Annotated in this window: 89 protein-coding genes and 2 pseudogenes (1 of these 91 cut by a window edge); 50 read left to right on the top strand and 41 right to left on the bottom strand. The window is 50.8% G+C overall.

Translation table 11 applies throughout. From position 1 onward, the window contains the following. Positions 1-30: 30 nt before the first annotated feature. From OGX94_RS22495 to rluE, 9 genes are all read right to left on the bottom strand, one after another. Positions 31-1,623: an IS66-like element ISKox1 family transposase gene (locus tag OGX94_RS22495; RefSeq protein ID WP_004902302.1), complete on the bottom strand. Its 1,593-nt coding sequence runs from the start codon at positions 1,621-1,623 to the stop codon at positions 31-33. A gap of 30 nt (positions 1,624-1,653) precedes the next feature. Next, positions 1,654-2,004 carry an IS66 family insertion sequence element accessory protein TnpB gene (gene tnpB, locus OGX94_RS22490; RefSeq protein ID WP_004189161.1) on the bottom strand — a complete coding sequence of 117 codons (351 nt, stop codon included), beginning with the start codon at positions 2,002-2,004 and terminating at the stop codon, positions 1,654-1,656. Then, the gene (locus OGX94_RS22485) at positions 2,001-2,441 is read right to left on the bottom strand and encodes a transposase (RefSeq protein ID WP_004189163.1); all 441 of its coding nucleotides are present in this window, start codon (positions 2,439-2,441) and stop codon (positions 2,001-2,003) included. The genes tnpB and OGX94_RS22485 overlap by 4 nt, the downstream gene beginning before the upstream one ends. Before the next feature lie 499 nt (positions 2,442-2,940). Continuing rightward, the gene (gene purB, locus OGX94_RS22480) at positions 2,941-4,311 is read right to left on the bottom strand and encodes an adenylosuccinate lyase (protein ID WP_003832400.1); all 1,371 of its coding nucleotides are present in this window, start codon (positions 4,309-4,311) and stop codon (positions 2,941-2,943) included. A gap of 3 nt (positions 4,312-4,314) precedes the next feature. Further along, a complete protein-coding gene (gene hflD / locus OGX94_RS22475; RefSeq protein WP_003832401.1) occupies positions 4,315-4,956 on the bottom strand; it encodes a high frequency lysogenization protein HflD in 642 nt (213 codons plus the stop codon). Between the two features lie 34 nt (positions 4,957-4,990). Beyond that, a complete protein-coding gene (gene mnmA, locus OGX94_RS22470; RefSeq protein WP_003832402.1) occupies positions 4,991-6,097 on the bottom strand; it encodes a tRNA 2-thiouridine(34) synthase MnmA in 1,107 nt (368 codons plus the stop codon). Positions 6,098-6,150: 53 nt separating this feature from the next. Beyond that, positions 6,151-6,612, bottom strand: coding sequence for an NUDIX hydrolase (locus OGX94_RS22465; RefSeq protein ID WP_063941458.1), 462 nt, complete (start codon positions 6,610-6,612; stop codon positions 6,151-6,153). Positions 6,613-6,621: 9 nt separating this feature from the next. Next, on the bottom strand, positions 6,622-7,560 hold the full coding sequence (locus OGX94_RS22460) for a hypothetical protein (protein ID WP_286569977.1): 939 nt from the start codon (positions 7,558-7,560) through the stop codon (positions 6,622-6,624). Positions 7,561-7,594: 34 nt separating this feature from the next. Beyond that, positions 7,595-8,218: a 23S rRNA pseudouridine(2457) synthase RluE gene (rluE, locus tag OGX94_RS22455; protein WP_286569975.1), complete on the bottom strand. Its 624-nt coding sequence runs from the start codon at positions 8,216-8,218 to the stop codon at positions 7,595-7,597. 202 nt (positions 8,219-8,420) lie between these two features. Between rluE and icd the strand changes: the two genes are divergently transcribed. Then, positions 8,421-9,671, top strand: a complete 1,251-nt coding sequence (icd, locus tag OGX94_RS22450; protein WP_003030769.1) for an NADP-dependent isocitrate dehydrogenase — start codon at positions 8,421-8,423, stop codon at positions 9,669-9,671. A gap of 193 nt (positions 9,672-9,864) precedes the next feature. Continuing rightward, positions 9,865-10,230 (top strand): annotated as a pseudogene (tnpA, locus tag OGX94_RS22445) (IS200/IS605 family transposase); the annotation flags it as partial. Between the two features lie 248 nt (positions 10,231-10,478). On the opposite strand, the gene OGX94_RS22440 reads toward tnpA, so the two are convergent. Both OGX94_RS22440 and OGX94_RS22435 read right to left on the bottom strand, forming a co-directional pair. Then, a complete protein-coding gene (locus OGX94_RS22440; protein WP_063941460.1) occupies positions 10,479-10,883 on the bottom strand; it encodes a DUF1398 family protein in 405 nt (134 codons plus the stop codon). 151 nt (positions 10,884-11,034) lie between these two features. Beyond that, positions 11,035-11,307 (bottom strand): hypothetical protein, encoded by a 273-nt coding sequence (locus tag OGX94_RS22435; protein WP_008784497.1) that lies wholly within the window; start codon positions 11,305-11,307, stop codon positions 11,035-11,037. Positions 11,308-11,546: 239 nt separating this feature from the next. On the opposite strand from OGX94_RS22435, the gene pdeG reads away from it, so the two are divergent. Both pdeG and OGX94_RS22425 read left to right on the top strand, forming a co-directional pair. Continuing rightward, positions 11,547-13,070 carry a cyclic di-3',5'-guanosine monophosphate phosphodiesterase PdeG gene (pdeG, locus tag OGX94_RS22430; protein WP_286569973.1) on the top strand — a complete coding sequence of 508 codons (1,524 nt, stop codon included), beginning with the start codon at positions 11,547-11,549 and terminating at the stop codon, positions 13,068-13,070. A 169-nt stretch (positions 13,071-13,239) separates the two neighbouring features. After that, entirely contained in the window at positions 13,240-13,437 is a 198-nt protein-coding gene (locus OGX94_RS22425; RefSeq protein ID WP_003832412.1) for a hypothetical protein, read from the top strand. 116 nt (positions 13,438-13,553) lie between these two features. Here OGX94_RS22425 and OGX94_RS22420 read toward each other — a convergent pair whose 3' ends face one another. Beyond that, positions 13,554-15,641 carry a TonB-dependent receptor gene (locus OGX94_RS22420; RefSeq protein ID WP_003832414.1) on the bottom strand — a complete coding sequence of 696 codons (2,088 nt, stop codon included), beginning with the start codon at positions 15,639-15,641 and terminating at the stop codon, positions 13,554-13,556. A 396-nt stretch (positions 15,642-16,037) separates the two neighbouring features. Between OGX94_RS22420 and OGX94_RS22415 the strand changes: the two genes are divergently transcribed. The 11 genes from OGX94_RS22415 to OGX94_RS22365 all read left to right on the top strand — a co-directional run bounded on the left by OGX94_RS22415 (position 16,038) and on the right by OGX94_RS22365 (position 24,433). Beyond that, a complete protein-coding gene (locus OGX94_RS22415) occupies positions 16,038-17,660 on the top strand; it encodes an ABC transporter substrate-binding protein (protein WP_257661653.1) in 1,623 nt (540 codons plus the stop codon). After that, positions 17,660-18,634 carry an ABC transporter permease gene (locus OGX94_RS22410; protein ID WP_003832417.1) on the top strand — a complete coding sequence of 325 codons (975 nt, stop codon included), beginning with the start codon at positions 17,660-17,662 and terminating at the stop codon, positions 18,632-18,634. Before OGX94_RS22415 ends, OGX94_RS22410 begins: the two co-directional genes overlap by 1 nt. Beyond that, positions 18,624-19,436 (top strand): ABC transporter permease, encoded by an 813-nt coding sequence (locus OGX94_RS22405; protein WP_063941466.1) that lies wholly within the window; start codon positions 18,624-18,626, stop codon positions 19,434-19,436. The genes OGX94_RS22410 and OGX94_RS22405 overlap by 11 nt, the downstream gene beginning before the upstream one ends. Then, complete coding sequence (locus OGX94_RS22400; RefSeq protein ID WP_003832421.1) at positions 19,430-20,224, top strand: ATP-binding cassette domain-containing protein; 795 nt, start codon at positions 19,430-19,432, stop codon at positions 20,222-20,224. The genes OGX94_RS22405 and OGX94_RS22400 overlap by 7 nt, the downstream gene beginning before the upstream one ends. After that, positions 20,208-20,795 carry an ATP-binding cassette domain-containing protein gene (locus OGX94_RS22395; RefSeq protein WP_003832423.1) on the top strand — a complete coding sequence of 196 codons (588 nt, stop codon included), beginning with the start codon at positions 20,208-20,210 and terminating at the stop codon, positions 20,793-20,795. Before OGX94_RS22400 ends, OGX94_RS22395 begins: the two co-directional genes overlap by 17 nt. Positions 20,796-20,826: 31 nt before the next feature. Then, entirely contained in the window at positions 20,827-21,342 is a 516-nt protein-coding gene (locus tag OGX94_RS22390) for a phospholipase D family nuclease (RefSeq protein ID WP_003832425.1), read from the top strand. Positions 21,343-21,419: 77 nt separating this feature from the next. Next, positions 21,420-22,070 carry a metal-binding protein ZinT gene (gene zinT / locus OGX94_RS22385; RefSeq protein WP_003832427.1) on the top strand — a complete coding sequence of 217 codons (651 nt, stop codon included), beginning with the start codon at positions 21,420-21,422 and terminating at the stop codon, positions 22,068-22,070. A 139-nt stretch (positions 22,071-22,209) separates the two neighbouring features. Then, complete coding sequence (gene leuE, locus OGX94_RS22380) at positions 22,210-22,848, top strand: leucine efflux protein LeuE (RefSeq protein ID WP_003832429.1); 639 nt, start codon at positions 22,210-22,212, stop codon at positions 22,846-22,848. A gap of 173 nt (positions 22,849-23,021) precedes the next feature. After that, entirely contained in the window at positions 23,022-23,384 is a 363-nt protein-coding gene (yeaR, locus tag OGX94_RS22375; RefSeq protein ID WP_126956332.1) for a DUF1971 domain-containing protein YeaR, read from the top strand. 3 nt (positions 23,385-23,387) lie between these two features. After that, entirely contained in the window at positions 23,388-23,570 is a 183-nt protein-coding gene (locus OGX94_RS22370) for a DUF1869 domain-containing protein (protein ID WP_003832433.1), read from the top strand. A gap of 218 nt (positions 23,571-23,788) precedes the next feature. Continuing rightward, positions 23,789-24,433: a hypothetical protein gene (locus OGX94_RS22365; protein ID WP_063941469.1), complete on the top strand. Its 645-nt coding sequence runs from the start codon at positions 23,789-23,791 to the stop codon at positions 24,431-24,433. Positions 24,434-24,485: 52 nt separating this feature from the next. Here OGX94_RS22365 and fdhF read toward each other — a convergent pair whose 3' ends face one another. Next, positions 24,486-26,633 (bottom strand): formate dehydrogenase subunit alpha, encoded by a 2,148-nt coding sequence (fdhF, locus tag OGX94_RS22360; protein WP_257661655.1) that lies wholly within the window; start codon positions 26,631-26,633, stop codon positions 24,486-24,488. 361 nt (positions 26,634-26,994) lie between these two features. Between fdhF and OGX94_RS22355 the strand changes: the two genes are divergently transcribed. Beyond that, complete coding sequence (locus OGX94_RS22355; protein ID WP_003832440.1) at positions 26,995-27,243, top strand: GlsB/YeaQ/YmgE family stress response membrane protein; 249 nt, start codon at positions 26,995-26,997, stop codon at positions 27,241-27,243. Positions 27,244-27,291: 48 nt separating this feature from the next. Here the strand turns inward: OGX94_RS22355 and yoaJ are convergent, their stop codons facing one another. From yoaJ to OGX94_RS22340, 3 genes are read right to left on the bottom strand one after another with little or no spacing between them, the layout of a single operon-like run. Then, positions 27,292-27,366: a protein YoaJ gene (gene yoaJ / locus OGX94_RS22350; RefSeq protein ID WP_095533175.1), complete on the bottom strand. Its 75-nt coding sequence runs from the start codon at positions 27,364-27,366 to the stop codon at positions 27,292-27,294. Between the two features lie 2 nt (positions 27,367-27,368). Continuing rightward, on the bottom strand, positions 27,369-27,467 hold the full coding sequence (locus OGX94_RS22345; RefSeq protein WP_032941789.1) for a YoaK family small membrane protein: 99 nt from the start codon (positions 27,465-27,467) through the stop codon (positions 27,369-27,371). 47 nt (positions 27,468-27,514) lie between these two features. Next, on the bottom strand, positions 27,515-28,540 hold the full coding sequence (locus tag OGX94_RS22340; protein ID WP_003832442.1) for a sensor domain-containing diguanylate cyclase: 1,026 nt from the start codon (positions 28,538-28,540) through the stop codon (positions 27,515-27,517). A gap of 185 nt (positions 28,541-28,725) precedes the next feature. Between OGX94_RS22340 and OGX94_RS22335 the strand changes: the two genes are divergently transcribed. Further along, complete coding sequence (locus OGX94_RS22335; protein ID WP_003832443.1) at positions 28,726-28,974, top strand: putative hemolysin; 249 nt, start codon at positions 28,726-28,728, stop codon at positions 28,972-28,974. Positions 28,975-28,981: 7 nt separating this feature from the next. Here the strand turns inward: OGX94_RS22335 and OGX94_RS22330 are convergent, their stop codons facing one another. Further along, positions 28,982-29,329: a DUF488 domain-containing protein gene (locus OGX94_RS22330; protein WP_003832445.1), complete on the bottom strand. Its 348-nt coding sequence runs from the start codon at positions 29,327-29,329 to the stop codon at positions 28,982-28,984. A 198-nt stretch (positions 29,330-29,527) separates the two neighbouring features. Here OGX94_RS22330 and OGX94_RS22325 point away from each other — a divergent pair, with 198 nt between their 5' ends. Beyond that, positions 29,528-30,235 carry a CTP synthase C-terminal region-related (seleno)protein gene (locus tag OGX94_RS22325; protein WP_149335795.1) on the top strand — a complete coding sequence of 236 codons (708 nt, stop codon included), beginning with the start codon at positions 29,528-29,530 and terminating at the stop codon, positions 30,233-30,235. Between the two features lie 37 nt (positions 30,236-30,272). Here the strand turns inward: OGX94_RS22325 and OGX94_RS22320 are convergent, their stop codons facing one another. Continuing rightward, complete coding sequence (locus OGX94_RS22320; protein ID WP_193133928.1) at positions 30,273-31,460, bottom strand: CynX/NimT family MFS transporter; 1,188 nt, start codon at positions 31,458-31,460, stop codon at positions 30,273-30,275. 99 nt (positions 31,461-31,559) lie between these two features. On the opposite strand from OGX94_RS22320, the pseudogene OGX94_RS22315 reads away from it, so the two are divergent. Further along, positions 31,560-32,358 (top strand): annotated as a pseudogene (locus OGX94_RS22315) (AraC family transcriptional regulator). Here OGX94_RS22315 and OGX94_RS22310 read toward each other — a convergent pair. The 3 genes from OGX94_RS22310 to dgcJ form a co-directional block, all read right to left on the bottom strand. After that, positions 32,335-32,781, bottom strand: coding sequence for a DUF441 domain-containing protein (locus tag OGX94_RS22310; RefSeq protein WP_003832453.1), 447 nt, complete (start codon positions 32,779-32,781; stop codon positions 32,335-32,337). The pseudogene OGX94_RS22315 and the gene OGX94_RS22310 sit on opposite strands and share 24 nt — an antisense overlap. 138 nt (positions 32,782-32,919) lie before the next feature. Next, positions 32,920-33,423 carry a YbaK/prolyl-tRNA synthetase associated domain-containing protein gene (locus OGX94_RS22305; RefSeq protein ID WP_126318388.1) on the bottom strand — a complete coding sequence of 168 codons (504 nt, stop codon included), beginning with the start codon at positions 33,421-33,423 and terminating at the stop codon, positions 32,920-32,922. Positions 33,424-33,467: 44 nt separating this feature from the next. Further along, the gene (gene dgcJ / locus OGX94_RS22300) at positions 33,468-34,958 is read right to left on the bottom strand and encodes a diguanylate cyclase DgcJ (RefSeq protein WP_257661656.1); all 1,491 of its coding nucleotides are present in this window, start codon (positions 34,956-34,958) and stop codon (positions 33,468-33,470) included. Between the two features lie 164 nt (positions 34,959-35,122). Here dgcJ and OGX94_RS22295 point away from each other — a divergent pair, with 164 nt between their 5' ends. Then, positions 35,123-35,893 carry a class I SAM-dependent methyltransferase gene (locus OGX94_RS22295; RefSeq protein ID WP_257661657.1) on the top strand — a complete coding sequence of 257 codons (771 nt, stop codon included), beginning with the start codon at positions 35,123-35,125 and terminating at the stop codon, positions 35,891-35,893. A gap of 94 nt (positions 35,894-35,987) precedes the next feature. Here OGX94_RS22295 and OGX94_RS22290 read toward each other — a convergent pair whose 3' ends face one another. Together OGX94_RS22290 and yeaG are read right to left on the bottom strand one after the other, a co-directional pair. Next, positions 35,988-37,271 carry a YeaH/YhbH family protein gene (locus OGX94_RS22290; RefSeq protein ID WP_003832459.1) on the bottom strand — a complete coding sequence of 428 codons (1,284 nt, stop codon included), beginning with the start codon at positions 37,269-37,271 and terminating at the stop codon, positions 35,988-35,990. A 120-nt stretch (positions 37,272-37,391) separates the two neighbouring features. Next, complete coding sequence (gene yeaG, locus OGX94_RS22285) at positions 37,392-39,326, bottom strand: protein kinase YeaG (RefSeq protein ID WP_003030707.1); 1,935 nt, start codon at positions 39,324-39,326, stop codon at positions 37,392-37,394. Between the two features lie 433 nt (positions 39,327-39,759). Between yeaG and OGX94_RS22280 the strand changes: the two genes are divergently transcribed. From OGX94_RS22280 to OGX94_RS22265, 4 genes are all read left to right on the top strand, one after another. Beyond that, complete coding sequence (locus OGX94_RS22280) at positions 39,760-40,506, top strand: MipA/OmpV family protein (protein ID WP_063941476.1); 747 nt, start codon at positions 39,760-39,762, stop codon at positions 40,504-40,506. 581 nt (positions 40,507-41,087) lie between these two features. Then, positions 41,088-41,330 (top strand): hypothetical protein, encoded by a 243-nt coding sequence (locus OGX94_RS22275; protein WP_032934433.1) that lies wholly within the window; start codon positions 41,088-41,090, stop codon positions 41,328-41,330. Between the two features lie 10 nt (positions 41,331-41,340). Next, complete coding sequence (locus tag OGX94_RS22270; RefSeq protein WP_003832469.1) at positions 41,341-41,691, top strand: hypothetical protein; 351 nt, start codon at positions 41,341-41,343, stop codon at positions 41,689-41,691. Positions 41,692-41,870: 179 nt separating this feature from the next. Then, positions 41,871-42,725 carry an aldo/keto reductase gene (locus tag OGX94_RS22265; protein ID WP_257661658.1) on the top strand — a complete coding sequence of 285 codons (855 nt, stop codon included), beginning with the start codon at positions 41,871-41,873 and terminating at the stop codon, positions 42,723-42,725. Between the two features lie 378 nt (positions 42,726-43,103). On the opposite strand, the gene OGX94_RS22260 is transcribed toward OGX94_RS22265, so the two are convergent. Beyond that, positions 43,104-43,988: a D-hexose-6-phosphate mutarotase gene (locus tag OGX94_RS22260; RefSeq protein ID WP_003832473.1), complete on the bottom strand. Its 885-nt coding sequence runs from the start codon at positions 43,986-43,988 to the stop codon at positions 43,104-43,106. A gap of 72 nt (positions 43,989-44,060) precedes the next feature. Further along, entirely contained in the window at positions 44,061-45,056 is a 996-nt protein-coding gene (gene gapA / locus OGX94_RS22255; protein WP_003030697.1) for a glyceraldehyde-3-phosphate dehydrogenase, read from the bottom strand. Between the two features lie 341 nt (positions 45,057-45,397). Here gapA and msrB point away from each other — a divergent pair, with 341 nt between their 5' ends. Continuing rightward, entirely contained in the window at positions 45,398-45,811 is a 414-nt protein-coding gene (gene msrB / locus OGX94_RS22250; protein ID WP_003832475.1) for a peptide-methionine (R)-S-oxide reductase MsrB, read from the top strand. A 42-nt stretch (positions 45,812-45,853) separates the two neighbouring features. Then, positions 45,854-46,129 carry a YeaC family protein gene (locus OGX94_RS22245; protein ID WP_003030693.1) on the top strand — a complete coding sequence of 92 codons (276 nt, stop codon included), beginning with the start codon at positions 45,854-45,856 and terminating at the stop codon, positions 46,127-46,129. A 44-nt stretch (positions 46,130-46,173) separates the two neighbouring features. Here the strand turns inward: OGX94_RS22245 and yajD are convergent, their stop codons facing one another. Continuing rightward, positions 46,174-46,518: an HNH nuclease YajD gene (yajD, locus tag OGX94_RS22240; protein ID WP_003832478.1), complete on the bottom strand. Its 345-nt coding sequence runs from the start codon at positions 46,516-46,518 to the stop codon at positions 46,174-46,176. Between the two features lie 92 nt (positions 46,519-46,610). Continuing rightward, the gene (gene chiD / locus OGX94_RS22235) at positions 46,611-47,864 is read right to left on the bottom strand and encodes a chitinase ChiD (RefSeq protein ID WP_126318376.1); all 1,254 of its coding nucleotides are present in this window, start codon (positions 47,862-47,864) and stop codon (positions 46,611-46,613) included. A gap of 296 nt (positions 47,865-48,160) precedes the next feature. Here chiD and OGX94_RS22230 point away from each other — a divergent pair, with 296 nt between their 5' ends. From OGX94_RS22230 to OGX94_RS22195, 8 genes are all read left to right on the top strand, one after another. Then, positions 48,161-49,237 carry a zinc-binding dehydrogenase gene (locus OGX94_RS22230; RefSeq protein WP_003832481.1) on the top strand — a complete coding sequence of 359 codons (1,077 nt, stop codon included), beginning with the start codon at positions 48,161-48,163 and terminating at the stop codon, positions 49,235-49,237. A 26-nt stretch (positions 49,238-49,263) separates the two neighbouring features. Continuing rightward, the gene (locus OGX94_RS22225; RefSeq protein WP_126956083.1) at positions 49,264-50,643 is read left to right on the top strand and encodes an MFS transporter; all 1,380 of its coding nucleotides are present in this window, start codon (positions 49,264-49,266) and stop codon (positions 50,641-50,643) included. A 17-nt stretch (positions 50,644-50,660) separates the two neighbouring features. Then, entirely contained in the window at positions 50,661-51,704 is a 1,044-nt protein-coding gene (locus tag OGX94_RS22220; RefSeq protein WP_003832485.1) for an NAD(P)-dependent alcohol dehydrogenase, read from the top strand. Between the two features lie 24 nt (positions 51,705-51,728). Continuing rightward, entirely contained in the window at positions 51,729-52,565 is an 837-nt protein-coding gene (locus OGX94_RS22215) for a ketose-bisphosphate aldolase (RefSeq protein ID WP_003832486.1), read from the top strand. Between the two features lie 4 nt (positions 52,566-52,569). Then, entirely contained in the window at positions 52,570-53,517 is a 948-nt protein-coding gene (locus tag OGX94_RS22210; protein WP_126318370.1) for a carbohydrate kinase family protein, read from the top strand. A 9-nt stretch (positions 53,518-53,526) separates the two neighbouring features. Next, positions 53,527-54,510, top strand: coding sequence for an NADH-dependent methylglyoxal reductase (gene ydjG, locus OGX94_RS22205; protein WP_003832488.1), 984 nt, complete (start codon positions 53,527-53,529; stop codon positions 54,508-54,510). 136 nt (positions 54,511-54,646) lie between these two features. Continuing rightward, a complete protein-coding gene (locus tag OGX94_RS22200) occupies positions 54,647-55,405 on the top strand; it encodes a DeoR/GlpR family DNA-binding transcription regulator (RefSeq protein WP_043016634.1) in 759 nt (252 codons plus the stop codon). A gap of 140 nt (positions 55,406-55,545) precedes the next feature. Continuing rightward, positions 55,546-56,904 carry an MFS transporter gene (locus tag OGX94_RS22195; protein WP_257661659.1) on the top strand — a complete coding sequence of 453 codons (1,359 nt, stop codon included), beginning with the start codon at positions 55,546-55,548 and terminating at the stop codon, positions 56,902-56,904. Between the two features lie 37 nt (positions 56,905-56,941). Here OGX94_RS22195 and pncA read toward each other — a convergent pair whose 3' ends face one another. Genes pncA through sppA form a run of 3 tightly spaced genes read right to left on the bottom strand, consistent with a single transcriptional unit; the run spans position 56,942 to position 60,523 of the window. Beyond that, on the bottom strand, positions 56,942-57,580 hold the full coding sequence (gene pncA, locus OGX94_RS22190) for a bifunctional nicotinamidase/pyrazinamidase (protein ID WP_434800958.1): 639 nt from the start codon (positions 57,578-57,580) through the stop codon (positions 56,942-56,944). 14 nt (positions 57,581-57,594) lie between these two features. Next, positions 57,595-58,611, bottom strand: coding sequence for an asparaginase (gene ansA / locus OGX94_RS22185; RefSeq protein ID WP_003832492.1), 1,017 nt, complete (start codon positions 58,609-58,611; stop codon positions 57,595-57,597). 55 nt (positions 58,612-58,666) lie between these two features. Then, positions 58,667-60,523 (bottom strand): signal peptide peptidase SppA, encoded by a 1,857-nt coding sequence (sppA, locus tag OGX94_RS22180; protein ID WP_286569963.1) that lies wholly within the window; start codon positions 60,521-60,523, stop codon positions 58,667-58,669. A 175-nt stretch (positions 60,524-60,698) separates the two neighbouring features. Between sppA and OGX94_RS22175 the strand changes: the two genes are divergently transcribed. The 3 genes from OGX94_RS22175 to OGX94_RS22165 all read left to right on the top strand — a co-directional run bounded on the left by OGX94_RS22175 (position 60,699) and on the right by OGX94_RS22165 (position 64,361). Further along, complete coding sequence (locus OGX94_RS22175) at positions 60,699-61,250, top strand: NAD(P)H nitroreductase (RefSeq protein ID WP_003832496.1); 552 nt, start codon at positions 60,699-60,701, stop codon at positions 61,248-61,250. 116 nt (positions 61,251-61,366) lie between these two features. Then, complete coding sequence (gene selD / locus OGX94_RS22170; protein WP_003832497.1) at positions 61,367-62,410, top strand: selenide, water dikinase SelD; 1,044 nt, start codon at positions 61,367-61,369, stop codon at positions 62,408-62,410. A 4-nt stretch (positions 62,411-62,414) separates the two neighbouring features. Next, positions 62,415-64,361, top strand: coding sequence for a DNA topoisomerase III (locus OGX94_RS22165; protein WP_286569983.1), 1,947 nt, complete (start codon positions 62,415-62,417; stop codon positions 64,359-64,361). Positions 64,362-64,449: 88 nt separating this feature from the next. Here the strand turns inward: OGX94_RS22165 and gdhA are convergent, their stop codons facing one another. Then, on the bottom strand, positions 64,450-65,793 hold the full coding sequence (gene gdhA, locus OGX94_RS22160; RefSeq protein WP_148362077.1) for an NADP-specific glutamate dehydrogenase: 1,344 nt from the start codon (positions 65,791-65,793) through the stop codon (positions 64,450-64,452). A gap of 252 nt (positions 65,794-66,045) precedes the next feature. Here gdhA and OGX94_RS22155 point away from each other — a divergent pair, with 252 nt between their 5' ends. Continuing rightward, a complete protein-coding gene (locus OGX94_RS22155; RefSeq protein ID WP_170974251.1) occupies positions 66,046-66,306 on the top strand; it encodes a YnjH family protein in 261 nt (86 codons plus the stop codon). On the opposite strand, the gene OGX94_RS22150 is transcribed toward OGX94_RS22155, so the two are convergent. Next, entirely contained in the window at positions 66,266-66,679 is a 414-nt protein-coding gene (locus tag OGX94_RS22150; RefSeq protein ID WP_126956334.1) for a pyrimidine (deoxy)nucleoside triphosphate diphosphatase, read from the bottom strand. The two genes, OGX94_RS22155 and OGX94_RS22150, sit on opposite strands and share 41 nt — an antisense overlap. Positions 66,680-66,758: 79 nt before the next feature. Here OGX94_RS22150 and OGX94_RS22145 point away from each other — a divergent pair, with 79 nt between their 5' ends. Further along, positions 66,759-67,328 (top strand): carboxymuconolactone decarboxylase family protein, encoded by a 570-nt coding sequence (locus OGX94_RS22145; protein ID WP_164562903.1) that lies wholly within the window; start codon positions 66,759-66,761, stop codon positions 67,326-67,328. After that, positions 67,321-67,944, top strand: a complete 624-nt coding sequence (locus tag OGX94_RS22140; protein ID WP_257661662.1) for a CDP-alcohol phosphatidyltransferase family protein — start codon at positions 67,321-67,323, stop codon at positions 67,942-67,944. The genes OGX94_RS22145 and OGX94_RS22140 overlap by 8 nt, the downstream gene beginning before the upstream one ends. Positions 67,945-68,044: 100 nt before the next feature. On the opposite strand, the gene OGX94_RS22135 is transcribed toward OGX94_RS22140, so the two are convergent. The 7 genes from OGX94_RS22135 to xthA form a co-directional block, all read right to left on the bottom strand. Continuing rightward, positions 68,045-69,352: a sulfurtransferase gene (locus OGX94_RS22135; RefSeq protein WP_257661663.1), complete on the bottom strand. Its 1,308-nt coding sequence runs from the start codon at positions 69,350-69,352 to the stop codon at positions 68,045-68,047. 88 nt (positions 69,353-69,440) lie between these two features. After that, complete coding sequence (locus OGX94_RS22130; RefSeq protein WP_149335788.1) at positions 69,441-70,073, bottom strand: ATP-binding cassette domain-containing protein; 633 nt, start codon at positions 70,071-70,073, stop codon at positions 69,441-69,443. Further along, entirely contained in the window at positions 70,073-71,608 is a 1,536-nt protein-coding gene (locus OGX94_RS22125; protein ID WP_286569957.1) for an ABC transporter permease family protein, read from the bottom strand. Before OGX94_RS22125 ends, OGX94_RS22130 begins: the two co-directional genes overlap by 1 nt. Beyond that, positions 71,581-72,750, bottom strand: a complete 1,170-nt coding sequence (locus OGX94_RS22120) for an ABC transporter substrate-binding protein (protein WP_003832516.1) — start codon at positions 72,748-72,750, stop codon at positions 71,581-71,583. Before OGX94_RS22120 ends, OGX94_RS22125 begins: the two co-directional genes overlap by 28 nt. Before the next feature lie 32 nt (positions 72,751-72,782). Then, positions 72,783-73,493, bottom strand: coding sequence for a TVP38/TMEM64 family protein (locus OGX94_RS22115; RefSeq protein ID WP_126956095.1), 711 nt, complete (start codon positions 73,491-73,493; stop codon positions 72,783-72,785). Next, positions 73,490-74,146 (bottom strand): TVP38/TMEM64 family protein, encoded by a 657-nt coding sequence (locus OGX94_RS22110; protein WP_170974252.1) that lies wholly within the window; start codon positions 74,144-74,146, stop codon positions 73,490-73,492. Before OGX94_RS22110 ends, OGX94_RS22115 begins: the two co-directional genes overlap by 4 nt. Before the next feature lie 223 nt (positions 74,147-74,369). Further along, positions 74,370-75,176, bottom strand: a complete 807-nt coding sequence (gene xthA, locus OGX94_RS22105; RefSeq protein ID WP_003030642.1) for an exodeoxyribonuclease III — start codon at positions 75,174-75,176, stop codon at positions 74,370-74,372. Positions 75,177-75,620: 444 nt separating this feature from the next. Here xthA and astC point away from each other — a divergent pair, with 444 nt between their 5' ends. From astC to ves, 7 genes are all read left to right on the top strand, one after another. After that, positions 75,621-76,841, top strand: coding sequence for a succinylornithine/acetylornithine transaminase (gene astC, locus OGX94_RS22100; protein WP_149280856.1), 1,221 nt, complete (start codon positions 75,621-75,623; stop codon positions 76,839-76,841). Continuing rightward, positions 76,838-77,872, top strand: coding sequence for an arginine N-succinyltransferase (gene astA, locus OGX94_RS22095; protein WP_003832529.1), 1,035 nt, complete (start codon positions 76,838-76,840; stop codon positions 77,870-77,872). The genes astC and astA overlap by 4 nt, the downstream gene beginning before the upstream one ends. Next, the gene (gene astD / locus OGX94_RS22090) at positions 77,869-79,347 is read left to right on the top strand and encodes a succinylglutamate-semialdehyde dehydrogenase (RefSeq protein WP_126318345.1); all 1,479 of its coding nucleotides are present in this window, start codon (positions 77,869-77,871) and stop codon (positions 79,345-79,347) included. Before astA ends, astD begins: the two co-directional genes overlap by 4 nt. Beyond that, complete coding sequence (gene astB / locus OGX94_RS22085) at positions 79,344-80,687, top strand: N-succinylarginine dihydrolase (RefSeq protein WP_286569955.1); 1,344 nt, start codon at positions 79,344-79,346, stop codon at positions 80,685-80,687. Before astD ends, astB begins: the two co-directional genes overlap by 4 nt. Then, the gene (gene astE / locus OGX94_RS22080; protein WP_063941489.1) at positions 80,680-81,645 is read left to right on the top strand and encodes a succinylglutamate desuccinylase; all 966 of its coding nucleotides are present in this window, start codon (positions 80,680-80,682) and stop codon (positions 81,643-81,645) included. The genes astB and astE overlap by 8 nt, the downstream gene beginning before the upstream one ends. A gap of 349 nt (positions 81,646-81,994) precedes the next feature. Continuing rightward, positions 81,995-82,480, top strand: coding sequence for an ATP-independent periplasmic protein-refolding chaperone Spy (spy, locus tag OGX94_RS22075; RefSeq protein ID WP_126318339.1), 486 nt, complete (start codon positions 81,995-81,997; stop codon positions 82,478-82,480). A gap of 353 nt (positions 82,481-82,833) precedes the next feature. Beyond that, complete coding sequence (gene ves, locus OGX94_RS22070; RefSeq protein WP_003832539.1) at positions 82,834-83,409, top strand: environmental stress-induced protein Ves; 576 nt, start codon at positions 82,834-82,836, stop codon at positions 83,407-83,409. On the opposite strand, the gene cho is transcribed toward ves, so the two are convergent. Continuing rightward, positions 83,369-84,256, bottom strand: a complete 888-nt coding sequence (gene cho, locus OGX94_RS22065) for an excinuclease Cho (RefSeq protein ID WP_257661665.1) — start codon at positions 84,254-84,256, stop codon at positions 83,369-83,371. The genes ves and cho overlap by 41 nt on opposite strands. A 131-nt stretch (positions 84,257-84,387) precedes the next feature. Then, a complete protein-coding gene (gene nadE, locus OGX94_RS22060; protein ID WP_149335784.1) occupies positions 84,388-85,218 on the bottom strand; it encodes an NAD(+) synthase in 831 nt (276 codons plus the stop codon). A 210-nt stretch (positions 85,219-85,428) separates the two neighbouring features. On the opposite strand from nadE, the gene osmE reads away from it, so the two are divergent. From osmE to chbC, 3 genes are all read left to right on the top strand, one after another. Next, positions 85,429-85,770, top strand: a complete 342-nt coding sequence (gene osmE, locus OGX94_RS22055) for an osmotically-inducible lipoprotein OsmE (RefSeq protein WP_003030621.1) — start codon at positions 85,429-85,431, stop codon at positions 85,768-85,770. 298 nt (positions 85,771-86,068) lie between these two features. Continuing rightward, entirely contained in the window at positions 86,069-86,389 is a 321-nt protein-coding gene (chbB, locus tag OGX94_RS22050) for a PTS N,N'-diacetylchitobiose transporter subunit IIB (protein ID WP_003832547.1), read from the top strand. An 87-nt stretch (positions 86,390-86,476) separates the two neighbouring features. Beyond that, positions 86,477-87,400: the 5' portion of a PTS N,N'-diacetylchitobiose transporter subunit IIC gene (chbC, locus tag OGX94_RS22045; RefSeq protein WP_257661666.1), read on the top strand. The gene runs 435 nt beyond the window's last position; the window shows 924 of its 1,359 coding nt (coding positions 1-924); it begins with the start codon at positions 86,477-86,479; the stop codon falls past the right edge of the window.

Genomic DNA, 87,400 nt, shown 5'->3' with positions numbered 1-87,400 from the left:
GTAAGCGTTAAGTGAGCGCCGTATTGACGGTTATTTATCGGTAAGAACCACGTTCCATGGCAGCAGTTCGGCCACTTTGTTGCTGGGCCACTCCGGCAGTACGCTCAGGATATGGCGAAGGTAGGCTTCCGGATCGATACCATTCAGCCTGCACGTCCCGATCAGTCCGTACAGCAGGGCTCCGCGCTCACCACCGTGGTCGCTGCCGAAGAAGATAAAATTCTTTTTCCCAAGACAGACGGCACGAAGGGCTCGTTCGGCAGCGTTGTTATCAGGCTCTGCCAGGCCATCTTCACAGTAGTAGCACAGCGCATCCCACTGGTTCAGGACATAAGCGAACGCTTCGCCCAGACGGGACTTTTTCGACAGCGTCTCATTTTTTTCTACCAGCCATTCATGCAGCGATGCCAGCAGTGGTTTGCTTTGCGATTGTCTGGCTGCCAGACGCTCTTCTGTCGTGAGGCCGCGTATTTCTTCTTCTATCGCGTACAGCTCACCGATACGTTTCAGGGCTTCTTCCGCTGTCGCTGTGTGAGTGCTTATATAGACATCATGGATTTTTCGGCGGGCATGGGCCCAACATGCGGCTTCTGTCAGCGGCCCTCCTTCACGTTCCGGACTGAACAACCGATCGTAGCCTGCGAAGGCATCCGCCTGCAGCACACCATGATAGTGGCGAAGGTGTTGCTGAGGATGTTTTCCCTGCCGGTCTGGCGAGAAGGCGAACCATGCCGCTGGCGGATCTGATGAACCTGCGCTTCTGTCGTCACGTACATACGTCCAGATACGCCCGGTTTTCGTCTTCTTTCTGCCCGGTGCAAGCACCGGAACCGGAGTGTCATCCGTATGCAGTTTGTGGCAGTCCATCACGTAGTGGTAAAGGGCCTCATCCAGCGGGGCCATTAACCGGCAACATGCATCCACCCAGTTGGAGAGCAGAGCCCGGCTCAGATCCACGCCCTGACGGGCAAAGATTTCGCACTGGCGATACAGCGGCAGGTGTTCGCAGTATTTGGCCGTTAACACGCGGGCCAGCAGACCCGGCCCGGCGATACCCCGATCGATGGGACGTGATGGCGCAGGTGCTTCAACGATACAGTCACATCGGGTGCAGGCCTTTTTCACCCTGACCGTGCGGATCACTTTCAGGGCGCTGGAGACCAGTTCCAGCTGCTCCACGCTGACTTCGCTGAGGTACGCCATACCGCTGCCGCATTCCGGACAGCTGGTTTCCGCAGGATCCAGCCGATGTATCTCGCGGGGAAGGTGTGCCGGTAACGGGCGACGATGGCGGGACTGACGTAACTGGCGAGGTACCTGCGGATCGTCTTCCCGTCCGTTGTAGCGATCGCTTTGCTGCTCCTGCTGTTTCAGCAGGGCTTCGGCTTCTTCAACCTGTCGGCGAAGTTTTTCGGAGCGGGTACCGAACAACATTCGACGCAGTTTTTCTATCTGTGCCCGCAGATGCTCTATCTCGCGCTCTTCGTTCTCTATTTTCTCTTCTGCGCGGGCCAGTGCAGAACGCAGGAACGACTCAGTCTCTGCAACGAGACTGAGCTGACTGTCTTTCTGGCGAAGCGCGTCTTCCAGCGCAGCGATACGGGCGAGATAGTCGTGATTCATAACCGCTTTTATAATGCGGTTATGATTTTTTTACAACATTGTCAGTGAGTTAAGGCGGGATATTTTTGGCTGGCGCCAGTCCAGCTTATCAAGGAGCATGGCAAGTTGTGAGCGGGTGATCGCGATTTTGCCGTCGCGTACAGCAGGCCAGACGAACTGTCCCTCTTCCAGGCGTTTGATAAACAGGCACAGACCATCAGCATCAGCCCAAAGTATTTTCACGGTATCGCCACGGCGTCCCCGGAAGATAAACAGATGGCCGGAGAAGGGATCCTCATCCAGAACGTGGTGTATCTGTTCGCCCAGCCCGTTGAAGGATTTACGCATATCCGTGGCCCCGGCGACCAGCCAGATGCGGGTGCCTGACGGGAGGGATATCATTGTGTCCTCCCGGTCAGTTCGCGGATCAGCACAGTCAGCAACTCTGACGACGGGTTCTCCAGCGTCATTTTGCCGTGGCGGAACTCAACATGACAGGAAGTGGCGCTGGCGTGAGCGGAGGAGAACGTACACAGAGTGTCATTCTCTGCGGCGGGCAACGGGTCGTTGATAACGTCGACGGACAACAGAGTCGGAGAAGCCGGAAGAGATTGAGGTACCACCGGCCCCACGATAGTTGCAGGCATTCGACGAGAGATTCGCCCCTCTCTCTGCCAGAGGCGTAGCCACTTAAAAATGAGATTATTATCAACGCCATGTTCCCGCGCCAGTTGTGCGACGTTGGCATCTGGTCGTGAAGCCAGTTCGACCATCCGAAGTTTGAAGTCACTGGAATAGACGGTACGCGATTCAGTTCGCCAGTTGGCAGCATTTTCCATAAACAGAGCTCCTTCTAAATTAGACGGAGCTCTAAGCTAGCGATCCCGGGACTGGAATCACAGGCGGCAGTGACTTGACGCTTACGGATTTGAAGCTCCACACCACCAATATTCCATTATGGCTTTTAGCTTCTCGAGGTTGCTACATGGCCGATAGACCACTACCCATTTTTACTTTTTTTGGGGGCAAATTTGGGGGCAAAAATTAGTTTGGGGCATGATTTGGGGCGATGAAATGACTCATATTGCCCGCAATTGTCCAAGACGGTTTTTTATTAACTGATTGATTTTATGATAATTAACTGTATTTTCTGAATTTACAAAATCAATTTTATAGTCTAACGCTGATTATGTGGCTGTGGGGATAAACATTTAATAAACCGGGGGAAGGGATAATCTCGCGGACAATAAAAAAGCCGGAAGCGCTGATGCTTTCCGGCTTACTATGATATGAACGGAAGACCGGAACAGGCTCAAGCACGCTCCGGCATCAAACAGATTACTTCAGTTCATCAACCATGGTGATGGCGCGACCAATATAATTGGCAGGCGTCATTGCTTTCAGGCGAGTTTTCTCTTCTTCCGGCAGCGCCAGACCGTCGATAAACTGCTTCATACCTTCGGCGTCAACGCGCTTACCGCGGGTCAGCTCTTTCAGTTTCTCGTACGGCTTCTCAATACCGTAGCGACGCATCACGGTCTGAATCGGCTCTGCCAGAACTTCCCAGTTATGATCCAGTTCATCCAGCAGATGATCGCGGTTCACTTCCAGTTTGCTCACGCCTTTCAGCGTGGACTGATACGCGATCAGCGCATAGCCAATACCTACGCCCAGGTTACGCAGAACGGTAGAGTCAGTCAGGTCACGCTGCCAGCGGGAGACCGGCAGTTTGCTCGCCAGGTGCTGCAGAACCGCGTTAGACAGACCCAGGTTACCCTCGGAGTTTTCGAAATCGATGGGGTTAACTTTGTGCGGCATGGTGGAAGAGCCGATTTCACCCGCGATGGTTTTCTGTTTGAAATGGTTCAGCGCCACGTAACCCCAGACATCGCGGTCAAAGTCGATCAGGATGGTGTTGAAACGGGCGATGCAGTCAAACAGCTCGGCAATGTAGTCGTGCGGCTCAATCTGCGTGGTGTACGGGTTCCACTGGATGCCCAGCGAGGTGACAAACTCTTCGCTGAACTGATGCCAGTCAACTTCCGGGTAAGCGGCGATGTGGGCGTTATAGTTACCGACTGCACCATTGATCTTACCAAGAATTTCAACCTGGTTGAGCTGACGATACTGACGCTCCATACGGTAAGCCACGTTAGCCATTTCTTTGCCTAGCGTAGAAGGGGTGGCTGGCTGACCGTGGGTACGGGAGAGCAGAGGAATATCGCGATACTGTACAGACAGATCTTTCACCGCGTCGATAAGCTTACGCCAGTACGGCAGAACCACTTCGTCGCGTGCGGTTTTCAACATCAGCGCGTGAGACAGGTTGTTGATGTCTTCTGAAGTACACGCAAAGTGGATAAATTCGGAAACAGCGTGCAGTTCCGGGATATCCGCCACTTTCTCTTTCAGGAAATACTCAACTGCCTTCACATCATGGTTGGTCGTACGCTCAATGGTTTTGATGCGCGCAGCATCTTCTTCATTGAAGTTAGCGACGATCGCATCAAGGAAACCGATTGCGTCGGCAGCAAAAGCAGGAACTTCCTTGATCGCTGCGTGCGCGGCCAGTTTTTGCAGCCAGCGTACTTCAACCTGTACGCGGAATTTCAGCAAACCGTATTCGCTGAAAATCCCGCGCAGCGCGCTGACTTTATCGCCGTAGCGTCCATCGACAGGGGAAACGGCGGTCAGTGAGGATAATTCCATAGATCACAACTCCGGGGTTAAATGAGCAAGAATTTGTTTTGCCTGAGTCGTCAGGCGATTACGAGAAAACATGAGTTGCAGACGGCCTCCACCAACCTGATGCCAGAGCACGGCAGCACGGATGCCAGCCAGCAGCGAAGCGCGTACTTTAGCCTGTACCTGTGGGCTCTGAAGGATGGCCGGGGAACCCGTGACCTGAATACGCGGGCCGAGTGGGCTGATGACGTCAACATAAATACCAGCCATCGCACTCATCAACGTTTCTGACTGCAAATCAAAATGGTCTAGTTGGCGCTGCAAGCCGCTAATACGGTCTCCCAGCGTGTCCATAGCGCCCTTGGCCGCTGACAGCTTACGCTCCAGCACCATCAGGCTTAGCGTATAGCGGGTGAGTTCCGCGTTCAGTCCCTGACGACTGCTGGCGTTCAGTACGCCAAGCAGCGTTTCAAGGCCAAGACGCAGATTGGCTTCGCTGCCGCCAAACACGCCCAGCGTAGAGCTGGGATTCATGTCGATGACACTGTTCAGTGAAACGTGTAATGCATCGGCATCACAATGCCCCTGGTGCGCCAGTTCCTGCACCAGGCGTGCCGACTGACAAATGCCTGCCAGGGCGAGGGTGATGTCATAATAATTCTTTGCCACGTTCACTGCTTCCTTGTATCAAATGTGTAAGTAATTATACCGGCAGAGGCAATCGTTGTTCGATAATGCCGCCGCCGAGGCACACTTCGCCATTGTAAAAGACAGCCGACTGACCCGGCGTGACCGCCGCGACTGGCTCGTCGAAAATGACTTCAATACGCTCAGCATCCAGTGCCTTAACGGTGCACGGAATGTCGGTCTGACGATAGCGGGTTTTCACCGTGCAGCGCATGGTGCCGGTGAACGGTTCGCGATCGACCCAATGCAGCTGTTGCGCCACCAGCCCAACGGACATCAGACGTGGATGTTCATGACCCTGAGCGACAACCAGAATGTTGTTCTCAACGTCTTTATCCACCACATACCATGGATCTTCTGTCCCTTCTTTCGTTCCGCCAATACCCAGACCTTTACGCTGACCCAGAGTGTGGTACATCAGCCCCTGATGCTGGCCAATCTCTTCGCCGTCAACGGTGATGATTTTGCCTGGCTGAGCCGGCAGGTAACGACCAAGAAACTCGCGGAACTTACGTTCGCCAATGAAGCAGATGCCGGTGGAGTCTTTTTTCTTGGCCGTAATCAGACCAAGATCTTCGGCAATTTTACGCACCTGCGGTTTTTCCAGTTCACCGACCGGGAACAGGCTTTGCGCGATTTGCTCATGGCCGAGCGTATAGAGGAAATAACTCTGGTCTTTATTGCCATCGAGCCCACGCAGCAGGCGGCTTTTGCCGTCGACATCCGCGCGACGCACGTAGTGACCGGTGGCGATGTAATCGGCACCTAAATCTTCTGCGGCAAACTCAAGGAAGGCTTTAAACTTAATTTCTTTATTGCACAGAATATCCGGGTTCGGCGTACGGCCCGCTTTGTACTCTTCAAGGAACAGTTCAAAGACGTTGTCCCAGTATTCTGCGGCAAAGTTGACGGTATGCAGTTCAATGCCGAGTTTGTCACAGACAGCCTGCGCATCCGCAAGGTCGGCGGCCGCTGTGCAGTATTCCTCGCCATCGTCCTCTTCCCAGTTCTTCATGAACAGGCCTTCTACCTGATAGCCCTGTTGTTGTAACAGCCAGGCAGAAACGGAGGAATCGACACCGCCGGACATGCCGACGATCACTTTTTTTGGGCTTTCAGACATAGGAATACTCACGACATTGAACTTCAAGGCGGCATATTCTAGCACGCAGCCCTTTACTTGACACCCTCTGTAAACGGCCAGTTAAATTCGCCGATCATGGCCAGTGGGTAGCGCTGTCCGCTCTGATAACAGCGAATACTCTCTGCAACCAACGGCGAACGCAGGTTTGGCGCAGAGAAAATGTCTTCTGCACTGACCCAACGACAGCAATCTATATCGCTGTCATGGGGTTCTGTAGCGCACATATTGGCAAGCTCGATAGAGAAAAGAAAACGCAAAAAGGGCGTTCTGTCCGGCGCAATCCATTGATGCATACGAATGAAATGCTGCGGCTGCGCTTTTATGCCCGTTTCTTCCCACAGTTCGCGTGCTGCGGCTTGCACCAGCGTTTCATCGGCTTCCAGGTGTCCTGCAGGCTGATTCCACAAGGCTTTGCCATTGATCGTTTCTTCAACGACTAAGAATTTATCTTCTGCATGCACAATGCAGGCGACCGTGACGTGCGGTTTGAACATGTTTTCCCCTTATTCCTCAGCAAATCCTTCGGTAACATCAGGCCAGCTAATTTCACCGCTGGCCTTGTCGATACTGATATAAGCCACGGGAGGTGACGTTTGTGGGTCGGCCCCTCCACGGCACGATGCGGTTTGATGATCCTCGCGCACGATAATCTCAATGGCCTTTTTAGCATTCCAGCTTTCATAAAAGATACATTGGTGGTCGTGACGTAGCCCAAGGGTGGCGACTCTTGTTGCTTTGTCTGTCGACTGCGGGTTGATGTCGCCGCGATAGTGGTCACCGATGTTTATAGCCTGTAACTGCGACTTTTTTAACCAGCCGCGTATGATTTGGCGATCGGTGGTGTAATAGACCGCTTCCATAAAATCATCGTTGGATTGTTCTTGTACAGAGACGAGGTCGCCGGGCACTAAAAATACGGACGGGCTGCGACACTGTTCGGTTGGCATCGCATAGAACCATGCGCGGGTGTCTCCTGTTACCTGATAGTGGTTTGCGGAGGAGGAGGGTAAGAACCCGCGCTGCGACATCGCTTTATTTGCCCATGTCTGGCAAGACGCGCTTACTGCAAGCGGACTGGATAACGGCGTTAACCCAACTACCGAGACCCAGCCGGTGGCGAAGGTTCCTTTAGCGTCCCGATAACGTACGTAACGATAAGGTTCATCTTTGGAAAGCATGCCCGTGCTTTTGTAGCGCGGTGAACTCCTGAGCACCTCGACGGTGTCGCCATTGACCATGAACGCGGGGAGTTGACACTCTGTTGCTGGTGCAGAATAGAAATGCAGGCGTGAGTCGGTTTTTACTTTGGCAGACTCATAAAGATAGTTTGCCTCTCCGGCTGCTGTTCCGGCAATCGTCTCACAGTCCAGTTTTGCTGAACAAAACGGTGACGTGCCGAGCAGGATGAATGCTGCAAAAAGCTGCTTATCCATTTTTTTCATTCTTCCCTGTTAACACTCACGTTAAACCGTACGGTTACGATTTCAGTTCCCGCCACTCGCCGTTAGCAAGATTTTCCAGCGTGTAATCCCCCATGGCATAGCGGATGAGGCGCAGCGTAGGAAATCCAACATGCGCTGTCATACGACGTACCTGACGGTTGCGACCTTCATATAAGGTAACTTTCAACCAGCTGGTGGGAATGTTTTTCCGTTCCCGAATCGGCGGATTTCTCGGCCACAGCCATACGGGTTCCTCTACTACTTCAATGCCTGCGGGTAGCGTGGGGCCATCATTGAGCGTTACTCCGTTACGCAGGGCGTCCAGCGCTTCTGCTGTCGGCTCGCCTTCAACCTGGACGTAATAAATTTTCCCGGTACGCTTACCGGGTTGCGTTAACCGCGCCTGCAGCGCGCCGTCATTGGTTAGCACCAAAAGCCCTTCGCTGTCCCGGTCGAGTCGGCCCGCCGCATAAATTCCCGGCACGGGAATAAAATCTTTTAACGTGCTTCTGCCAGCCTCGTCAGTAAATTGTGGCAAAACATCGTAGGGTTTATTGAACAAAACCACGCGTTTTGGCTGGTTTTCTTTACGCTGCTTAGTGACTTGTCGTGAGCTGAATCGCTCAACCTGGTGATTTCTAAAAGAAGTTTTTTGCATGGTATTTTCAGATTATATCAATTGCCGCATTATAGCCTAAGAACGAGTGTCTTTCATGGCGGCGAACAATAGGGTAGTATTGACACGCTCATTACAAATCATTAACAAAAAGTTGCTCTAACGCATCCGTGTAGCAGGACGCAAACGCACATGCAGCGTGATGACAGACGAGCAGAACCAGAAGCGCTCGAAGGAGAGGTGAATGGAAAGCAAAGTAGTTGTTCCGGCGGAAGGTAAGAAGATCACCCTGCAAAACGGCAAACTCAACGTTCCTGAAAATCCGATTATCCCGTTCATTGAAGGCGACGGTATCGGCGTTGATGTAACCCCACCGATGATCAAAGTTGTCGATGCTGCTGTCGAGAAAGCCTATAAAGGCGAGCGTAAAATCTCCTGGATGGAAATCTACACCGGCGAGAAATCCACTCAGGTTTATGGCCAGGACGTCTGGCTGCCTGCTGAAACCTTAGATCTGATTCGTGAATATCGTGTTGCCATTAAAGGCCCTCTGACCACCCCTGTTGGCGGCGGTATTCGCTCTCTGAACGTAGCTCTGCGTCAGGAACTTGACCTGTATGTCTGCCTGCGTCCGGTGCGTTATTATCAGGGCACACCAAGCCCGGTTAAACACCCTGAACTGACCGACATGGTCATCTTCCGCGAAAACTCCGAAGATATCTACGCGGGTATCGAGTGGAAAGCTGACTCTGCCGATGCTGAGAAAGTGATTAAATTCCTGCGCGAAGAGATGGGCGTGAAGAAAATCCGCTTCCCGGAACATTGCGGCATTGGTATCAAACCGTGTTCTGAAGAAGGGACTAAACGTCTGGTGCGTGCAGCGATTGAATACGCCATCGCCAACGATCGTGATTCAGTTACCCTGGTACACAAAGGCAACATCATGAAGTTCACCGAAGGCGCGTTCAAAGACTGGGGTTACCAGTTAGCGCGTGAAGAATTCGGTGGTGAACTGATCGACGGCGGTCCATGGGTGAAAATCAAGAACCCGAAAACCGGTAAAGAGATCGTGGTTAAGGACGTTATCGCCGATGCGTTCCTGCAACAGATCCTGCTGCGTCCGGCTGAGTATGACGTGATTGCCTGTATGAACCTGAACGGTGACTACATCTCCGATGCGCTGGCCGCACAGGTTGGTGGTATTGGTATCGCGCCGGGTGCAAACATCGGTGACGAATGCGCTCTGTTCGAAGCAACCCACGGTACTGCACCGAAGTATGCAGGTCAGGATAAAGTGAACCCAGGTTCCATCATTCTGTCTGCTGAAATGATGCTGCGCCACATGGGTTGGGTTGAAGCGGCTGACCTGATTGTTAAAGGTATGGAAGGCGCAATCAACGCCAAGACCGTAACCTATGATTTCGAACGTCTGATGGATGGCGCTAAGCTGCTGAAATGTAGTGAGTTTGGTGACGCGATCATCGAAAACATGTAATCCAGATACTGGGTTGTATGAGAACGGGAGCCGAGAGGTTCCCGTTTTTTTGTGCACAGAAAATCCCAGTTAGGCTGGGGATTCCGGAAAGCTTTCAGCTTTGGGCCAGTTATTAATATCCCTTTTGATTTGTTAAAACACCTTGCGGTCTGGCAACTGCAAGGGTTAAACAAGAAATCAAAAGGGGTTCCCAATGGGGGGCGAAAAGAGCTTAGCGAACACCCGATGGAACTGTAAATATCATATAGTTTTTGCGCCCAAATACCGAAGACAAACATTCTACGGATAGAAACGTAGGGCGATAGGCAGCATCTTAAGAAAGCTGTGTGAACGGAAAAGCGTGCGGATCCTGGAAGCTGAATGCTGTGCAGATCATATCCATATGCTTGTGGAAATCCAGCCCAAAATGAGCGTATCCGGCTTTATGGGGTATCTGAAAGGTAAAAGCAGTCTGATATTGTATGAGCAGTTTAGTGATATGAAGTTTAAATACAGGAACAGGAAGTTCTGGTGCAGAGGTTACTACGTCGACATGGTAGGTAAGAACACGGCGAAGATAACTGTCTGCAGGAGTACATCAGGACGCAATGCCTGAATTAACTTAGCCAGCTTAATTGCGGATTTCTTTTACCTGGGTGTCCAATCAATTAAGCACAGTACAGTGACATTATCATGCGTCATGTCGCCGCAGTGTTCCGTATTAACTATGACTGTAGCCCGATGTGGTGATCTTTCATGCGGGTTTGTCCCTTATGCCTGCTTCTACGGTGCTGAGTGGAAGAAACCGGGCTACTAGTTCAACTATCATTATATTAATGGATTATTGTTCTCAACATCTTCCATGTATAAAAGCGTATCGTCAACAGAGTAGTAATGCCGTTTGTTATCATTGACATCCGTAACCCATCGGAAAACGCCAGCATTGATAAGTGTTGCAGTATATTCGCGAAATGTGGATTTCCCGGAATAATGAATCTGGGCTGCTTTTTTTACTTGTTCCGGGTTCTTGTTTGTGCTGACTTTCAATAAGTCTCTTTTCCCTCTTATTAATATTACTTCATCATTTTCTGTAACAACTCTAATGTTATCAGTAGCCAGGTAGTAAATATAATAAGCAATATTCTGGCGTTTCAGTTCAGAGTAAAACCACGGAAAGTTATGTTCCTTTCTCACTTGCTCAAACATCTTTTCAAGAACGTCAACCTGATCCATCAGGATTATAACCTATTGTTAGTCATGAGAGCGTGTAGTGTGCACGATCGGTTTTATCACTTCAATCTGGTCTGACCTTTTGGTACGGACAGCGGAGCCATGAGAGTAATTGCGCGCAGCCCATATACGCGTGCGCACTTGGTGCATGCAATTATTTTTTTGCTGAAAGTTTGTACGGAAATACATGCAGAGCGTTTGCTGCTATGGGATAAACGCCCAGGCCTTCTGTTCTGGCTTTGATTTCCTCGAAAGAGAGTGAAGGGGAGGGTTCTCGTCCGCCCCACAGATTAATGCCTTCAGGAACATCGTCCCGGCTGTACTCCTCGGCGATCTCGATGGTTCCGCCACTATTCAATTCGATCACGACGCTTTTCCCGTCAACAGGAATGAGGTTACCGTCATTGTCTGTGATAAAGATTTTCATTTTCTTACCTCTTATTAGTACATGTATATGATAACAAAATTGGAAAGAGGGATGTCACTATTGTCTTGATCTCTTCAAGGATAATTTTATTTAAAAATTAATTTGTTATGTTTTGGTTTTGGAAATGTGATTCGACGCATGGCGACTTTTGTTTCTGTCTACCATGCTCTGTAGAGATAAATTAGAACATGTCAATGCTCATCGCAACGACTGATCAGTTTTCGCTACAGGACATGAGAATGCGCAAAGCACTTTTACCGGTAACCGCTGCGGTGTGTCTTTTTTTGATCGGTGTTTTTATTCTTAATATGCAGCTTTGGTATTCATCTTCGACAGAAACCCTTGGAGGAGCCCGATATGCTGTTAAAAATATGGATAACATACTTGATGAAGCTTTCCAGGCAACCCGTACCGCAAGGCATATTGCTGAAAAAAAATGTGATCTGGAGGGACAATACCAACTTGGAACCGAAGCTGCACTTCGCCCTCATTTACGAACGCTGATCATTATCCGGCAGGGGAAGGTTTGGTGTACGTCATTGCCGGGGAATAGGATTTTACTTAAGCAAATCCCCGTAATTGCTGATACAAATCTGTTGCTGACTCCCGCAAGAAATACGGAAAACGAGATACCTGTTCTGCTGTATCAAACTCGTTTTCAAACCAGTCGTATTATTGTCACTATTAGTGGGGTGCATATTCGAGGGGCTCTGAAAGTTCCGTTAAAGGGAGTAGCATACTCATTGCTGGTGGGTGACAACGTACTTGGTTTATTGGGCGATGTGAAAACCGTTACAACAAGCGCACGTGCGTCTGGTCAACTTAATTCCGCAAAGTATCCGTTCAGTATTATTTATAATAAACCGCCACTGTTTAGTGCAAAAAAGCTGGTTACACAGGGTTCAGGGATTCTGGTTTTTATCCTGTTAATGTCTTTTGCAGCCGCTTATGCCATTGATAAGTATCTGAACAAGAACGATACCCCTGAAGAAACGTTGCGCAGGGCGATAGTAAAAGGAGAGATCGTGCCTTTTTATCAACCTATCGTAAATGGTCGCGAGGGGACGTTACGCGGTGTTGAAGTGCTGGCCCGATGGAAACATCCAAAAGCCGGATATATCTCTCCAGCTTCCTTCATTCCCGTCGCTGAAAAATCAGGCCTGATAGTGCCACTAACTCAAAGCCTGATGAGGCAGGTCGCGGAAAACATGAACGCCATTGCCAGCAAACTGCCATCCGGCTTCCATGTCGGCATTAACTTCAGCGCATCCCATCTCACATCCCCTACATTCGTGCAGGAGTGCCTGCATTACAGGGATAGCTTTAACCGCGATGACCTCAATCTGGTAATCGAAGTTACTGAGCGCGAGCCGTTAGATGTGGATGAAGATCTTGTGCAGAGGCTCAATATCCTGCATGAGAATGGCTTTGTGATTGCGCTGGATGATTTTGGTACGGGCTATTCTGGGCTTTCTTATTTGCATGACATGCACATTGATTACATTAAAATCGATCAGAGCTTTGTGGGAAGGGTAAATGAGCTTCCCGATTCAACCCGAATTTTGGATTGTGTTCTCGATTTGGCGCGCAAGCTGTCTTTAAGCATCGTTGCTGAAGGGGTTGAAACGAAGGCTCAGCTTGATTATCTCAACAAAAACAACATTGTTTTCCTGCAAGGGTACTATTTCTATAAACCAGTAACCTTCACTGAGTTCGTCATGATTCTGCTGTCAAAGCCTAAAGTGAAGGTTTTTGTCGAATAAATACAAGATAACCTAATTGATGAAAAGTGAGCATGAAATCTGCTTCGGTAGCAAAAATCCGACGATTATCTTTATCGTGAGGCAAATCTCGGATTCTGTTATTTAAAATCTATACCCTTATCGATGTGGTGGTTATTTGTGTTTTCATATACAGCAACTGGATAATGGTATGGCAGATATAACATTCGCGATGGAGCGTGATTCAAGTCACAAAGCGGCGAAAAATAAGTTGGATGTGCGAAGCAAAGCGAAGAACACAAATCGCAATCAGCTTGCGATTGCCGCAGTCCTGTTTTTAGGCGGTATCGTCGGGATTATTGTTTTGGCATTATATCTAATGGTGCAGGAAGGGGTATTTCTGTATTAATTGTTTAAATATTCTTATATGTTAAAATAAGATGATGATTATATCTTGTGTCTTCTCTCAATAATATTCTGCTGGTCGGGGTATTAGTGTGCCCCGACCAGCAGGATCTTATAAAATTAGAACTGATAATTTAAAGATACCCAGTAGTTACGACCAGGGTTTACGTATCCGGTAGTGGATTGTGCAGTCTGATAATAATCACCTGCGTAGGTGCTATTGCGGCCCACCTGGTACAATTTGACCTCACTAAAGTCTTTATCCAGCACGTTATTAACCGCCGTATTAAGCGTCAGATCTTTGGTCAGCTTATAAGACATCCCCATGTCGACAACGGTCCAGGCTTTTAAATCAGCGCCTTTATCGTCATAGACGGCCTTTTGTACCGCACTAAGGTTGTCGTAATTTTCGGTAAAGCGTGGGGCTTTGCCGCGATAACGTGCGCTGAGCCAGGCGTTCATATCTTCCGTTGCCTGCCAGTTCAGACGGGCGTTAGCCATATGTTTTGGTGTGTAACTTAATGGCGCGCCTTTATTGTCACCATCTTTTTGCTTGCTCTGAGTGTAGGTGTAGTTGAGAGATAAGGTCAGCACATCCGACCATAGAGGGAAGGTGCTGGCAAATTCAACGCCATCGGTCCTTGCCTTGCCGCTGTTGGTATAGCTGTTGGTATTATCATCGATAGAATATGAGACAATTTTATTTTTGTATTCGGTATAGAAGCCGGTAATGTTGGCGTTAAGCCCGGCGTCGTTCTCGTAATACAGCCCGGTTTCGTAGCTGATACTTTCCTCAGGTTTGAGGTCCGGGTTACCGACCGTATTCACCGTTCCCTGTGCGGTTACACCGCTGATCCCGTTATGCAACTGGCTTAGTGATGGTGCTTTATAACCTGTCGTTACGCCGCCTTTGAGCGTCCAGGCGTCGGAAACGTCCCAGACCATATAGGCACGCGGGCTGAGATGACCGCCAAAGACATCGTTATGCTCATAGCGTGTTCCTGCGGTTAAGGCCAGCGAGTCGAGAATATGCCATTCATCTTCCGCATAAGCTGCCCACGTTTTTTGATGGAACGTCTCGCCGGTATTGGCCAGTACCACACCATCTTTCATCCGTGCATCCCAGTATTCTCCGCCAAGGGTTAAGAGGTGTGAATCACCTAATGGCGTCAGCAGCACTGAGTCAAGAATGACGTTGGTGTTCTTCAGTTCACGCGCGTCACCGGCCCGGCCTGCGTTCTCTGGCGTGAGTGCGGAAGATACCAATTGCCGGCCTTTGTTTTCGGTTTCATTCCAGCCGAGGGAGGATTTCCAGGTGCCGAACGTTAAGGCTGTATCGTGGCCGAGGGTCACTTTGTTACGCTCATAGCGTAGCGTTTTATCATACCCCCCTGTCAGGTTGCCCAACTGCCCGTCATCGTTGTCATAGCGCTGTCTGGCGGAGTCGAGATCTAACCATAACGTATTGTTCTCGTTGGTTTTCCAGTCGAGACGCGTGCCAATATTATAGTTTTCCGACTCGGTAGGATAAGGTACGCGGGTGGAGGAGGTATCGCTGAGGGAGGTGACGCTGGAACCCTGACGCTGGGTTGTGCTCCCCCGAACCTGCATATCCAATACGCCCGCAATCAACGGGCCGCTTGACCAGAAGTTGGCGACCGTACTGTTACCCCATTTATTACTCTCTTGCAGGTTAACGCCGGTATTGATGGAAGTGCTCCATTTATCGGTGCTTTTTTTGGTGATGATATTCACCACGCCACCGATTGCGTCGGACCCATAAAGCGTCGACATCGGGCCGCGGATCACCTCAATATGATCGATCGCCGCCAGTGGGGGCATAAAGCTGGTATTCATGGCAGAGAAACCGTTTGGCGTTACGTCGCTGCTGCCGTTTTGACGAATACCGTCAATCAGGATCAAGGTATAGCTGGCAGGCATGCCACGGATGCTGATCTCCAGACCGCCGGTTTTACCGGTGCTGCTTTCAACATCTACCCCTTCAACAGAACGCAGGGCTTCACCTAAATCATTATATTTATTGGTTTGTAACTCTTGCTGAGAAATAACAGAGACGCTGGCGGCGGCATTGGTGATTTTCTTTTCATAACCGGAAGCGGTTACCACCATGACATCTTCAGCAAATACCAGGGGGCTGGAAAATCCTAAACAGGACAGAACGACAGAGGCAACAGGTTTTAAACGCATAGTCAAACTTCCTTTGTTAAAAATTCAAAGGCAGTAAGATAATTGATGGAAATGATAATACAAATAATTATCATTACAAATTTACATAACTTGTCACTTCTGGTGTTTTTCTTGAATAAATATACATAAATTGTCATGAGTTTTAGAAAAGGAATTAGCAGGAAGGGCCAATAGTCCGCACAGGCAATTATTAGTTCGGGATTAATATTCCTGTGAATAAATGGCGAGGGATTAACCTATTTTCTGAGATTCACATCGTACTCATAACGGAGTATCAGAAAAAAGTATGATAATTTTAGAAAATCGTCATACTTTTCTGCGCCGCATCATTTTTTTCATCATTTCTGTCCGCCATAATCCCTTCCCCAGGAGACTGCTTAACGACGGTAAATCGTTATGCGGCATAAAAATAACGTAAATCTGGATAACATAATGATCAAAGGCAAGCAGGCACTGCTTACGTGCGCATTGACTCTCGCATTAACTTCACCACTTCTTGCCGCGCAAAATGCGAACGAAGGGCAGACGTTAAAACTGGCAATTGGCCCAGAACCAACGGAAGGGTTTGACCCGATGCTGGGCTGGAGTCATGGCAGCTATTTGCTTTTGCATGCACCATTATTAAAACAAAATGCAGATATGAGCTGGGGAAACCTGCTGACGGAAAAAGTAGAGACCAGCGCAGACGGCAAAACCTGGACGTTGACGTTAAAACCTGACCTTAAATTCTCGGATGGTTCCCCGCTAACCGCTGAAGATGTTGTGTTCACCTATAACAAAGCAGCAAAAAGCGGCGGCAAAATCGACATGGGAAACTTCACCCATGCCAGCCTGAAAGATAACCGTACGGTAGAAATTACGCTAAATAGCCCACAGAGCACCTTTGTGAATGTGTTGGGTTCTTTGGGTATTGTTCCGGCGAAACGGTATGACGAAAAAACATTTGCCAAAAATCCGATTGGCGCGGGTCCTTATCGGCTGGTGAGTTTTCAGCCGGGACAGCAGTTGATCGTGGAGGCTAACCCCTGGTATGCCGGTAAGAAAAATGATTTTAGTAAGCTGGTGTTTGTCTTCCTTGATGAAGATAACGCTTATGCCGCAGCGCGCAGTGGCCAACTGGGACTCGTACGTATCGCGCCGTCGATGGCGGTCGCTCCTCAGCAGACAAATTTGAAACTTTGGGTACGCGATAGCGTGGAAAATCGGGGCATTGTGTTCCCGATGGTTCCTGCAGGTAAAAAAGATGCCAATGGCTATCCGATTGGGAACGATATCACGGCCGATGTTGCCATCAGGCGCGCCATCAACTATGCCATCGACCGTAAGCAGCTTGCCGATCAGGTCATGGAAGGTCATGCGATTCCTGCGTATAGCGCAGTGCAGGGGCTGCCATGGCAGGGGCAATCCGTTGCGTTCAAAGATGGTGATAGCGAAAAAGCACGTACGATTCTGGAAGAAGCCGGCTGGAAGGTAGGTAAAGATGGCGTGCGAGTGAAAGACGGCAAAGAGGCTCGACTGACTTTATGGTACGCCAGCGGTGACAGTACGCGCCGGGATTTAGCTGAGGCCGTACGTGCGATGCTGGAACCGTTGGGAATTCAGGTATCACTACAGTCCGGAAGCTGGGAAACTGTTGAGCGTCACATGCATGCGAACCCGACACTATTTGGTTGGGGAAGCCTGGATCCGATGGAGCTTTTCCATCATTACAGTAATCAGGCCGCGGGCGTGGAATATTACAACCCAGGCTATTACAGCAATCCTGTTGTTGAACAGCATCTTAAACAGGCTATCGACGCCCCAGACTGGCAAAAGGCGTTGCCTTTCTGGCAACAGGTGGAGTGGGATGGCAAGCAAGGGGCTGGCGTGCAAGGCGATGCTGCCTGGGCATGGCTGCTGAATATTCAGCACACCTACCTGGCAAATCCGTGTATTGATTTAGGCAAAGGCGCACCGGAGATTCACGGTAGCTGGTCACTGCTCAATAATCTGGACGAATGGACCTGGACCTGCCGTTGATGAAGTCTGTTGTGGGCCATTTTCTACGGCTGATAGTGTTATTAGTGCTGGTTGCGGCTGGCACTTTTGTGCTGCTCAGCTTTTCTCCAGTCGATCCGATTCGCGCTTATATTGGCAACGATCTCCTGCATGTGCCGCCGGAGCAATATGCACGCATTGCTGCTCGCTGGGGATTGGACCAGCCGCTATGGGAGCGTTTTGGTCACTGGTTTTTACGGGTATTGCAGGGCGATCTCGGCTATTCCATGTTGTTTAATGCGCCGGTTGCCAGCGTGATCAAGGAACGCTTTTCCACCTCGTTTGCGCTGCTTGGCGGCGCGTGGCTACTCTCCGGCATATTGGGAACGGCAATGGGGTTTGTCGCGGGTCGCTACCTGAATCGCTGGCCGGACAAAGCAATCTGTCGCCTCAGCTATCTGCTCTCCTCGTTGCCGACCTTCTGGATTGGTATGTTGCTGCTGGCGTTATTTGCCGTGCGCTGGCCGGTATTTCCGGTCTGCTGCGCATGGGAACCGGGTAACAGCGGCGATATGGCCATGCTGACCGAGCGTCTGCGCCATCTGGTGCTTCCCGTTTGCGCGCTCAGTTTGCTGGGACTGGGACAAATTACGCTTCATACGCGGGAAAGCATCGCCAGCGTAATGAAAAGCGAATTTGTCCGTTTTGCACGTTCCCAGGGAGATAAAGGCTGGTCACTGTTACGCCATCAGGTTCTGCGTCATGCAATTACGCCTGCGCTGTGTTTGCAGTTTGCCTCACTGGGAGAACTGCTGGGAGGTGCACTATTGGCCGAAAAAGTCTTCGCGTATCCAGGACTGGGGCAGGCCACCATTGATGCCGGATTACGCGGCGATCTGCCGTTACTGATGGGGATTGTGTTGTTCAGTACCGTACTGGTGTTCATTGGCAATTCGCTGTCTACCTGGCTTGTCCGTATGTTGAACCGTGCTCTGGAGCGACCTGATGCTCTATAACCCGACGCCGACGCTAATTCGTCTTTTGTTCTCTTTCAGCTGCCTGTTATTCATTGCAGTATATGGTGCCGCAATGCTGGATAACCCGTTGAGCGTTAATCTGCTTGCCCGTCATCTTCCACCTGATGCGATGTATTGGTTTGGCACCGATAATCTTGGTCGCGATCTGTGGATCCGTTGTTTTCAGGGGGCACTCACCAGTCTGCAAATTGGTATTGGTGCGGCGTTGTGCAGTGGCTTGATTGCGTTAATGATGGCGGCGGTTTCGCGCATACATCCGCGTCTGGATGTGCTTATGCGCCTTATAACTGATGCCATGCTGTCGATGCCGCATCTGCTGTTGCTTATTTTGATCTGTTTTACGCTGGGCGGCGGGAAAAACGGGGTAATCATGGCGGTTGCACTAACGCACTGGCCGCGTCTGGCGCTAATCCTGCGTGCTGAAGCGCAGCGCGTGGCCCACAGTGACTATCTGATGTTGACCTGGCGTCTGGGGCACGGTCATTTTTACTGCTGGCGGCATCACTATCTACCGGCGTTGTTACCCCAGTGGCTAACGGGAACATTGCTGATGTTTCCCCATGCAGTGTTGCACAGCGCGGCGTTAAGCTTCCTCGGTTTTGGACTGGCACCGCATGAACCGTCGCTGGGCCTGCTGCTGGCGGATGCGCTGAGGTTTATCAGTCATGGCGACTGGTGGTTAGTACTGTTTCCTGGACTGATGCTGTTCAGTCTGGTGATGTTATTCGATCAGCTCGCAAGGGCGGTGCATCGTTTATGGTTACGAGGTGACGCATGTTGAGTTTAAGGCAGGTCTCACTGGACGTGGCGCGTTATCGCTGGTACGGCGCGAAAAACTGGTCTTCGCTGTTGCAGGATATCTCTTTCGACGTAGCGCCTGGTCAGATGGTGGCGCTAGTTGGAGGAAGTGGAGAAGGTAAAAGCCTATTGCTGCAATGTCTGCTCGATCTCTTACCAGACAATTTGCGTTTCAACGGCGTTATTACCCTGGAAGGTAAAACGCTGGACAGTGATGACATTCGCAAATGTCGTGGCAATACCTTTAGCTACGTCCCGCAAGGTATTCAGGCACTTAACCCGCTGCTCTCGATTGAAAAGCATCTGCGCAGGGCATGCCAGCTTTCTGACCAGCAATGGAATGCCGGAAAAATTGAACGATTGCTCCAGCGTAGCCGACTGGAAAGTCGCGTATTAGATGCTTTTCCGCGTCAGCTTTCAGGCGGTATGGCAAAACGTGTTCTGGCCTGTCACGCGTCTCTGAGTCAGGCTCGCTATATTCTGGCGGATGAAATTACCGCCTGGCTTGATGCACCTCTCGCTAATCAACTGCTTGAACAGTTGCGTGAGCAATGTGAGCAAGGGGCTGGCGTTTTATGGGTAACGCATGACCTCACGCTGGCGGCCCGCCATGCGGATCGTATTGTCGCTCTGCATCAGGGAAGGGTGTCGGATAACGTCAGCCGGGAACAGCTGTTACGCGGAGAGATTAGCGAACACCTGCAACGACAATGGCGGGCGCTGCCTGAAAGAAATCAACTTTTTGGAGAGCGCGATGCTGTGCTGTCGTGATGTAACAATCCGTCAGGGGGAAAAGGTTCTGTGGCAAAATCTGACCTTTTCTCTACGCCCTGGAGAACGTATTGGGATTTGTGCGCCCAGTGGAACTGGCAAAACGACGCTGGGACGCGTGCTGGCGGGCTGGCAGAAACCAACTTCCGGTGACATTCTGGTTGATGACCAACCTTTGCCGATGCACCAGTATTGCCCGGTGCAACTGGTGCCACAGCATCCGGAATTAACTTTTAACCCCCGACGCAGCACCGGTGATGCGGTGTATGATGCATGGCGACCGGATGCTGCAATGCTTACCCGTCTTCACATCAATCCAGAGTGGTTAACCCGCCGTCCTGGACAACTTTCTGGTGGTGAACTGGCGCGAATTGCTTTACTTCGCGCGCTGGACCCGCGGACACGTTTTCTTATTGCCGATGAAATTACTGCCCAGCTTGATCCTTCTATTCAACGGGATATCTGGGCGCTGCTGCTTGAAGAATCTCAGCGTCGGCCATTGGGTATGCTCATTATCAGTCATCAGCAGGCACTGCTTGATCAGATCTGCACGCGAGCGCTACTCTCTTAGGTCTCTTTCGCATTTCAGGCAAATAACTAACGTGATCGTAAAAACTATCGCTGTGGCTGCGCTAATGTACGGGGCGGGTGCTTTTGCAGCACATGCTTCCATTCAGGTGGGTTTTTCACCGGAAGGATCGGCTCGGGCTTTAGTGCTGGATTCAATCAACCATGCGCAGCACAGCATCGATATGATGGCTTATTCATTTCAGTCTGCAGATATTGTTCAGGCATTGGTCAACGCTGAAAAGAGAGGCGTTGTGGTTCGGGCTGTTATCGATAAGAAACGAAACCAGGGTAAGGTGAGCCAGAAGGCCATCGCTTTTGCTGCCGCGAATGGGGTTGATGTTCAACTGGATGGTCACTACCACATCCAGCATGACAAGGTAATGATTATTGATGGCGACACGCTGGAAACCGGTTCGTTCAACTTTGCCAAATCCGCAGAATTTGCTAACTCTGAAAATGTGTTAGTTATTCGTGACGAACCTGCCGTTGTTGCGCAGTATCAGGCCCATTTTGACAGCCGTTGGAAAATCGCGCACCAGAGCGGTTAAATGTTTCACAACGCCGTTGATTTAAATGTGATGTTATATTATAACATTTTACTCGCAATTGATTTGAGGGTGAAATTTTGGCTATTCGTTTTAAGAAACTGACAATCGCTCTGGGGATGCTTTTAGTCAGTAGTTCGGTTCTGGCGCATGGTCATCATTCCCATGGTGCGCCAATGAGTGAAGCAGAACAAAAGGCGTCTGAAGGGGTATTTGATGACAACCAGGTGCAGAACAGGGCGCTGACCGACTGGGATGGCATGTGGCAATCTGTCTATCCGTATCTGGTCAGCGGCGAGCTTGATCCGGTGTTCAAAAAGAAAGCGGAGAAAGATAAAAGCAAAACGGCAGAACAAATCAAAGCGTATTACCGTACAGGCTATGCAACCAACGTAGACACTATCGGTATTGAAAATGGCGTGATGGAGTTTCATACCGGGAATCAGGTTGCATCATGTAAATACGACTACGCCGGATATAAGATCCTGAATTATAAATCAGGCAAGAAAGGTGTACGGTATCTGTTTGAGTGTAAAGCTGCTGACAGCAAAGCGCCAAAATATGTGCAATTTAGCGATCATATTATCGCGCCGCGTAAATCGAGCCACTTCCATATCTTTATGGGAAATACCTCGCAGGCAGCCTTGCTTGAAGAGATGGAAAACTGGCCTACCTATTACCCTTATCAGTTGAAGGGAGAAGAGGTTGTGGATGAGATGCTGCACCATTAATCCGGGCTAACCTTATCTGTACACACCCGTCACCAGTGGCGGGTTTTTTAATTCATAACCTTTTCTTTCCATCACCCGATGCATTCGTTAGCATATTGTATCGCAGCAAGTGCATGTGTTTTTTCAGGAAGAGGTTAACGTGTTCGCAGAGTATGGAGTTCTGAATTACTGGACGTATCTGGTGGGAGCCATTTTTATCGTGTTGGTACCGGGGCCAAATACGATATTTGTGTTGAAGAACAGCGTCGGTCGGGGAGTGAAGGGGGGGTATCTCGCCGCAAGCGGTGTGTTTATCGGTGATGCCGTGCTGATGTTTTTGGCCTATGCCGGTGTTGCCGCATTGATCAAAACAACGCCTGTTTTGTTCAATATCGTTCGCTATCTTGGCGCGTTTTATCTGCTGTACCTAGGTGCGAAGATCCTGTATGCGACACTGAAATCGAAAGCAAGCGACGCCGCACCTGAGGAAGTCCCGTTTGGCGCTATTTTTAAGCGAGCATTAATTCTGAGCCTGACGAATCCCAAAGCTATTTTGTTTTATGTTTCGTTCTTTGTGCAGTTTATTGATGTCAATGCACCGCACTCAGGGCTGTCATTCTTTATTTTGGCCATTACGCTTGAAGTAGTGAGCTTTTTCTATCTGAGCTTCCTTATTTTCTCCGGCGCGTTTGTGACGCAGTATATTCGCACGAAGAAAAAACTGGCCAAAGTGGGTAATTCCCTAATCGGCCTAATTTTCGTTGGTTTTGCCGCTCGTCTGGCCACGCTTCAGTCGTGATGCCATTGGCCCGCTGGTTGCGGCGGGCCTTCAATATGACGCTTTGCTTTTCATTTATAATTGTAGGGTTATAACCAATAAATGGTATTTTAAATGTATATTTTGAGGCGTACCCTGTGTACAGCAGCGATTCAATAAGACTCGCTGGTTGTCGACTGGAAAAGGGAAGAAAAATGCTTCAAATTCCACAGAATCATATCCATACACGCTCTACACCATTCTGGAACAAAGAAACCGCGCCTGCCGGAATTTTCGAACGCCACCTTGATAAAGGAACTCGTGCTGGGGTTTATCCACGACTTTCGGTTATGCAGGGGGCGGTCAAATATCTCGGATACGCCGATGAACACAGTCCGGAGCCAGTAGAGGTGATGGTTATTGAAGCCGGTCAGTTTGGCGTTTTTCCGCCGGAAAAATGGCATAACATCGAAGTGATGACCGACGACACTTACTTTAATATCGATTTTTTCGTTGCCCCGGAAGTTCTGATGGAGAGTGTAAATCAACGAAAAGTCGTGCGCACCGGCAAGGAGTAAATCATGGGCAAAGCAACCTATACCGTAACCGTGACCAATAACAGCAACGGTGTTTCTGTTGATTATGAAACAGAAGCGCCGATGACATTACTGGTGCCGGATGTGGCAGCAGAAGTGGTCAAAGACTTGGTCAATACCGTTCGTTCGTACGATACCGAGAATGAGCATGAAGTCTGCGGATGGTAGGTATTAAATACTCTTACTGATTGAATACAAAGAATTTTAATGTACTAACCGCACTTCGTTTTGACGGCGCTGTGCGGTTATTTTATTTGTGTTGAACGTAGTGATGTCCGAAAAAAGATTCCTTAAGAATACCTTAAGAAATCCGCATTGAATGCTAATTGTCGATCATTCACAGGAGTTATGATCGCAAAAAAGTAACAATACAGAACATCGCGCTTATGAAACTGAATACCCAAATTACATTCCCCACACTTATTCTAGGACTGGTCATTGTGGCGATCCCGTTCACCGCGAACTGGAATCTTCCGCTGCTTAACGGCACTGTCGTCAGATGGATCGAAAATGGGCAGGCGCTATGGCTACTGTTTGGTGCGGTATTTACCCTTGGCTATATCCGGCCTTTATCACGCCCTGAAGGCGAGAAGCAATTTTGGCTTTGGGCAGCCGCGTGGTGGTTGGTATTGCTGGGGAGAAGCACCAGTTGGGGCCGCGACTATTTCCCGGAGCAGCCTAAACTTCTGTTCAGAGCTATCTCTGTTGTAATGATTTCCATGATTATTCTGCCGGTGCTGTTGTCGAAGCGCTTACGCCTGGATATTGTCCGACGCGTGCGTAATGAACCGCTACCGCTCTGGCTGCTGGCGATCACCGCCTGCGCATTTTTGATTTCTGATACGGTAGAGCATCATCGTCTGCTGGCTCCCATCTTCCTGCACAATGCCCAATATGGCGATATGATTGAAGAATTGTACGAACTGCCGTTTATGGCTGGCCTGTTTCTGATGAACCTCGGTTTTATGCAGCGGGATATGCAGGAGGAATCTGCCTCCATCCGTTTCAGTGAACCTCACCTGGTAAAGTAATGAGATAAGACCTGAGTCTGGGTAACCAGACTCAGGTGGCGATGGTGGGGAATTACGCAATGGCCTCACATAAGCGTGATTTCATGTCGCTATACGATTGAGCGGCATACTTTTCAGCCCATCTCTGATCGCTAATGTGCTCGATATTTATGGCACAATATTTGGTTTCCGGCGTTTTCGAGATTGGATCGAGGTTATCCTGGGTCAACTCGTTGCATGCACCAATCCACCATTGATAGGTCATATAAACCGTTCCGGAATTGATGCGCTCGGATACATCCGCACGGCTGATGACCTTACCCCGACGCGAGCTGACCCACACCAGATCACGATGACGGATACCGAGTTTTTCGGCATCATGGGTATTGATTTGCACATATCCTGGTTCATCAGCCAACGCTTGTAACGCTGCGCAGTTACCGGTCATAGAGCGACAGGAGTAATGCCCAACCTCACGCACGGTACACAGTACCAGCGGATAATTGTCATCCGGAACTTCTGCGGGCGCTCGCCACGGTGCGGCAAACAGTTTGCCTTTGCCGTTGGCGGTATCAAACTGGCTGTGTGCGTAAAGGTATGGCGTACCAGGACTATCGAGATCCGGGCATGGCCACTGAACATGCCCCATTTCCCCCATTTTCTCATAGGTCACGCCGTAGAACAGTGGGCACAGCTCGCGCATCTCATCCCAGATTTGCTGGTTATTTTGATACTGCATTGGATAGCCCATTTCGCTGGCCAAAAGGCTGATGATCTCCCAGTCACGTTTTACATAAGCGGTGGGTTCAATCGCTTTCTCAAAACGCTGGAAGCCGCGATCGGCGCAGGTAAAGACGCCGCCATGTTCGCCCCATGAGGTGGCGGGCAGGAGAACATCGGCCATTTCCGCTGTCTTAGTCATGAAGATGTCTTGCACGACGATAAAATCGAGCGCGTTAAACCCTTCGCGGACCAGGCCCAGGTCGGCCTCGGTTTGCAGCGGATCCTCTCCCATGATGTAGTAGGCTTTTATTTTGCCTTCGATAGCCAGGTGTGGAACTTCAGTGATGCGCGTTCCAACCTTGTCATCCATCTGATTAACGTCAATGCCCCATGCGCTGGCGAATTTTTCCCTGACTGCGGAATCGGTCACGTCCTGATATCCCGGGAACTGGTTAGGTAGTACCCCCATATCGCACGCACCCTGCACGTTATTTTGCCCGCGCACCGGACCAACGCCGACGTTAGGGCGACCCAGATTCCCGGTCAACAACGCCAGGCTCGATAAACCGCGAACCACATCAACAGCCTGACCAAACTGAGTGACGCCCATCCCCCACATTACGGTTGCCGATGGTGCTGCGGCAAATGTACGCATTGCCTGACGAACCTGCTGTGCGGGAACGCCGGTCAAATGTTCAACCGCTTCAGGCGCATAGTCTTTAACGGTTTCCCAGTATGTTTCCAGCCCTTCCGCATGCTTTTGCACATACTCGCGATCGTAGAGTTGCTCTTCGATAAGAACATGACCAAAGGCATTAACCAGAGCCATGTTGCAACCGTTTTTCAACTGCAAATGTTGGTCAGCAATACGAGCGGTTTCAATACGACGTGGGTCGCAGACAATGATTTTTGCGCCGTTCTGGCGAGCTTTAATTACCCGGCGGGCTACGATTGGGTGCGAGTCGGCGCAGTTATAACCAAAGATCAGCAGACATTTTGAGTTTTCAATGTCGCTGATGGAATTGCTCATGGCGCCATTGCCTAACGTTTCTTGTAACCCGGCAACAGAAGGACCGTGACAGACGCGGGCACAACAATCGACATTATTGGTATGAAGTACACCACGTGCGAATTTTTGCATCACGTAGTTAGTTTCATTTCCGGTTCCCCGGGAGGAGCCGGTGGTCATGATGGCGCGAGGACCATAGGTTTTTTTGATTTCAGACAGGCGTTTTGCGGTGTAACGAATGGCTTCATCCCAGCTAACGGGCGTGAATTTGCCACCTTTTTCATAACGGATCATCGGGCGAGTCAGACGGGGAGTCAGGAGGCGAGTGTCGTTAAGAAAGTCCCAACCATAATAGCCTTTCAGGCATAACTGATTTTGGTTCGTTACACCCTCTGCGGCTTCGGCACGGATGATTTTGTTATTTTCGACAACAAGCTTGAGCTTGCACCCGGCCCCACAGTATGGGCAAACACTGGTGATTTTTTTCATCAATAACAGACCTGTTAAATGCTGAAATAGCGCGAATTGTAGACGCAGCCACGCGATAAGCACCGCGGACTACGATTTGTCGTAGCGACGGGTTGTTAAAGCATAAAGTGTGCCAGAAGTGAAAACCCAGCAATAATGGGGCTGACGGCAAAAGCGTTAAGCATAATGACTGACGATTCGACATTAATGACGAGGAGCGGCAAAAATTTAGCCTACCGGTCAGCAGTCATAACCTTATGAAACATCGGAAAAAGATGAAAATATGAAGTGATGACGATCACAAATTTTAATTTTTCAGCGCTATGCTATGCTTTTATACAACGAGTGAATCGTTAATTTAAAAACATAAGTGAGGAAAATTATGGGCATTATTTCATGGGTGGTTTTCGGTCTTATCGCTGGGATTTTGGCAAAATGGATTATGCCGGGTAAAGATGGCGGCGGATTCTTTATGACCATTATCTTAGGGGTTGTCGGTGCGGTAGTGGGTGGCTGGATCAGTACCTTCTTTGGTTTTGGTAAAGTTGATGGTTTCAACTTCGGCAGTTTCGTCGTAGCGGTTATCGGTGCGATTGTGGTGTTGTTTATCTACAGAAAAATCAAAAGCTAAGTAAACATACAGACAATAAAGGCCACTGATAAGTGGCCTTTATTTTGGTTACCACCACCCCAGTTCCGTGCCCAGAACCACGATGATCGCCACGCCAATCATAATAATCGTTGTTTTTTTCATCGTTATGCTCCCGGCGCAGCGTAGCCGCCAATAAAAAACCAGGATAAGAAAACGACAGCGGAAATGAAAATAATGACAGGGAAAATAATACCGAGTCGCATACGATTATCTACCAGAGTTATTTAAAGACGAGCCAGCATAGCAGGGCTTAATGTACGACAAAAGGGGTTTTATCCTGACGCTTTTTATCCTGATACATTGCGCTGTCTGCAAGATGAAGCGCACAGTTTACATCAGTCTCCAGCGGATCAATTTCCACCACACCCAGACTGGCACCAGGATAATACAGATGAATATCACCCAGGTGGTAGTCACCGCAAATCTGCTGTTGCAGCTGATTTTTCACCTGCTGCAGACGCATAAGCTGATCAAGTTCATCTTCCGCTGACAGGCGAACGACTAAAAATTCGTCACCGCCCAGTCGACCGAGAATGTCATTATCACTACATTCACGGAGCAGGCGCTGCCCAATCTGGATCAGGAACTGGTCACCAACCTCGTGGCCAAAGCGGTCATTAATCAGTTTGAAATCATCCAAATCGATATAGGCAACAACTATCTTCTGCCTGAGGTGGCGGGCAAGCGAAAAAAGGGTCTCCAAATTTTCAAAAATTGCGCGCCGGTTCGGTAACCCTGTCAGGGCATCGGTGTAGGAGTGAGCAATCAGCGCGGCGTTCGCTTCACGTAACTGAGCAACCAGCGACTCTTTTTGAATCGACTGGGCGATCAGACCGGCAAACAGATGTAATACTTGTTCTCCACGTTGGCTCAGTGCCTGCTGACGGCGGCTGGTAGCGCAGAGTGTACCGTAAAACGTTCCGTCCGGAAGATGAACGGGAGTACTTAGAAAGGTGGTGATGTCCAGTGCGCGAGCAGCGGTACATTCCGGCCAGCGTGCGGGCACGTTGTCACTGTACAGACAGTTTTCCTCAATCGCGCGTTTGCACAGCGTTTCATCCCACGGCACGGATAGCCCTTCGGGGATCTGCATTTGGCGGCTATTACGCGCATACAGAATATGCTGCAGACGGGCATCCAGATCGACCTTGGTCAGGTAGGTTGATTCCATCTCAGTCACCATCTCCAGCATCTCCAGAAGTTGGCGAACCAGACTCTCAACTGACTGCTCCGTAGCTAAGGATTGTGAGACTCTGGCAAGGATCATGTCCGACATGAGGTGAAATGCTCCTGAGTAATGATTGGGCTGACGTTGCCCGCATGATAGAACATCGAGGTGAAAGATGAAACACGCCATCCAGCTCAGAATGTAAACATAAAATGGATAGCTGACAGGAAAACATGGAGATAGATGGAAAGTCGGGGTAACCTGCCAGGATAAGGTTTTTAACAGGAGTAAATATGAAACTGGCATCTATTTTTTTGCCCGGCTTGCTGGTGCTGGCGGGATGTACCACGGAACCGGAAGCGCCTGTGCCACCGAAAGTTGGCATGGCGAATCCAGCATCGGTGTATTGCGAACAAAAGGGCGGCTCGTTGATTGCGGTGCAGACTCCGCAAGGTGTTAAGTCTGACTGCAAACTACCCAACGGGGAAGTAATTGATGAATGGTCACTCTGGCGTAGAGATCATCCGGCAACGGCCAAGTAATACGCGGTCAGCATTGACGTAGCCACTCAGCGAGCACCAGTGCGTGGTTTTGCTGGGTATTTTTCGCTGCATACAGTAGCGTTAAGGTTTGCTGTCGGGCAATCTCTGCGAGGCGCTTTCCTTCCTGCTGCTGTTGGGCCAGCTCTGCGCGATATTGCTCGGAAAAGTGTGAAAAATCGATCAGTTCTGCGTGGAATGCTTTGCGCAATTCAGAGGATGGCGTCAGCGTTTTGTTCCATTCGTTGAAAGCAAGGTCAGTCTTTTTTATCCCGCGTGGCCACAACCGGTCGACCAACACGCGGTAACCATCACTTTTTTCTGCCGGGTCATACACACGTTTACACTGAATCTTCATCTCTTCATCCGCTCCTTTCAGCTACCGCTCAGGTATTTATCATCAACTTTATTACGGTTAAATAAGATCGTAAAACGTGACCATTATAGCATTTTGCCTGTCCTGACTCCCAATTTAAGGGATTGTGATACCACTAAAAAGTCGGTAGGCTGAGGCTCCTTATGCTGTCCCTTATTGTCAGGACACAAGGAAAGCTTAATGGAAATTTCCCCAATTAAAGATACGCTTCGCATTGCGCTGGTGGGTGATTACAGCCCCGATATTGTGGCGCACCAGGCTATTCCCCTTGCTATCGATGATGCTGCCGCCGTTCTGGAATTAGTGGCTGATTACGACTGGCTAACTACATCTGATATCAACAGCAGTGAGGACTTGATTGGCTATGATGCCATCTGGGTCGTTCCAGGCAGTCCATATCGCCATCTTGAAGGGGCGCTGATAGCGATACGCTACGCGCGTGAAAACAGCATCCCATTCCTGGGTACCTGCGGCGGCTTTCAGCATGCGATTCTGGAGTACGCCCGCAACGTGCTGGGCTGGAGCGATGCCGGCCACGCCGAGATGGACACCACGGGTCGAATGGTGATAGCACCATTGACCTGCTCGCTGGTAGAAAAAACGGATGATATTGAGCTGCGGGCCAATACGCTGATTGCCAAAGCCTACGGGCGGGATGTTATCACCGAGGGATATCACTGCAACTATGGCGTATCGGAGGATTTTGCCGCCGAGCTTGAAAGCGGCGATCTTCGGGTGACCGGTTGGGATGAGGTTGGTGATATTCGTGCCATTGAGCTGGTGACGCATCCATTTTATGTTGGCACGCTCTTTCAACATGAACGCGGAGCGCTGGCGGGAAAACCCGTGCCGTTAGTTCAGGCGATGCTGCGCGCCGCGCGCGGATAAAAAAACGGGCAGGTTGTTCACGAACCTGCCCTGTGCATTATGCGCTCGCGATCTCCCGATTGCGCCCCGCGCACAAACCAAATACCGCCATCAGCATCGCTAACACGGCGACCCCGCCAAGAGGAATCAGCCAGCTATCGTTGAGGTCGTGAATTTTCCCCATCAGTGGTGGTCCGCAGGCCGCCAGTAAATATCCGACAGACTGTGCCATGCCGGAGAGGGCAGCAGCCTGATGCGCTGAGCTTGCGCGCAGGCCAATAAAGGTCAAGCCGAGGATCATCGTCGCGCCCGAGCCAAAGCCAAACAGGATGGTCCATAGCAATGCCTGGTCGGGCATTATGGCGAATCCCGCCGCGCCGACGGCGCACATTAATGAAACCAGAGCGGCGATGGCGCGCTGATCCTTAAATCTGTTCAGGACGAGAGGAATCAATAATCCCGGCGCGGCGGTCGCCAGCTGCAGTAAACCATGCAGTGAACCGGCCTGCGACTCGCTGTAGCCGTGACTGATCAAAATAGCGGGCAGCCAGCCGATGATGACGTAGTAGATAAGCGAATTGATCCCCAGAAACAGCGTCACCTGCCAGGCGAGGCTGGAGCGCCAGATCGCGCGGGAATGCAGCGCGCGCGAGTTGCTCAAGCTGGCATTGGCCGTCTGGCGGCATTGGGGTAACCAGATAATCAGCGCCAGTAGCGGAAAGGCCATCAGTACCATCAGCGCACCGCGCCAGCCAAACCCGTTCAACGCCAGCGGTACCACAATGGCGGAACCCAGTGCCGCTGCCGCGCCCATGGTCAGCGAGTATGCGCCAGTGAGCTTCGCCACATGCTGAGCAAAATCACGCTTAATCAGTCCGGGTAAAAGCACATTGCCCAAGGCGATTCCGCAACCAATGATCGCGGTGCCGCTAAACAGGAACCCTGGTGAGGGCAGCGAACGTATCGCAATACCAGCGCAAATCAGTAGCATAGCGACACACAAGCTGCGTTCGATACCCCAACGGCGCGCAACGGCGGCAGCCAGAGGTGAAACCAGTGCGAAAGCCAGCAGTGGCAGGGTGGTCAGAAGCCCCGTCTGGGCAGTGCTCAGTCCGTAGTCGGCGCGAATTGCATCCAGCAACGGGGCAGCTCCGGTAAAGGTGACGCGCAATGTGGTGGCAATCATCAGGATCCCCGCGATCAGCAACGCTGCGTTCTTGCCGCGGGAGGACGGAATATTTGTCATTTTTTTCTCATATCGTCAGGCGAGGCGATACCTTAGCGTTTTTACTCAATGGATGAATCAAGCTAAAATGACAGTTTATCGCTTAAATCGGACATTTTTATGTTAGGACTGAGGCTGGATGGATATGAACCGGATCTTCACCACGATGCGGCCGTGGCGTTTTGTATTCAGGCCCGGGAAGATGAACTTTTTAGTCCGCTGCATCAGCACCGTAAAGGCCAGTTGATTCTGGCGTTGCATGGCGCGATCACTTGTGAGGTTGAAAATGCTATGTGGATGGTGCCCCCGCAATATGCGGTGTGGATCCCCGGTGAAATTCCACACAGCAACCACGTTACCGTTGGCGCACAATTATGCTTTTTGTTTATTGAGCCGCAGGCCGTCGTGATGCCCGATCGTTGCTGCACGCTGAAAATTGCTCCGTTGTGCCGGGAGCTTATTCTGGCGCTGGCATCCAAAACGGATGCCCAACGGCTGGAGCCGGCAACCCAGCGGCTGACGCAGGTGTTGTTTGATGAACTGCCGCAGCAACCCCAGGAGCAAATGCAGTTGCCGGTTTCCGATCACCCGAAAATTCGCAGAATGGTCGCAACGATGGCGAGAGAGCCTGCACAATGGCAGACGTTGGGACAATGGGCCAGCGTATTTGCGATGAGTGAACGTAACCTTGCTCGCCTGGTCGTCAAAGAAACGGGGTTGAGTTTTCGCCGCTGGCGTCACCAGCTCCAGCTGATTCTGGCGCTGCAGGCGTTAATTGATGGTCGCAATGTACAACAGGTCGCGCAAATGCTCGGGTACGATTCGACCACGGCATTTATCACTATGTTCAAAAAAGGCCTGGGACAGACACCAGGCCGTTATCTGAACGGGCTGGCTACTGCTTCCCAACAATCAATGAGACCAGACCTGCCGCAATAAGCGGCCCCACTGGCACACCGCGAAACAGCGCCACACCCAGTACCGTGCCCACCAGTAAACCAGCAACAAGCTGAGGCTGGCTGCCCATTAGCGTAACGCCGCGTCCGCCAAGCCAGGAGACAAATACCCCAACGGCAATAGCAACCAGTGATTTCCAGTTCACAAAGGAGTGGATGAGCGTGGAGGGCGGTAGCGTTCCGCTGGCGATCGGCGCCATGACGCCAATGGTCAGAATTATAATCCCGACGGTCAGGCCCTGTTTTTCAATCCAGGGAAAGAAGGTATTCAGAGGGGTAACACGGACAATAATCAGCACCAGAATTGAAACAGCGACTGTGGTGTTGTGGCTGACAAAGCCCAGAGCTGCCAGTCCGAGCAGGATCAGCAGAGTGACATCAAACATCGTAGTTTCCTTGCCAAAAGAAAAAATAAGCCTGCTTACTGTACGCGTAAACGCGTGACGGAACAGGCTTTTTTTAATGATTATGATTTTTTTTGGGCTAACGCACGAAGCGATGTTTTTTACTGCTAACTTGGGCAGTTATTGTGCTCTGCGGAACGGGATTAATTCCGGTTTCGCGATGCGCAGGTAATCTGCGGTATCCATGATCACGGATTTTTCCAGCATTCCGGCATTGAACGCAATTTCATTAAAACGCTCAAACAACAGCGGGTCGGCGACCAGCTTGAGATTCGGATGAAAACTGAACGGTGGGATAGCACCAAATACGCAGCCTGTTAGTTCATCTACCTCCGCCGGGCTGGCAAGTGACGCTCTCAACCCGCCAATATGGCTGGCCAACAGGCTCAGGTCCGCCTGCTGATCGGCAGAGAGGATCGCCAGAACATGCTGATTGACGCCGTTGCCTTTTACTTTGCAGACCAGCGCTTTTGCACCCTGACCCAGTGCGGTACCGCGAATTTCAGAGACAGCTTCACATTTGCCTACGGCTTCATGGCTGACTACGCGGTAGGTCGCACCGTGTTCTGACAACAGGGAGATTAAACGCTGGTGCGTTGCGTTACCTTTGTTTACTTCCGTCATGACTTACTCCTGGTACAACAATGAAAATCCTGTCAGAAAAATGATTACGCATCGGTGCGTTTTTTCTGTTTGTTCAGGTAGAGCTGTGCATCAGATGCTTTGTAGGCATCATCAATGGTGTCGTTTGGCTGCATATTATAAATTCCTACAGAGAAGCTGATTGATCTATCTTGCGCAATAATTTGTAAGTTATAGCGAATCCTCTCCAGCAGGCGGGGCGTTAATTCACTGGGGTGATCGATGAGGATAATGCAAAACTCATCGCCACCGAGGCGGATGGCATAGTCACTTTTGCGAATGGACGTTTGAATAGCTTTGGCCAGGAGGGTGATAATGCGATCGCCTTCCTTATGCCCCAACGTATCATTAATAACTTTTAGTTTGTCGCAATCAATGGCGATAAAGGTCACGAGCGTTCCCGTGTTCACCAACTGTTGCAAACGCTGCTCAAGCGCTGGCGTTAAAATTTTACGGTTGTAGAGCCCGGTCATCGCGTCACTGACATTTTCCCGTGTGACGTTGTGATACAAACGAAAATGCGTTCTGACCATATTCAACAGCAATATCGTTGCCAGTAGATAGAACGCGAATATCTTCCAGGACGAGACAATAAAGTACATAACATCAAGTGAGAGGGTGATACGTATACCGCCAGGTATGTCCTTCTCATAGTGAACATAGCGGAACAGATCGGTTTCACTTTTATGAACGAGGATCTCTTTACCTGAACTGGTATCAGAGACGGTTACGTTAAGATAACGCCAGACGAGAGGGCGGTCGCTGGTATAGAAAATATTCTGTAAATTCTCTTTGTTAATATCCACCATCACCACGCCTTTTAGCTTATTGGCGTAGTAAACCGGTGTTAAAAAGCTCATCACCTTTTTCTCGGTCAGGTTATCTTCATAAATACTGGAGATCACCGTGCGGCCAGTAAAAATACCGTCAATATCATTCTGGTCGATTCCCAGCGTGCCTTTTTGCAAAAACGACCAGTTGTGTATCGCAAATTTCCGCGAGTCGATCAGGTCATAGAAATAGACGTAGTTATTTTTAAGATCGACGTAATATCGAAATTTATACTCCAGCGTCCCTAATCCCTGACCGTAATCTTTCTGCTGGCGATTAACATTGACCGCCCGGTCAAAAGAGGGCAGCAGAAAAATGTCATCAAGTTGTTCGCTACATTTTGTTGAGGTGGTCTGCAACGTACCGTGTAATGGCAGATAGTTTCGCTTAGTGAGATTGAGCCCATGAGTGCCGTTAACGCTGTCGAAAGCGTTGCAAAGTGCTTTTTGCTGTTCGAGAGAAGCAGGCCCCTGAGGGGACGAAAATGTGCGCATCAGATGGGCTGCGATGCTCTGATTTGTGTACTTATCATAGAGAAACGAGGAGTCGGCTTTCTCATTGATATAGCGCATGTACGCATTCATTGCTTTATCGCTGGCAATGAGCTCATAAACCAAAAAAGAAGATGTCAAAACAATTACGCTGACGGAGATAAAGATCCTGAGCGCTTTATGATGCAATTTCATAATGATTTACAGCCCTGTAAGTCTGATACTTCAGTCTATCACAGGGCATACATCCGCTCTAACGCTACGGGCAAGGACATTTTGTAATAAAAATCATTCGCGCGCTTCACCTTTAACTCTTAATGTTGTATTTATAATGCAACTTATAGAAAGGAGACAGGCCAATGTGCGCGACTGAAAAAGCGGGTCATACATTTTTAGCCAGCCTGGGCAAAACCCGTCTGCGTCCGGGCGGCGTTGAAGCAACCGAATGGTTGTTTAGCCAGTCACAGCTGACGCCCGGCAGCCAGGTACTTGAAGTGGCGTGCAACATGGCCACGACGGCGATAGAGTTAGTTCAACGCTATGGCTGTACCGTATACGCCATTGATATGGATAAAACCGCACTGTCAAATGCAAGGAATAACGTAGCGGCAAATGGTCTGGAAAATCATATTCATGTGATGGCTGCTAACGCCAACACTCTTCCTTTTGCGGATAACAGTTTCGATGTTGTGATTAACGAAGCCATGCTGACAATGTATGCCGATAAAGCGAAGGCGAAGTTAATTGCCGAATATTATCGCGTGTTGAAGCCCGGTGGGCGTCTGCTCACCCACGACATTATGTTCACCGCCCAGAAACTGGGCGCGGGCGATCAGGGCCAGCTTGTCGATGTGGTGAAATCAAACGTTAGTCCAATGACCAGACAAGGCTGGCGTGATTTATTTCTTAACTGCGGGTTCGAACAGGTCCTGCAACAGAATGGCAACATGTCGCTGATGTCGCCGCGCGGATTAGTTCGTGATGAAGGGCTTACGGGGGCGGTAAAAATTGTGTTTAACGGCTTACGCACGAGCGAAAATCGTCGTCGTTTCCTGAAAATGTTTCGCTTCTTCCGTTCGCAACGTCATCAACTCAATTACATTGCCTGCTGCTCTGTAAAGGGAAAATAAAAAGGATAAACGGATGAATATTGATAAGATGAAAAATCAGCACCCGTAAAAAATCAGCCAGAGAAGATAACCTCTGGCTGATTTTTTTAGGTGATTAACTATTGCTGGTCGTACTTTGTTTATGAAACAGTTCGCGGAATACCGGGTAAATATCATCCTGATCGCGAATATGTTGCATCGCAAAGTTATCAAAAGTTGATTGCAGATGTTCGTATTCACGCCACAAGGTTTGGTGAGCGCGGCGAGTGATTTCGATATAGCTGTAATAGCGTACCACTGGCAGCAGTTTTTTCGCCAAAATCTCATGACATAGCGGTGAATCATCAGCCCAGTTATCACCGTCCGATGCCTGTGCAGCATAGATGTTCCATTGGGCAGGGTTGTAGCGATCTTTCACCACTTCATCCATTAACTTCAGCGCACTGGAGACAATGGTTCCCCCGGTTTCCTGAGAGTAAAAGAACTCGTGCTCATCCACTTCTTTCGCCTGGGTATGGTGGCGAATATAAACCACCTCCACGTTCTTATAGGTCCGGCTTAAGAACAAATACAGCAGGATATAAAAACGTTTAGCCATATCTTTGGTCGACTGATCCATTGAACCAGAGACGTCCATCAGGCAGAACATCACCGCCTGGCTGGAAGGGTCGGGGCGTTTTTCATAATTCTTGTAGCGTAAATCAAAGGTGTCGATAAATGGCACGCGTTCGATTTTTGCCCGTAGTTCGGCAATCTCTTTGCGTAACCGTTCCTCTTCCAGCAACTGCGCTGGTTCGCTTTTCGCGATGGTTTCCAGATCCGCTTCGAGAGCATGCAGTTCGCGACGCTTACCTGCTGTCATCGCCGTGCGGCGCGCCAGTGAGTTTTGCAGGGATCGCACCACGCTGATGTTGGCAGGCACACCGTTAGAGGTAAAACCTGCCCGGTGCGTTTTGTACTCCGTTAACTGACGCTGCTGATTCTGCTTCAGGTTAGGAAGTGCTAAATCTTCGAACAACAGATCGAGATATTCATCTTTAGAGATCTGAAAGACGAACTCATCCTGACCCTCACCATCCTGACTGGCCTGGCCTTGTCCGCTTCCTGAACCGCCACCGCCGCCCTGTGGGCGTTCAATGCGATCATTCTGCACAAAATGGTCGTTACCCGGATGCACGCGATGGCGCAGACCACCACGTCCCTGATGAAACATTGGTTCGCTAATATCATCAGTCGGAATAGAGACAGATTCGCCGCTATCCACATCAGTCACCGAACGCTTGTTAATGGCCTCGGAGATCGACTGTTTAATTTGCGATTTATAACGGCGTAAGAAGCGCTGGCGGTTTACCGTGCTCTTGTTTTTGCCGTTAAGACGCCGGTCAATAAACCAGGTCATAAGCCCCCCGTACTGCCAACTGTTCGCCATGTCTGTAAGTGCCGGATGGCGCTGGCGCTATCCGGCCTACGGAACATTGTTTTGCAAGCCCGGTAAGGCATGCGCCACCGGGCACTTATGTTAAGACGATTTACGTACGCGCAAATACCATTCGCACAGTAAACGCACCTGTTTACGCGTGTAGCCTTTTTCCATCATACGGTCGACAAAATCGTCGTGTTTTTTCTGCTCGTCAGTCGAGGTTTTAGCATTGAACGAAATGACCGGCAGCAACTCCTCGGTATTGGAGAACATTTTCTTCTCAATAACCGTGCGTAGTTTTTCGTAACTGGTCCAGTTTGGATTGCGACCGCTGTTATTCGCTCTGGCACGCAGAACAAAGTTGACGATCTCGTTACGGAAATCTTTCGGGTTACTGATACCCGCCGGCTTCTCAATTTTCTCCAGTTCTGAGTTCAGTGACTCGCGGTCAAACAGCTGACCGGTATCCGGGTCGCGATACTCCTGATCCTGAATCCAGAAATCCGCATAAGTGACATAACGGTCGAAAATGTTCTGTCCGTATTCGGAATAGGATTCGAGATAAGCCGTCTGGATCTCTTTGCCGATGAATTCAGCATATTTCGGGATCAAATAGCCTTTCAGGAACTCAAGATAACGCTCAGCTTGCTCCTGCGGGAACTGTTCACGTTCGATTTGCTGCTCCAGTACGTAAAACAGATGTACCGGGTTAGCTGCCACTTCGGCATGGTCAAAGTTAAAGACGCGAGAGAGGATCTTAAACGCGAAACGCGTGGACAGACCGTTCATTCCCTCATCAACCCCGGCGTAATCCCGATACTCCTGATAGGATTTCGCTTTCGGATCGGTATCTTTCAGGCTTTCGCCATCGTAAACGCGCATCTTCGAATAAATGCTCGAGTTCTCAGGTTCTTTCAGGCGAGAAAGAATGGTAAAGCGAGAGAGCGTTTCCAGCGTGCCCGGTGCGCAAGGCGCATGGGTCAGCTCACTGTGGTTAAGCAGTTTTTCGTAAATTTTGATCTCTTCAGAGATCCGCAGGCAATAAGGCACTTTGACGATGTAAACACGGTCAAGGAACGCCTCATTGTTTTTGTTATTACGGAACGTTACCCATTCGGACTCGTTCGAGTGGGCAAGAATAATCCCGTTAAACGGCAGGGCAGAGATACCTTCTGTCCCGTTGTAGTTTCCTTCCTGGGTGGCGGTCAGCAGAGGATGCAGCACTTTAATCGGTGCTTTAAACATCTCAACGAATTCCATAATCCCCTGGTTTGAGCGGCACAGTGCCCCCGAATAACCGTAGGCATCAGGATCGTTCTGGGCGTGGTGTTCGAGTTTACGAATATCCACTTTCCCGACCAGCGCAGAAATATCCTGGTTGTTTTCATCACCAGGCTCTGTTTTGGCGATAGCGATCTGCTCCAGAATAGACGGCCAGACTTTGACGACGCGGAATTTTGTAATATCCCCGCCAAAATCATGCAGACGTTTCGCAGCCCAGGGCGACATGATCGTACCGAGATAGCGACGCGGGATCCCATACTCTTTTTCCAGGATCTGCGCGTCCTCCTGCGGATTAAACAGGCATAACGGATGATCGTTGACCGGGCTACGTTCGCCATTGGCACTCAGGACATAAATTGGTACTCTCTGCATCAGCGACTTCAGCCGCTCAGCAAGAGATGATTTCCCCCCTCCCACAGGCCCCAGCAGATACAGAATCTGCTTCTTCTCTTCCAGACCCTGAGCCGCATGTTTCAAATAAGAAACAATTTGCTCAATGGCGTCTTCCATGCCGTAAAACTCTTCAAAGGCGGGATAGCGTGCAATTACCCGATTCGAAAAGAGTCGAGAAAGTCGAGGTTCGTGGGCAGTGTCGACCATGACAGGCTCACCAATAGCCATTAATAGCCGCTCTGCCGCGTTGGCATAAGCACTGCGATCTTGCCGACAAGTGGTAAGAAACTCCTGCAGCGTGAACTCTTCGTCCTTGGCAGCTTCATAACGCTGGCGATAGTGATCGAATATATTCATGGTATGCCGTCCTTTCGTTTTTTAGCACATGTTAAGAGCCGTTCATATGAATAGTAGAGGCCCCTGAAGAGGTAAACTGAACGACGTCGCTGCTGAGGAAATAAGCAACTCTCATGCCATTTTAGTGGTCAGGAGATCAACGTATTCGGTGATACACCTTCTAAAATTAAGCGTAGATGGCATTTGCAAAACTTGCCTGTGTGCGCAAATGAATTTCAATGGCATATCAATAACTCATCAGCAAAAAAAGCACATCTTATGTAAAGAATTGGAGCGGGATTCATGCGGTGTTCATCGTCCTGCAAGCAAAATGTCATCACTCGCTGAGAAATTAGGGGGTTACATTCTGGGGCGAATACGTAAAATAGTTGGGCTGAAGCGTATTGGCGGTTACACTTTGACCGCTACACATTTGAATAAGGAATTATGGATTGTGACCAAACTCAAACTTCTGGCACTTAGCGTCCTTGCCGCAACCGCAGTTAGCACCGCACAGGCTGAAAGCCAGTGGACTGTTGGCGCGGGTGTCGGCGTGATTAACAGCCCATACAAACAGTATGACCGCGATGTTTACCCTGTTCCGGTTGTCACCTATGAAGGCGATAATGTGTGGTTCCACGGCTTGGGTGGCGGTTACTATTTGTGGAATGACACGACAGATAAGCTTTCCATCATGGCGTACTATGATCCGACGCATTTCAAGCCAGGTGATAGCGATAGCCATGCTTTGCGCCAACTCGACAAGCGTAAAAGCAGCATGATGGCTGGCCTCTCGTATGTACATAACACCCAGTATGGTTTCCTGCGTACTGCACTGGCGGGTGATACTCTGGATAACAGCAACGGCTTTATCTGGGATCTGGCCTGGCTCTACCGTTACACTAATGGTGGGCTGACTCTGACGCCGGGTATCGGTGTGCAGTACAGCAGCGAAAACTACAACGACTATTATTATGGCGTGTCCAATCACGAGTCTCGCCGCAGTGGTCTGAAAAGCTACAACGCTGACGATGGATGGGATCCGTACCTGGAGTTGACCGCGAGCTATAACTTCCTTGGCAACTGGAACGTATACGGCACTGGCCGTTATGTGCGTTTGAGTGATGAAGTGAAAGACAGCCCGATGGTCGATAAGTCCTGGTCTGGCATCTTCTCGGTGGGTGTAACCTACAAGTTCTGATACTAATGCGCGTCAAACACTAGCCCGCATCAGTGCGGGCTTTTTTGTGCTTGACGGAGATGAATATTGATCTAAAACATGAAATTTGATTTTTTGTGCTGTTTTGGCATTCTGTCAGGCTACAACGAATTTTTAACGTATTATTCCTGTCGCTGTTACTAAAAATATACTTGCTATTTTATTAGCCTGTTATCTATTCATTTTTGAACGAAATAAAGTCGTGATGGTTTAGCAAATCATTGTCATGAAGTAATGGTTTGTAGCTATTCAATGCGTTGATAATACTAAAATTTACGATCGAGGTAAGCGTAATTTTCTTATTGTTAAGCGCAATGAAAATTATTGATAACTCTTTTAGCATGTTTATCTCATGGCGAAAGTTAGCTTTCATGTGAAAAAAACAAAAATTAATCGATTGATTTTAATTTTACATCTTTAGGTGTTTATCTGAAAAAATTAAAATTGACATTAAATATTCCATTGCAGATATTAAGTAAACTTTAAAGTAGCGACAGCAACTCTTCATGGCATTAAATATAATACGCCATGTGGATTTTTTGAGAATAAACCTGGTATATATAATGAAAAAGTTAATCATGATAGCTGTGATGGGCGGGATTCTGGCTGGTTGTTCCACCGAGGCTTCACGCATGAATGCTTGCGAAAGTAAGGGTGTGAGCCGTGATGCCTGTTATGTTGCGGAGCAAAACCGTCAGGCGACAATCAATGCTGCCGCTGAAAAACAGGCTATGGAAAACGCGCAAAACGTGTATGGCACAAATGATACTAATTCCAGCCATCACCACAAACACGATAAGTATTAAGGTGTAACGTATGAAAAAATTAATTATTATCGCTGCGTTGGTGGCTTCCTCTGCTGCACCTGCGTATGCCATTAGCGAGGCTTACCGCCAGCAGTTACAGCATGAACATAAAACCATGGTCAGTGACGCGAATGCTCCGGTACACGCCAGTAAAATCACGCCCGTGCATGTGAATAAACTTGGAGTGGACTTTAAACGTGGTGCTGATGGCATTGCTTATATTAATGGCAAACCTGCGGCAAATGATGAGAATAGTGCAGAAGCTCAGTCTTATAGCGCAGGTTTGATTTCCGTCATCGTCTATAAAAACGGAAAAATCAACGCCATGAAAGAGGGAAAATATCTAGGTCGGTTAAAATAACCACTTCGTAGTTAAGATTTTGTATTATTTCGGCCCGGGAACATCTGCTGTTCCCGGGCTTTTTATTTCGCTCGCCTTAACGATCGGTTTCCAATCCATGATGGTGCAATTTGTGCACCCTAACAGGACACATGCGCGTTGTTTTGCTTTACTGTGGTGCATTAACACAGGAGGGTGCGATGACAGCGAAACAGGTGACGTTTACAAACCAGGTATCGCTTCCTGCTATTGGGCAGGGAACATGGTACATGGGCGAGGATCCAAGCCGACGCCGGGATGAAGTGTCTGCGCTGCAGGCCGGACTGGATCTAGGCCTGCGATTGATTGATACCGCAGAAATGTACGCTGATGGTGCAGCGGAGGAGGTAGTGGGTGAAGCATTAACGGGGCGGCGTGATAGCGCTTTTTTAGTCTCGAAAGTTTACCCATGGAATGCCGGCGGACAGAAAGCCATTGCCGCCTGCGAAGCGAGCCTGCGTCGACTGAAAACTGATTATCTGGATCTCTATTTGCTGCACTGGATGGGCGATTTTTCATTTGCAGAGACCGTCGATGCCATGGAAACACTGATTGCGCAGGGGAAAATCCGCCGTTGGGGCGTCTCAAATCTCGATTATGATGATATGCAGGCGTTATGGCAGGTACCCGGTGGACGAGAGTGTGCAACTAATCAGGTGCTTTATCATTTAGCCTCGCGCGGTATTGAATATGATTTACTGCCGTGGTGCCAGCAGCAGCAGATGCCGGTCATGGCATACAGTCCGCTGGCCCAGGCGGGACGACTGCGTGGCGATTTGCTTTCTAACTCTGTGGTGAATGACATCGCGCACGCGCACAATGTTAGCGCTGCGCAGATTTTGCTGGCATGGGTGATTCGCCAGTCGGGTGTAATAGCAATTCCGAAAGCCGCAAGCGTAGCGCATGTCGAACAAAATGCCGCCGCGCTGGAGATAACGCTCTCTGTAGATGAGTTGAAGCAGTTAGATAAGGCGTATCCGGCGCCAAAAGGTAAAACCGCGCTGGATATGGCCTGATTTGCCAAATGCCGATGTTCCCACAGCTTATCAGGCCTACGGCTGCGTGTAGTTTATAGGCCGGATAAGGCGTTAGCCACATCCGGCACGGTGCGCGGAACTGCCTGTTGCGCTGTGCTTATCAGGCCTACGGCTGCGTGTAGTTTGTAGACCGGATAAGGCGTTGGCAGCATCCGGCACGGTGCGCGGAACTGCCTGATGCGCTGTGCTTATCAGACCTACGGCTGCGTGTAGTTTGTAGGCCGGATAAGGCGTTAGCCGCATCCGGCACGGTGCGCGGAACTGCCTGATGCGCTGTGCTTATCAGGCCTACGGCTGCGTGTAGTTTGTAGGCCGGATAAGGCGTTAGCCGCATCCGGCACGGTGCGCAGAGCTGTGTTAGCGTTTAGCTACACGAATAGTCTGCGCGAGGCGAGATGGTTTTTCTTCGGTGCTTTTCTGCGGAGCGGTCGCGTAAGCCGTTTCTACACAAACAAACGTTTTGTAGCCATCATCCGGCATGTCGCCCATGCTGACGGACAGCGCCGGGCCAGGGTTCCAGCCAACGACATTCAGGTGGTGGTGATGGACAACGTCGATATTGCGATTCAAAGCATCATCATGAATCACGCTACACGCTTCCGGATTCAGATAAACGCGATCGGTGCGGTCCGGGAAGGTCTGGATACCATCAGCCAGCACATCTTCTTTAGCATCATTCACTTTATCGATCAGGCGATCGCCAAGACCACTGACTTTCACTGCCGCAATGTCACCAACGTTGAAATAGGTATGCAGTGCCGAGGTGGTTTCAAACTCACCATGAGCTTCCAGCTCCATCTCACAGGTGGCTCCCACTTTGAAGCGGGCCAGTAGGCAAAACTCGTGTGGCCAAAGCTGACGCGTTTCAGCGTTGCTCTGCAGTTCAAACGTCAGCACCACGCCATTGTCGTCTTCGTTGTGAGCTTTCAGCGTCCATGGCAGATTGCGGGCAAAACCATGCGAAGGCAGGCCCTGCTGAGCAGCCGGACCAAACCACGGCCAGCAAATTGGTACGCCGCCACGCAGCGCTACGCCGGTTTTAAACGGGGTATTATTACTTAGCCACAGGACTTCCTCTTCACCATTTGGTTTCCAGGAAAGAAGATGTGCGCCCTGCAGTGCGAAAGAAGCTTTAACCTGTGGGTGATCGACAACAAGAACCTCAAGCTCATCAAGCTGACGGCGGGAGAGAACAGGGGTAATTTGTTCGATTACCGGAAGTGCAAAAATTTTATTAATCATTACGCAATCCTTTCTTCAGGCAAAAAAAAGAGCGACTTGAGTCGCTCTTACAGATTACTGTTTCATCTCAACTTATTTGGAGATGTGTGCAATCAGGTCCAGAACTTTGTTGGAGTAGCCGGTTTCGTTGTCGTACCAGGATACCAGTTTCACGAAGTTGTCGTTCAGTGCGATACCAGCTTTAGCATCGAACACGGAAGTGCAAACTTCACCGTTGAAATCGGTAGATACTACGTCGTCTTCGGTGTAACCCAGAACGCCTTTCATCGGGCCTTCGGAAGCAGCTTTGATTGCTTTCTTAATTTCTTCGTAAGAAGCAGCTTTTTCCAGACGAACAGTCAGGTCAACAACGGATACGTTCGGGGTAGGAACGCGGAACGCCATACCAGTCAGTTTGCCGTTCAGTTCTGGCAGTACTTTACCTACAGCTTTAGCTGCACCGGTAGAGGACGGGATGATGTTCTGGGATGCGCCGCGGCCGCCGCGCCAGTCTTTGTGAGACGGGCCATCAACGGTTTTCTGAGTAGCGGTGGTCGCGTGAACAGTAGTCATCAGACCTTCGATGATGCCGAAGTTGTCGTTGATAACTTTAGCCAGCGGAGCCAGGCAGTTAGTGGTGCAGGAAGCGTTAGAAACGATGTCCTGACCTTCGTATTTGTCAAAGTTAGCGCCTTTAACAAACATCGGAGTGTTATCTTTGGACGGACCAGTCAGAACCACTTTTTTCGCGCCAGCAGTGATGTGCTTACGAGCGGTTTCATCTGTCAGGAACAGGCCAGTAGCTTCAGCTACTACGTCAACACCAACTTCGTCCCATTTCAGGTTAGCCGGATCACGTTCAGCGGTAACACGGATTTTTTTACCGTTTACGATCAGATGACCGTCTTTCACTTCAACGGTACCGTTGAAACGGCCGTGAGTGGAGTCATATTTCAGCATGTAAGCCATGTAGTCAGCGTCTAACAGGTCGTTGATTGCAACGATCTCGATGTCAGAGCGTTCTTGAGCAGCACGGAAAACAATGCGACCGATACGGCCAAAACCGTTGATACCTACTTTGATAGTCATATATTCCACCAGCTATTTGTTAGTGAATAAAAGGTTGCCTGTAAAATTACAAAAACCTTACGCAGCGTCAAGCGGAATCGTGTCAATCATTGCGACAAATCAATCTGCTGCCTAAGCTTTGCGCAACTGACTCGCCTCACTCTTCCTTTGGGCTTGAAACCACATGGGGTCGGCGGCCCGAATTTTAAAGGGCAATCAAGATAAAAACGTGATTCTGATCACGAATTGCAGGCTGCCATTTCGCAAGGATCAAGTTTAGAACAAAAGTTCGCACTCCGGTGTTAATGTTTTGTTAGAATCTGTCTCGCGATGTGAGTTTAGATAAAGCGAGATGTGAGCAAATGGCTAATCAACCTTCTCCAGAAGAACTGAAAAAAAATTTAACCGAAATGCAGTTCTACGTAACGCAGAATCACGGGACAGAACCGCCATTTACCGGACGTTTGCTACATAACAAACGTGACGGCATCTATCACTGTTTGATCTGCGACAATCCGCTATTTCGTTCCGAGACAAAATATGACTCTGGCTGCGGCTGGCCCAGCTTTTACGAGCCTGTCAGCGATGAGGCTATCCGTTACATAAAAGATACGTCACACGGCATGCAGCGCATTGAAATCCGCTGTGGAAACTGTGATGCGCACCTGGGACACGTCTTCCCGGATGGTCCGAAACCTACCGGTGAACGGTACTGCGTTAACTCAGCGTCTTTGAACTTCACCGATGGTGAAAACGGTGAGCAAACCAAGGGTTGAAGAAACGATTCAGCAAATTATTCTACGGAGAGTGGATTTAACATGAATCTTGATGAGATGATCAACAGCATGACGCCGGAAGTTTATCAGCGCTTATCGACTGCCGTTGAGCTAGGGAAATGGCCGGATGGCGTAGCGCTAACGGCAGAACAAAAAGAGAATAGCTTACAGCTGGTGATGTTATGGCAGGCGCGAAACAATATTGACGCACAGCATATGACGATTGATACCAATGGTGAGATGGTTATGAAGAGCAAGCAGCAGTTGAAGGTTGAGTTTGGTATTACGCCAGAACCGATTGCGACGTTTAAATCCTAATTACCCAGGCCCGGCAAACATCTGTGTCGGGCCTGCAGTTGATATTATTTCTTGTTCATCATCGCCTTCAGATCGGCGAATGGGTTGTATTTCGCTTCGCCTACGGCCTTTTGCGCATCTTCTCCTGCAACCACCGTTGAACCATACTGGTCCGCTTCCGTATATTTGGAATGCTCGTGATCGTGGCAGTACAGGCACAACATTTCCCAGTTGCTACCATCTTCCGGGTTATTCGAGTGATCGTGATCGATATGGTGTACCGTCAACTCGCGCAAATTTGAATACACGAACTCACGGGAACAGCGTCCGCAGACCCAGGGAAAGAGTTTAAGCGCCTTTTCCCGGTAACCGACTTCCAGACGGGCGTAATTTTTAGGGATAAAAGCCATAAAGCTCATGCCTCCAGTAGAAATGAAGAGCTGCGCCAAAAGCTGGCGCAGCGGAATGCGCTAATCATAACCTATTGTGTCAGGTGTTGGGATCAGTGTTTGATGCCTAACGAATCGGCTAACTGCTTCGCCAACTGATTATTGTCATCTGCGCCGTACTCCCAGAACATGGCGCCTGCCAACCCTTTGCTTTTGATGTAGTCGGCTTTGATCGCCACTGAACGCGGGTTTTCATAGGAGAGGGCAAAGAGTTTTTTTCCATCCGCAGACTGTACCGACAGCCACGGCACTTTCGCTTCATCATCCCAATGTTGGCTAAAGCGTTTTTGCGGATCGTTAATCAACTTCGCCACAATATCGTTGTACTTCACGTAGGTATCTTTGCTCAGGTCGATGCCCAGTGATTTGAACAACTCAATTTGAGCTGACTCGAAATAGGGCTGGGTAGCCGGGTTTTTCTGCGCGTCAGGTTTGCTCCAGTCAATACCTGGCTCAACGGCGCGTTTTGGTACGCGGCCATAAAAGCCAATGCCCAGATTCATTTGACTCGGTTTCAGACCGGCGGCGAGATAGTTATTGACCACAAAATCGGCGCTGTACTTATCCGCTGCGGCGACCGTCGGCCATTGCGTCGAATCATACAGGTTCGAGTTGAAATATTGGGTGCCGTAAGCCATGTCGTAGGTCATCAGGTTGATGTAGTCGAGCGATGGTGCAATGGCTTTGACATCCACCCAGCTTTTCGGACTTTCTGCATTTGCGCCCACGGCGATGGTCAGCAGTTTTTTATGCCCCAATGCGGCGCGCAGCTCTGTTAATAGCGCGGTGAAGTTAGCGCGGTCAGCCGGTTGGCTTTCGACCAGTCCCCAGGCGCCGTTAACCGGATATTCCCAGTCGAGATCGATGCCATCCAGACCATATTTCGCAATTATCTCCTGCGCAGACTGAATAAACACTGCGCGTGTTTCCTTCGTTGCTGCCGCGCCAGAGAATCCACGCGCACCCCAACCGCCGACGGAAAGCAAAACTTTCAGGTTTGGATTTTGTTTACGCAGCTGTGGAATTTTCAGCAAATCATCCTGCACTTTCTGTGAAAGCCAAATCTGATGCAGTTTGCTGGCGTCTTTTAAGGCGTCATTGGTCTCGTCTTTTTCGTTGTTATAGACAAGGCCAAACGAATAGTTGAGATGGGTTATCTGGCGAACATCCAGTTTATTGATGTCGCCACCGGGACCGGCAGTGACGTCGCCGCCACCATTAAAGTAGCCAACAGACATCAGTGAACTGGCGGAAACAACGCTGGCGCAAAGCAGGGGTAGTGCTGCCAACAAAGGCAATAGTTTCATCGGTGTTCCTCTTTGACATTTAAACAAGCAAACACGCCACGGAAATGGCGTGGCGAAAAAAACAGCACCCACAGGTTAACAGTTTCATAACAGGAAAAATGCGAAGGGGTTCACGCCATTTTAGCGAAGCGGCAGCCACGTTCACTTGGGTTTCAGTTCAACTTTGCATTTATTTGTGATCTTGGTTGTGAAATGCAGATCAAAATCTGTGTTTTAAAGATTTGGTGTTGACCTCAAAAATTATATGGATAAGTATGATGGTCACTGATGCAAAACTAAACACAAAGGAAAATTCCATGAAAGCACTGGCAAGATTTGGCAAGGCCTTTGGCGGCTACAAGATGATTGATGTTCCGGAACCGGTATGTGGTCCGGATGACGTTGTGATTGAAATTAAGGCTGCTGCTATCTGCGGCGCTGACATGAAACACTACAATGTCGACAGTGGATCCGAGCAGTTTAATTCGATTCGTGGTCATGAATTTGCGGGTCAAATTGTGCAGGTTGGCGACAAGGTTAAGGACTGGAAGGTGGGACAGCGAGTTGTGTCTGACAACAGCGGGCACGTTTGCGGCGTTTGTCCGGCCTGTGAACAGGGCGATTTTCTTTGTTGTACAGAAAAGGTGAATTTAGGTCTGGACAACAATACCTGGGGCGGTGGGTTTTCTAAATATTGTCTGGTCCCTGGGGAAATACTCAAAATTCACCGCCATGCTCTGTGGGAAATCCCGGCAGGGGTAGATTATGAAGAGGCGGCTGTACTGGATCCTATATGCAATGCCTACAAATCTATCGCTCAGCAATCCAAATTTCTTCCAGGCCAGGATGTGGTGGTCTTTGGTACCGGTCCATTAGGACTCTTTTCCGTTCAAATGGCGCGCATTATGGGGGCCGTTAATATTGTGATGGTCGGGCTGGAAGAGGATGTTGCCGTACGCTTCCCGATCGCCAAAGAGCTGGGTGCGACAGCTGTCGTTAACGGTTCGACCGAAGATGTGGTTGCACGCTGCCAGGAAATCTGCGGTAAAGACAATCTGGGGCTGGTCATCGAATGCTCTGGTGCCAATATCGCCCTAAAACAATCGATCGAAATGCTGCGCCCGAATGGTGAAGTCGTTCGCGTCGGTATGGGCTTTAAACCTCTCGATTTCTCCATCAACGATATCACCGCGTGGAATAAAAGCATCATTGGCCATATGGCCTACGATTCCACATCCTGGCGCAATGCTATACGCCTGCTGGCCAGCGGCGCAATCAACGTTAAACCGATGATCACTCACCGTATCGGCCTGTCGCAATGGCGCGAAGGGTTTGACGCCATGGTCGATAAAACCGCGATTAAAGTCATCATGACTTACGACTTTGATGAATAACATGTTTATTAAAAGGACGTTATCGCATGGAACAAATAGCAAAACCGCACTGCGGCGCCAGGCTGGACAGGCTACCTGACTGCCGTTGGCACACGTCGATGTTTGCGATGGTTGCCTTTGGATTACTGGTTTGTTGGAGTAATGCCGTTGGCGGATTAATTCTCGCGCAGTTAAAAGAGCTTGGTTGGACCGATAATTCCACCACCGCCACGTTTTCTGCCATTACGACGGCGGGAATGTTTCTCGGCGCGCTCGGTGGGGGAATTATCGGCGATAAAACCGGACGTAAAAACGCATTTATTTTGTATGAAGCGATTCATATTATTTCTATGATCGTTGGCGCGTTTTCACCCAATATGACTTTCCTGATCGCCTGCCGTTTTGTAATGGGAGTTGGATTAGGCGCGCTGTTGGTGACTCTGTTTGCCGGGTTCACCGAATATATGCCAGGCAGAAATCGCGGCACCTGGTCAAGCCGGGTCTCGTTTATCGGTAACTGGTCTTATCCGCTCTGTTCGCTGATCGCGATGGGATTGACGCCGTTAATCAGCGCCGAATGGAACTGGCGCGTGCAGTTGCTGATCCCGGCCGTACTGTCGCTGGTGGCGACCATTATTGCCTGGCGTAGTTTCCCAGAGTCGCCTCGTTGGCTGGAATCCCGCGGACGCTACGCCGAAGCTGAAAAGGTGATGCGGGCCATTGAAGAAGGGGTTGTTCAGCAGACCGGCAAGCCACTGCCGCCTGTGGTATTTGAAGATGACGGCAAAGCCCCGCGCACAGTTCCTTACTCGGCCTTATTAACGGGTGTGTTACTCAAGCGAGTTATTTTAGGTTCCTTTGTCCTGATTGCCATGAACGTCGTCCAGTACACCTTAATTAATTGGCTACCGACAATATTTATGACTCAGGGTATTAATCTGAAAGACTCCATTGTCTTAAATACCATGAGTATGTTCGGCGCGCCGTTTGGGATTTTTATCGCCATGCTGGTAATGGATAAAATTCCCAGAAAGACAATGGGTGTGGGATTATTAGTGTTAATTGCCGTGCTGGGATATATCTATTCACTGCAAACCAGCATGCTACTGATTACGCTAATTGGTTTCTTCCTGATTACTTTTGTCTATATGTACGTTTGTTACGCCTCGGCAGTCTATGTTCCGGAAATATGGCCGACCGAAGCGAAACTTCGCGGTTCTGGTCTGGCGAATGCGGTAGGGCGTATCAGCGGTATCGCCGCGCCTTATGCGGTCGCGGTATTGCTTAACGGTTATGGAGTGACGGGTGTATTTGTACTGCTGGGTGCGGTCTCCATTATTGTCGCTGTCGCCATTGCTACCATCGGAATTGAAACCAAAGGCGTCTCTGTCGAAAGTCTCGGTATTGATGCAGTTACCAGCAAATAATATTGATGGGAAATAAAATGAAAAATTCAAAAGCGATATTAAAAACGCCAGGCACGATGAAAATTATTGCCGCCGATATCCCGGTACCCAAAGAGCATGAAGTACTGATCAAAATTGAATACGTAGGTATTTGCGGTTCAGATGTTCACGGTTTCGAATCAGGTCCCTTTATTCCGCCAAAAGACCCGAACCAGGAAATTGGCCTCGGACATGAATGTGCCGGTACGGTGGTGGCGGTAGGAAATCGCGTCAGTAAATTTAAACCGGGCGACCGGGTGAACATTGAACCCGGCGTGCCGTGCGGTCACTGCCGCTACTGTCTGGAGGGCAAATACAACATCTGTCCTGATGTCGACTTTATGGCCACGCAGCCTAATTATCGCGGCGCGCTAACCCACTATCTGTGCCATCCGGAGAGCTTCACTTACAAGCTGCCCGATAACATGGACACCATGGAAGGCGCGCTGGTAGAGCCTGCGGCGGTAGGGATGCATGCCGCAATGCTGGCGGACGTTAAACCGGGCAAGAAAATCGTCATTTTGGGGGCGGGCTGTATTGGTTTAATGACCCTGCAAGCCTGTAAATGTTTGGGTGCTACCGACATCGCCGTTGTTGATGTCCTGGAAAAGCGTCTGGCCATGGCCGAGCAGCTTGGCGCGACGACTGTGATCAACGGGGCGAAAGAGGACACCGTTGCCCGCTGTCAGCAGTTCTCCGGCGATATGGGGGCTGACATTGTTTTTGAAACTGCCGGCTCGGCAATCACCGTTAAGCAGGCTCCGTACCTGGTGATGCGCGGTGGGAAAATCATGATCGTTGGGACGGTTCCTGGTGATTCGGCAATTAATTTCCTCAAAATTAACCGTGAAGTCTCCATTCAGACTGTTTTCCGCTACGCCAACCGCTATCCGGTCACAATTGAAGCCATTTCCTCCGGGCGTTTCGATGTCAAGTCGATGGTGACGCATATTTATGATTATGAAGATGTTCAGCGCGCGTTTGATGAGTCAGTTAACAACAAACGTGAAATTATCAAAGGCGTTATTAAAGTTAACCATTAATTTATTGAAAAGGGAGAAACAACTATGCTGGCAGATATTAAATATTGGGAAAATGATGCCCAGAATAAACATTATGCGATTGCCCACTTTAACGTGTGGAATGCGGAAATGTTAATGGGGGTGATGGATGCGGCGGAAGAGTCTAAATCGCCGGTGATTATCTCATTCGGCACCGGTTTTGTGGGTAATACCTCGTTTGAAGATTTTTCGCATATGATGGTCTCGATGGCGAAAAAAGCCTCGGTGCCGGTTATTACCCATTGGGATCACGGGCGCAGCATGGAAATTATTCATAACGCCTGGACTCACGGCATGAATTCGCTGATGCGCGATGCCTCCGCTTTTGATTTCGAAGAGAATATTCGCCTGACTAAAGAGGCGGTGGACTTCTTCCATCCGTTGGGTATTCCGGTTGAGGCGGAGCTGGGCCACGTGGGGAATGAAACGGTTTATGAAGAAGCGCTGGCGGGCTATCACTATACCGACCCGAGTCAGGCGGCAGAATTTGTCGAGCGTACCGGCTGCGATTCTCTGGCGGTGGCGATTGGTAACCAGCACGGCGTTTATACCTCTGAACCGAAACTGAATTTCGATGTGGTCAAACGCGTGCGCGAGGCGGTATCCGTTCCGCTGGTGCTGCACGGCGCGTCCGGCATTAGCGATGCGGATATCAAAAAAGCCATTTCATTAGGTATTTCGAAAATCAATATTCATACCGAACTGTGCCAGGCGGCAATGGCGGCGGTGCAGGAGAACCAGAATCAGCCGTTCCTGCACGTTGAGCGTGAAGTTCGCAAAGCGGTAAAAGAGCGCGCGCTGGAGAAAATAAAACTGTTTGGCTCTGACGGTAAAGCGGAATGACAATATGGATAATATCGAGGTTATTTGTATAGGGGCGGCAATTGTTGATATTCCCTTGCAACCAGTGAGTAAAAATATCTTTGATGTTGACTCTTATCCATTAGAACGAATAGCAATGACCACGGGAGGTGACGCTATTAATGAGGCGACGATTATTTCTCGCCTTGGCCATCGCACGGCGTTAATGAGTCGGATAGGTAATGATGCAGCCGGTTATTTTATTGTCGACCACTGCCATCGGGAGAATATTGATATTAAAAGCCTGAAGCAGGATGCTGATATTGATACTTCCATTAACGTAGGTTTAGTCACCGCTGATGGCGAACGCACCTTTGTGACTAACCGTAACGGCAGTTTATGGAAACTGAATATAAACGATGTTGATTTCGACCGTTTTTCTCAGGCAAAGCTGCTGTCGCTAGCGAGTATTTTTAATAGCCCGTTGTTGGATGGTGATGCACTGACGGCAATTTTCACACAGGCGAAAGCGCATAAGCTCATTATCTGCGCGGATATGATTAAACCGCGACTGAATGAAACGCTGGACGACATCCGTGAAGCGCTGAGCTACGTGGATTATCTGTTTCCCAATTTTGAAGAGGCAAAACTGCTCACCGGGAAAGATACGCTGGATGAGATTGCCGACAGTTTCCTGAACTGTGGTGTGAAAACCGTCGTGATTAAGACCGGCAAAAGAGGCTGCTTTATCAAACGTGTCGATATGAAAATGGTAGTCCCGGCCGTGTCGGGGATTACCGCCATCGACACCATCGGCGCGGGGGATAACTTTGCTTCAGGATTTATCTCCGCGCTGCTTGAAGGTAAGCCGCTTCGCGACTGCGCGCTGTTTGCTAATGCAACGGCGGCAATATCGGTACTGAGCGTGGGCGCGACGACGGGTGTGAAGAACAGAAAGCTGGTTGAACAACTTCTTGACGAATACGAAGGGTAATAGCGGCAGATGAAAATGATTCCTTTAGGCAGTACGGATATTACGCTTTCCCGCATGGGATTAGGTACATGGGCCATTGGCGGCGGTCCGGCATGGAATGGCGATCTCGATTTGCAGATTTGTATTGATACCATTGTTGAGGCGCATCGCTGCGGTATTAATCTGATTGATACCGCGCCAGGCTACAACTTTGGCAACAGTGAAGTGATTGTCGGTCAGGCGCTGAAAAAGCTGCAGCGCAGCGAGGTAGTTGTTGAAACCAAATGCGGCATCGTCTGGGAGCGAACAGGCAGCCTGTTTAACAAAGTGGGCGATCGCCAGCTGTATAAAAACCTCACGCCTGAGTCTATTCGTGAGGAGGTTGATGCCAGCCTGCAAAGATTGGGTATCGACAGTATTGATATCTATATGACCCACTGGCAGTCGGTTGAACCCTGTTTTACGCCGATTGCGGAAACCGTAGACACGCTGAATGCACTGAAAAAAGAGGGGAAAATCCGTTCGATTGGTGCGGCGAACGTCGATGCCGGGCATATCAAAGAGTATCTCAAACACGGTGAGCTGGATATCATCCAGGCCAAGTACAGCATTCTTGACCGGGCGCTGGAAGCTGATCTGCTGCCGCTATGCCAGCAGAATGGCATCATCGTGCAGGTATATTCACCGCTTGAGCAGGGGTTGTTGACCGGTACTATCGCCCGAGATTATGTTCCTGGCGGCGCACGGGCTAACAAGGTTTGGTTTCAGCGGGAAAATATGCTGCGGGTGATTGATATGCTAGAGCAGTGGCAGCCACTGTGTGAAAAATACCGCTGCACAATCCCCGCATTAGCTCTGGCGTGGATTTTAAAGCAAAGCGATTTGATCACCTTACTGAGTGGTGCAACCGCACCTGAACAGGTTCGCGAGAACGTCGAGGCGTTAACCATTCCCCTGACAGATGATGATTCATTATTGATGAGGCGAATGGCGGAAGCGTTGGATATAAATTAAGTCGGATAGAATTGACCTCTGTTTCTGCGTAAAAAAGTATTGAAATCTGTGATTCAGACATGTTCTTTTGAAAATAAACATAGCCTGTGAGATACTAGGGTCTTATTATTACTTTGCAGGAAACAGAGGTGTCATCGTGGCGGCAAAAGACAGGATTCAAGCCATTAAGCAAATGGTGGCTAACGATAAGAAAGTGGCGGTATCTAATTTAAGTTCAATCTTTCAGGTGACTGAGGAAACGATTCGCCGCGATCTTGAAAAACTGGAAGATGAAGGTTTTTTGACCCGAACATATGGTGGTGCAGTGCTCAATACCACCGCGTTGTCCGACAATATTCATTTTTATAAGCGTGCAAAATCTTTCTTCGAAGAAAAGCAGATCATTGCCCGTAATGCCTTACCGTTTATTAAAAATAAGACCACAATGGCTGCCGACTCCAGCAGTACCGCGATGGAATTATTAAAGCTGTTGAAGGAAAGAAACGATCTGACGTTGCTTACCAATTCGGCTGAAGCATTTCATGAGTTGGCGCAGTCAGAAATTAACGTGGTTTCTACCGGCGGTGAGCTGAATAAGAATACGCTGTCGCTGCAGGGAAGAATCACCAAGGAGATTATCAGCCGTTATCATGTTGATATCATGGTGATGAGCTGCAAAGGTTTGGATATGCAGAGTGGGGCGCTTGATTCTAATGAAGCGGAAGCGGAAATCAAAAAAACCATGATCCGCCAGGCGACTGAGGTGGCCCTGTTAGTTGATCACTCAAAGTTTGACCGTAAAGCTTTCGTTCAGCTCGTGGACTTTAGCCATATTAATTACCTAATAACCAATAAGGCACCGGGTGCAGAGTGGATTGCATTTTGCCAAGAGAATAATATTCAACTCGTTTATTAGCTATAACGAGGGTTGTGTTGATATTATTTTAAGTTTGCACCTGGTAAATGCCATAAGAATCTAATGATGATGGATGGCGCGGCAAAATTTTTCTGCCGCGATCGTCATACTTTCTATTTAGCTGAATTTGAGGCATCCAGATGGAACAATGTGACCCTATCGGCGCAAGATTAGATCGCTTACCTTTATCTCGATTTCATTTTCGTATTTTTGGAATTATTAGTTTTAGTTTGTTAATCACTGGTTTTCTCAGCTATTCCGGGAATGTGATATTAGCAAAACTAGTCAGTACAGGCTGGTCAAACAATTATCTAAATGCCGCGTTTACCTCAGCGCTGATGTTTGGTTACTTTATCGGTTCGCTAGCCGGTGGCTTTATTGGTGATTATCTCGGTCGACGCAAAGCGTTCCGCGTCAATTTGTTAATCGTCGGGGCCTCAGCCTGCGCTGCAACGTTTGTGCCCAACATGTACTGGCTTATTTTCTTCCGCTGTCTGATGGGGATTGGAATGGGGGCGCTAATTATGGTGGGCTATGCCTCATTTACAGAATTCATTCCACCCGCGGTTCGTGGGAAATGGTCTGCCCGTCTGTCATTTGTCGGCAACTGGGCACCAATGCTATCTGCGGCAATTGGCGTCGTGATTATTGCACTTTTAAGCTGGCGGGTGATGTTTCTGCTCGGCGGCATGGCAATGCTGTTGGCCTGGTATCTGTCGGGAAAATACTATATTGAATCCCCGCGTTGGCTGGCTGGCAAAGGGCAGAGAAGCGAAGCTGAAAAACATCTTATGCAGGTGGAATCGCAAATTGAGAAAGAAAAAAACATCACTTTACCATCCTGCCGGAGCGAATGCTCGTCGGCGGATTTAAGCACGATAAGTGGTTCATTTTGGCTCTTGTTTAAGGGGCCAATGTTACGCTGTACACTGGTGGCGATCACGGTGCTTATCGCAATGAATATTTCGCTCTATACCATTACGGTATGGATCCCGACGATATTTGTTAATTCGGGAATCGATGTAACGAAATCCATATTTATGACCGCGATAATTATGATTGGCGCGCCGGTTGGGATATTTATTGCCGCGTTAATTATCGATCACTTTCCTCGGCGATTGTTTGGCTCATTCTTGTTGATTATTATCGCCTTGCTTGGGTATTTCTATTCGCTTCAAACTGAAGAGTGGGCAATTCTGAGCTACGGGCTGGTGATGATTTTTTTTCTGTATATGTATGTCTGCTTTGCCTCTGCAGTTTATGTCCCGGAACTATGGCCCACGCATCTTAGATTGAGAGGATCGGGTTTTGTGAATGCTGTGGGGAGGATTGTCGCTGTGTTTACGCCTTATGGCGTCGCTATTTTGTTGACCCGCTATGGCTCGGTTACGGTCTTTATCGTGCTAGGAGTAATGTTGGTGCTATGTGCGCTGATTCTTTTTTGTTTCGGCATCGAAACGCGCAAAGTATCACTGGAAGAGATTTCAGCGCTGGCCTGAGATAACGCGCCGACAGGAGAGACCCTGTCGGCATCGCTTACGGCTGGGTTTCCAGCCAGTCGTCCAACGTATACAGCGTTGCGCCCGCAGTTGCCATTTCCATAAAGGCGTTTGCACTGTCCTGGGGTTGAATATTAACGCCACGGCAGCCGTCGGTTATAACGCTGACAGTGTAGCCAAGATCGAGCGCATCCAGAACGGTGAATTTAACGCAATAGTCGGTAGCCAGACCCATGATGATGAGCTCGGCAATGCGGTGTTCGAGTAGCCATGCATTCAGCGCGGTAGCCTGACGACGACCATTATCAAAAAACGCGCTGTAGCTGTCGACCAGCGGGTTCTCACCTTTAGTGAACGTTTGACTTATCGCACGCTGGTTCAGCAGCGGATGCAGGGCAGCACCTTCGCTGTTTTGTACGCAATGATCGGGCCAGAACGTCTGCGGCAGGCCATCGAGTTGTCCCTGGCTGTAGGACTCGACCTGATGCTGGCTGGCAAAACTACCATGATTCGCCGGGTGCCAGTCCAGACTGGCAACGACCGTGTCGCCGCGTATGGCACACCAGTCAATCAGGCGGTTGGCGATATCGATTGTGCTGTCACCTTGTGGGACCGCGAGGGCACCACCGGCACAAAAGTCATTTTGTAAATCGACCAACAGTAAGGCTCGGGCCATGGGCATAGACTCCTTTAATCGTCAGGTGTGAGCTCACCACGCAGATTTTGCGTCATTGCTTCACGAATTGTCTGCGTATCCAGTCCCTGACTCAGCAAATAGTGCAGTTTGGTGAGTGTGGCTTCGACGGTCATATCCGCGCCGCCAATCACGCCAGCATGCGCCAGCGCATTCCCTGTCGCGTAGCCCCCCATGTTCACCTTGCCGGACATACACTGCGTAAGGTTCACCACCACAATGCCACGCGAGCTCGCATCTTCAAGTTCTTTCAGGAACTCTTTATTCTGCGGCGCATTGCCCACGCCGTAGGAGCGCAAAATTAATGCTTTTACCGGCTGGCGCAGGAAGTTGCGTACTACATCAGCGGAGATCCCAGGATAAATAGTGACCACGCCAATCGGTTGCGGAGTGATAGGATGCACAATCAACTCACCTGTGCCGTGAGGTGCGGGCGGTGTTCCCAGCCGGCGAATGTGGATCCCGGCTTCCAGCAGTGGTGCAAGGTTGGGTGAGGCAAACGCGTCAAAACCATCAGCATGCGCTTTAGTGGTCCGGTTGCCGCGAAACAATCGATTGTTGAAAAACAGGGTAACTTCATTGATCGGATAATTTGCTGCAACGTACAACGCATTCAGCAAATTGATTTGTCCGTCAGAACGTAGCTCTGCTAATGGGATTTGTGACCCTGTCACAATGACTGGCTTGCCCAGATTCTCCAGCATAAATGAGAGTGCCGAAGCCGTAAACGCCATGGTGTCAGTGCCGTGCAGAATGACAAAACCATCGTAATCGTCGTAGTGCGCTTTAATGTCTTCCGCAATATGCTGCCAGTCTTCTGGCGTCATGTCGGAGGAATCCATCAGCGGAACGTATTCATGGATGGTGAAGTCTGGCATCTCTGGGCGGTGGAATTCAGGCATCAGTGCCAGCTGACGCTGGAGATGACCGGAAACAGGAATATAACCCTGTTCTGAGCGCTGCATACCAATGGTACCGCCGGTATAGGCAACGTAAATCGATTTCTTTTGCATGACTTTTCTTCTGTCTCAAAGAAAACCCCTCTTCATCCCGAAGAGGGGTCAATAGTTAGCGAACGTTGGCGCAGGTCAGGCAAAACGCATAGCGGTTTTGCGGATCGTTAAACGCGGCCAGCTTTTCGCTTTCTGCTTTAACCGTACTCGCCGCAGAAGCGAGCGGCGCCGGGAGCATCGCCTGGAGCGCTTCAGGCAGCATGGCACGAACGGAACCGGACATGCTGTCCATCACCATATCAACGAATGTCGGTTCGTCCTGATAATATTCAATGTGCCATTGCTTCAGTTTGGCCAGCTCAGCCGCTTTCGCCACGGCGTCATCAAAATCACCCAGACTGTCTACCAGACCGTTGGCTTTCGCATCCTGGCCGGTCCAGACGTGGCCCTGCGCGATTTTGTCAATCTGCTCAGGTGTTGTCTTACGCGCATCTGCGACCAGCGTGATAAAGCGCTTATAGCCGTTCTCGATGCTCAGTTGCATCATTTGCTGCACTTCAGGTGGTAACGCCTTGGTAATGGAGATATCCGCCAGTGGGGATGTCGCCACGCCGTCGGTGTGTACACCAATGGAATCCAGACTGTTTTCCACAGTGTTGATCACGCCAAAGATCCCAATTGAACCGGTCAGCGTGCTGGGGTTTGCCACAATGTAGCTTGCTGGGGTGGAGATCCAGTACCCGCCGGATGCCGCCATGCCGCCCATGGACACGACAACCGGCTTGCCTGCCGCTTTTGCCGCAGCCAGCTCAGCGCGAATGACTTCGGAAGCGCTGACGCTGCCGCCAGGGCTGTTCACGCGCAGCACAATTGCTTTCACTTTCGGATCAAGACGCGCTTCGCGGATCTGCGCGGCAGTCGTGTCCCCGCCCACATTCCCAGGGGTTTCTTCACCGTCCATAATTGCGCCATTCGCGAAGACGACGCCAATGCTGTCCCCAGTATCCGCTGGCGTTTTCAGCGAATAATCGTAATAGCTGACGGCGCGATAATTTTTATCCGTTTTGCTCCAGCCAAACTGTTTGGTCAGCATTTTTTCGACTTCAGCGCTGGAAGCGAGTGCATCCACCAGTTTGTTGTCGAGCGCATATTTCGCGGTATCGCCATCGACTTTTGTCAAACCGTCCAGCATGGCTTGTGCGCCCGGGAACACCTGCTGAGCAGGGATCTGGCGGTTGGCAGCGACTGTGTCGAGATAGTTCTGCCACAGCTCGCCGATCCAGCGGCTGTCGGCCTCTCGCGCGGCAGGAGACATATCATCACGAATGAACGGTTCTACGGCAGACTTATAAGTCCCGACACGGAATACGTGTGTGGAAACTTTCAGCTTGTCGAGCAGGGACTTGTAGTACAAACCGTTGGTGGCAAAGCCGTGCAGATCAACGGAACCCTGCGGAGAGAGATAAATTTTATTGGCGAAACTGGCGAGGTAGTACTGCCCCTGGCTGAAGTTATCGCCCACGGCAAAGACCGGTTTGCCGCTGTCGCGGAATTCCCGCAGCGCTTTACCGATATACTGCATGGAAGGCTGGTCGGCCCCGGCAAAATTTTTCAGATCCATCACAATGCCGGTGATGTTGCGATCATCTTTTGCCTGGCGAATAGTATTCACGATATCGAACAGGGAGTTTTCCTGCAGACGATCGGAACTGGCGCCAAACAGCTGACGACCAATAACGCTTAAACGACTGGTGCTCGAAGGCTTATCGACAATCACCCCCGAGATATCCAGCAGCAGTGCGCCTCGCTCAGCGTGTTCACTGGTATTGCTGCTGCTGACCTGCATCCAGATGCCCACACCCACCAGCACCAACAAGATGAAGAACAGGTTAAGCACAAATTCTCGGACGAAATTCAGTAATAGCCATGTCCATTTAAAAAATCCGGCAATAAATCGCCACAGGGTTCGCATGTATTCTCCCTACCGATTAACAACACGCCACCCCGAAATTCCGGAGAAAGGCGATAAGATGAGGCTATCGTAATGACCCGACAGGCACTTGTCAGCAGGAATCACCGCCTGTGCTGTAACAAAATCCGCTCACGTGTTAATTTTGTGAACAAATCTCATTGTTGGAGTTAAGCAAATGGATGCACTCGAATTACTGATTACCCGTCGTAGCGCCTCTCGTCTCGTCGAGCCGGCCCCGACAGGAGAGCAACTGCAAAACATTCTGCGGGCGGGTATGCGCGCGCCAGACCACAAAACGCTGCAACCGTGGCAATTCTTTGTCATTGAGGGCGAAGGGCGTGAGCGTTTTAGCGCGGTGCTTGAAAAAGGGGCGATTGCCGCAGGCAGTGACGAGAAAGCCCAGGACAAAGCCCGCAGCGCACCGTTTCGCGCGCCGCTAATTATTACCGTGGTGGCGAAATGTGAAGAAAACGACAAGGTTCCTCTGTGGGAACAAGAAATGTCTGCCGGTTGTGCGGTGATGGCTATGCAGATGGCTGCAATTGCCCAGGGCTTTGGCGGTATCTGGCGCAGTGGTGCATTAACCGAAAGTGCGGTCGTTCGCGAAGCATTCGACTGTCGCCCGCAAGATAAAATCGTCGGTTTCCTCTATCTGGGCACACCGCAGCTAAAAGCATCCACGACGATTAACCTTGCCGATCCGAGCGCATTCGTCCGTTATTTCTGATATCAACGGCAAAACTGTCTGGATTCTGAGCAAAGACACCCGAATTCAGACAGTCACTCTTACCACATCATGGAATGAGCGCTACCATATCCGGATTGCAATGACAGGAGATGTCCATGAGCGAGCAAGCTATTCGTTTAACGCAATACAGCCACGGAGCCGGTTGCGGTTGTAAAATTTCCCCAAAAGTGCTGGAAACCATCCTGCACAGCGAGCAGGCGAAGTTTGTTGATCCGAACTTACTGGTGGGTAATGAAACCCGCGACGACGCGGCCGTATACGATCTGGGAAACGGCACCAGCGTTATCAGCACCACCGATTTCTTTATGCCGATTGTCGATAATCCGTTTGATTTTGGCCGCATCGCCGCGACTAACGCCATCAGCGATATTTTCGCTATGGGCGGCAAACCGATTATGGCAATTGCTATTCTGGGCTGGCCGCTGGATAAGCTGGCACCGGAAATCGCCCGCGAAGTAACCGAAGGCGGACGCTTTGCCTGCCGTCAGGCGGGTATTGCACTGGCGGGCGGTCACTCTATCGATGCCCCAGAGCCAATCTTCGGCCTTGCGGTAACCGGCGTTGTGCCGACCGAACGCGTGAAGAAAAACAGCACCGCTGAAGCAGGGTGTAAGTTGTTCCTGACCAAGCCTCTGGGTATTGGCGTTCTGACAACTGCTGAGAAAAAATCACTGCTGAAAGAAGAACACAAAGGACTGGCGACAGAAGTGATGTGCCGGATGAACATTGCCGGTGCGGCATTCGCCGATATTGATGGCGTGAAAGCCATGACCGATGTTACCGGTTTTGGTCTGCTGGGGCATCTGAGTGAGATGTGTCAGGGTGCAGGCGTTCAGGCGCAGATCGTCTACCAGGATATTCCTAAGCTGCCAGGCGTTGAAGAATACATCGCGCAGGGCGCGGTGCCGGGTGGTACCCAACGTAACTTTGCCAGCTACGGACACCTGATGGGTGAAATGCCGCAATCGGTACGCGATCTGCTGTGCGATCCGCAAACTTCCGGTGGCCTGTTGCTGGCGGTAACACCGGAAGCTGAAGCCGAAGTGAAAGCGGCAGCGGCGCAGTTCGGTATCGATCTCACCGCCATTGGTGAGTTAGTGGAAGCTCGTGGCGGTCGCGCCATGGTTGAGATTCGTTAACTCGATGCGGTTGTTTATTGCCGAAAAACCAAGTCTGGCGCGTGCTATCGCCGATGTGCTGCCGAAGCCGCATCGCAAAGGCGATGGTTTTATCGAATGCGGAAATGGACAAGTGGTGACCTGGTGTATTGGTCACCTGCTTGAACAGGCGCAGCCGGATGCCTACGACAATCGTTATGCTCGCTGGAGTCTGGTCGATCTGCCGATTGTCCCGGAAAAGTGGCAACTGCAACCGCGCCCCTCGGTGACCAAACAGCTCAACGTCATTAAGCGCTTTTTGCATGAAGCCAGCGAAGTTATTCACGCCGGTGACCCCGATCGTGAAGGGCAACTGCTGGTGGATGAAGTGCTGGATTACCTGCAACTGGCACCTGAAAAGCGCCAGAAGGTGCAGCGTTGTCTGATTAACGACCTCAACCCGCAGGCCGTTGAGCGGGCTATTGAGCGGCTGCGCGCCAACAGTGAGTTTATCCCGCTGTGCGTGTCGGCACTGGCGCGAGCGCGAGCGGACTGGTTGTACGGTATCAATATGACGCGCGCTTACACCATTCTTGGACGTAACGCGGGCTATCAGGGCGTACTTTCGGTCGGGCGCGTACAAACACCGGTGCTCGGGCTGGTTGTGCGTCGCGATGAAGAGATAGAGAACTTCGTCGCCAAAGACTTCTTCGAAGTGAAAGCGCATATCGTAACGCCTGCCGATGAGCGGTTTACCGCTATCTGGCAGCCGAGCGAAGCGTGTGAGCCGTATCAGGATGAAGAAGGGCGCTTGCTGAATCGCACGCTGGCTGAACACGTGGTGAACCGCATTAACGGTCAACCGGCGATAGTCACCAGCTATAACGATAAACGGGAATCAGAATCCGCGCCGTTGCCGTTCTCGCTGTCTGCGTTGCAGATTGAAGCGGCGAAGCGCTTCGGTTTAAGTGCGCAAAACGTTCTGGATATCTGCCAGAAACTGTATGAAACACATAAGTTGATTACCTATCCGCGTTCGGATAGCCGTTATCTGCCGGAAGAACACTTTGCCGGGCGTCACGCGGTACTGAACGCGATTAGCGTCCATGCGCCGGATCTGCTCCCGCAGCCGGCGGTCAATCCCGATACGCGAAATCGCTGTTGGGACGACAAAAAAGTGGATGCGCACCACGCCATCATTCCTACCGCGCGCAGTTCGTCCATCAACCTGAATGACAACGAAGCGAAAATTTACAACCTGATTGCCCGTCAGTATCTGATGCAATTTTGCGCAGATGCGGTATTCAGGAAGTGCGTTATTGAGCTGGATATCGCCAAAGGTAAGTTTGTCGCTAAAGCGCGTTTTCTGGCGGAAGCCGGATGGCGCACGCTGCTTGGCAACAAAGAGCGCGACGAAGACAATGACGGGACGCCGCTGCCGGTGGTGGCAAAAGATGACGAACTGCTGTGCGAAAAAGGCGAAGTAGTTGAACGTCAGACCCAGCCCCCGCGGCACTTTACTGATGCAACTCTGCTGTCAGCGATGACCGGGATTGCGCGATTCGTGCAGGATAAAGATCTGAAAAAGATCCTGCGCGCAACGGATGGTTTAGGTACGGAAGCGACGCGTGCCGGAATTATCGAGCTGCTGTTTAAGCGTGGATTCCTGGTGAAAAAAGGACGTTATATCCATTCGACTGACGCGGGAAAAGCGCTGTTCCACTCGTTGCCAGAAATGGCGACGCGCCCGGACATGACAGCGCACTGGGAATCTATCCTGACCCAAATCAGCGAAAAGCAGTGTCGCTATCAGGATTTCATGCAGCCGCTGGTGGGGACGCTGTATCAGCTTATCGATCAGGCGCGCAGCACACCGGTACGACGCTTTCGTGGAATTGCTGCACCTGGCGGTAGTGGTAGCGATAAGAAAAAAAGCGCGCCGCGTAAACGTCCGGCGAAAAAAAGCCCGCCTTCTGAAGAGGCGGGCCTGTAAGTTTGTAGGCCTGATAAGCATAGCGCATCAGGCTTAGCCGGATGCGGCACCCGTGCCTTATCCGGCTTAGTGGCCTGCAGAGACAATATTAAATCACGCCCTGACCCAGCATCGCGTCGGCAACCTTCACGAAGCCCGCGATGTTGGCGCCACGTACGTAGTTGGTATGCTTGCTTTCGCCGCCGTATTCAACGCAGGCATGGTGAATATCCAGCATGATGTGGTGCAGGCGCGCATCCACTTTCTCCGCTTTCCAGCCCAGACGAGCGGCGTTTTGCGCCATTTCCAGACCGGATGTCGCTACGCCACCGGCGTTTGCGGCTTTACCCGGTGCGAACAGTACGCCCGCTTCGAGGAACAGATCTGTGGCCTCGATAGTGGTCGGCATGTTTGCCCCTTCGGCGACAGCTTTCACGCCGTTGGCGATCAGTACGCGCGCTGCATCGACATCCAGTTCGTTCTGAGTGGCGCACGGCAGGGCGATGTCGACCGGAACCGACCACGGTTGTTTGCCTTCCAGATAGGTCAGACCAAACTCACGGGCGTAATCCGCCACGCGACCGTCACGGCTGTCTTTGATCGCACACAGACGCGCCAGTTTTTCTTTAGTAAATCCGCTTTCGTCAACCACGGTACCGCTGGAATCAGAGGCGGTAACTACCCGCGCGCCAAACTCCATGGCTTTCTCAATGGCGAATTGCGCCACGTTGCCGGAGCCAGAAACTGCCACGCGCATGCCTTCAAAGCCCAGACCATGGCGTTTGAGCATTGCTTCGGTGAAGTACACCAGACCGTAGCCGGTGGCTTCCGGGCGGATCAGGCTGCCGCCAAAAGAGAGACCTTTACCGGTAAAGACGCAGGCGCTGTTGTTGGACAGTTTTTTCATCATCCCGGCCATAAAGCCGACTTCACGACCACCCACGCCGATATCGCCCGCCGGGACGTCGGTATCAGGACCTAAATGGCGGAACAGTTCGGTCATCAGTGCCTGGCAGAAACGCATGATTTCGCCTTCGCTTTTACCTTTCGGATCGAAATCGCTCCCGCCTTTACCACCGCCCATTGGCAGCGTGGTGAGGGCGTTCTTAAAGGTCTGCTCGAAACCCAGGAATTTCAGGATAGACAGGTTCACGGAAGGGTGGAAACGCATACCGCCTTTGTACGGGCCAATGGCAGAGCTAAACTGTACGCGCCACGCGCGGTTGACCTGCACCTGATTGCGATCGTCCAGCCAAACTACGCGGAACTGGATCACGCGCTCCGGTTCAACCAGACGTTCCAGCAACGACATCTGACGATAACGCGGGTTCTGCTCAAGAAAGGGCCACAGCGTCGTCATTACCTCACGAACGGCTTGCGCGAACTCGGTCTGATTCGGGTCGCGCTTTTGCACATGGTTGAGAAATGACTCCAGAGAACATGTCTGATCCATAGATATAAGAACCTCTTATGTATTGATATGGTTATATTTTTGATATTTATGTTATGTGTTGTGCAGTTTTTGACTATACCATCAGCAGTGTGACGTGACGCAAGAAAAAATTAACCCCGCTAAGTAAATTAATATTGCGCCGTGGGTCATAACCAAAAACGATGATGGAAGGGACTAAAGTTTCTGCCGATTTATACCGTTATACTGAGCATAAATGTCAGTTAAAAAGGAAACACAATGCGCCGTTTAATCATGGCAGGAGCGTTGGTTCTGGTGTCCAGCGCGACGCTGGCAAATCAGCTTTATCGCCCGGATGTGCAGGTGAATGTACCGCCGGAAGTGTTCAGTTCCAGCGGTCAACGGGCACAGCCCTGTAGTCAGTGCTGTATTTATCAGGATCAAAACTACTCTGAAGGGGCGGTGATTAAAGCCGATGGCGTTCTGTTGCAGTGCCAGCGCGATGATAAAACGATCAGCACGAATCCGCTGGTCTGGCGGCGCGTAAAAGGATAAACGCCTCTAACAACGGGATATCGGCGGGCGCCAGTGGATAACGCAGTGCCTCTTCAGGTGAGCACCAGACGATATCCTGATGTTCAAATGCTCTCAATTCCCCCTGAAAAGACGGCACATGCCAGGCGTGTAGGTGAATCAATCGGCCTGAAACCTCGCGTTGATGACTGGCAATGTAGCGCCCCACGACCGCCTCAATGCCCAACTCTTCACGCAATTCACGGATCAGCGCCTCGGGCTGACTTTCGCCCGGCTCAACCTTACCCCCGGCAAACTCCCACATGCCTGACTGATCCGCATGAAGCGGACGCTGAGCCAGTAAAATTTTGCCATCACGTTCAATGATAGCGGCGACCACGTCGAGGGTTTTCATCATATTCATCAAGATCTAACAGCAGAAAATGACATACTATCGTTATCTTTGTTTTATCTAAAGTATTCAGGAGTCACCGTTGAACGAACCTCAGTCGTGGGTAAAGCCGTTAACGCGTATCCCTTCCAGTTTAAAACCGCTCGTTGCCACGCAGAAAAAACATTATGGCGATGTGCTGCATCCCACGCGCTGGTGGGGGCGGATGCCGTTTCTGTTCTGGCTGGTGGCGCTGTTTGTCGGGTTTCTGGAGCGTAAAAAGGCGCGCTTAACGCCGGTGATGCGCGCGCTGTTGATGACCCGCGTTTCTCAGGTCTGCCACTGTGCTTTCTGTGTTGATGCGAATAGTTTACGGCTGGCAGAACGCTGTGGCGCGCTGGATAAAGTCATGCAGGTTGTCAACTGGCAAGATTCGACGCTGTTTAGCGCTGAAGAATGCGTAGCGCTGGCCTATGCCGATGCGGTTACCGCAACGCCTCCACAGGTTGACGATGCGCTGAAAGCGCAGATGAAGCAGCATTTTACCGATGATGCCATTACGGAAATGACCGCGCTGATTGCGTTTCAAAATCTCTCGGCGCGTTTTAATGCCGCTCTCGATATTCCCTCGCAGGGACTGTGTGACAGTTTTAAAGGACGCCCGCATGCTTGACCGCCATCTTCATCCACGATTAAAACCGCTGTTGCATCGGTGCGTAGGTATTATTGATAAACCGGCGATTACCCCGGACGGACTTACGCTGGTCGGATTTGCCATTGGCGTGCTGGCGTTGCCATTTCTGGCGTTAGGCTGGTATCTGGCGGCGCTGGTGGCCATTTTACTCAATCGGTTGTTTGACGGACTGGATGGGGCGCTGGCGCGGCGCAGAGGACTATCCGACGCCGGCGGATTTCTCGATATCTCGCTCGATTTTTTGTTTTACGCCCTTGTGCCGTTTGGTTTTATTCTTGCCGCTCCGGCGCAGAATGCGCTGGCAGGCAGTTGGCTGTTGTTCGCGTTTATTGGCACCGGTAGCAGCTTTCTGGCTTTCGCCGCACTGGCAGCAAAACATCAGATTGATAACCCCGGTTACGCGCATAAATCGTTTTATTATCTGGGTGGAATAACCGAAGGAACTGAGACGATTTTGCTGTTTGTGTTGGGGTGTCTGTTCCCGGACTATTTTGCCGTGCTGGCGTGGGTCTTTGGCGCGCTGTGCTGGATGACAACGTTCACCCGGATCTGGAGCGGATATCTGACGCTGAAAGCGGTTCAGCGTCAGGCGTAAGATATTACGTTGCCGGATGCGCTTCGCTTATCCGGCCTCCAATGATGGTTTATCCAGGCTGGGTAAAGCGCTCTCGCCGCATCCGGCAATAATGACGCTCTTATTTGCTGGCGTCCGGACCCCGTTCACCGCTGGCGACCGGGTTTTTCGGATTGCTGCTCCACTCGTACCAGCCACCATCGTAAACAGAGACGTTTTTCCAGCCCATCGCGCGGGCATACATAAACGTTTCTGAAGCACGCCAGCCGGTACCGCAATAGAAAGAGACCTGTTGATTCGGCAGGATATTCCATTGCTTCCACATGGCGGCGATGTCATCCGCGCTGCGCATGGTGCCATCCGGGTTATGGAAATCTTCCATGTGGGTGGAGTCGCTGCCCGCGTGGCCCCAACGTGCGCCTGCGATCTCACCTTTTGGCTTAATGTAGCTGTAGCCGCTGGTAGTACCGACAAATTCTGGCCATGAACGAATGCTTACTAAAGACGCATCCTGGCGATGCAGCAGACCGCGAGCCTGTTCCGTATCGAGCATCAGCTGCGGCTGGGCAGGGATTTTCACGCCGAAATCAGGTTCTGGTTTCACCGTTGGCGGAGTGCCGCGTTCGACCGGTAAACCTGAGTCGGACCAGGTTTGCCAACCGCCGTCGAGCAGACGAACGTCTTTCACGCCTGCGTACAACATAATTTGTGCCACGCGCGCGGCGGCATAGACATCGCGGCCGTATAAAATTACCGTGGTGTCGTGGCGGACACCGTGTTTCGCCAGCATCGCTTTAAGCTGCTCATCGGAAACCTTATTCCACAGCGGTTCGCTTTCAACTTCATTGGTATCAATGTAACCCGCGCCGGGGATGTGGCTGAGCAGATACAACTTCGGCGCGCCCCAGGCGGCTTCAATCACTTTCCAGTTACCCGCTGGTTTGGCAGTCACGTCTTTACCCTGCTGAAGTTCGTGCAGCCACTGTGGGTAAACCAACTGTTCGAAGTGCGGCAGACGTTGCAGACGCGCAGGATCTGTCAGCGCATCGCTGAGGGTTGAGATATGGTTAAAGCCAACTTTTTGCAGACGGGATTTAACGGCCTGCATGTCGTTATCACGGCCATACAGCGCCACCGGAGCGTCGGTCTTAAGTTGATGTGACTTAACCCAGGCGCTGAGTTGTTCATCATTCATCTTGTCGAGCCAGGCGGCAGACAGATTCAGTGCGGAAGGTTCGTGTCCTGAAGGACCATTGAGCGATTGTGGCCAACCGTTGTAAAAAGCGCTCTGACGGGTATCGATCGCCGCGCCTTGCTTTTGCTGTAACTGGTTGAGGGTGAGCGCCTGTGCTGTTTCAGCAGCCCAGGAAGAAGCGCAAGCGAGCCCTAAAGCCAGTGCCAGCGCGGTCATTTGAGAAACACGTTTCATCGAATAGCCCGACATTGAAAAAAAGAAGACGACATTCTGTGCCGCCAGTTACGTAAAAACCTTGCGTTAACGCAGCATATCGCCACATTCACACCCAGTTTTCCATCTGAAATACGCGGCCTGCAGGCGGCACGTCCTGCGCGTCATGGGTCACCTGTACCACCGGGATCCCCAGCTTACGCACCTCGGTGAAGACCCATTGGCGAAAGTTATCGCGTAGCGACGCATCCAGCCTGCTAAAGGGTTCATCGAGTAACAGTGCCTGGGGCTGCGCCAGTAGTGTACGGAGCAGGGCGACACGCGAGCGTTGTCCGCCGGAGAGTGACGCCGGATCGCGCGAATAAAAACCTGCCAGGTCAGCGCGTGCGAGAGCGCATTCAATCTCATGGCGTCTGGCGGGACCTTGCAGGCTGGCGGGTAAGGCCAGCAGTAAATTCTGCCCAACGCTGAAATGGTCAAACAGCAGCGCATCCTGGAACAAAATACCAATCTGGCGCTGCGCGGTAGGTAACGTATCGATGCGTCGTTCATTAAGCCACAGTTCGCCTGAGGCCTGAAACTGGGGAGGCAACGCCCCGATCATCCATGAAAACAGCGAAGATTTCCCGCTGCCGGAAGGTCCCATAATTGTGACGATGTCACTTTTGTTAACCTGAAAATTAACGTCTTTCACCAGCGCTTTCACGCCCTGGTACAACGAAACGCCTCGTACGGTAAGCATTAGCGGAGTCCTTGTCGAAAGCGGCCGATCCACGCGGCGAGAAAGGCTGCAAGTGCGAAAACGAGCAGTGGTAAAAGCAGCTGCCACAACGCTTGTGTTGCCAGAATCGCACTGCTACCGCCGCTGCTTAATGCCACCGCTTCGGTGGTGAACGTGGGATAGCGTCCGGCACCTAGCCACAGCGTTGGCATATACTGGGCGATACTAACTGAGAAGCCAACCGCGAAGGCAATCAATGCCGGGCGCGCCAGCTGCGGGCATTTCACCAGCCAGAATATCCGCCCCCGCGTCCAGCCCAGGGTTTGCGCAATCAAAATTAATCGTGGGTCAATGCGCTGCCAAGCCGGTTTAAGCACAAATAGCATCCAGGGCATCACCCACAGCAGGTGGCCCCAGATAATGGTCGTCATCAGTCCATCTTGTTCGGCATCTAACGCCAGCAGATATTGTCCGGTTACCAGTGGTAGCGCAGGCAAAATGAGCGGTAGCCAGACCCAGCGGTGTCCGGTTTGTGGACCCCATTCCAGCCAGGCAAAAAGTATCAGTAGCGCCAGCACGCTGGAAAGGAGCCCCAGTTGCAGGCTATTGTTGAGCGCCTCGTTGTTTAGCGAGGAATAGCTGGCGATAAGCGCCAGTACCAGCGCGCATACCACACCGCTGACGGGCAAAATCTGTACCAGCGGGCGTGCGATTGTCATAGATGAAAAATGCTGGCGTTCACCGTTTACTGCCGGAATAGTATGTCGCCAGGCACGCCAGAGCAGATAACCCACCAGCGCGATAACAAGGAGAAACAGCACCAGTAACAGACTGGCAAGTGCGCCTTTCGCCTGCTGTTCTACGTCGCCCTGACTGAGCCACTGCCAGCTCAATACGGCAAGCGTTGGCGGATTGCCGGGGCCAAGAACGATTGCCACATCAACAACGGAGAGTGACCAGGCAACAATCGCCAGCATAGCTTTACCTAATGCCGGGCCGATAGCGGGCAGAACCAGCCAGTTCAGGCATTGCAGTCGGCTGTAACCAAGCGAATCCAATACGATAACCTGCTGAGAAAGTTGTTTCTCACTCAGTAGGGCTGAGAGAATCCATAACAAAAAAGCGCTCTCTTTCACCGCCAGCGTTACGCCAAGTCCAATGCCGTAGCGGTCCGGCTGTGGGCTGAGGAACGGGAGCCATTGCCAAAGTATGCCGCCTTCAGCAAAAACCAACAGCACGCTGGTGGCGAAGGCAACGTGCGGAATTGCCAGCAGCCACGGAAGACGCGTATACAGACGTACCCAGCCTGCGCCGGGCCACAAGGCGAGGATCGCCAGCAGCGCGATGATCAGCGCGCCCCCAGCCGCGAGGCCGACGGAAACCAGTGTTGCCAGTAACGCCTGCGGGAGTTGAGGATCGGCAAAGAGCGCCAGCCAGTGTGTGGTACTAAGCGCCGGTGTTATCAGAGACCATGCCGCTGGCGCCAACGGCAGATAAACTGCCGCCATGATGGCCCAGAGTAGCAGAATTAATGCGTACCGTAGCGGCGTAACCATTCTTGTTCCAGAGCGTTTACCCAGGCTGCATGCGGTTCTGGCAACACGGCAGGGAGCCCCTGTGGGATCCGCGCCAGCAGCGCATCACGCTGTTCGTCAGGCAATTTTTGTGGATCAAGCACCGAAGGATCTCCCCAGACAGCCGGGTCAGCTTTGCGCAGTTGTGCTTCAGGAGAAAGCAGGAAGTTTGCCACGACTTTTGCTCCGGCACTGGCGTGGGCATTCGCCGGAATGGCAACAAAGTGCACGTTACCGAGCATGCCCTGTGAGAAACCAAAACTGTAACTGCTTTTAGGCAATTCGCCGCTCGCCACTTTTTGCTGCGCGTGGGCCGGGTTAAAGGTCAATGATAAACGCAGGGTACCGCTATTGAGCAGTGCATCCATTCGTGCTGGCGTGGGCGGAAAATCTTTGCCTTCACGCCAAAGTACAGGATGCAAAGTATCAAGATACTGCCACAATGGCGCGGTAACTTCGGCGAATGTCGCTGTATCTGGCGCAACTTTCAATGCCTGTGGTTTGGTGGTGAGCGAAATTAGCAACTGCTCAAGAAAAGCCGTTCCAGTAAAGTCGGGCGGGCGTGGATAGGTCACCGTGCCAGGGTGCGCCTGCGCGAATTTAAACAGTGCCTGCGGAGATTGTGGCGGCTGCGCGGTAAGATCGCGCCGGGCAATAAAAGTGAGTTGGGCACCGCCCCACGGTGATTCAGCCCCCTCTGTTTGAACGGAGAAATCTTCGGTCACCGGTTTTTGTGTATCAACATAGCGCCAGTTAGGCAGCGTTTGCGCCCACTGGGTTTGCAGTAGCCCGGCTTCTTTTAGCGTACGGAAGTTTTCGCCGTTAACCCACAGTAAATCGACAGAGCCGCCGGTTTTTCGCCCGGATGCCGCTTCCGTCTGGATGCGTTTTACGGCATCGGCAGCGTCTGCCAGGCGCACGATTTTCAGGTTAATGTCGTAGTGCGTTTTCATCTCGCCGCTAACCCAGTCGAGATACTGGTTAACTGCATTGTCGCCACCCCAGGCGTTGAACCACACCGTTTGACCACGGGCGTCATTTTTGATTTGTTGCCAGCTGGCGTCCTGGGCAAACGTCGCCAGCGGGCAGAGCAACAAACTCAGACACAATAAGCAGTAACGCATAATATCTCCATGGTTAAAAATGGGGGAAGGTCTCAGCTTTTTTTCCGTTGGCGCTCAAGATAAAGGCTTCTCGCCACCGATATCACCACGCTTAGGGCAAACAGGACAAACAGACCCGTCACAAACCAAAATGTGCCGCCGGTTAACAGGCTTCCCGCCCATGAGTAGACGATAGTGGCGGGTAACTGTCCGATGCCGGTGGCGATGAAAAAATGGCGAAAACGAATTGAGGTCAGGCCTGCCGCGTAGCTTACCGGGTCGAACGGCACAAAAGGTAACAGGCGGCAGACCAGAATAGTGTGCTTACCATAGCGCTCGAAAAAAGCGTCCATATTGTTCAGCACCGTTTTTCCGGTCAGCTTTTCTACCGCACCGCGACCTAAAATGCGGGCAATAAAAAAGCACAGCGCCGCACCTGCCATTGCGCTGCTCCAGGATAGTACGCCGCCCCAAAATGCGCCAAACAGCGAGGCATTGGCAAACGTGATCACAAACGCAGGAAGCGGTGCAACGATGGCCTGTAAGATCATCAGGAAGAACGACACCACCGCCGCCTGGGTTCCATAAGAACGAATAAAGTTTTCCAGAGCATGCTGATCGAGTGTGGTAAATGCTGCCAGGCCGCCGTGGAGAAAATCACTCACGCCAGGTATCCATGCCCATGCCATTAGCCCGAGCAGTAGCAGAGCAATTAAACCCACCCGGTAATAGCGAGCCAGCCGCGCTTTATTCCGTTTTATCATTTACCTGTACACTCATGGTTGGCTGACGGATCGATATGCTTATATCGGGCCCAGGCTTTGGCTGCCTGAACGAGGGCGAATAACGCCAGCCCTGCCACGCTGAGCTTACCGATGAATACCAGGGTAATGCCTTCGCTGGCGAGTTCATGCGACATCAGCGTATAGATAAAGATGCCGGGTAAGGTGGTAAGTGCCGATATTACGGTAAATGACCAGAACGGAATGGCCGTCAGCCCATAGGCGTAATTTTGAATATTATAGGGGAACAGCGGCACGAGCCGGGTCAGGATCAGAAAGTCTACTCCGCTATGGGCAATGCCTTTTTCGATAGCCTGAAACGTCGCCGTGTGCCCAACGTATTTCAGTAGTAGATCCCGTCCAAGCCAGCGAGCCAGCAAAAACGACAGCGCTGAGGCCACGGTTGCAGCCACTAACGAGATAAGCGTCCCAGCCACGGGGCCAAACAGCACACCGCCGACGATCACCAGGATGCTGCCTGGAATCAGACACAGCGCAGCAACAATAAAAAGCAGGATATAAAGCGTATAGCCGAACATACCGCTTTGGCGGATGACGTCTTGTAAATGATGGAAATTGGTTATCAGGTCGGTCAGACCATAATGATGGAAAACTCCCGCCAGAACGCAGAACAGGACCGCGACAATCAGCAGCCGGTATTCTGCTTTATGCGAACTTCTTTTTCATGGAGGTTCTCCTGTAAAACCGAGTGCAATGGAGCATTTTCGTCAGCGAAAAGCGCGCGCGAAGATATAATAAATTCCCGGCCGTAACAATGTATTACCGTCACTTTATTGATTTTGCACAGAATAAACAGACTCTCCAGACCGGGCCTGGAGAGTAAAAAGACGCAGAAGGTCAGACGCGGAATTTAGCCCATACAGGCGCATGGTCGGACGGTTTTTCCATGCTGCGAATTTCATAGTCGATGCCGGTTTCTTCGCAGCGTTCCGCCAATGGGTTGCTCGCCAGCAGCAGATCGATACGCAGGCCACGGTTATCGTCAAAGCCTTTTGAGCGATAGTCGAACCACGAGAACTGGTCATTCTTTTCAGGATTTGCGTGACGGTAAGTATCCACCAGACCCCAGCCCAGCAGGCGTTCCATCCACTCACGCTCCTCCGGCAGGAAGGAACATTTACCGGTACGCAGCCAGCGTTTACGGTTTTCTTCGCCAATGCCGATATCGAGATCGGTTGGGCTAATATTCATATCGCCCATGATCAATACCGGATTGTCGCGCTTCAGTTCAGTCTCCAGATAGTTTTGCAGGTTCTGATAAAACGCGGCTTTGGCCGGGAATTTGGTTTCATGGTCACGGCTTTCGCCCTGCGGGAAATAGCCGTTGATCACCGTGATGCTGCCCAGAGGGGACGGAATTTCTGCCATGATGATACGACGCTGCGCTTCTTCGTCATCGCCCGGGAAGCCACGACGTACCGCAATTGGCGTTTCTTTCGTTAACAACGCCACGCCGTAATGACCTTTCTGGCCGTGATAAAAGACGTTGTAACCGAGCTTTGCTACCTCTTCGAGAGGGAACATATCGTCGTGGACTTTTGTCTCCTGTAAGCCAATAACATCCGGTTGGTGTTTTTCGACAATGGCTGCCAGTTGATGGGGACGGGCACGCAGGCCGTTGATATTAAAAGAGACAAATTTCATAGTCGCTGCCACTTTGCAAGATGAATAGTGCAAGGATGGTAGCAGAATTTCTGCAGGCTGACTGCTTCTTGTCACCTGATTCCAACAATGATTGCTAATGGTGTTAACGATGGAGCAAAAACTGCACCGTTTTGGCGCGAAGCGCGTCGGAATGGAGCAATAATTTCCGAAAAATTTCGTATACGATCACAATTCCAGAATTATATTTGGCGACTGAATAAAACTGCGTTTTTTCCTCTGTTTGGTCGCCTGATGCGCAAACATATTCACTTTATATGCACATGCAGTGAATATCGCCACGTTGTAACCTGTTGATATTCCGTCATCGACCTCCGTTTATGCACTTTTTTCGCTGGCTGGCACGAACCCTGCAATCTACATTTACACCGCAAACACTATATTTATTAACATATAAATAACCTTTTATTTACCGTTGAGGTCGCTATGTCTCTGTCAATTACGCGTGAAAAATTTGATGAATGGATGATGCCCGTATATGCTCCGGCCCCTTTTATTCCGGTGCGGGGTGAAGGTTCACGTCTGTGGGATCAACAGGGTAAAGAGTATATCGATTTCGCGGGAGGCATTGCGGTTAACGCGCTGGGTCACGCCCACCCGGCATTGCGCGAGGCATTAAACGACCAGGCGAGCAAATTCTGGCATACGGGAAATGGCTACACCAACGAGCCGGTACTGCGTCTGGCGAAAAAGCTGATTGACGCCACCTTCGCCGAGCGCATTTTCTTCTGTAACTCCGGCGCAGAAGCCAACGAAGCGGCACTAAAACTGGCGCGTAAATATGCCCACGATCGTTTTGGCAGCCAGAAGAGCGGGATTGTAGCGTTTAAAAATGCTTTCCATGGCCGCACGCTGTTTACCGTCAGTGCCGGAGGACAACCTGCCTACTCACAGGATTTCGCGCCGCTGCCGCCGGATATCCGTCATGCCGTATACAACGATCTCGATTCTGCCAGCCAACTCATTGATGACACTACTTGTGCGGTTATCGTGGAGCCTGTGCAGGGTGAAGGCGGTGTGGTACCGGCAACAAAAGCCTTTTTGCAGGGGCTACGTGAGTTATGCGATCGCCATAATGCGCTGCTGATTTTTGATGAAGTTCAGACCGGCGTTGGCCGTACCGGGGAGCTGTATGCCTATATGCACTACGGCGTGACGCCGGATCTGCTGACGACAGCAAAAGCGCTGGGCGGGGGTTTCCCCATCGGCGCACTGCTGGCGACAGAGCGTTGCGCCAGTGTGATGACGGTTGGTACACATGGTACAACGTACGGCGGAAACCCGCTGGCGACGGCGGTGGCAGGTAAATTGCTGGAAATTGTGAATACACCAGAAGTGCTCAACGGAGTAAAACAGCGCCACGACTGGTTTGTGGAGCGTATAAACGCCATTAACGAACGTTTTGGACTGTTTAGTGAAATTCGTGGACTCGGACTGCTGATCGGCTGCGTGCTGAACGCGGAATTTGCCGGGAAAGCGAAACTCATCTCGCAAGAAGCGGCTGTTGCCGGGGTGATGGTACTGATCGCTGGCGCTAACGTGGTGCGTTTTGCGCCAGCGCTCAACGTCAGCGAAGAAGAAGTCGCCACCGGACTGGATCGCTTTGCGCTGGCCTGCGAACGCATTAAAGCAGGGGGTTCATCATGATGGTGATTCGTCCCATTGAACGCGCGGATATCACCGCGTTGATGCAGCTTGCCAGTAAGACCGGCGGCGGGTTGACCTCGCTACCGGCGAATGAAGCTACGCTGATGGCGCGTATCGAACGTTCACTCCAAACCTGGCGCGGTGAGTTGCCAAAAAGTGAGCAGGGATATGTGTTTGTGCTTGAAGACAGTACCAGCGGAACCGTGGCCGGGATTTGCGCCATTGAGGTGGCGGTAGGGCTTAACGATCCCTGGTACAACTACCGGGTTGGTACCCTGGTCCACGCCTCGAAAGAGCTGAATGTCTATAACGCGCTGCCGACGTTGTTTCTGAGTAACGATCACACAGGTAGCAGCGAGCTTTGTACTCTGTTTCTCGATCCGGACTGGCGAAAAGAAGGCAACGGCTATTTGCTGTCAAAATCGCGCTTTATGTTTATGGCGGCCTTTCGCGACCGATTTAATGAGAAAGTCGTGGCCGAAATGCGCGGCGTGATTGATGAGCACGGTTACTCGCCGTTCTGGCAAAGCCTCGGTAAACGCTTTTTCTCAATGGAGTTCAGCCGGGCGGATTTTCTCTGCGGGACAGGACAGAAAGCCTTTATTGCTGAACTGATGCCCAAGCATCCTATTTATACCCATTTTCTGTCTGATGAAGCGCAAGGCGTGATTGGTCAGGTGCATCCGCAAACGGCCCCGGCGCGGGCGGTGCTGGAGAAAGAAGGATTTCGCTACCGCAACTATGTCGATATTTTCGACGGCGGGCCAACGCTGGAATGCGATATTGACCGGGTTCGGGCTATTCGTAAAAGCAGGCTGGTGGAAGTGGCGGAAGGTCAGCCAGCAACCGGCGAATATCCGGCCTGTCTGGTTGCCAATGAAAACTATCAAAACTTCCGCGTCATGCTGGTTCGCGCAGACCCGGATACCCAACGTCTGGTGCTGACGGCGGCGCAACTGGACGCCCTAAAATGCCACGCTGGCGACCATGTACGTTTTGTACGTCTTTGTGCAGAGGAGAAAACAGCATGACACTATGGATAAACGGTGACTGGGTGACGGGGCTGGGCGAGCGTCGGGTGAAAACCAACCCGGTAAGCGGTGATGTGCTGTGGCACGGTAATGATGCAGATGCAACGCAGGTGACGCAAGCGTGCCAGGCCGCACGCGCAGCCTTTGCCGGTTGGGCTAAACAGCCTTTCAGCGCACGCCAGACTATTGTTGAAAAGTTTGCTTTATTGCTGGAAAGCAATAAAGCCGAGCTAACTCAGATTATCGCCAAGGAAACCGGAAAACCTCATTGGGAAGCCGCGACTGAACTGACGGCGATGATCAATAAAATCGCCATCTCCGTCAAAGCTTACCATGCCCGTACCGGTGAGCAGCACAGTGAACTACCGGATGGTGCGGCAACGTTGCGCCATCGCCCACACGGCGTGCTGGCGGTTTTTGGTCCGTATAACTTCCCCGGTCATTTACCCAATGGTCATATTGTTCCGGCATTGCTGGCAGGCAATACGTTGATTTTCAAACCCAGCGAGTTGACGCCGTGGACCGGTGAAGCAGTAACAAAACTGTGGGAGCAGGCGGGGTTGCCGCCGGGCGTGCTGAATCTGGTGCAGGGCGGACGTGAAACGGGGCAGGCGCTGAGTGCGCTGGAAGACCTCGATGGCCTGCTGTTTACCGGCAGTGCGAATACCGGTTATCAGCTGCATAAGCAGTTATCCGGCCAGCCGGAAAAAATCCTTGCCCTGGAGATGGGGGGCAACAACCCGCTGATTATTGAGAATCCGGAAGATATTGATGCCGCAGTGCATCTGACCATTCAGTCCGCATTTGTCACCGCCGGACAGCGCTGTACCTGTGCCCGCCGCCTGCTCGTAAAAAAAGGCGCGCAGGGTGATGCGTTCCTGACGCGTCTGGTGGAGGTTAGTCAGCGTTTAATGCCCGGCAACTGGGATGCACAGCCGCAGCCATTTATGGGTGGACTAATTTCCGAACAAGCAGCGCAACACGTCTATGATGCCTGGCAGCGTCTGGCGTCGTTGGGCGGCCGTACGCTGTTAGCGCCACGTCTGGTAAATGCCGGAACGTCACTGCTGACTCCTGGAATCATCGAACTGACCGGGGCGGGGAACGTACCTGATGAGGAGGTTTTCGGTCCGCTGCTCGGCGTCTGGCGTTATGACAGCTTTGATGATGCGATTCGTATGGCGAACAACACTCGCTTTGGATTGTCGTGTGGGTTAGTTTCGCCCGATCGCGGCCAGTTCGAACAGCTACTGTTGGAGGCGCGGGCAGGGATCGTCAACTGGAATAAGCCGTTAACCGGCGCTGCGAGTACCGCACCGTTTGGCGGTGTAGGCGCTTCCGGGAACCATCGCGCCAGCGCGTGGTATGCCGCAGATTATTGCGCCTGGCCGATGGCAAGTCTGGAATCCCCGGCCTTAACGCTGCCAACGGCGCTTAGCCCCGGACTGGATTTTTCTCGCGAGGATAAGCTATGAAAGCCCGTGAGGTAAATTTTGATGGTCTGGTGGGACTGACTCACCACTATGCTGGATTGTCATTTGGTAATGAGGCCTCAACCAAACATCGATTTCAGGTGTCGAACCCGCGTCTGGCGGCAAAGCAAGGTCTGCTAAAGATGAAAGCACTGGCGGATGCAGGATTTACTCAGGCGGTGATCCCGCCCCACGAGCGGCCTTATATTCCGGTTCTGCGTCAGTTGGGTTTTAGCGGCAGTGACGAACAGGTGCTGGATAAAGTGTCGCGTCAGGCGCCTCACTGGCTCTCCAGTGCCAGCTCCGCATCGCCTATGTGGGTAGCGAATGCGGCGACGGTTTGCCCTTCGGCAGACTCGCTGGACGGGAAAGTGCATCTGACGGTGGCGAATCTGAATAATAAGTTCCACCGTTCACTGGAAGCGCCTACTACCGAAGCATTGTTACGGGCGATTTTCCGTGATGAGAATAGCTTTGCGGTCCACGGTGCGTTACCCCAGGTTGCGCTATTTGGCGATGAAGGGGCGGCAAACCATAACCGCCTGGGTGGAGATTACGGTGACCCCGGCGTACAGCTGTTTGTTTACGGTCGTGAAGAAGGCAATGCATCCCAACCGAAACGCTATCCGGCAAGGCAATCCCGTGAGGCCAGCGAGGCGGTCGCGCGACTGAATCAGGTCAACCCACATCAGCGCATTTTTGCTCAGCAAAACCCGGACGTTATCGATCTTGGTGTGTTCCATAACGATGTGATTGCGGTGTCGAATCGCCAGGTGCTGTTTTGTCATCAGCAGGCGTTTGTCAGACAGCAGGCATTGTTAGAGCAGTTGCGCAGCCAGGTGGCAGGTTTTACCCCGCTGGAAGTCCCGACAGCGGAAGTGTCGGTGCAGGATGCCGTGACCACTTATCTGTTTAACAGTCAGTTGCTGAGTCGTAGTGACGGTTCGATGATGCTGGTCCTGCCGCAGGAGTGTCGGGAGCATGCTGGCGTGTGGCGGTATTTGAACCGGCTTCTCGAGGAAGACAATCCGATCGATGACCTGCGGGTATTCGATCTGCGTGAAAGTATGTCCAACGGCGGTGGTCCGGCATGCTTGCGCCTGAGAGTGGTGCTCACTCCGCAGGAACAGCAGGCGGTGAATCCGGCGGTTATCATGAACGACACGCTGTTTAACACGTTGAATAACTGGGTTGACCGTTACTATCGCGATCGTCTTACCGCTGCCGACCTTGCCGACCCACAACTGTTGCGCGAGGGGCGTGAAGCGCTGGATACGCTGACGCAATTGCTCAACCTCGGCTCAGTGTATCTTTTCCAGCAGGAGGGGATGCGCCATGGATAACTTTCTGGCGATCACGCTCGCAGGCGCCACTCCAGAGAAAACGCAAGGAACCACTCATGGTTTTGACTGGCAGTGGATCGGTCACGGAATTCTGGAACTGACGCCGCTTGCACCCGTTGAACATTCTCTGGTGCTGTCTGCGGGGATCCATGGCAATGAAACCGCGCCGGTAGAGATACTCGATTCATTGCTTTCCAGGCTGTTTAGCGGCGAGCTGACACTGACATGGCGGCTGCTGGTGATTCTGGGAAACCCGCAGGCGCTGGCTGCGGGAAAACGATATTGTCATAGCGACCTGAATCGTATGTTTGGCGGTCGGTGGCAGATTTTTACCGCAAGTGAAGAAACGCACCGAGCCCATGGGCTTGAGCTGTGTCTGGAAGATTTTTATTCGCGCGCAAAGGAGCCTGTGCGCTGGCATCTGGATCTGCACACCGCGATTCGCGGTTCACAGCATCTGCGCTTTGGCGTATTGCCACAACGCAACGTTGCCTGGGACGAGGATTTCCTTGAATGGCTGGGAGACGCGGGACTGGAAGCGCTGGTTTTCCATCAGACGCCTGGCGGCACGTTCACTCATTTTAGCGGGGAACATTTTGGTGCGTTGGCCTGTACGTTGGAACTGGGTAAAGCGCTGCCGTTTGGACAAAACGATCTCACCCAGTTTGCACAAACGGCAGACGCACTGGAAAAACTGCTGCGGGGTGAACGGGTGTCGACGAGAGAAATATCCCCGCTGCGTTATCGCGTGGTGTCGCAAATCACGCGTCGTAGCAATGATTTCATTCTCCACATGGATAACCAGACGCTAAACTTTACCCCCTTTAAAGAAGGCACCTTGCTGGCGCAGGACGGAGATGAACGTTTTATCGTCACCCATGATGTTGAATACGTTCTCTTTCCCAACCCTAACGTGGCCTGTGGTTTACGTGCCGGATTGATGCTCGAAAAGTTGTGATCAATATATTCGCCCTGCAGGATTATCCTTTAGGGCTTATTTTTGCGTGCTGTTTTTATTTATTACGGATTATTCCTGGTGAATTGCTTTCTTAATAAACAGGGTTCAGGTATAGTTCTTCATAATCCGTTCAAAATCATCCTGTTGTAATTTTTTATTGCAACTCTCCGCAATTTATTCTTTTTTTCTTCATAATTGATGAAAGTTTGTTTTTTACACTTTCACTGTTTTACCGTTGCTCTGATTAATTGACGCTTAAGCCGGTAAAGTTAATCTCGTCAACACGACATCACATTGCATAAGAGTCGCATGAGTGTCGTAAAAATAACTGAAAGAAAGGATAGAAATTATGCGTAAACTGACTGCTCTGTTTGTTGCCTCTACTCTGGCGCTGGGTGCTGCGAACCTGGCTCATGCTGCTGACACTACAACAGCTGCACCAGCGGATGCTAAACCGATGATGCATCACAACGGCAAATTTGCCCCGCATCACGACATGATGTTTAAAGACCTGAACCTGACTGACGCACAGAAACAGCAGATCCGCGAAATCATGAAAGGCCAGCGCGATCAGATGAAACGTCCGCCGCTGGAAGAACGCCGTGCAATGCACGACATCATCGCCAGCGATAGCTTCGATAAAGCGAAAGCCGAAGCGCAGATTGCGAAGATGGAAGAACAGCGCAAAACCAACATGCTGGCGCATATGGAAACTCAGAACAAAATTTACAACATTCTGACCCCGGAACAGAAAAAGCAGTTTAATGCCAATTTTGAGAAGCGTCTGACAGAACGTGCAGCGCAGAAAGGTAAAATGCCGGAAGCAGCCGAGTAATCGATCAGCGTCTACACTAAATCATTCACACTGTGTCGCGCTGATTGCCGCACAGTGTGAAACCAAACTCAAGACCGCCGCTCTTGTCCACAACACGTATAACGATGTGGGCAGGATCGGCGGTTTTTTCATTTCTGCCTATTGCACCGGACGCACGACACGCTATTCTCCTGAAGCCCGCGAAAATTCTACCTGGATCAGCGCGTTATTCTTTTTTGCAAAATGCCGGGTTCATCGCTAAGGCAAATCAACTCTGCTGCCGATAACAATAATCTGCAGGGTGAACATAATAATGATGATTTATGGCTGTCTGTTTACGGCAGGCTGCCATGCTGCTCCTTTCTGGAGGGATGATGGAATACTTTGATATCCGCAAAATGCCGGTTAACCTCTGGCGGAATGGTGCGGGAGAAACGCGTGAGATTTGCTGTTTTCCACCAGCAACACGAGATTTTCACTGGCGGGCGAGTATCGCCTCCATTGCAGCAAACGGTGAGTTTTCTCTTTTTCCCGGCGTAGAACGTGTGATTACTCTGCTGGAAGGTGGAGAAGTGACCCTGGAAGAAACGAACATCTTTACGCATACCCTGAAACAGCATCAGCCTTTTACCTTTGCCGGTGACAAGGTGGTAAAAGCAAAGCTGACGGAAGGGCAGATGTCGATGGATTTTAATATCATGACCCGACGAGATGTTTGCCAGGCAAAAGTCAGAGTGGCCGATCGCACCTTTACGACCTTTGGTTCACGCGGCGGCGTGGTGTTTGTTATCAGTGGTGCATGGCAACTGGGCGATAAACTGCTGACGGCCGACCAGGGTGCGAGCTGGCATGACGGCAAACACACATTACGACTGCTGGAACGCGAGGGAAAATTGCTGTTCAGCGAGATTAACTGGATGCCGGGGCATTCTCCGGATGCAGTTCAATAATGTCATATTGACCAGACAGAACAGGCCGGCAGAGAATTTTGTAGCCATCATGGTCAAAGCCTGCTGGCATACGCGCCAGGGTAGTCGCTTCATCCAGCGTTGAAACAGCTCCCAGCCACAGCCAGTTGTTGATGATATGGTACTGTGTCATTTCAGCGCCGGTTTCCTGCAGTGCAATGGCATTGCTCCATGGCCAGCAAATCACTCTCACTCTTTCCAGCGCCGCTAACAGACGCAAATGATGCGCTTCATGACTCTCTTTCCCGCAGCACGCTCCGGCGCAGCGTTTAAGCGCGGAGCGAAAACAGGCGCGCCCGCGACTCAGGGGTTCCAGCCCCAACAGGCCGTAGCACAGCTGTTGTTCATCCGCGAGGTTTTGCAACGCTTGTAGCGCTGCGCGACGATTGGCAAACAGGCCAAACAGATTGGGTGCATTGGAGAAATCAATATCTCGTGCGTAGACAACCTGAACAGTTCGGTCTGTAAGCTGCAAGGCGCAAAGCTGACGATTGCGCCGCAGTCGTTTGTTAAACAACGGCTGTTGTTCTTTGATCAACCGCGCTTCCAGCAGCAGGGCACCAATTTCTCCCGCCGTACAAATCCAGCTAATGCGTTTGGCCTGACGCAGCATTGCCGCTTCGTCCGCGGTACGCAGGTGTGCCAGCACGCGGCTGCGAATATTGACACTTTTACCAATGTAGAGCGGCATAGTGTCGCTTTCACTGTGAAACAGATAGACGCCTGGTGCGGTGGGAAGCGCACTCAAAAATGGACGCAGGTGTTCAGGATATTCATAGATTGCCGCTGCCTCAAATGTCAGGCTTGGGGCTGATTGACGCCGTACCACTTCTCACTCCGGATGCTGGTTATTCATCCAGTATAGCAGTTTGAAACCGATTAAAAAAGCGGCATCAGACCAGGAGGAGGGGCCGGACAGCGGTGATCCCAGTGCTATCCGGCAATATGCGACTAAAAGGATTACGCTTTTTTCCAGAAGTCATCAAACACCGTAATCGGTGTGCGACGTTTGTGCTCGGTCTTCAGATACCAGCCTTCAATTTTTTTCGCGACGTCGGCAGCCAGCGTTTTTCCTTCCAGGTAATCGTCGATGTTGTCATAGGTGACGCCTAATGCGGCTTCATCCGGCAGAGAAGGGCGATCGTCTTCGAGGTCGGCGGTTGGCGCTTTCTTATATAAATGCTCCGGGCAACCCAGCGCGGCAAGCAACTGCTTACCCTGACGCTTGTTCAGACGGAAAATAGGGTTAATGTCAGTACCGCCATCGCCGTATTTGGTGAAAAATCCGGTGATGGCTTCTGCTGCATGATCGGTACCCACGACAACACCGCTGGTCATTCCGGCGATACTGTACTGGGCCTTCATACGTTCACGGGCTTTTTCATTGCCACGGACAAAATCGCTCAGTTCAATACCCGCTTCACGCAGGGCCTGTTCACTGGCCAGTACCGCACCCTTAATATTTACTGTGAGCACGCGGTCAGGTTGGATAAAGGCGATGGCATCCTGGCAGTCCTGTTCATCAGCCTGAACGCCATACGGCAGACGTACGGCAATAAACTGCAACGCGTCAGTCCCCGTTTCTTCGCGAAGCTCGGAAATAGCCATCTGGCAAAGTTTTCCCGCGAGCGTTGAGTCCTGTCCGCCGCTTATCCCTAATACCAGTGATTTCAGAAAAGGGTACGTTTGCAGGTAGGATTTCAAGAAATCCACGCTGCGGCGAATTTCCTCTTCTGCATTAATTTGCGGTTTTGCGCCAAGCGCCTGGATTATCTCTTGCTGCAGAGTCATTTAACCCCCTCCGAAAAATGAAATGATCAAAAAAATGATGTGTTAAAGCTAACGCGTTGGGACCCAAACGACAAGGGATGCAGGCCTGATCTAACATCATTTTGTTTTAATAGAATTTTCCGAAACGACCTAAGTATCATCTGATTGCTTGAAAAATGTGTTGTTGTGCTCCAGGCTTATATAACACGCTGAAATACAAGAGGACGGAATATGAACAAGAACCTAACAGGAATTCTGAGTGCAGCGGCTGTTTTGACTATGCTGGCAGGGTGTACGGCCTACGATCGTACTAAAGACCAATTTGTTCAGCCCGTGGTGAAAGATGTGAAGAAAGGGATGAGCCGGGCGCAGGTGGCGCAGATTGCCGGTAAACCTTCTTCTGAAGTCAGCATGATTCATGCGCGAGGGACATGCCAGACCTACATCCTGGGTCAACGAGATGGTAAAGCTGAAACCTATTTTGTTGCTTTAGACGACACCGGACATGTGATTAACTCCGGTTACCAGACCTGCGCAGAGTACGACACTGACCCGCAGGCGGCGAAGAAGTAACAACTGCTTATTGCCTGAGCATTCAGAAGAACCGGCCATTGTGCCGGTTTTTTTGTGCCGAACGATCTTATTTATTGCCGCGAATTATTTACCCGAAATGTGAGGGGGGTCATAACGACAGGTCAAGGAGAGACAATTTAGTTGGTCAAGGAAATACCATCCACCGGTGCAATCCCGTATACTCATTTCAGCCACCTAAAAAAGTAATTTAGCTGACGCAAGTTACCCAGAGCATGGATGCAGGTTATGGCTTGCGGAGTGTCTGGTTGACAGATAATCGCACATGAGGATCGTTTTAATGGAAAAGAAACACATTTATCTGTTTTGTTCTGCGGGCATGTCGACTTCATTGTTGGTTTCGAAGATGCGTGCTCAGGCCGAAAAATACGAAGTACCGGTTATTATTGAAGCATTTCCTGAAACGCTGGCCGGAGAAAAAGGTCCTGTCGCCGATGTCGTGTTATTAGGTCCACAAATTGCTTATATGTTGCCCGAAATTCAGCGTTTGTTACCCAACAAGCCTGTGGAAGTGATTGACTCGCTGCTGTATGGCAAAGTCGATGGTTTAGGCGTGCTTAAGGCTGCTGTTGCAGCAATTAAAAAAGCCGCAGCAAATTAATTATTTTATTTTAATTTTTCCCGTCAAAGAGTTATTTCATTAACATTCACCGCAATTATTAATTGCGGTATTTAAGGGTATTTTTCTATGAGTAACGCTATTGCTTCACTTGAAAAGGTACTCCTTCCTTTTGCTGTAAAAATTGGAAAGCAGCCACACGTTAATGCAATCAAGAACGGTTTTATTCGTTTAATGCCGTTAACCCTCGCAGGGGCCATGTTTGTATTAATCAATAACGTTTTCCTGAGCTTTGGGGAGGGGTCGTTTTTTTATTCAATGGGCATTCGACTTGATGCTTCAACTATTGAAACTTTGAATAGCTTGAAAGGCATTGGTGGAAACGTCTATAACGGTACGTTGGGTATCATGTCATTGATGGCACCGTTCTTTATCGGCATGGCGCTGGCAGAAGAACGTAAAGTCGACTCACTGGCAGCCGGGTTATTATCCGTCGCCGCGTTTATGACCGTAACGCCTTATAGCGTGGGTGAAGCCTATGCCGTTGGCGCAAACTGGCTCGGCGGTGCCAATATTATTTCCGGTATTATTATCGGCCTTGCGGTCGCGGAAATGTTCACCTTTGTGGTTCGTCGCAATTGGGTCATTAAATTACCTGATAGCGTACCGACATCCGTATCGCGCTCTTTCTCTGCGCTGATTCCTGGCTTCCTTATCCTCTCCATTATGGGGATCATCGCCTGGGCATTGAACACCTGGGGTACGAACTTCCACCAGATCATTATGGATTCCATTTCAACTCCGCTGGCGTCGTTGGGTAGCGTGGTGGGCTGGGCCTACGTGATTTTTGTTCCGCTGCTGTGGTTCTTCGGTATTCACGGTTCACTGGCGCTGACTGCGCTGGACAGCGGTATCATGACGCCATGGGCGCTGGAAAACATCTCTATCTACCAACAGTTTGGTTCCGTAGATGCCGCGCTGGAAGCCGGTAAGACGTTCCACTTCTGGGCGAAGCCGATGCTCGACTCCTATATTTTCCTTGGGGGTAGTGGG

It is taken from the genome of Citrobacter sp. Cpo037, assembly GCF_030332945.1.
Taxonomy (GTDB): Bacteria; Pseudomonadota; Gammaproteobacteria; order Enterobacterales; family Enterobacteriaceae; genus Citrobacter; species Citrobacter portucalensis.
Note: the sequence above shows the minus strand (reverse complement) of the source record. Positions and strands in the feature narration are given on the sequence as shown.

Coding starts and splice junctions, on each gene's coding strand:
- OGX94_RS22125 (WP_286569957.1), bottom strand. CDS start 71,608: ATGGTTACGCCGCTACGGTACGCATTAATTCTGCTACTCTGGGCCATC.
- OGX94_RS22440 (WP_063941460.1), bottom strand. CDS start 10,883: ATGGATCAGGTTGACGTTCTTGAAAAGATGTTTGAGCAAGTGAGAAAG.
- fdhF (WP_257661655.1), bottom strand. CDS start 26,633: ATGAAAAAAATCACCAGTGTTTGCCCATACTGTGGGGCCGGGTGCAAG.
- rluE (WP_286569975.1), bottom strand. CDS start 8,218: ATGCAAAAAACTTCTTTTAGAAATCACCAGGTTGAGCGATTCAGCTCA.
- OGX94_RS22140 (WP_257661662.1), top strand. CDS start 67,321: ATGCTTGACCGCCATCTTCATCCACGATTAAAACCGCTGTTGCATCGG.
- OGX94_RS22320 (WP_193133928.1), bottom strand. CDS start 31,460: ATGACAAATATTCCGTCCTCCCGCGGCAAGAACGCAGCGTTGCTGATC.
- OGX94_RS22195 (WP_257661659.1), top strand. CDS start 55,546: ATGGAACAATGTGACCCTATCGGCGCAAGATTAGATCGCTTACCTTTA.
- OGX94_RS22495 (WP_004902302.1), bottom strand. CDS start 1,623: ATGAATCACGACTATCTCGCCCGTATCGCTGCGCTGGAAGACGCGCTT.
- xthA (WP_003030642.1), bottom strand. CDS start 75,176: ATGAAATTTGTCTCTTTTAATATCAACGGCCTGCGTGCCCGTCCCCAT.
- OGX94_RS22335 (WP_003832443.1), top strand. CDS start 28,726: ATGAAACTGGCATCTATTTTTTTGCCCGGCTTGCTGGTGCTGGCGGGA.
- OGX94_RS22165 (WP_286569983.1), top strand. CDS start 62,415: ATGCGGTTGTTTATTGCCGAAAAACCAAGTCTGGCGCGTGCTATCGCC.
- OGX94_RS22130 (WP_149335788.1), bottom strand. CDS start 70,073: ATGCTTACCGTACGAGGCGTTTCGTTGTACCAGGGCGTGAAAGCGCTG.
- mnmA (WP_003832402.1), bottom strand. CDS start 6,097: ATGTCTGAAAGCCCAAAAAAAGTGATCGTCGGCATGTCCGGCGGTGTC.
- pdeG (WP_286569973.1), top strand. CDS start 11,547: ATGCGCAAAGCACTTTTACCGGTAACCGCTGCGGTGTGTCTTTTTTTG.
- OGX94_RS22265 (WP_257661658.1), top strand. CDS start 41,871: ATGACAGCGAAACAGGTGACGTTTACAAACCAGGTATCGCTTCCTGCT.
- astE (WP_063941489.1), top strand. CDS start 80,680: ATGGATAACTTTCTGGCGATCACGCTCGCAGGCGCCACTCCAGAGAAA.
- spy (WP_126318339.1), top strand. CDS start 81,995: ATGCGTAAACTGACTGCTCTGTTTGTTGCCTCTACTCTGGCGCTGGGT.
- OGX94_RS22245 (WP_003030693.1), top strand. CDS start 45,854: ATGAATCTTGATGAGATGATCAACAGCATGACGCCGGAAGTTTATCAG.
- OGX94_RS22400 (WP_003832421.1), top strand. CDS start 19,430: ATGTTGAGTTTAAGGCAGGTCTCACTGGACGTGGCGCGTTATCGCTGG.
- OGX94_RS22295 (WP_257661657.1), top strand. CDS start 35,123: ATGTGCGCGACTGAAAAAGCGGGTCATACATTTTTAGCCAGCCTGGGC.
- OGX94_RS22420 (WP_003832414.1), bottom strand. CDS start 15,641: ATGCGTTTAAAACCTGTTGCCTCTGTCGTTCTGTCCTGTTTAGGATTT.
- OGX94_RS22415 (WP_257661653.1), top strand. CDS start 16,038: ATGCGGCATAAAAATAACGTAAATCTGGATAACATAATGATCAAAGGC.
- OGX94_RS22215 (WP_003832486.1), top strand. CDS start 51,729: ATGCTGGCAGATATTAAATATTGGGAAAATGATGCCCAGAATAAACAT.
- OGX94_RS22115 (WP_126956095.1), bottom strand. CDS start 73,493: ATGATAAAACGGAATAAAGCGCGGCTGGCTCGCTATTACCGGGTGGGT.
- msrB (WP_003832475.1), top strand. CDS start 45,398: ATGGCTAATCAACCTTCTCCAGAAGAACTGAAAAAAAATTTAACCGAA.
- OGX94_RS22220 (WP_003832485.1), top strand. CDS start 50,661: ATGAAAAATTCAAAAGCGATATTAAAAACGCCAGGCACGATGAAAATT.
- sppA (WP_286569963.1), bottom strand. CDS start 60,523: ATGCGAACCCTGTGGCGATTTATTGCCGGATTTTTTAAATGGACATGG.
- ydjG (WP_003832488.1), top strand. CDS start 53,527: ATGAAAATGATTCCTTTAGGCAGTACGGATATTACGCTTTCCCGCATG.
- OGX94_RS22460 (WP_286569977.1), bottom strand. CDS start 7,560: ATGAAAAAAATGGATAAGCAGCTTTTTGCAGCATTCATCCTGCTCGGC.
- yeaG (WP_003030707.1), bottom strand. CDS start 39,326: ATGAATATATTCGATCACTATCGCCAGCGTTATGAAGCTGCCAAGGAC.
- OGX94_RS22210 (WP_126318370.1), top strand. CDS start 52,570: ATGGATAATATCGAGGTTATTTGTATAGGGGCGGCAATTGTTGATATT.
- OGX94_RS22305 (WP_126318388.1), bottom strand. CDS start 33,423: ATGACGGAAGTAAACAAAGGTAACGCAACGCACCAGCGTTTAATCTCC.
- gdhA (WP_148362077.1), bottom strand. CDS start 65,793: ATGGATCAGACATGTTCTCTGGAGTCATTTCTCAACCATGTGCAAAAG.
- yajD (WP_003832478.1), bottom strand. CDS start 46,518: ATGGCTTTTATCCCTAAAAATTACGCCCGTCTGGAAGTCGGTTACCGG.
- OGX94_RS22355 (WP_003832440.1), top strand. CDS start 26,995: ATGGGCATTATTTCATGGGTGGTTTTCGGTCTTATCGCTGGGATTTTG.
- OGX94_RS22135 (WP_257661663.1), bottom strand. CDS start 69,352: ATGAAACGTGTTTCTCAAATGACCGCGCTGGCACTGGCTTTAGGGCTC.
- icd (WP_003030769.1), top strand. CDS start 8,421: ATGGAAAGCAAAGTAGTTGTTCCGGCGGAAGGTAAGAAGATCACCCTG.
- OGX94_RS22175 (WP_003832496.1), top strand. CDS start 60,699: ATGGATGCACTCGAATTACTGATTACCCGTCGTAGCGCCTCTCGTCTC.
- tnpB (WP_004189161.1), bottom strand. CDS start 2,004: ATGATATCCCTCCCGTCAGGCACCCGCATCTGGCTGGTCGCCGGGGCC.
- osmE (WP_003030621.1), top strand. CDS start 85,429: ATGAACAAGAACCTAACAGGAATTCTGAGTGCAGCGGCTGTTTTGACT.
- OGX94_RS22395 (WP_003832423.1), top strand. CDS start 20,208: ATGCTGTGCTGTCGTGATGTAACAATCCGTCAGGGGGAAAAGGTTCTG.
- OGX94_RS22425 (WP_003832412.1), top strand. CDS start 13,240: ATGGCAGATATAACATTCGCGATGGAGCGTGATTCAAGTCACAAAGCG.
- OGX94_RS22230 (WP_003832481.1), top strand. CDS start 48,161: ATGAAAGCACTGGCAAGATTTGGCAAGGCCTTTGGCGGCTACAAGATG.
- dgcJ (WP_257661656.1), bottom strand. CDS start 34,958: ATGAAATTGCATCATAAAGCGCTCAGGATCTTTATCTCCGTCAGCGTA.
- OGX94_RS22290 (WP_003832459.1), bottom strand. CDS start 37,271: ATGACCTGGTTTATTGACCGGCGTCTTAACGGCAAAAACAAGAGCACG.
- OGX94_RS22340 (WP_003832442.1), bottom strand. CDS start 28,540: ATGTCGGACATGATCCTTGCCAGAGTCTCACAATCCTTAGCTACGGAG.
- selD (WP_003832497.1), top strand. CDS start 61,367: ATGAGCGAGCAAGCTATTCGTTTAACGCAATACAGCCACGGAGCCGGT.
- gapA (WP_003030697.1), bottom strand. CDS start 45,056: ATGACTATCAAAGTAGGTATCAACGGTTTTGGCCGTATCGGTCGCATT.
- OGX94_RS22370 (WP_003832433.1), top strand. CDS start 23,388: ATGGGCAAAGCAACCTATACCGTAACCGTGACCAATAACAGCAACGGT.
- astC (WP_149280856.1), top strand. CDS start 75,621: ATGTCTCTGTCAATTACGCGTGAAAAATTTGATGAATGGATGATGCCC.
- OGX94_RS22325 (WP_149335795.1), top strand. CDS start 29,528: ATGGAAATTTCCCCAATTAAAGATACGCTTCGCATTGCGCTGGTGGGT.
- pncA (WP_434800958.1), bottom strand. CDS start 57,580: ATGGCCCGAGCCTTACTGTTGGTCGATTTACAAAATGACTTTTGTGCC.
- OGX94_RS22120 (WP_003832516.1), bottom strand. CDS start 72,750: ATGCGTTACTGCTTATTGTGTCTGAGTTTGTTGCTCTGCCCGCTGGCG.
- ansA (WP_003832492.1), bottom strand. CDS start 58,611: ATGCAAAAGAAATCGATTTACGTTGCCTATACCGGCGGTACCATTGGT.
- OGX94_RS22225 (WP_126956083.1), top strand. CDS start 49,264: ATGGAACAAATAGCAAAACCGCACTGCGGCGCCAGGCTGGACAGGCTA.
- OGX94_RS22310 (WP_003832453.1), bottom strand. CDS start 32,781: ATGTTTGATGTCACTCTGCTGATCCTGCTCGGACTGGCAGCTCTGGGC.
- OGX94_RS22405 (WP_063941466.1), top strand. CDS start 18,624: ATGCTCTATAACCCGACGCCGACGCTAATTCGTCTTTTGTTCTCTTTC.
- nadE (WP_149335784.1), bottom strand. CDS start 85,218: ATGACTCTGCAGCAAGAGATAATCCAGGCGCTTGGCGCAAAACCGCAA.
- yeaR (WP_126956332.1), top strand. CDS start 23,022: ATGCTTCAAATTCCACAGAATCATATCCATACACGCTCTACACCATTC.
- OGX94_RS22155 (WP_170974251.1), top strand. CDS start 66,046: ATGGCAGGAGCGTTGGTTCTGGTGTCCAGCGCGACGCTGGCAAATCAG.
- OGX94_RS22330 (WP_003832445.1), bottom strand. CDS start 29,329: ATGAAGATTCAGTGTAAACGTGTGTATGACCCGGCAGAAAAAAGTGAT.
- astA (WP_003832529.1), top strand. CDS start 76,838: ATGATGGTGATTCGTCCCATTGAACGCGCGGATATCACCGCGTTGATG.
- chiD (WP_126318376.1), bottom strand. CDS start 47,864: ATGAAACTATTGCCTTTGTTGGCAGCACTACCCCTGCTTTGCGCCAGC.
- OGX94_RS22275 (WP_032934433.1), top strand. CDS start 41,088: ATGAAAAAGTTAATCATGATAGCTGTGATGGGCGGGATTCTGGCTGGT.
- astB (WP_286569955.1), top strand. CDS start 79,344: ATGAAAGCCCGTGAGGTAAATTTTGATGGTCTGGTGGGACTGACTCAC.
- OGX94_RS22465 (WP_063941458.1), bottom strand. CDS start 6,612: ATGTTCAAACCGCACGTCACGGTCGCCTGCATTGTGCATGCAGAAGAT.
- OGX94_RS22365 (WP_063941469.1), top strand. CDS start 23,789: ATGAAACTGAATACCCAAATTACATTCCCCACACTTATTCTAGGACTG.
- OGX94_RS22270 (WP_003832469.1), top strand. CDS start 41,341: ATGAAAAAATTAATTATTATCGCTGCGTTGGTGGCTTCCTCTGCTGCA.
- OGX94_RS22485 (WP_004189163.1), bottom strand. CDS start 2,441: ATGGAAAATGCTGCCAACTGGCGAACTGAATCGCGTACCGTCTATTCC.
- astD (WP_126318345.1), top strand. CDS start 77,869: ATGACACTATGGATAAACGGTGACTGGGTGACGGGGCTGGGCGAGCGT.
- OGX94_RS22435 (WP_008784497.1), bottom strand. CDS start 11,307: ATGAAAATCTTTATCACAGACAATGACGGTAACCTCATTCCTGTTGAC.
- OGX94_RS22260 (WP_003832473.1), bottom strand. CDS start 43,988: ATGATTAATAAAATTTTTGCACTTCCGGTAATCGAACAAATTACCCCT.
- OGX94_RS22345 (WP_032941789.1), bottom strand. CDS start 27,467: ATGCGACTCGGTATTATTTTCCCTGTCATTATTTTCATTTCCGCTGTC.
- purB (WP_003832400.1), bottom strand. CDS start 4,311: ATGGAATTATCCTCACTGACCGCCGTTTCCCCTGTCGATGGACGCTAC.
- chbB (WP_003832547.1), top strand. CDS start 86,069: ATGGAAAAGAAACACATTTATCTGTTTTGTTCTGCGGGCATGTCGACT.
- OGX94_RS22150 (WP_126956334.1), bottom strand. CDS start 66,679: ATGAAAACCCTCGACGTGGTCGCCGCTATCATTGAACGTGATGGCAAA.
- OGX94_RS22410 (WP_003832417.1), top strand. CDS start 17,660: ATGAAGTCTGTTGTGGGCCATTTTCTACGGCTGATAGTGTTATTAGTG.
- ves (WP_003832539.1), top strand. CDS start 82,834: ATGGAATACTTTGATATCCGCAAAATGCCGGTTAACCTCTGGCGGAAT.